Source organism: Pseudomonas sp. PvP100 (assembly GCF_017833055.1).
GTDB lineage: Bacteria > Pseudomonadota > Gammaproteobacteria > Pseudomonadales > Pseudomonadaceae > Aquipseudomonas > Aquipseudomonas syringae.
Genome location: NZ_JAFIBO010000001.1, coordinates 2228190 through 2342846, shown reverse-complemented (window position 1 = coordinate 2342846; position 114657 = coordinate 2228190). Strand labels below are relative to the sequence as shown.

Annotated in this window: 101 protein-coding genes, 1 tRNA gene and 1 pseudogene (2 of these 103 running past the window's edge); 47 read left to right on the top strand and 56 right to left on the bottom strand. The window is 59.3% G+C overall.

Annotated elements, in window-relative coordinates; translation table 11 throughout:
• The 18 genes from nuoI to JOE39_RS09705 form a co-directional block, all read right to left on the bottom strand.
• Positions 1-422, bottom strand: partial view of an NADH-quinone oxidoreductase subunit NuoI gene (gene nuoI, locus JOE39_RS09790; RefSeq protein ID WP_002554018.1) — the 5' portion only. Its footprint begins 127 nt before the window's first position; the window shows 422 of its 549 coding nt (coding positions 1-422); it begins with the start codon at positions 420-422; its stop codon lies beyond the left edge, outside the window.
• Positions 423-433: 11 nt separating this feature from the next.
• Positions 434-1441, bottom strand: coding sequence for an NADH-quinone oxidoreductase subunit NuoH (gene nuoH, locus JOE39_RS09785; RefSeq protein WP_003317976.1), 1008 nt, complete (start codon positions 1439-1441; stop codon positions 434-436).
• The gene (gene nuoG, locus JOE39_RS09780) at positions 1438-4155 is read right to left on the bottom strand and encodes an NADH-quinone oxidoreductase subunit NuoG (protein ID WP_096116527.1); all 2718 of its coding nucleotides are present in this window, start codon (positions 4153-4155) and stop codon (positions 1438-1440) included. Before nuoG ends, nuoH begins: the two co-directional genes overlap by 4 nt.
• A 136-nt stretch (positions 4156-4291) precedes the next feature.
• Positions 4292-5650, bottom strand: a complete 1359-nt coding sequence (gene nuoF / locus JOE39_RS09775; protein ID WP_096116526.1) for an NADH-quinone oxidoreductase subunit NuoF — start codon at positions 5648-5650, stop codon at positions 4292-4294.
• Positions 5647-6144 (bottom strand): NADH-quinone oxidoreductase subunit NuoE, encoded by a 498-nt coding sequence (nuoE, locus tag JOE39_RS09770; protein WP_002554014.1) that lies wholly within the window; start codon positions 6142-6144, stop codon positions 5647-5649. The genes nuoF and nuoE overlap by 4 nt, the downstream gene beginning before the upstream one ends.
• Before the next feature lie 2 nt (positions 6145-6146).
• Positions 6147-7928 carry an NADH-quinone oxidoreductase subunit C/D gene (gene nuoC / locus JOE39_RS09765; protein WP_002554013.1) on the bottom strand — a complete coding sequence of 594 codons (1782 nt, stop codon included), beginning with the start codon at positions 7926-7928 and terminating at the stop codon, positions 6147-6149.
• A 74-nt stretch (positions 7929-8002) separates the two neighbouring features.
• On the bottom strand, positions 8003-8677 hold the full coding sequence (locus JOE39_RS09760) for an NADH-quinone oxidoreductase subunit B (protein WP_002554012.1): 675 nt from the start codon (positions 8675-8677) through the stop codon (positions 8003-8005).
• A gap of 10 nt (positions 8678-8687) precedes the next feature.
• The gene (locus JOE39_RS09755; protein WP_002554011.1) at positions 8688-9101 is read right to left on the bottom strand and encodes an NADH-quinone oxidoreductase subunit A; all 414 of its coding nucleotides are present in this window, start codon (positions 9099-9101) and stop codon (positions 8688-8690) included.
• A 463-nt stretch (positions 9102-9564) separates the two neighbouring features.
• Complete coding sequence (aceA, locus tag JOE39_RS09750) at positions 9565-10890, bottom strand: isocitrate lyase (protein ID WP_046266445.1); 1326 nt, start codon at positions 10888-10890, stop codon at positions 9565-9567.
• Positions 10891-11419: 529 nt separating this feature from the next.
• Complete coding sequence (locus tag JOE39_RS09745; protein ID WP_046266444.1) at positions 11420-12163, bottom strand: secretin N-terminal domain-containing protein; 744 nt, start codon at positions 12161-12163, stop codon at positions 11420-11422.
• A gap of 186 nt (positions 12164-12349) precedes the next feature.
• A complete protein-coding gene (locus tag JOE39_RS09740; RefSeq protein WP_003317965.1) occupies positions 12350-12772 on the bottom strand; it encodes a GNAT family N-acetyltransferase in 423 nt (140 codons plus the stop codon).
• Entirely contained in the window at positions 12765-13931 is a 1167-nt protein-coding gene (locus JOE39_RS09735) for a cupin domain-containing protein (RefSeq protein WP_003395693.1), read from the bottom strand. Before JOE39_RS09735 ends, JOE39_RS09740 begins: the two co-directional genes overlap by 8 nt.
• Positions 13932-13991: 60 nt before the next feature.
• Positions 13992-15362, bottom strand: coding sequence for an adenylosuccinate lyase (gene purB, locus JOE39_RS09730; RefSeq protein WP_003395694.1), 1371 nt, complete (start codon positions 15360-15362; stop codon positions 13992-13994).
• 131 nt (positions 15363-15493) lie between these two features.
• Complete coding sequence (gene hflD / locus JOE39_RS09725) at positions 15494-16114, bottom strand: high frequency lysogenization protein HflD (RefSeq protein ID WP_003395695.1); 621 nt, start codon at positions 16112-16114, stop codon at positions 15494-15496.
• Positions 16114-17244 (bottom strand): tRNA 2-thiouridine(34) synthase MnmA, encoded by a 1131-nt coding sequence (gene mnmA, locus JOE39_RS09720; RefSeq protein ID WP_024649772.1) that lies wholly within the window; start codon positions 17242-17244, stop codon positions 16114-16116. Before mnmA ends, hflD begins: the two co-directional genes overlap by 1 nt.
• A 60-nt stretch (positions 17245-17304) precedes the next feature.
• Positions 17305-17751, bottom strand: coding sequence for an NUDIX hydrolase (locus tag JOE39_RS09715; protein ID WP_003317959.1), 447 nt, complete (start codon positions 17749-17751; stop codon positions 17305-17307).
• 42 nt (positions 17752-17793) lie between these two features.
• The gene (locus tag JOE39_RS09710) at positions 17794-18699 is read right to left on the bottom strand and encodes a LysR family transcriptional regulator (protein ID WP_198700435.1); all 906 of its coding nucleotides are present in this window, start codon (positions 18697-18699) and stop codon (positions 17794-17796) included.
• 120 nt (positions 18700-18819) lie between these two features.
• Positions 18820-19011: a hypothetical protein gene (locus tag JOE39_RS09705; RefSeq protein ID WP_210077422.1), complete on the bottom strand. Its 192-nt coding sequence runs from the start codon at positions 19009-19011 to the stop codon at positions 18820-18822.
• Here JOE39_RS09705 and JOE39_RS09700 point away from each other — a divergent pair.
• Positions 19004-19885 (top strand): alpha/beta hydrolase, encoded by an 882-nt coding sequence (locus JOE39_RS09700; protein ID WP_210077423.1) that lies wholly within the window; start codon positions 19004-19006, stop codon positions 19883-19885. The two genes, JOE39_RS09705 and JOE39_RS09700, sit on opposite strands and share 8 nt — an antisense overlap.
• Before the next feature lie 153 nt (positions 19886-20038).
• On the opposite strand, the gene JOE39_RS09695 is transcribed toward JOE39_RS09700, so the two are convergent.
• Together JOE39_RS09695 and cspD are read right to left on the bottom strand one after the other, a co-directional pair.
• On the bottom strand, positions 20039-22261 hold the full coding sequence (locus JOE39_RS09695; RefSeq protein ID WP_210077425.1) for an NADP-dependent isocitrate dehydrogenase: 2223 nt from the start codon (positions 22259-22261) through the stop codon (positions 20039-20041).
• A gap of 618 nt (positions 22262-22879) precedes the next feature.
• Complete coding sequence (gene cspD / locus JOE39_RS09690; protein WP_003317956.1) at positions 22880-23155, bottom strand: cold shock domain-containing protein CspD; 276 nt, start codon at positions 23153-23155, stop codon at positions 22880-22882.
• A gap of 224 nt (positions 23156-23379) precedes the next feature.
• Between cspD and clpS the strand changes: the two genes are divergently transcribed.
• Together clpS and clpA are read left to right on the top strand one after the other, a co-directional pair.
• Entirely contained in the window at positions 23380-23742 is a 363-nt protein-coding gene (gene clpS / locus JOE39_RS09685) for an ATP-dependent Clp protease adapter ClpS (protein WP_003317955.1), read from the top strand.
• Between the two features lie 30 nt (positions 23743-23772).
• Positions 23773-26046: an ATP-dependent Clp protease ATP-binding subunit ClpA gene (gene clpA / locus JOE39_RS09680; protein WP_003317954.1), complete on the top strand. Its 2274-nt coding sequence runs from the start codon at positions 23773-23775 to the stop codon at positions 26044-26046.
• A gap of 116 nt (positions 26047-26162) precedes the next feature.
• Here the strand turns inward: clpA and infA are convergent, their stop codons facing one another.
• The 3 genes from infA to aat all read right to left on the bottom strand — a co-directional run bounded on the left by infA (position 26163) and on the right by aat (position 27928).
• A complete protein-coding gene (infA, locus tag JOE39_RS09675; protein WP_002553999.1) occupies positions 26163-26381 on the bottom strand; it encodes a translation initiation factor IF-1 in 219 nt (72 codons plus the stop codon).
• A 101-nt stretch (positions 26382-26482) separates the two neighbouring features.
• Positions 26483-27190, bottom strand: a complete 708-nt coding sequence (locus JOE39_RS09670) for an arginyltransferase (RefSeq protein ID WP_003317953.1) — start codon at positions 27188-27190, stop codon at positions 26483-26485.
• A gap of 48 nt (positions 27191-27238) precedes the next feature.
• The gene (gene aat / locus JOE39_RS09665; protein ID WP_010425525.1) at positions 27239-27928 is read right to left on the bottom strand and encodes a leucyl/phenylalanyl-tRNA--protein transferase; all 690 of its coding nucleotides are present in this window, start codon (positions 27926-27928) and stop codon (positions 27239-27241) included.
• A 468-nt stretch (positions 27929-28396) separates the two neighbouring features.
• Here aat and ftsK point away from each other — a divergent pair, with 468 nt between their 5' ends.
• From ftsK to cysG, 6 genes are all read left to right on the top strand, one after another.
• Positions 28397-30802 carry a DNA translocase FtsK gene (gene ftsK, locus JOE39_RS09660; RefSeq protein WP_210077427.1) on the top strand — a complete coding sequence of 802 codons (2406 nt, stop codon included), beginning with the start codon at positions 28397-28399 and terminating at the stop codon, positions 30800-30802.
• Between the two features lie 76 nt (positions 30803-30878).
• The gene (lolA, locus tag JOE39_RS09655) at positions 30879-31502 is read left to right on the top strand and encodes an outer membrane lipoprotein chaperone LolA (RefSeq protein WP_003371767.1); all 624 of its coding nucleotides are present in this window, start codon (positions 30879-30881) and stop codon (positions 31500-31502) included.
• Between the two features lie 18 nt (positions 31503-31520).
• On the top strand, positions 31521-32843 hold the full coding sequence (locus JOE39_RS09650) for a replication-associated recombination protein A (RefSeq protein ID WP_003411647.1): 1323 nt from the start codon (positions 31521-31523) through the stop codon (positions 32841-32843).
• The gene (gene crcB, locus JOE39_RS09645; RefSeq protein ID WP_003317947.1) at positions 32843-33217 is read left to right on the top strand and encodes a fluoride efflux transporter CrcB; all 375 of its coding nucleotides are present in this window, start codon (positions 32843-32845) and stop codon (positions 33215-33217) included. Before JOE39_RS09650 ends, crcB begins: the two co-directional genes overlap by 1 nt.
• A 16-nt stretch (positions 33218-33233) precedes the next feature.
• Positions 33234-34514, top strand: a complete 1281-nt coding sequence (gene serS / locus JOE39_RS09640) for a serine--tRNA ligase (protein WP_003317946.1) — start codon at positions 33234-33236, stop codon at positions 34512-34514.
• A complete protein-coding gene (cysG, locus tag JOE39_RS09635; RefSeq protein ID WP_010425516.1) occupies positions 34515-35909 on the top strand; it encodes a siroheme synthase CysG in 1395 nt (464 codons plus the stop codon).
• A gap of 50 nt (positions 35910-35959) precedes the next feature.
• On the opposite strand, the gene JOE39_RS09630 is transcribed toward cysG, so the two are convergent.
• The 6 genes from JOE39_RS09630 to tusD form a co-directional block, all read right to left on the bottom strand.
• On the bottom strand, positions 35960-36958 hold the full coding sequence (locus JOE39_RS09630) for a glutathione S-transferase family protein (protein WP_010425515.1): 999 nt from the start codon (positions 36956-36958) through the stop codon (positions 35960-35962).
• A 96-nt stretch (positions 36959-37054) separates the two neighbouring features.
• On the bottom strand, positions 37055-38056 hold the full coding sequence (locus JOE39_RS09625) for a glycosyl transferase family protein (protein WP_046266441.1): 1002 nt from the start codon (positions 38054-38056) through the stop codon (positions 37055-37057).
• On the bottom strand, positions 38053-38388 hold the full coding sequence (locus JOE39_RS09620) for a TusE/DsrC/DsvC family sulfur relay protein (protein ID WP_003317943.1): 336 nt from the start codon (positions 38386-38388) through the stop codon (positions 38053-38055). The genes JOE39_RS09625 and JOE39_RS09620 overlap by 4 nt, the downstream gene beginning before the upstream one ends.
• The gene (tusB, locus tag JOE39_RS09615) at positions 38385-38684 is read right to left on the bottom strand and encodes a sulfurtransferase complex subunit TusB (RefSeq protein ID WP_003395712.1); all 300 of its coding nucleotides are present in this window, start codon (positions 38682-38684) and stop codon (positions 38385-38387) included. The genes JOE39_RS09620 and tusB overlap by 4 nt, the downstream gene beginning before the upstream one ends.
• Entirely contained in the window at positions 38684-39046 is a 363-nt protein-coding gene (gene tusC / locus JOE39_RS09610) for a sulfurtransferase complex subunit TusC (RefSeq protein WP_096116522.1), read from the bottom strand. Before tusC ends, tusB begins: the two co-directional genes overlap by 1 nt.
• A 1-nt stretch (position 39047) precedes the next feature.
• On the bottom strand, positions 39048-39440 hold the full coding sequence (gene tusD / locus JOE39_RS09605; protein ID WP_003317940.1) for a sulfurtransferase complex subunit TusD: 393 nt from the start codon (positions 39438-39440) through the stop codon (positions 39048-39050).
• Between the two features lie 234 nt (positions 39441-39674).
• Between tusD and JOE39_RS09600 the strand changes: the two genes are divergently transcribed.
• Positions 39675-40976 (top strand): MFS transporter, encoded by a 1302-nt coding sequence (locus JOE39_RS09600; RefSeq protein ID WP_004417288.1) that lies wholly within the window; start codon positions 39675-39677, stop codon positions 40974-40976.
• A 15-nt stretch (positions 40977-40991) separates the two neighbouring features.
• Positions 40992-41771 carry a substrate-binding domain-containing protein gene (locus JOE39_RS09595; RefSeq protein ID WP_004417290.1) on the top strand — a complete coding sequence of 260 codons (780 nt, stop codon included), beginning with the start codon at positions 40992-40994 and terminating at the stop codon, positions 41769-41771.
• Here the strand turns inward: JOE39_RS09595 and JOE39_RS09590 are convergent.
• Both JOE39_RS09590 and JOE39_RS09585 read right to left on the bottom strand, forming a co-directional pair.
• Positions 41757-42665 (bottom strand): LysR family transcriptional regulator, encoded by a 909-nt coding sequence (locus JOE39_RS09590; RefSeq protein ID WP_046266440.1) that lies wholly within the window; start codon positions 42663-42665, stop codon positions 41757-41759. The genes JOE39_RS09595 and JOE39_RS09590 overlap by 15 nt on opposite strands.
• A gap of 143 nt (positions 42666-42808) precedes the next feature.
• Positions 42809-42896: transfer RNA gene (locus tag JOE39_RS09585), tRNA-Ser, on the bottom strand.
• Between the two features lie 121 nt (positions 42897-43017).
• On the opposite strand from JOE39_RS09585, the gene JOE39_RS09580 reads away from it, so the two are divergent.
• The 6 genes from JOE39_RS09580 (at position 43018) to JOE39_RS09555 (ending at position 50610) form a co-directional block, all read left to right on the top strand.
• Positions 43018-43689 (top strand): Bax inhibitor-1/YccA family protein, encoded by a 672-nt coding sequence (locus JOE39_RS09580; RefSeq protein ID WP_010425505.1) that lies wholly within the window; start codon positions 43018-43020, stop codon positions 43687-43689.
• Between the two features lie 480 nt (positions 43690-44169).
• A complete protein-coding gene (locus tag JOE39_RS09575) occupies positions 44170-45600 on the top strand; it encodes a serralysin family metalloprotease (RefSeq protein WP_003411605.1) in 1431 nt (476 codons plus the stop codon).
• Between the two features lie 58 nt (positions 45601-45658).
• On the top strand, positions 45659-46042 hold the full coding sequence (locus JOE39_RS09570) for a protease inhibitor Inh/omp19 family protein (protein ID WP_209996061.1): 384 nt from the start codon (positions 45659-45661) through the stop codon (positions 46040-46042).
• An 89-nt stretch (positions 46043-46131) separates the two neighbouring features.
• Entirely contained in the window at positions 46132-47925 is a 1794-nt protein-coding gene (locus tag JOE39_RS09565; RefSeq protein ID WP_209996063.1) for a type I secretion system permease/ATPase, read from the top strand.
• Positions 47922-49259: an HlyD family type I secretion periplasmic adaptor subunit gene (locus tag JOE39_RS09560; RefSeq protein WP_004417301.1), complete on the top strand. Its 1338-nt coding sequence runs from the start codon at positions 47922-47924 to the stop codon at positions 49257-49259. The genes JOE39_RS09565 and JOE39_RS09560 overlap by 4 nt, the downstream gene beginning before the upstream one ends.
• Before the next feature lies 1 nt (position 49260).
• A complete protein-coding gene (locus JOE39_RS09555; RefSeq protein ID WP_209996072.1) occupies positions 49261-50610 on the top strand; it encodes a TolC family outer membrane protein in 1350 nt (449 codons plus the stop codon).
• On the opposite strand, the gene solA is transcribed toward JOE39_RS09555, so the two are convergent.
• The 3 genes from solA to JOE39_RS09540 all read right to left on the bottom strand — a co-directional run bounded on the left by solA (position 50611) and on the right by JOE39_RS09540 (position 54967).
• On the bottom strand, positions 50611-51786 hold the full coding sequence (solA, locus tag JOE39_RS09550) for an N-methyl-L-tryptophan oxidase (protein ID WP_209996074.1): 1176 nt from the start codon (positions 51784-51786) through the stop codon (positions 50611-50613).
• Positions 51787-52229: 443 nt separating this feature from the next.
• Positions 52230-53813, bottom strand: a complete 1584-nt coding sequence (locus JOE39_RS09545) for an aldehyde dehydrogenase (NADP(+)) (RefSeq protein ID WP_209996082.1) — start codon at positions 53811-53813, stop codon at positions 52230-52232.
• A gap of 263 nt (positions 53814-54076) precedes the next feature.
• A complete protein-coding gene (locus JOE39_RS09540; protein ID WP_210077429.1) occupies positions 54077-54967 on the bottom strand; it encodes a LysR family transcriptional regulator in 891 nt (296 codons plus the stop codon).
• Between the two features lie 104 nt (positions 54968-55071).
• Between JOE39_RS09540 and JOE39_RS09535 the strand changes: the two genes are divergently transcribed.
• Entirely contained in the window at positions 55072-55611 is a 540-nt protein-coding gene (locus tag JOE39_RS09535; RefSeq protein ID WP_003395744.1) for a GNAT family N-acetyltransferase, read from the top strand.
• A 113-nt stretch (positions 55612-55724) separates the two neighbouring features.
• Positions 55725-56369 carry a TetR/AcrR family transcriptional regulator gene (locus JOE39_RS09530; RefSeq protein ID WP_003343422.1) on the top strand — a complete coding sequence of 215 codons (645 nt, stop codon included), beginning with the start codon at positions 55725-55727 and terminating at the stop codon, positions 56367-56369.
• Between the two features lie 38 nt (positions 56370-56407).
• Here the strand turns inward: JOE39_RS09530 and JOE39_RS09525 are convergent, their stop codons facing one another.
• Positions 56408-59149: a glycoside hydrolase family 3 C-terminal domain-containing protein gene (locus JOE39_RS09525; RefSeq protein WP_129430005.1), complete on the bottom strand. Its 2742-nt coding sequence runs from the start codon at positions 59147-59149 to the stop codon at positions 56408-56410.
• Between the two features lie 495 nt (positions 59150-59644).
• Here JOE39_RS09525 and JOE39_RS09520 point away from each other — a divergent pair, with 495 nt between their 5' ends.
• From JOE39_RS09520 to JOE39_RS09460, 13 genes are all read left to right on the top strand, one after another.
• A complete protein-coding gene (locus tag JOE39_RS09520) occupies positions 59645-59872 on the top strand; it encodes a hypothetical protein (RefSeq protein ID WP_003317922.1) in 228 nt (75 codons plus the stop codon).
• Between the two features lie 83 nt (positions 59873-59955).
• Positions 59956-61680 carry a type II secretion system ATPase GspE gene (gene gspE / locus JOE39_RS09515; protein ID WP_003411582.1) on the top strand — a complete coding sequence of 575 codons (1725 nt, stop codon included), beginning with the start codon at positions 59956-59958 and terminating at the stop codon, positions 61678-61680.
• Entirely contained in the window at positions 61677-62879 is a 1203-nt protein-coding gene (gspF, locus tag JOE39_RS09510) for a type II secretion system inner membrane protein GspF (protein WP_003417566.1), read from the top strand. Before gspE ends, gspF begins: the two co-directional genes overlap by 4 nt.
• Before the next feature lie 25 nt (positions 62880-62904).
• On the top strand, positions 62905-63336 hold the full coding sequence (gspG, locus tag JOE39_RS09505; protein WP_003317918.1) for a type II secretion system major pseudopilin GspG: 432 nt from the start codon (positions 62905-62907) through the stop codon (positions 63334-63336).
• Positions 63337-63344: 8 nt separating this feature from the next.
• Positions 63345-63779, top strand: a complete 435-nt coding sequence (locus JOE39_RS09500) for a prepilin-type N-terminal cleavage/methylation domain-containing protein (RefSeq protein ID WP_003411575.1) — start codon at positions 63345-63347, stop codon at positions 63777-63779.
• Positions 63779-64150, top strand: a complete 372-nt coding sequence (locus JOE39_RS09495) for a type II secretion system protein (RefSeq protein WP_003343408.1) — start codon at positions 63779-63781, stop codon at positions 64148-64150. The genes JOE39_RS09500 and JOE39_RS09495 overlap by 1 nt, the downstream gene beginning before the upstream one ends.
• Complete coding sequence (locus JOE39_RS09490) at positions 64147-64779, top strand: prepilin-type N-terminal cleavage/methylation domain-containing protein (RefSeq protein WP_003371841.1); 633 nt, start codon at positions 64147-64149, stop codon at positions 64777-64779. Before JOE39_RS09495 ends, JOE39_RS09490 begins: the two co-directional genes overlap by 4 nt.
• A complete protein-coding gene (locus JOE39_RS09485; protein WP_096116513.1) occupies positions 64776-65510 on the top strand; it encodes a general secretion pathway protein GspK in 735 nt (244 codons plus the stop codon). Before JOE39_RS09490 ends, JOE39_RS09485 begins: the two co-directional genes overlap by 4 nt.
• Positions 65507-66601, top strand: a complete 1095-nt coding sequence (locus tag JOE39_RS09480; protein WP_210077431.1) for a type II secretion system protein GspL — start codon at positions 65507-65509, stop codon at positions 66599-66601. Before JOE39_RS09485 ends, JOE39_RS09480 begins: the two co-directional genes overlap by 4 nt.
• Positions 66576-67187, top strand: coding sequence for a type II secretion system protein GspM (gspM, locus tag JOE39_RS09475; RefSeq protein WP_003343405.1), 612 nt, complete (start codon positions 66576-66578; stop codon positions 67185-67187). Before JOE39_RS09480 ends, gspM begins: the two co-directional genes overlap by 26 nt.
• Positions 67184-67714, top strand: a complete 531-nt coding sequence (locus JOE39_RS09470) for a general secretion pathway protein GspN (protein WP_024683617.1) — start codon at positions 67184-67186, stop codon at positions 67712-67714. Before gspM ends, JOE39_RS09470 begins: the two co-directional genes overlap by 4 nt.
• A complete protein-coding gene (gspD, locus tag JOE39_RS09465; RefSeq protein WP_210077433.1) occupies positions 67714-70041 on the top strand; it encodes a type II secretion system secretin GspD in 2328 nt (775 codons plus the stop codon). Before JOE39_RS09470 ends, gspD begins: the two co-directional genes overlap by 1 nt.
• 73 nt (positions 70042-70114) lie before the next feature.
• Entirely contained in the window at positions 70115-70837 is a 723-nt protein-coding gene (locus JOE39_RS09460; RefSeq protein ID WP_004417313.1) for a dienelactone hydrolase family protein, read from the top strand.
• Between the two features lie 42 nt (positions 70838-70879).
• Here the strand turns inward: JOE39_RS09460 and JOE39_RS09455 are convergent, their stop codons facing one another.
• A complete protein-coding gene (locus JOE39_RS09455) occupies positions 70880-71626 on the bottom strand; it encodes a hypothetical protein (RefSeq protein WP_004417314.1) in 747 nt (248 codons plus the stop codon).
• A 227-nt stretch (positions 71627-71853) separates the two neighbouring features.
• Positions 71854-73050 carry an MFS transporter gene (locus JOE39_RS09450; RefSeq protein WP_024648635.1) on the bottom strand — a complete coding sequence of 399 codons (1197 nt, stop codon included), beginning with the start codon at positions 73048-73050 and terminating at the stop codon, positions 71854-71856.
• A 262-nt stretch (positions 73051-73312) separates the two neighbouring features.
• On the opposite strand from JOE39_RS09450, the gene JOE39_RS09445 reads away from it, so the two are divergent.
• The 3 genes from JOE39_RS09445 to JOE39_RS09435 are packed head-to-tail and all read left to right on the top strand — an operon-like array spanning position 73313 to position 76280.
• Positions 73313-74044 (top strand): GntR family transcriptional regulator, encoded by a 732-nt coding sequence (locus JOE39_RS09445; RefSeq protein WP_003343391.1) that lies wholly within the window; start codon positions 73313-73315, stop codon positions 74042-74044.
• 49 nt (positions 74045-74093) lie between these two features.
• Complete coding sequence (locus JOE39_RS09440; RefSeq protein ID WP_210077435.1) at positions 74094-75380, top strand: MFS transporter; 1287 nt, start codon at positions 74094-74096, stop codon at positions 75378-75380.
• Between the two features lie 54 nt (positions 75381-75434).
• Positions 75435-76280, top strand: a complete 846-nt coding sequence (locus JOE39_RS09435; protein WP_004417319.1) for an amidohydrolase family protein — start codon at positions 75435-75437, stop codon at positions 76278-76280.
• 4 nt (positions 76281-76284) lie between these two features.
• On the opposite strand, the gene JOE39_RS09430 is transcribed toward JOE39_RS09435, so the two are convergent.
• The 8 genes and pseudogenes from JOE39_RS09430 to pncA all read right to left on the bottom strand — a co-directional run bounded on the left by JOE39_RS09430 (position 76285) and on the right by pncA (position 86369).
• On the bottom strand, positions 76285-79323 hold the full coding sequence (locus tag JOE39_RS09430; RefSeq protein WP_210077437.1) for an efflux RND transporter permease subunit: 3039 nt from the start codon (positions 79321-79323) through the stop codon (positions 76285-76287).
• Positions 79324-79424: 101 nt separating this feature from the next.
• Positions 79425-79859: pseudogene (locus tag JOE39_RS09425) on the bottom strand (biotin/lipoyl-binding protein); the annotation flags it as partial.
• Positions 79856-81043 carry an efflux RND transporter periplasmic adaptor subunit gene (locus tag JOE39_RS09420; protein ID WP_210077438.1) on the bottom strand — a complete coding sequence of 396 codons (1188 nt, stop codon included), beginning with the start codon at positions 81041-81043 and terminating at the stop codon, positions 79856-79858. The gene JOE39_RS09420 and the pseudogene JOE39_RS09425, both read right to left, overlap by 4 nt.
• Before the next feature lie 97 nt (positions 81044-81140).
• Complete coding sequence (locus JOE39_RS09415) at positions 81141-82004, bottom strand: alpha/beta hydrolase (RefSeq protein ID WP_210077440.1); 864 nt, start codon at positions 82002-82004, stop codon at positions 81141-81143.
• 498 nt (positions 82005-82502) lie between these two features.
• The gene (locus tag JOE39_RS09410; protein WP_024665349.1) at positions 82503-83900 is read right to left on the bottom strand and encodes a HAMP domain-containing sensor histidine kinase; all 1398 of its coding nucleotides are present in this window, start codon (positions 83898-83900) and stop codon (positions 82503-82505) included.
• On the bottom strand, positions 83878-84561 hold the full coding sequence (locus JOE39_RS09405; protein ID WP_003343378.1) for a winged helix-turn-helix domain-containing protein: 684 nt from the start codon (positions 84559-84561) through the stop codon (positions 83878-83880). Before JOE39_RS09405 ends, JOE39_RS09410 begins: the two co-directional genes overlap by 23 nt.
• Positions 84562-84647: 86 nt before the next feature.
• Positions 84648-85583, bottom strand: a complete 936-nt coding sequence (locus tag JOE39_RS09400) for a formate/nitrite transporter family protein (RefSeq protein ID WP_003396430.1) — start codon at positions 85581-85583, stop codon at positions 84648-84650.
• Positions 85584-85724: 141 nt separating this feature from the next.
• Positions 85725-86369 carry a bifunctional nicotinamidase/pyrazinamidase gene (pncA, locus tag JOE39_RS09395; RefSeq protein WP_003396433.1) on the bottom strand — a complete coding sequence of 215 codons (645 nt, stop codon included), beginning with the start codon at positions 86367-86369 and terminating at the stop codon, positions 85725-85727.
• Positions 86370-86559: 190 nt separating this feature from the next.
• Here pncA and JOE39_RS09390 point away from each other — a divergent pair, with 190 nt between their 5' ends.
• On the top strand, positions 86560-88686 hold the full coding sequence (locus tag JOE39_RS09390; protein ID WP_046266452.1) for a TonB-dependent siderophore receptor: 2127 nt from the start codon (positions 86560-86562) through the stop codon (positions 88684-88686).
• A gap of 110 nt (positions 88687-88796) precedes the next feature.
• Here the strand turns inward: JOE39_RS09390 and JOE39_RS09385 are convergent, their stop codons facing one another.
• The 5 genes from JOE39_RS09385 to JOE39_RS09365 form a co-directional block, all read right to left on the bottom strand.
• The gene (locus JOE39_RS09385; RefSeq protein ID WP_046266434.1) at positions 88797-89939 is read right to left on the bottom strand and encodes a cellulase family glycosylhydrolase; all 1143 of its coding nucleotides are present in this window, start codon (positions 89937-89939) and stop codon (positions 88797-88799) included.
• Positions 89940-90360: 421 nt separating this feature from the next.
• Complete coding sequence (locus JOE39_RS09380) at positions 90361-91317, bottom strand: D-2-hydroxyacid dehydrogenase family protein (RefSeq protein ID WP_210077442.1); 957 nt, start codon at positions 91315-91317, stop codon at positions 90361-90363.
• 42 nt (positions 91318-91359) lie between these two features.
• Entirely contained in the window at positions 91360-92013 is a 654-nt protein-coding gene (locus JOE39_RS09375) for a DUF1345 domain-containing protein (RefSeq protein ID WP_003396441.1), read from the bottom strand.
• A 152-nt stretch (positions 92014-92165) separates the two neighbouring features.
• Complete coding sequence (gene gudD / locus JOE39_RS09370; protein ID WP_024663409.1) at positions 92166-93518, bottom strand: glucarate dehydratase; 1353 nt, start codon at positions 93516-93518, stop codon at positions 92166-92168.
• A gap of 64 nt (positions 93519-93582) precedes the next feature.
• Complete coding sequence (locus JOE39_RS09365) at positions 93583-94908, bottom strand: MFS transporter (RefSeq protein ID WP_003396445.1); 1326 nt, start codon at positions 94906-94908, stop codon at positions 93583-93585.
• A gap of 459 nt (positions 94909-95367) precedes the next feature.
• Here JOE39_RS09365 and JOE39_RS09360 point away from each other — a divergent pair, with 459 nt between their 5' ends.
• Positions 95368-96081, top strand: a complete 714-nt coding sequence (locus JOE39_RS09360) for a FadR/GntR family transcriptional regulator (protein WP_003411521.1) — start codon at positions 95368-95370, stop codon at positions 96079-96081.
• A gap of 1789 nt (positions 96082-97870) precedes the next feature.
• On the opposite strand, the gene JOE39_RS09355 is transcribed toward JOE39_RS09360, so the two are convergent.
• A complete protein-coding gene (locus JOE39_RS09355) occupies positions 97871-98962 on the bottom strand; it encodes an alpha/beta fold hydrolase (RefSeq protein WP_183132964.1) in 1092 nt (363 codons plus the stop codon).
• A 230-nt stretch (positions 98963-99192) separates the two neighbouring features.
• Here JOE39_RS09355 and JOE39_RS09350 point away from each other — a divergent pair, with 230 nt between their 5' ends.
• From JOE39_RS09350 to JOE39_RS09335, 4 genes are all read left to right on the top strand, one after another.
• Positions 99193-100284 (top strand): sugar diacid recognition domain-containing protein, encoded by a 1092-nt coding sequence (locus JOE39_RS09350; RefSeq protein ID WP_024663455.1) that lies wholly within the window; start codon positions 99193-99195, stop codon positions 100282-100284.
• A 111-nt stretch (positions 100285-100395) separates the two neighbouring features.
• Positions 100396-101535 (top strand): glycerate kinase, encoded by a 1140-nt coding sequence (locus JOE39_RS09345; RefSeq protein WP_065088005.1) that lies wholly within the window; start codon positions 100396-100398, stop codon positions 101533-101535.
• 173 nt (positions 101536-101708) lie between these two features.
• Positions 101709-103334 (top strand): methyl-accepting chemotaxis protein, encoded by a 1626-nt coding sequence (locus JOE39_RS09340; RefSeq protein ID WP_122336343.1) that lies wholly within the window; start codon positions 101709-101711, stop codon positions 103332-103334.
• Between the two features lie 125 nt (positions 103335-103459).
• Positions 103460-104704 carry an AGE family epimerase/isomerase gene (locus JOE39_RS09335; RefSeq protein ID WP_003396454.1) on the top strand — a complete coding sequence of 415 codons (1245 nt, stop codon included), beginning with the start codon at positions 103460-103462 and terminating at the stop codon, positions 104702-104704.
• Between the two features lie 47 nt (positions 104705-104751).
• On the opposite strand, the gene JOE39_RS09330 is transcribed toward JOE39_RS09335, so the two are convergent.
• Positions 104752-105840 carry an AbrB family transcriptional regulator gene (locus tag JOE39_RS09330; RefSeq protein WP_004417340.1) on the bottom strand — a complete coding sequence of 363 codons (1089 nt, stop codon included), beginning with the start codon at positions 105838-105840 and terminating at the stop codon, positions 104752-104754.
• Positions 105841-105946: 106 nt separating this feature from the next.
• On the opposite strand from JOE39_RS09330, the gene JOE39_RS09325 reads away from it, so the two are divergent.
• Positions 105947-106849 (top strand): LysR family transcriptional regulator, encoded by a 903-nt coding sequence (locus JOE39_RS09325; protein WP_122336342.1) that lies wholly within the window; start codon positions 105947-105949, stop codon positions 106847-106849.
• Between the two features lie 10 nt (positions 106850-106859).
• Here JOE39_RS09325 and JOE39_RS09320 read toward each other — a convergent pair whose 3' ends face one another.
• Positions 106860-107378, bottom strand: coding sequence for a nucleoside 2-deoxyribosyltransferase (locus JOE39_RS09320; protein WP_004417342.1), 519 nt, complete (start codon positions 107376-107378; stop codon positions 106860-106862).
• 169 nt (positions 107379-107547) lie between these two features.
• On the opposite strand from JOE39_RS09320, the gene JOE39_RS09315 reads away from it, so the two are divergent.
• Positions 107548-109251 (top strand): VRR-NUC domain-containing protein, encoded by a 1704-nt coding sequence (locus tag JOE39_RS09315; protein WP_210077443.1) that lies wholly within the window; start codon positions 107548-107550, stop codon positions 109249-109251.
• On the opposite strand, the gene JOE39_RS09310 is transcribed toward JOE39_RS09315, so the two are convergent.
• Both JOE39_RS09310 and JOE39_RS09305 read right to left on the bottom strand, forming a co-directional pair.
• Positions 109227-109529 carry a hypothetical protein gene (locus tag JOE39_RS09310; protein WP_210077444.1) on the bottom strand — a complete coding sequence of 101 codons (303 nt, stop codon included), beginning with the start codon at positions 109527-109529 and terminating at the stop codon, positions 109227-109229. The two genes, JOE39_RS09315 and JOE39_RS09310, sit on opposite strands and share 25 nt — an antisense overlap.
• Positions 109530-109638: 109 nt before the next feature.
• Positions 109639-109923 (bottom strand): hypothetical protein, encoded by a 285-nt coding sequence (locus JOE39_RS09305; RefSeq protein WP_003315458.1) that lies wholly within the window; start codon positions 109921-109923, stop codon positions 109639-109641.
• A gap of 518 nt (positions 109924-110441) precedes the next feature.
• Here JOE39_RS09305 and pstS point away from each other — a divergent pair.
• From pstS to pstB, 4 genes are all read left to right on the top strand, one after another.
• Positions 110442-111467, top strand: a complete 1026-nt coding sequence (gene pstS / locus JOE39_RS09300) for a phosphate ABC transporter substrate-binding protein PstS (RefSeq protein WP_122336340.1) — start codon at positions 110442-110444, stop codon at positions 111465-111467.
• Between the two features lie 81 nt (positions 111468-111548).
• A complete protein-coding gene (gene pstC, locus JOE39_RS09295) occupies positions 111549-112544 on the top strand; it encodes a phosphate ABC transporter permease subunit PstC (protein ID WP_003315456.1) in 996 nt (331 codons plus the stop codon).
• Positions 112541-113425, top strand: a complete 885-nt coding sequence (gene pstA / locus JOE39_RS09290; protein ID WP_003396464.1) for a phosphate ABC transporter permease PstA — start codon at positions 112541-112543, stop codon at positions 113423-113425. Before pstC ends, pstA begins: the two co-directional genes overlap by 4 nt.
• A complete protein-coding gene (gene pstB / locus JOE39_RS09285; RefSeq protein WP_002553918.1) occupies positions 113425-114204 on the top strand; it encodes a phosphate ABC transporter ATP-binding protein PstB in 780 nt (259 codons plus the stop codon). The genes pstA and pstB overlap by 1 nt, the downstream gene beginning before the upstream one ends.
• Here pstB and JOE39_RS09280 read toward each other — a convergent pair whose 3' ends face one another.
• A protein-coding gene (locus JOE39_RS09280) for a LysR family transcriptional regulator (RefSeq protein ID WP_122336339.1) crosses the window boundary here: on the bottom strand, positions 114205-114657 show its final stretch. It continues 477 nt past the right edge of the window; the window shows 453 of its 930 coding nt (coding positions 478-930); the start codon falls outside the window, past its right edge — the gene reads right to left on this strand; it ends in the stop codon at positions 114205-114207. It abuts the gene before it with no gap.

Below are 114657 nucleotides of genomic sequence, written 5' to 3'. Positions count from 1 at the left end.
ATCAGCAGGTCTTCCTTCTCGTACACCAGATCCTGACGCTTGAAGTCGGCCATCTCGAAGTCCGGCGTTAGCTGGATCGCGGTCGTCGGGCAGGCTTCTTCGCACAGGCCGCAGAAGATGCAGCGCGAAAAGTTGATGCGGAAGAAGTCGGGATACCAGCGTCCGTCCTCTGTCTCGGCCTTCTGCAGCGAAATGCAGCCGACCGGGCAGGCTACCGCACACAGGTTGCACGCCACGCAGCGCTCTTCACCATCGGGGTCGCGGGTCAGAACGATGCGGCCACGGTAGCGGGGCGGAAGATAAACCTGCTCTTCGGGGTATTGCAGGGTGTCGCGCTTGCGAAAGCCGTGGCCAAAGACCATGACCAGGCTGCGCAACTGGGTACCCGTACCCTTAACGATGTCACCAATATATTTGAACATGGGTCAAATCCTCACTGAACCGAGCCTGCCGGTGTGTTCAACAACACAATCGCAGCAGTCACCAGCAAATTGATCAGGGTCAGCGGCAGACAGAACTTCCAGCTGAAATCCATGACCTGGTCATAACGCGGGCGCGGGATGGAGGCGCGCAGCAGAATGAACAGCATGATGAAAAACGCGGTTTTCAAGGCGAACCAGAAGAATGCCAGCGATGGCAGAATGTCGAACGGGCCGTGCCAGCCGCCGAAGAACAGCGTCACCAGCAGCGCCGAGATCAAAATGATCCCGATGTATTCGCCCACGAAGAACATGCCCCATTTCATGCCGGCATATTCAATGTGGTAGCCGTCAGCCAGTTCCTGCTCGGCTTCCGGTTGGTCGAACGGGTGGCGGTGAGTCACCGCCACGCCTGCGATGAAGAACGTACAGAAGCCAAAAAACTGCGGAATGATGAACCACAGGTTCTGCGCCTGATATTCAACGATGTCGCGCATGTTGAATGAGCCGACCTGAACCACGATGCCCATCAGCGCAAGGCCCATGAACACTTCGTAGGACACGGTTTGTGCCGAAGCACGCAGGCTGCCCAGCAGGGCGAACTTGTTGTTGCTCGACCAGCCGGCGAAGAGCACCGCATACACCGACAGACCCGCCATGGCAAAGAAGAACAACAGACCGATGTTCAGGTCCGCGACGCCCCAGGTCGGGGTGATCGGGATGACTGCGAAGGCGATCAGCAAGGCGCTCATGGCAACCACCGGCGCCAGGGTGAAGATCACCTTGTCAGCGAACGGTGGGGTCCAGTCTTCCTTGAAGAACATCTTCAGCATGTCAGCTGCGATCTGGAACATGCCGAACGGACCCACGCGGTTCGGACCATAACGGTCCTGCCACCAGCCCAGCAAACGACGTTCGACGAAGCTCAACAAGGCACCGCCAACCACGACGCCCAGCAACACCACGATGGCCTTGACCACTGCAATGATTGCGTCGATCACATCAGGGGTAAACCAGGTCATTGCGCTGCCTCCTGCAGACCGTCAACGGATTTGCCAAAGAGTGCTGGCGGAATGCCAGGCAGTCCTGCCGGCAATGCCACAAGGCCCGCGCCCAGTTCTTCGCTGATGCGCAACGGCAAGGTCAGCGTTTCGCCGCCGATGCTCAAGGAGAGCAGGGCACCTTCGTTGACGCCGAGACGATCGGCTTCGGACTTGGCCACTGCGACATAGGCCTGCGGGATGCGTTCCTGAACCGGCGCGGCCAGAGACGAGGTTTCGTCGCTGCCGAACAGGTGGAAGAACGGTACGACCTGCCAGGTGCCGCGCTCTGGAGAGAACGCGCGTGGCACGCTGGAGAACCACGACAGACCATCGCCCTGGCTTTCGATCAGGCGAGTGCCCGGGTCGCCGGCACGCAAGTGACCGCCGACTTCATCCTGAAACTTGTTCCAGGCCTGTGGCGAGTTCCAGCCCGGCGACCAGGCGAATGGCACCTGCTGACGAGGCTCGGCCGAGCCCGAGTAGCCTTCCATGGAGAACGAGAACGCTGTGTCGATGTCTTGCGAGGTGCGCGGCTCATGCACGCTGATGTTGGCTCGCATCGCGGTACGACCGCTATAACGCAGCGGTTCGCGAGCCAGTTTCAGGCCCTTGATGCGGAACGACGCAGACGGCGCGGCGTTGACGATACCCGCCAGTTGCGGCGTGCTGCCGGCGCAGGCTTCGGTGACGTGGTCGAGTTGCGTCCAGTCAACCGGCTTGTTCAGCAAGGTGGCACGCAGGGCATGCAACCAGCGCCAGCCTTCGTGGATCAGAATGCTGGCATCCAGATAGGTCGGATCGAAGACCTGGAAGAAGCGCTGGGCGCGGCCTTCCTGGCTGACCAGTGTGCCGTCGCCTTCAGCGAAGCTGGCAGCTGGCAGGATCAGGTGGGCGCGGTCGCTGGTCGGGGTTTTCTGATGGTCAGCGACGATCACGACTTTCGCTGCGCTCAGCGCGGCGTCGACGATCCTGGCGTCCACACGACGATACAAATCGTTTTCCAGCACCACGATAGCGTCGGCCTTGCCGGAGATCACGGCTTGCAGCGCGGCATCTACGGACTCGCCGCCGAACATCGCCAGGCCCATGCTGTTGGCTTCAGGCACGATCAGGCTGATGGAACCCTGCTTGTCGCGCAGTTTCAAGGCCTTGGCGATGTTGGCAGCAGCTTCGATCAGCGCTGTCGAACCCAGTGAACTGCCGGAAATGATCAGCGGTCGTTTGGCAGCCAGCAGTGCATCGGCAATGCGTTGCGCCAGTTCCAGCGCCTCGCTGTCCAGACCTTCGACAGCAGGTGCGCTGGCGTCCAGGGCATGGGCTACGGCAAAACCGATACGCGCCAGATCATCGGGCGCTGCATGTACGCATTCTTCTGCGACGTCGTCGAGACGGGTCTCGGCGATGCTGGCGATGAACAGCGGATTGAGCTCGTGCTGACCGATGTTCTTCACGGCTGCATCGAGCCACGGCTGGACTTTCATCGCCGCTGCCATGTCTTCAGCCTTGCCTTTGACGGCCTGGCGCAAGCCCAGGGCCATACGTGCCGCTGTCTGGGTCAGGTCTTCGCCGAGGACGAAGATGGCATCGTGATCTTCGATGTCGCGCAGGGTCGGAATAGGCAGCGGGCTGTCGTTCAGGACCTTGAGGATCAGCCTGATACGCTCCAGTTCACCGGCTTCGATACCGCTGTAGAAATGCTCGGCACCCACCAGCTCACGCAGCGCGTAGTTGCTTTCAAGGCTGGCGCGAGGAGAGCCGATACCGACGATGTTACGGCCGCGCAGCAGGTCCGCCGCTTTGTCCAGTGCCTCGTCCAGGCTCAGTTTGACCTGGCCGTCGGCGAGCAATGGCTGACGCGGGCGATCCTTGCGGTTGACATAGCCGTAGCCAAAACGTCCGCGGTCGCAGAGGAAGTACTGGTTGACCGAGCCGTTGTAACGGTTTTCGATGCGGCGCAATTCACCGTAGCGTTCACCCGGGCTGATGTTGCAGCCGCTGGAACAGCCGTGGCAGATGCTTGGAGAGAACTGCATGTCCCACTTGCGGTTGTATCGCTCGGAGTGGGTCTTGTCCGTGAACACACCGGTCGGGCAGACCTCGGTGAGGTTGCCGGAGAACTCGCTTTCCAGCGTGCCGTCTTCAACGCGACCGAAGTACACGTTGTCATGGGCGCCGTAGACGCCCAGGTCGGTGCCGCCTGCGTAGTCTTTATAAAAGCGCACACAGCGATAACAGGCGATGCAGCGGTTCATCTCGTGCGCGATGAACGGCCCCAGCTCCTGATTCTGATGGGTACGCTTGGTGAAGCGATAACGGCGCTCGTTGTGGCCGGTCATCACCGTCATGTCCTGCAGGTGGCAGTGACCGCCTTCCTCGCAGACCGGGCAGTCATGCGGGTGGTTGGTCATCAGCCATTCGACGACACTGGCCCGGAAGGCCTTGGACTCATCGTCTTCGATGGAAATCCAGGTGTTGTCGGTGGCTGGCGTCATGCAGGACATGACGATACGACCGCGGGTGTCGTTCTCGTCCGTGTACTGCTTGACCGCGCACTGGCGACAGGCGCCAACGCTGCCAAGGGCGGGGTGCCAGCAGAAATAAGGAATATCGAGGCCAAGCGACAGACATGCCTGTAACAGGTTGTCTGCACCATCGACTTCGAGCGCTTTGCCGTCTACGTGAATAGTAGCCATGGTTCAAAGGTCTTCGTTGGCCCGTTGTCAGCGGGCGTGGCTAATGGAATCTCGGTAGTACCCGTATCGTTCAGCCCGGAGGGCGTCAGCAGGTACGAGGACGGCAGCTCGAACAGCTGCCGACCGTTGTGTCTTGTTATGCGCCGACCACTGTCGGACTTTTGCCCGGAACGAGCGTGGTTGCGCTGGCTGGCGCGATACCGGCTTCGAACTCGGAACGGAAATACTTGATCGCACTGCCCAAGGGTTCAACGGCGCCCGGTGCATGGGCACAGAAGGTCTTGCCAGGGCCGAGGAAATTGACCAGACCCAGCAGGGTTTCGATATCCCCCGGCTGACCCTGACCGTTCTCGATGGCGCGAAGCATTTTCACGCTCCATGGCAAACCGTCGCGGCATGGCGTGCAGAAGCCGCAGGACTCCTGAGCGAAAAACTCTTCCATGTTGCGCAGCAGCGAGACCATGTTGACCGAGTCGTCGACCGCCATCGCCAGTCCAGTACCCATCCGGGTGCCGACCTTGGCGATACCGCCTGCATACATCTGGGCGTCCAGGTGTTCCGGCAGCAGGAAACCCGTACCGGCGCCTCCGGGTTGCCAGCACTTGAGCTTGAAGCCATCGCGCATGCCGCCGGCGTAGTCTTCGAACAGTTCGCGAGCCTGTACGCCGAAAGGCAGCTCCCACAAACCGGGGTTTTTGACCTTGCCGGAGAAACCCATCAGCTTGGTGCCGTGGTCTTCACTGCCTTCGCGAGCCAGCGACTTGTACCAGTCGTTGCCGTTATTGACGATGGCAGGCACGTTGCACAGGGTTTCGACGTTGTTCACACAGGTCGGCTTGCCCCAAACGCCCACTGCAGCAGGGAAGGGCGGCTTGGAGCGCGGGTTGGCGCGGCGGCCTTCCAGCGAGTTGATCAGTGCGGTTTCTTCGCCGCAGATGTAGCGACCGGCACCGGTGTGCACGAACAGCTCGAAGTCGAACCCGGTGCCGAGAATGTTCTTGCCCAGCAAACCGGCAGCCTTGGCTTCCGCCACTGCGCGATTGAGGTGCTTGGCCGCAGTGACGTATTCGCCGCGCAGGAAGATATAGCCGCGATAGGCTTTCAACGCGCGGGCACTGATCAGCATGCCCTCGACCAGCAGATGGGGCAGTTGCTCCATCAGCATGCGGTCTTTCCAGGTGTTGGGCTCCATCTCGTCCGCGTTGCACAGCAGGTAGCGGATGTTCATGGACTCGTCTTTGGGCATCAGGCCCCACTTCACACCGGTGGGGAAGCCTGCGCCGCCGCGTCCCTTGAGGCCGGAATCCTTGACCGACTGGACGATATCGTCAGGCGCCTGTTGCATCAGCGCCTTGCGCGCTGCGGCATAGCCGTCCTTGGTCTGGTACTCGTCGAGCCAGACCGGCTCGCCGTCGTCGCGCAGACGCCAGGTCAGCGGATGGGTTTCTGCCGTGCGCGTAATGCGGTTGGCAGGGCCGAAGGAAGTGATGGTCATAGGTAACCCTCCAGCATCTTGGCAACGCCAGCAGGCTGTACATCGCCGAAAGTGTCGTCGTCGACCATCACGGCCGGCGCCTTGTCACAGTTGCCGAGGCAGCAGACCGGCAGCAGTGTGAAACGACCGTCGGCGGTGGTCTGACCCAGGCCGATGCCCAGTGAGCTCTTGATCTCGTCGACCACGTTTTCATGGCCGCCGATGAAGCACACCATGCTGTTGCAGACGCGAATGATGTGACGCCCGACCGGCTGGCGGAAGATCTGGCTGTAGAAGGTGGCAACGCCTTCGACGTCGCTGGCAGGGATGCCCAGCAGGTCGCCGATCGCGTAAATGGCGCCGTCGGGCACCCAGCCGCGTTCCTTCTGAACAATTTTCAGGGCTTCGATGGACGCCGCGCGCGGGTCCTCGTAGTGATGCATCTCATGCTCGATGGCCGAGCGCTCGGTTTCGCTCAGGGCGAAACGGTCTGTCTGGATTAGCGGGCTATTCATGCTTAGCGGTCCACGTCGGCCATAACGAAATCGATACTACCCAGGTACGCGATCAAGTCCGCGACCATGCTGCCTTTGATCACCGAAGGGATCTGCTGCAGGTGCGGGTAACTCGGGGTGCGGATCCGGGTACGGTAGCTCATGGTGCCGCCGTCGCTCGTCAGGTAATAGCTGTTGATACCCTTGGTCGCTTCGATCATCTGGAAGGATTCGTTGGCCGGCATGACCGGGCCCCACGAAACCTGCAGGAAGTGCGTGATCAGGGTTTCGATGTGCTGCAGGGTGCGCTCTTTCGGCGGCGGCGTGGTCAGCGGGTGATCCGCCTTGTACGGGCCTTCCGGCATGTTGCGCATGCACTGGTCGATGATCTTGATGCTCTGGCGCATCTCTTCGACGCGGACCATGCAGCGGTCATAGGCATCGCCATTGGCGGCCAGCGGCACTTCGAATTCGAAGTTCTCGTAACCCGAGTAAGGGCGAGCCTTGCGCAGGTCGAAGTCGCAACCGGTGGAGCGCAAGCCTGCACCGGTGACGCCCCATTCGAGGGCTTCCTTGGTGTTGTAGGCGGCAACGCCGACGGTACGACCCTTGAGGATGCTGTTCTGCAGCGCAGCCTTGGTGTATTCATCGAGACGCTTGGGCAGCCAGTCGACGAAGTCCTTGACCAGTTTTTCCCAGCCACGCGGCAGGTCGTGAGCGACCCCGCCGATGCGGTACCAGGCAGGGTGCAGACGGAAGCCGGTAATCGCTTCGATCACCGTGTAGGCTTTCTGGCGGTCGGTGAACGTGAAGAACACCGGTGTCATGGCGCCCACGTCCTGAATGTAGGTACCCAGGAACAGCAGATGACTGGTGATTCGGAAGAACTCGGCCATCATGATGCGGATGACGTCGACCTTTTCCGGCACCTTAATGCCTGCCAGCTTCTCGACCGAGAGCACATAAGGCAGGTTGTTCATCACCCCGCCCAGGTAATCGATACGGTCGGTGTAGGGAATGAAGCTGTGCCAGGACTGGCGCTCGGCCATTTTCTCGGCACCACGGTGGTGGTAGCCGATGTCCGGAACGCAATCGACGATTTCTTCGCCGTCCAGTTGCAGAATGATACGGAACGCACCGTGAGCAGAAGGGTGGTTCGGCCCCAGGTTGAGGAACATGTAGTCCTCGTTGGCGCCAGAGCGTTTCATGCCCCAGTCTTCCGGACGGAAGCGTGCGGCTTCCTCTTCCAGCTGCTGTTTGGCGAGGGTCAGGCTGTACGGATCGAATTCCGTTGCACGGGCAGGAAAGTCCTTGCGCAGCGGGTGGCCTTCCCAGGTTGGCGGCATCATGATGCGGCTCAGGTGCGGGTGGCCTGGGAAGTCGATGCCGAACATGTCCCAGACTTCACGCTCGTACCAGTTGGCGTTGGGCCAGATGCTGGTAATCGTCGGTACGCTCAAGTCGCTTTCGGAAAGCGCTACCTTGATCATCACGTCGCTGTTTCGCTCGATCGACAGCAGGTGATAGAACACGGTGAAGTCTGCGCCGGGCAGACCACGACGGTTTGTGCGCAGTCGCTCGTCCACGCCATGCAGGTCATACAGCATGGAGTAGGGCTTGGGCACGTTGCGCAGGAACGTCAGAATTTCAAACAGTCTGGCGCGCTCGACCCACAGCACGGGCATGCCGGTGCGAGTCGGCTGGGCGGTGAAAGCCTCGGCACCAAAACGGTTATTCAGTTCAACGACGACATCTTGGTCGTCAGCCTTGTAAGGCGGGATGTACAGAGCGTTGTCTGCAGTCATAGGTCTCAATCACTTCGGTCAACGTACAGAATCAACCCCGGTTCTTGTCTTTTTTATAAGAAGAACGGGCTGGATCAGACTTCGTCGGGGCTGCGCAGGTTGGTCACCTGAATACGCTGTTCGCGGCGCTGTTCCTTTTGCGACGGCATCTCGGCGCGATACACGCCTTGATCGCCAACGACCCAGGAAAGAGGGCGACGCTCCTTGCCGATGGATTCCTGCAACAGCATTAAACCTTGCAGAAACGCCTCGGGGCGGGGCGGGCAGCCGGGCACGTAGACATCCACGGGAAGGAATTTGTCCACCCCCTGGACCACTGAGTAGATGTCGTACATGCCACCGGAGTTGGCACACGAACCCATGGAAATGACCCACTTGGGTTCGAGCATTTGCTCGTAGAGACGCTGGATGATCGGCGCCATCTTGATGAAGCAGGTACCGGCAATAACCATGAAATCCGCCTGTCGTGGCGACGCCCGGATGACTTCGGCACCAAAGCGCGCGATGTCGTGGGGTGCCGTGAAGGCGGTGGTCATTTCCACATAGCAGCACGACAGGCCGAAGTTGTAGGGCCACAGGGAGTTTTTACGTCCCCAGTTGACCGCACCGTTCAGCACGTCTTCCAGCTTGCCCATGTAGATGTTTTTGTGGACTTGATCTTCTAACGGATCGGAAACGGTTTCCCGTTTGCCGATGGGGTACTGCTCGTTAGGAGCGTCCGGGTCGATCCTGGTGAGATTATATTGCATCGCCAAAGCCTCATTGTTTCAGCTTCGCTTGCCGATTACGGCGACCTTCAGGAGCCCAGTCAAGAGCGCCAACCCGCCATAGGTAGACAAGACCTGCCAACAGAATTGCTATGAAAACGAGAGCTTCGACGAATCCGGTCCAGCCGCTTTCGCGGACGGACACAGACCAGGCAAAGAGAAAGAGGGCTTCAATGTCAAAGATCACGAAAAGCATCGCGACCAGATAGAATTTTGCGGAGAGACGCAGGCGCGCACTGCCGGTAGGCAGCATGCCGGATTCGAAAGGTTCGTTCTTGCTGCGGCCCCAGGCCTTGCTTCCGAGGAGGCTGGACAGACCGAGCATGAAGGCGCAAAGGCCGACAACACCCAAAAGGAAAATGGCGAAGCCCCAGTTATGGGCAATCAGACCTGTCGATTCGGGCATGCTGTCAGTCCTTGTTAGAGAGCAAAGGTCTCTGTGCTTGATAAAGAGTCGAGGCAGTGACGAAATGTCGCAGTGCGGTCAACGGATTGATTTTATGTGCAAACACTTGGCAAGTAAATTTTCTACATCAAATTTATTTACGGAATTAATTGCCCACGGCCTTTCACGGAGGCTGCAGGGCCTGCCAGACGGGCGTCAGCGGGGATTTCATTAATTATGTTTCTTGTGCACGAAATGTAAGGAAAGGCAATTTGAATGATAATTAATATCATTTGAAGGGGCCTTGATAGTTCAGCGTGCGGTAGTCGTCGCATAGTGGGTAACGGTACTGCTTATAAAGTGCGCCTTTTGTAGCATTTGCTCGGCAACTGCATATTGTCCGAAATCAATACCGGCACCTTCTGACACAAAACACAGACCGCCCTTACGGGCGGCCTGTCTTTTCAACGCGTTGCGCGGTGTATCAGTGGAATTGCTCTTCTTCGGTGGAGCCGGTCAGTGCGGTTACCGACGATACGCCGCCCTGGATCACGGTCGTCATGTCATCGAAATAGCCGGTACCCACTTCCTGCTGGTGGGCGACGAAGGTGTAGCCCTTGGCAGCGTCGGCGAACTCCTGTTCCTGCAGCTTCACGTAGGCGGTCATGTCATTGCGGGCGTAGTCGTGTGCCAGATTGAACATGCTGTGCCACATGTTGTGAATGCCTGCCAGGGTGATGAACTGGTGCTTGTAACCCATGGCCGACAGCTCGCGCTGAAATTTGGCAATGGTTGCGTCGTCGAGGTTTTTCTTCCAGTTGAAGGACGGCGAGCAGTTGTAGGACAGCAACTGGTCCGGGTATTCCTTTTTGATCGCTTCGGCGAATCGGCGTGCCTCGTCCAGATCCGGTCTGGCTGTTTCGCACCAGATCAGATCGGCGTAGGGCGCGTACGCCAGGCCACGCGAGATCGCCTGATCGAGACCGGCGCGAACCTTGTAAAACCCCTCGTGGGTTCGCTCGCCGGTCACGAATGGTTTGTCGTACGGATCGCAATCGGATGTCAGCAAGTCGGCAGCGTTGGCGTCAGTCCGGGCCAGAATGATGGTCGGTACACCGGCTACGTCGGCGGCCAGGCGTGCAGCGACCAGTTTCTGTATGGCTTCCTGAGTCGGGACCAATACCTTGCCGCCCATGTGGCCACATTTCTTCACTGAAGCCAGTTGATCTTCGAAGTGCACCCCGGCGGCACCGGCTTCGATCATGTTTTTCATCAGCTCATAGGCATTGAGTACGCCGCCGAATCCGGCTTCTGCGTCTGCCACGATCGGGGCGAAGTAGTCGATGTAGCCTTCGTCGCCCGGCGCCTTGCCGGCTTTCCACTGGATCTGGTCGGCACGGCGGAACGAGTTGTTGATGCGCTTGACCACGGTCGGCACCGAGTCGACCGGGTACAGCGACTGATCCGGGTACATGGACTCGGCAGAGTTGTTGTCGGCAGCGACCTGCCAGCCGGATAGGTAGATGGCCTGAATACCGGCCTTGACCTGCTGCACGGCCTGGCCGCCAGTGAGGGCACCCATGCAATTGACGAAATCCTTGTCCGGTCGAAAGGACGGTTTGGCACCCTGGGTCACCAGATTCCACAGCTTGTCTGCACCCAGTCGTGCAAAGGTGTGTTCGGGTAGAACCGAGCCGCGCAGGCGGACCACATCTGCAGCGGAGTAAGTACGGGTCACGTTTTTCCAGCGCGGATTTTCAGCCCAGTCTTTCTCGAGAGCCGCTATTTGTTGTTCGCGTGTCAGTGCCATGGTGATAAACCTCTAGAAGTAGGTCTCGTTGGAAAGTCCTGCTCCGCCAAAACGCCTCGTTTATCGAAGGCACGGTAGATGGCTGCTCGCTGATCCGGGGCTTTGCTTGAAGCCGCACGTTACGTGGGTCGCGACGGGTGAACGATGTACTCGAGGGGAGAGCGGGCGTCCGGACACGAGGCTGTCAGGTGGACAGTCGGGCCTGCAGTGGCGTTGTGCATCACCGTCGGCCTTGCCGGGTTACCGTTTACGCTTCCGTCCCTTGGGACAACTTCGTTCCAGTCGCAACCTCGTCAAACTGCCTTGTGGGCGGTGCGGACACGAATCGGCTCTGCGGGGTGTGTGAGAGCGGCGACTCGAAGACTCTTTGCAAAGCCTCTGATTAGCGGGAGCGAGGCAATCATGCCTCGCACTTCCGGGGGGCGTCAAACGTTTTGTAGTGCTTTTTTTAAATCACTACATATTTGTGGGAAGTCGACCGGCCAGTCATCAAAAGGCCCGTAAGTATTGGGTTTTCACCCCATACAGGCTATTCGAGGGTTTCGACCTTTACGCGCAAAATCATATCGTCGCGACCCTGGGTGGAATAGCGTTGCGCCAGACCACTCTGATCGGCGACGGATTCGTTGCTATTGCTCGCCAGCGTGATCCATTCTCCCAGCCTGCCACTCACTTGGCTGTCGGTACTCTGCACCTTGACGGCGTCAGGGCGCTCCTGGCTCATGCGGTCATGATTGGTGCTGATGCTCAGGTGAACCGTGTCGCCGGTCACGCTGGCCGTGACGTAAAACCCCTGAGTTACATTGCGGTACTCGGTGTCGCTTCGCGAGTATCCGTACGCGTCCGTGGATGAGGAGGTCAGTGGCACGCTCTGGCCAACCTGAATGAGTGCAGGGGTCCCTTCGCTGGTTTGTACTTGTTGCACGCCGCCTTCACGGCTGGCGGTACCGTACTCGATCACTGGCGAGCCGCTGCTGTTGCGCGTCGCGCTGTCGCTGGTGTCAACGCTGATCAGCAAGCGTTTCGGTGCGGTATCGAGTTGCGAGATCAAGGCGCGAAGTTCTTCGATCTTGCGTGACTCTGCATTCACGATCAGTTGATTGCCGTAGGCGCTGACGGTGCCTTCGTCCCCCAGAAAGGATTTGGCGACCGGCAATAGATCGGCACTGGTGCGGTAGTTGAGCGGGACGACTTCGGTCGCTGCGAAGACGTGAGCGCTGAGGACGATCAGCATCGAGGTGAGCGCTGCATTGAGCAAGTTGCGTACTGACATGTTCATTCTCCGCGGTAAGCGCGTAAAGCATGATTGTGCCACTGTGTCGGCTGCAGGCAATCAAGCTGAATGGTCAGGCATGAAAAAGCCCTGCCGCTTTTCGGTTCGACCTTGAGAGGGTCTAGCGAAAAAGGGCAGGGCGATCATTATGTAGTGCCGCGGTGAGCGCCTACATAATCGCGTTGATCACGCTTCGCGGAGCATATCGACGTGTGGCAGGCCGGCTTCGAGAAACTCGTCGCTGATAACCGAAAAGCCGAAGCGCTGATAAAACTCGACGGCCTGCACCTGAGCGCTCAGCTTGAGCGGCTTGAGGCCACGCTGTTCAGCTTCATGGATCACGGCACCCAACAGAGCCTCGCCGACCTTCAGGCCACGCCAGTCTCTCAGGACTGACAAGCGGCCGATCTCGCCATCTGGCAGCAGTCGGGCAGTGCCCACCGCATATTCACCTTCGTACGCAAGAAAGTGCACGGCACCTGCGTCTTCGGCATCCCACTCCAGTTCCGGCGGCACCGATTGTTCGGCAATGAATACCGAATCGCGTATGCGCCGGATATCGGCGTTGTTCTTCTGCCATTGGGCGACAGCTACAGTGACTTTATTCATCGGCAAATCCCAGGCTTCCTTGTTTTACGAGTTCGCAAAGCAAATTGCGCCCCTCGTCATCGGCCAACCATTGGCCAAGGTTTTCGCTGTGCAACGCATCGGCGGCACAGATCAGTTTGAGCAGGTCACGCAGGCTGCCCGGCAGCAGACGGCTCTGGCCACTGGCAAACAGTAGTAGATCGTCATCAACTTCAGACCAGGCCAGCCGTGCGCTCGGGTTACGAATCAGCACCGCGCCCTGCTCGAGGCTGTCGAGCAGGTCCTGTTCTTCCAGCTCAGGGCCGGTCACCAGTTCCGGGTAGCGCGGCTCGGTCATGAACTGGCCGAACCAGGTCAGCAGCAGGCGTTCGTCACTCATGTGCTCGGCCAGCAGCGTTTTCAGGCGATCGAGCGCGTCATGCTGGATCTGATGAGGGTCGCTGACCGGCTGGGCGTCAGCATCGGTATAGCGCTCTTCATCCGGGATGAACTGGCTGAGGAAGTCGGTGAAGTGAGTCAGGACTTCGGCAGCGCTTGGCGCCCGGAAACCGACCGAGTAGGTCAGGCAGTCGTCGACGGCGACGCCGCAGTGCGCCAGGCGTGGCGGCAGATAAAGCATGTCGCCCGGTTCCAGCGTCCACTCTTCGGTCTTCTCGAATTCGGCAAGGATGCGCAGGTCGGCATGCTGCAGCAGCGGGCTTTCCGCATCGCACATCTGGCCGATCTGCCAGTGCCGTTTGCCATGTCCCTGAAGCAGGAACACATCATAGTTGTCGAAATGCGGACCGACGCTGCCGCCAGGGGCTGCGTAGCTGATCATCACGTCGTCAATCCGCCAGCTGGGCAGAAAACGGAAGTTTTCCAGCAGCTCGCTGACCTCCGGGACGAATTGGTCCACGGCCTGGACCAGCAGCGTCCAGTCGCGCTCGGGCAGCTTGCTGAACTCGTCTTCAGCGAACGGGCCACGACGCAGCTCCCATGGACGCTCGCCGTTTTCGATGACCAGGCGCGACTCCACTTCTTCTTCCAGGGCGAGGCCGGCAAGCTCGTCCGCGTCGATCGGGCTTTGAAAGTCCGGCAGAGCCTGGCGGATCAGCAGCGGTTTTTTCTGCCAGTAGTCACGCAGGAAAACGCGAGCACTGATGCCGCCCAGAAGTTGCAGAGGAATATCAGGATTCATGTGTAAGCCCTTGAAATAAAAACGCCCGGCACAGCCGGGCGTGTGCAATTTTTTTGCGTGTCAGATGCGCTTGGCCTGAGCGGCTGCGTTACCGATGTAATTGGCCGGCGTGAGCTTCTTGAGCTCGGCCTTGGCTTCGGCAGGCATGTCCAGGCCGTCGATGAAAGTCTGCAACGCTTCAGGACCGATGCCCTTGCCGCGTGTCAGTTCTTTCAGTTTTTCGTATGGGTTTTCGATGTTGTAACGACGCATGACAGTCTGAATCGGCTCTGCCAGAACTTCCCAGCATGCGTCCAGATCGGCGGCAATGCGCTGTTCGTTCAGTTCCAGCTTGCTGATGCCCTTGAGGCTGGCTTCGTAGGCAATGACGCTGTGGGCAAAGCCGACGCCCAGATTGCGCAGCACGGTGGAGTCGGTCAGGTCACGCTGCCAGCGAGACACAGGCAACTTGCTCGCCAGGTGCTGGAACAGTGCGTTGGCGATGCCCAGATTGCCTTCGGAGTTTTCGAAGTCAATCGGGTTGACCTTGTGCGGCATGGTCGAGGAGCCGATTTCGCCAGCGATGGTGCGCTGCTTGAAATAGCCCAGCGAGATGTAGCCCCAGATGTCGCGGTCGAAGTCGATCAGGATGGTGTTGAAGCGCGCAATAGCATCGAACAGCTCGGCAATGTAGTCGTGCGGTTCGATCTGCGTGGTGTAGGGGTTGAAGCCCAGGCCCAGCTCGTCTTCGATGAAGGCGCGCGCGTTGGCTTCCCAGTCGATGTCTGCGTAGGCAGAGAGGTGGGCATTGTAGTTGCCGACTGCGCCGTTGATCTTGCCGAGCAACGGGACTGCCGCGATCTGGCTGATCTGACGCTCGAGGCGGTAGACGACGTTGGCCAGTTCCTTGCCCAATGTGGTCGGGGAGGCGGGCTGGCCATGGGTGCGGGACAGCATCGGCACGTCTGCGAAGCGAATCGCCAGCTCGCGGATAGCGTCGGCGATCTGACGCATCAGCGGCAGCACGACAGTGTCGCGGCCCTCGCGCAGCATCAATGCGTGAGACAGGTTGTTGATGTCTTCGCTGGTGCAGGCGAAGTGGATGAACTCGCTGACCTTTTCCAGCTCTGGCAATTTGGCAGCCTGCTCCTTGAGCAGATACTCCACAGCCTTCACGTCATGATTGGTGGTGCGCTCGATTTCCTTGACTCGCTCGGCATGCTCCACGGAGAAGTCTTCGGCCAGGGTATCCAGGATGGCGTTGGCTTGCGCGGAGAAGGCCGGGACCTCGGTGATCTGCGGGTGAGCCGCAAGACGCTGGAGCCAGCGAACTTCAACCATCACGCGGAAACGGATCAGGCCGTATTCGCTGAAAATAGGGCGCAAGGCCTGGGTTTTGCCGGCGTAGCGGCCATCAACAGGGGAAACCGCAGTGAGCGAAGAAAGCTGCATGGGATGCTCTCGGACAGTCGGGCGACGAAAAGGGCGCATATCATACATGAAAAGTCAGTCGGACCGGAGTCCGCCGACCAGCGTAGACAGCGTCGTGCCAGGGGTGGTGAAGGTCATTGGCGCGCGGCGGGTCAGCCGTGCAGCAATGGATAAAGTTCTTTCAACAACTTGCGGCGGCTGAACACCAGTTGCCAGCGATGACCGCCAACTTGCCGCCACAGGCGGGCAGAGCGAATACCGGCCAGCAGAATGCCGCGAATCTTCGAGGCATTATTCGGCTGCTGCAGATTACGCATGTCGCCTTGCACCTGAATGCGCTGGCGCAAGGTGCTCAGGGTGTCCTGATACAGCGCGCCGGTCGCGGCAATCACGTTCTCGTGGGCGATGCCAAAATGCTCGACCTGTGACTGAATCACCGGAATGCGTTTGCCGATCACTTCAAGCAGGTCATCGCGCTTGGCCAGCTGACGCTCGAGGCCGAGCATCGACAGGGCGTAGCGCAACGGCTCGCGTTGCAAGGTTGCCGGGTCGCGCTCCAGGGCGCTGGCCATGGCGCGATAGCCTTCGTGCAGGTTGAGATCGTCGCCGCCGTAGACGTCCAGCGTATCCTTGGGATCGACCACCAGCAGGCTGCCGAGCATGCAGCCCAGGGCCGCTTCGCTGATCTGACCGGTCTTGGCGATCCGGTCGACGAGCACGGCGGCCTGGAATACACCGCCCAGAGCGATCAGTTGTTCCTGAGTCGGGCTCATCAACGCTTGTCCTTGCTGGTCCAGGGTTCGGCAATTTCGATCACGCCGCCGCCCAGACAGATTTCGCCGTCGTAGAACACCACAGACTGGCCGGGAGTGACGGCGCGTTGCGGGTCATCGAATGTGGCGCGATAACCGTCTGCGGTTTTTTCCAGTGTGCATGGCTGGTCGCCCTGACGATAACGGACCTTCGCGGTGAGCCTGCGCGGGCTGCTCAGATCGATCGGGTTGACCCAATAGATTTCCGAAGAAACCAGCGCACGGGAAAACAGCCAGGGGTGATCGTTACCCTGACCGACAATCAGTTCGTTGTTGTCCAGGTCCTTGACCAGCACGTACCACGGATCATCGCTGGCATCCTTGAGACCGCCGATGCCCAGACCCTGACGCTGGCCGATGGTGTGGTACATCAGGCCGCTGTGACGACCGATGACTTCACCTTCGGTGGTCTTGATTTCGCCGGGCTGGGCGGGCAGGTACTGGCGCAGAAAATCAGTGAAGCGGCGTTCGCCAATGAAGCAGATTCCGGTGGAATCCTTCTTCTTGGCAGTGGCCAGGCCGTGCTTTTCGGCAATGGCGCGCACTTCCGGTTTTTCTAGCTCGCCAACCGGGAACAGGGTGCGGGCAATCTGCTCGCCGCCAACGGCGTGCAGGAAGTAGCTCTGATCTTTGTTCGGGTCCAGGCCCTTGAGCAGCTCGGTACGTCCATCGATATCACGGCGGCGTACGTAATGGCCTGTAGCAATAAGGTCGGCGCCGAGCATCAGTGCGTAGTCGAGAAACGCCTTGAACTTGATTTCGCGGTTACACAGGATGTCCGGGTTCGGCGTGCGCCCGGCCTTGTACTCTTCAAGGAAGTGCTCGAAGACGTTGTCCCAGTACTCGGCCGCGAAGTTGGCCGTGTGCAGCTTGATGCCGATCTTGTCGCACACGGCCTGGGCATCTGCCAGGTCTTCGCGGGCGGTGCAGTATTCCGTTCCGTCGTCTTCTTCCCAGTTCTTCATGAACAAGCCTTCCACCTGATAACCCTGCTCCATGAGCAGTACGGCGGAAACGGAAGAGTCCACGCCGCCGGACATGCCGACTATGACGCGCTTCATTTCTGAGTTCGAGGGGGCTGGATCACGCATGGGGATTCAACGGCTGACCTGTAAAAGGACGCGATTCTATCAGGCTGAGGGCGTCGAGTCTCACGCCTTGTCGCGCAGCAGGTCGAGACTGAAATGTTCACCATCGAGGTAGTCGTCCAGGCAGCGCAATACCAGCTCGCTGCGCCAGCGCTCCTGCTGGGCTACCAGTTCATCGCGAGTCAGCCAGACTGCGCCGACGATGCCTTCATCGAGTTGATATTCCGGATGGTGGCGCAGGGCCTTGGCGGCAAAGCAGATTCGCTGGTAGGTCACGCCATTGCTCGGTGCGGTGTACAGGTAGATGCCCACCACGCTAGTCAATTCGACGTCCCAGCCGGTTTCTTCCAGGGTTTCACGCACTGCAGCGCGTTGCAGGCTCTCGTTCGGGTCGAGGTGCCCGGCGGGTTGGTTGAGTACGGCGCGTCCGCCTTTGATTTCTTCGACGAACAGAAAGCGGCCTTGATCTTCGACGATGGTGGCGACGGTAACGTGGGCTTGCCAGGTCATGATAATGGTCTCTTTGCTGGGGATTGAGTCAGCCGTAACAGCTTATTGTTGCTCGAACTGCAGGTCATGCCTCAGGGCGCTGACGCAGAAGTCCACAAAGGCTCGCACTTTGGATGAGCGACGACGGCCCTCCAGGTAAACAACGTGAACCGGTTCCGGGATTATTTCGAACGTCTCCAGAACACACTTGAGCCTGCCTTCCTGCAGGTGCTCGCGTATCTGATAGTACGGCACCTGGGTCAGTCCCCAGCCCTGTAACGCTGCGCTGATCGCCGCCTGATAAGACGTCAGACTGAGTCTTGAGGCGACGTCTACTGAATAATGCTTGTCATCGATCCGGAAAAGCCAGTGAGGCGAGCGTTCGGCGGTGGTGGTTGAAACTGTGGAATGCTGTCGCAAATCGTCGGGATGCTGCGGGGCTCCATGCTTTTCGAGGTAGGCAGGGGAGGCGCAAACCATGCGCCGCACGCTACCTGTCGGGATTGCGGTAAGAGACGAATCGGGCAGGGTGCCGATCCTGACCGCCACGTCGACGCCCTCATCGAGCATGGACACTACCCTGTCGACCAGAATGGCACGGATGTCCACGGCCGGAAACCGCTCGAGAAAGCTCGTCATTACGGGCACGACATGCAGCGCGCCGAACATCTGAGGTGCGGTGACCGTCAGCAGGCCGCCTGGCAACGCATGCAAGCCGCCTGCCGCGCTTTCAGCCTCATCAAGGTCGGCAAGCAATCGACGGCAATCAGCGGCGAAGCGCTGGCCCGCCTCGGTGAGCCGCATATTGCGAGTGGTGCGCACCACCAGAAGGATGCCCAGGCGGCTCTCCAGGCTCGCGACAGCCCGGGTTACCGTAGCGGTCGACAGGCCAAAGTGGCGGGCCACCCCGGCAAAACTGGTTTGCTCGGCAAGTGCGGCAAAAAGCGTCATTTCCTGAATACGGTCCATAGGCTGCCTGCTTGCCACGAGAGATGCGAAATCCTACCAGCATTTCACAATCTGAAATGGTGAATTGATTTTTGCGGTGATTCTGCAGTCTATGCGCAATGATTAGGATGGGCGACTCATTCATTCAGCCTGGTCAGACTCTTCTATGAAAAATTTCGGTTCAGCCGACGCTGAAAATGCCGCATCCGGTGTCAGTCGGCGCAAGGTTTTACAAGCGTCAGCGTTAGGCGCTGCTTCTGCTCTCGGGGCGTCGTTGGTGAGCGCCGCTTCTGCAAGCAATAAACCTCTATCCAGGGAAAATGCAATGAACATTGATGATGCCTTCCGCGTGGCGTTTCACACTCAGCAGGTAGGAGACGTCAATGTGTTCTATCGCGAAGTCGGAGCCAAGGACGCCCCGGTGCTTCTGTTGCTTCATGGTTTTCCGAGTTCCAGCCACATGTTTCGCGACCTGATGCCCTTGCTGGCGAGTCAGTACCGCCTGATCGCTCCCGACCTGCCTGGATTCGGTAATACCAAGGCTCCACCGCGCGGGCAGTTCGATTACACATTCGAAGACCTTTACAAGGTGATCGAGCGCTTCACCGAGGCACTGGGCCTGAAGAAATACGCGTTATACCTATTCGACTATGGCGCACCGACAGGTTTGCGGCTCGCAGCGGCGAACCCGGAGAAGGTTACTGCAATCATCAGTCAGAACGGCAACGCCTACCTGGAAGGATTCAGCGATCAATGGGGTCCGTGGCAAGCCTATTGGCGCGAGCCTTCGGCAGCCAATCGCGAAGCCTGTCGCGCCTCGTTGTCACCGCAAGTCATCCGGGACTGGCAATACGGTACGGGAGCCGATCCTGAAAAGCTTTCTCCCGATGGCTACAACCTCGACATTATGTATATGGCGCGGCCGGGCGCAGAGGAGATCCAGCTTGACCTGATTCTTGACTACCGCAGTAACGTAGCGGCTTACCCCTCGTTTCAGGAATACCTGCGCAAATATCAGCCTCCCTTGCTGGCGGTCTGGGGCAAGCACGATCCTGCGTTCATACCGCCTGGCGCGCATGCTTATCGCAAGGACGTCCCGGCTGCTGAAGTGCATCTGCTGGATGCAGGGCACTTTGCATTGGAAACACACGCGCCTGAGGTCGCCGAATACATTCGCGACTTTCTTTCGCGCACACTGAAAAGCTGAAGGGATAAATGGTGTGCTTGAGCGAGCATCTCCCTGGCGCCCGCGCTTACTCAGGTAGCTGAAATTTTTCATGGATAAAAAAAATCCCCGACAACAGGCCGGGGATTTTTTCGTGAGGCGGTGCATTTTTTATGCACCGCCTCGGATTGCCTCTTACAGCGCGGCGATGGCCGCGTTGAGCGTGGCGCTCGGGCGCATGGCCTTGCTGGTGACTTCCGGGTTAGGGAAGTAGTAGCCGCCAATATCCACCGGCTTGCCCTGAACGGCGTTCAGCTCGGCAACGATTTTTTCTTCGTTGTCGGTCAGGGTCTTGGCCAGAGGTGCGAACTGCGCCTTGAGGTCTGCATCGTCGTTCTGAGCAGCCAGTGCCTGAGCCCAGAACAGGGTCAGGTAGAAGTGGCTGCCGCGGTTGTCGATACCGCCTACCTTGCGCGAAGGCGACTTGTTGCGGTCCAGGAACTCGCCAGTGGCCTGGTCGAGGGTCTTGGACAGAACCAACGCTTTCGGATTGTTGTAGGCATGGCCCAGATGCTCGAGGGACGCTGCCAGCGCGAGGAATTCGCCCAGCGAATCCCAGCGCAGGAAGTTTTCCTCGACGAACTGCTGCACGTGCTTCGGAGCCGAACCACCCGCGCCGGTTTCGAACAGACCGCCGCCGTTCATCAGCGGAACGATCGACAGCATCTTCGCGCTGGTGCCCAGTTCCATGATCGGGAACAGGTCAGTCAGGTAGTCGCGCAGAACGTTGCCGGTCACCGAAATGGTGTCCTTGCCTGCGCGCGTGCGTTCCAGGGTCAGCTTCATCGCGTCGACAGGTGACAGGATCTGGATATCCAGGCCCGACGTGTCATGGTCGCCCAGGTACTTGCGCACTTTCTCGATCATCACGCTGTCGTGGGCGCGGGACGAGTCCAGCCAGAAGATAGCCGGGGTGTTGCTGGCGCGGGCACGGTTGACGGCCAGTTTCACCCAATCCTGGATCGGTGCGTCCTTGGCCTGGCACATGCGCCAGATATCGCCGGCTTCGACGTTCTGTTCCATCAGCAGGTTGCCCTGGCTGTCGGTTACGCGAACCACGCCGTTGATCTGAATGTGGAACGTCTTGTCGTGGGAGCCATACTCTTCGGCCTTCTGAGCCATCAAACCGACGTTCGGTACGCTGCCCATGGTGGTCGGGTGGAATGCGCCATTTTTCTTGCAGTCTTCGATGACTGCCTGATAGATGGTGGCGTAGCAGCGATCCGGAATGACCGCCTTGGCATCGTGCAACTGACCGTCTGTGCCCCACATCTTGCCGGAGTCACGAATCATTGCCGGCATCGAGGCGTCGACGATGACGTCGCTCGGCACGTGCAGGTTGGTGATGCCCTTGTCGGAATTGACCATCGCCAGCTGTGGACGAACGGCGTAGACCGCTTCGATGTCAGCCTTGATTTCTGCCTGCTTGTCAGCGGGCAGGGCAGTGATGCGTTCGTACAGGTCGCCGATGCCGTTGTTCAGGCTGAAGCCGATCTGCTTGAGCGTATCGGCGTGCTTGGTCAGCGCGTCCTTGTAGAACTCGTCGACGATCTGGCCGAACATGATCGGATCGGAGATCTTCATCATGGTGGCTTTCAAGTGCACCGAAAACAGAACGCCCTGCTTGCGAGCGTCTTCGATTTCGGCAGCAATGAAACTGCGCAGGGCCTTGGCGCTCATGACCGAGCAGTCGACGACTTCGCCCGCCTTGACGGAGGTTTTTTCCTTCAGGACGGTGGTGGTGCCGTCCTGGGCGACGAGTTCGATCTTGACGGTGTTATCGGCTGCGATCTCGGCAGCTTTTTCGCTGCCGTAGAAGTCGCCGTTGCTCATGTGTGCAACGTGAGCCTTGGAGTCAGCTGACCAGGCGCCCATCTTGTGCGGGTGCTTGCGCGCGTAGTTCTTGACCGACAGCGGGGCGCGGCGATCGGAGTTGCCTTCGCGCAGAACAGGGTTCACGGCGCTGCCCTTGGTCTTGTCGTAGCGTGCGCGGGTTTCTTTTTCCGCGTCAGTGGCAGGGTTTTCAGGGTAGTCAGGAATGTTGTAGCCCTGATTCTGAAGCTCCTTGATGGTCGCCTTCAATTGCGGGACCGAGGCGCTGATGTTAGGCAGCTTGATGATGTTGGCCTCTGGCGTAGTGGCCAGTTTGCCCAGCTCGGCGAGATGATCCGGCACTTTTTTGTCGGCAAGCAATTCCGGGAAGCTGGAAAGAACACGGCCCGCCAGAGAAATGTCGCGTGTTTCCACGTCGATATCGGAGGTTGCCGTGAACGCTTCGATAATAGGCAGCAGGGAGTAGGTGGCGAGGGCCGGAGCTTCGTCGGTGAAGGTGTAGATGATCTTCGAGCGGTTGGACATTCGTATTAACTCTCTTTTGCTGAGCATGCACAAAATCTCGATACGCGCATTCTAAGCGCGCTTGCCCACGGTTCGGCCATGAGCCAGGTCGAGGTTTATTCGCGGTGATGTTGGGTGCATCAGTCGAGCGTCAAGCTGTCGGGTCAGGTAGCAGCCCGACGCATAAGGAAGGCCGAGGGTCAGAATTCGGACGGGTCGGCCTTGATGACTCTGCGGTCACGGCGCGAGTATATCAAACCATTGGCACCAAGCATTAATGCTATGCGAGCTATCGAAAAATGAATATCCGCCGTTGGTCGAACGCGCAGTCCTCCAGGCAGCTGTCTGGAATGGTTGGCATGTGGGGCCTGGCACGCCTTGATGGGGGGGGCAGATGGTGAGGGCGGATTTTCGTTGTTCAGGACGGCTTGGGGTAGACGAACGGAACGTTCTGGATTGGAGTCTGGGTATCCGCGGTGCAATAACCGCTAATTCGACACCCTGTGGAGCGTGACGGATATAAACAGACCAATGTCCCTGTCTTTCTACGTGTCCGGCAAAGCTCATTGCATGTTTCTATTGATTCGGCTGGCTCTGATGGCTGCCGCTATAGATCTAATCACTTTTTCAACATGAGTATCAGGCGTCCGCGTGAGCGTGGTCCTGCTGGTGCAGCGGATGTGTTTCTTTTGCCGGATCCAGCTTTTTATCTTCCAAGCCTTTGATTTTTACCGCATGAAGCCCTTTTGGACCTTGGGCGACTTCAAATCTGACTTTCTGGCCAGCCTTTAGAGTTTTGTAACCGTCCATTTCGATGGCCGAGAAATGAGCGAACAGATCCTCGTCATTGCCTTCAGCGTTTATGAACCCAAACCCTTTTGCATTGTTGAACCACTTGACTTTTCCTTCAATCATTACCATCTCCCTCTGCAAAGGACTCCGTCAGGAGTATCATCCACTTCAATCCGCTGCTCACCCAAAAAATTTTGGTTGACTGCGCGGACCCTTTTTACCCAATGTGGGCTCTATTGTTTGTAACACCGTTTAGCTGATAGTCAAGGTCATGTGGCAGCCCATTTAAAAACCGCCCAGACTGCGACTAAATTGCTCAATCCGCCCTCAAACGAACATTTCTTTCCATGCATGCATTCAGCAAGATTCGACTAACATTCAATCAGGATGATCCGCAGTCGCACGAGGACGACTCGGCGGGCATTGCGGTGCAGGACGCCAAGCCGGCCCTGCAGGCGCCACCGATGTACAAGGTGGTTTTATTCAACGATGACTACACCCCGATGGATTTCGTCGTAGAAGTACTCGAGGTGTTTTTTAACCTGAATCGTGAGCTGGCCACCAAAGTCATGCTGGCCGTCCATACAGAGGGACGGGCAGTCTGCGGATTGTTTACCCGTGACATCGCCGAGACCAAGGCAATGCAGGTCAATCAATACGCCAGGGAGAGCCAGCATCCGCTACTCTGTGAGATCGAGAAGGACGGTTAAACGCCGACCACTTGGGTATGAGGTGAAGCTATGTTAAACCGTGAGCTCGAAGTCACCCTCAATCTTGCCTTCAAGGAGGCACGTTCGAAGCGTCATGAGTTCATGACGGTCGAGCATCTCCTGCTGGCTCTATTGGATAATGAGGCTGCAGCCACTGTCCTGCGTGCCTGCGGCGCAAACCTCGATAAACTCAAGCATGATCTGCAGGAGTTCATCGACTCCACCACTCCGCTGATCCCCGTTCATGACGAGGACCGCGAGACACAACCGACGCTCGGGTTCCAGCGCGTGCTGCAACGGGCAGTCTTCCACGTGCAGAGCTCAGGCAAGCGCGAAGTGACCGGCGCCAATGTGCTGGTCGCGATTTTCAGTGAGCAGGAAAGCCAGGCCGTATTTCTGCTCAAACAGCAGAGCGTGGCCCGGATCGATGTCGTCAACTACATCGCCCACGGTATCTCCAAGGTGCCAGGGCACGGCGAACACTCTTCTGAAGGTGAACAGGATATGCAGGACGACGAGGGCGGTGAAGCATCTTCCTCAGGCAATCCTCTGGATGCCTATGCCAGCAATCTGAACGAGTTGGCCCGTCAGGGGCGCATCGATCCACTGGTCGGCCGCGAAAGCGAAGTCGAGCGGGTGGCACAGATTCTGGCTCGTCGTCGCAAGAACAACCCTTTGCTGGTCGGTGAAGCGGGTGTCGGTAAAACGGCCATCGCTGAAGGTCTGGCCAAGCGCATCGTCGACAATCAGGTGCCTGACCTGCTTGCCAATAGCGTCGTCTACTCGCTCGACCTGGGTGCGTTGCTGGCCGGGACGAAATACCGCGGCGATTTCGAGAAGCGCTTCAAGGCGTTGCTCAACGAACTGCGCAAGCGTCCTCAGGCGATCCTGTTCATTGACGAAATCCACACGATCATCGGTGCTGGCGCAGCTTCCGGCGGGGTAATGGATGCTTCCAATCTGCTCAAGCCGTTGCTGTCTTCCGGCGAGATCCGTTGCATCGGTTCGACCACCTTCCAGGAGTTTCGCGGGATTTTCGAGAAGGATCGTGCCTTGGCGCGTCGTTTCCAGAAAGTCGATGTGTCCGAGCCTTCGGTCGAGGACACCATTGGTATCCTGCGTGGCCTGAAAAGCCGTTTCGAGCAGCATCACAGCATCGAATACAGCGACGAAGCCCTGCGCGCTGCCGCAGAGCTTGCATCGCGCTACATCAACGACCGTCATATGCCTGACAAGGCCATTGACGTGATTGATGAAGCGGGTGCCTACCAGCGTCTGCAGCCGGTCGAAAAGCGCGCTAAACGTATCGATGTGCCCGAGGTTGAAGACATCGTTGCCAAGATCGCGCGTATTCCGCCAAAACACGTCAATAGCTCCGACAAGGAACTGCTGCGTAACCTGGAGCGCGATCTCAAGCTCACGGTGTTCGGGCAGGATGCGGCCATTGACTCGTTGTCGACGGCGATCAAGCTGTCTCGTGCCGGTCTGAAGTCGCCTGACAAACCGGTCGGTTCGTTCCTGTTCGCCGGTCCTACGGGCGTCGGCAAGACCGAGGCGGCTCGTCAGTTGGCCAAGGCTTTGGGCGTCGAGTTGATCCGTTTCGACATGTCCGAGTACATGGAACGGCATACCGTTTCCCGTCTGATCGGTGCGCCTCCGGGCTACGTCGGTTTCGACCAGGGCGGTCTGCTGACCGAGGCCATTACCCGCCAGCCGCATTGCGTGCTGTTGCTCGATGAAATCGAAAAGGCTCACCCGGAAGTCTTCAATCTGCTTCTGCAGGTGATGGATCACGGTACGCTGACCGACAACAACGGGCGCAAGGCGGATTTCCGCAATGTGATCGTGATCATGACCACCAACGCCGGGGCCGAGTCTGCTGCGCGCGCTTCGATCGGTTTCACTCATCAGGACCACTCGTCTGACGCGATGGAAGTGATCAAGAAGAGCTTCACGCCGGAGTTCCGCAACCGTCTGGATACCATCATTCAGTTTGGTCGCCTCAGCCACGAAGTCATCAAGAGCGTGGTCGACAAGTTCCTCACCGAGCTTCAGGCCCAACTGGAAGACAAGCGCGTACTGCTCGAAGTGTCCGAGGCGGCGAGAAGCTGGCTGGCGCAGGGTGGTTACGATGCGGCAATGGGGGCCAGACCGATGGCTCGCCTGATTCAGGACAAGATCAAACGGCCTCTCGCCGAAGAGATCCTGTTCGGCGAACTGTCAGAACATGGCGGCGTGGTGCACATCGATATCAAGGATGGCGAGATCACCTTCGATTTCGAAACCACGGCAGAAATGGCCTGATAGCCTACGCCTCGCCCCGCATCATGATGATGCGGGGCAGGTTGAGGGCATCGATTGTAGAAAAACAGGCATACAAAAACGCCCGGCTTATGCCGGGCGTTTTCGTTAATGCCTGTTTAGCGAGCGCGGTAGGTGATGCGCCCTTTGCTCAGGTCGTAGGGCGTCAGCTCTACACGCACTTTGTCACCGGTCAGAATACGGATGTAATTCTTGCGCATCTTGCCGGAGATATGCGCGGTTACGACGTGCCCGTTTTCCAACTCCACGCGAAACATGGTGTTGGGCAGGGTGTCGACGACAGTGCCTTCCATTTCGAAGCTGTCTTCTTTCGACATGCAGTAAAGCCCTCGGTATACAAATGAGTGGCCCGGTGCAAGTGGCGCCAGGCAAAAGCGGCGTGCATTGTGCCCGAAAAAACCAGTTTAAGCCAAGGGGTTCAATACAGAGTGACCCATCTTTGATTGGTGAGCAGCTCGATGGGGCGATATTGGGTCTTGTAATTCATCTTTTTGCAGTTCTTGATCCAGTAGCCGAGGTACACCGCCTGCAGTTGCAGCCTGGCAGCTTCGGCGATCTGCCACAAAATCGCGTAACGGCCCAGACTGCGGCGTTCTTCATCGGGTTCGTAGAACGTATAGACCGCTGAAAGCCCGTTGGGCAGCAGGTCGGTGACGGCGACTGCCAACAGGCGTTGATCGACACGAAATTCGTAAAAGCGCGAAAAGGGCAGGTCGCGGACCAGAAAGGTCGAAAATTGCTCGCGACTTGGCGGGAACATGTCGCCGTCAGCGTGCCGTTGTTCAATATAACGCCGATAAAGATCGAAATATTCCTGAGTGAACACTGGTTTGGCGCTTTGCACCTGAATGTCGGCATTGCGTTTCAGAATGCGTTTTTGCTGGCGGTCGGGGACGAAGAGGCTCACCGGAATGCGTGCGGGTACACAGGCGCTGCAGTTCTGGCAGTGCGGGCGATAGAGGTGATCACCGCTGCGGCGAAAACCCATGTCCGACAGGTCGGCATAGACCTGTACATCCATCGGCTGGCTGGGGTCCAGAAACAGGGTCGTCGCCTGCTCTTCGGGCAGGTAACTGCACGTGTGCGGTTGAGTGGCATAAAACTTCAGCCTCGCCAGCTCTGTCATGGTCGTCGCCTAATGGTGAATCCTTACCCATGAGTGTATGCCAGCCTGTCAAACTCGCCTAGCTGACCAGTCGGCGTCGGTCGGCTGGTCCAGATGGCGGGACAGGTAATCGGCGAAAGTCTGCCGAGGAATGGCGCGCGCGCCGAAGCTGTGCAAATGTTGAGTGGGCATCTGGCAATCGATCAACACAAATCCCCAGTCAGTCAAATGCTCTACCAGCGTGGCAAAGCCGACTTTCGAGGCGTTGTCTGCCCGGCTGAACATCGACTCGCCGAAAAACAGCTGGCCCATTGCCAGGCCGTACAGTCCGCCGACCAGTTCATCCTGATCCCAGACCTCGACGCTGTGCGCGTGGCCACGGCGGTGCAACTCAACGTAGGCCGCCTGCATCGAGCCGGTTATCCAGGTTTCGTTGGCGTAGCTGCGAGGCGCAGCGCAGGCCTTGATCACGCTGGCAAAATCCTGATCGAAGGTCACCCGATAGCGCGACTGGCGCAGAACCTTGCCGAGGCTTCGCGAGACATGGAGTTCTTCAGGAAACAGCACGGTGCGCGGATCGGGAGACCACCAGAGAATCGGCTGACCGTCCTGAAACCAGGGAAAGCAGCCATGTCGATAAGCGCTGATCAGGCGATCGGCCGACAAGTCTCCGCCTGCGGCAAGTAGACCGTTGGGTTCACGGAGGGCTTTTTCCAGTGGGGGAAAATCGAGGCTGTTGCGGGTCAACCAGGTCAGCATGGCATCACAACTTTGCGGAAGGGGAGGGCGCACCTGTCTGTGTGTGCAACTCTGTGCGACAGGCGTGGTCACAAGCGGTTGTCATTATGGCGCGTACCTTGTGCATGCGGTAGGGCGTGAGCCTCGCAACGGTGGCGTGGCCGCTCAAGTTGCAGACCGTTGACAGAAACACGCCATAAGCCTTTGTCACAAAACGCAATGCATGCTCAAATTGAACATCGTCAGTGAAGGTGAAAGCGTGTTCCGTCTTGCAGAACCGCCTGAAGTGGATCTGGTGTGTTTTCGTACAGACTCAAGTGGCTGTAAAACCGTACAATGCCTGTTTTGGGCGTTATCATTCAAGCGTCTGTCGACAGGCTTTCCCGCTGTCTGCGCTCCCTGTCCATGCGGGAGCAGTCAGTGCCGTCCGACAGCCGTTTCTGGTCAATCAACGAGATGTTCGCGCTATTGCGCAGGAAATAAAGCGTTTTGAAGAAATCCACCCCAGTACCCAGCGCTGTCCCGCTTTGGCGACAGCAATTGCACTACCGGCTCAAGGAAGGGGCCCTGATCGCCTTTGGCGCACTGTGCCTGTATCTGATGATGGCCTTGCTGACCTACGATCAGAGCGATCCCGGCTGGAGCCACACCAGCAGCAATGCGGCACAGGTGCAGAATGCCGCAGGGCGTGCAGGTGCGTTCTGTGCCGATATTCTGTTCATGATTCTGGGCTATTTCGCCTACATCTTCCCGCTGTTGCTGGCGATCAAGGCCTGGCAGGTCTTTCGCCATCGCCATGAGCCATGGCAATGGAGCGGCTGGCTGTTTTCCTGGCGCCTGATCGGTCTGGTGTTCCTGATCCTGGCGGGCGCTGCGCTGGCGCATATCCATTTCCATTTCTCGGCCGGCTTCCCAGGCTCGGCAGGCGGTGTGCTGGGCGAAGTGCTCGGCGATCTGGCCAAGAAAGCGCTGAATATTCAGGGCAGCACCTTGCTGTTCATCGCCCTGTTTCTGTTTGGCCTGACGGTGTTTACCGACCTGTCCTGGTTCAAGGTGATGGATGTCACCGGCAAGATCACCCTCGACCTGTTCGAACTGTTTCAGGGCGCTGCGAACCGCTGGTGGACTGCCCGCGCCGAGCGCAAGCAGATGGTTGCGCAGTTGCGTGAGGTGGACATGCGCGTCAACGATGTGGTGGCGCCTGTGGCTCCTGATCGTCGCGAGCAGGCCAAGGCCAGAGAGCGCCTGGTTGAGCGTGAAGCGTCGTTGAGCAAACACATGACCGAGCGCGAAAAGCACGTGCCAGCGGTCATCGCGCCAGCGCCTTCGAAGCCTGTAGAGCCCAGCAAGCGCGTCATGAAGGAAAAGCAGGCGCCGCTGTTCGTGGACAGTGCAGTGGAAGGTACGCTTCCGCCGATTTCCATCCTCGACCCGGCAGAGAAGAAGCAGCTCAACTATTCCCCAGAGTCTCTGGCGGCCGTCGGTCATTTGCTGGAAATCAAGCTCAAGGAATTCGGTGTGGAGGTCTCGGTAGACTCCATCCACCCCGGTCCGGTCATTACCCGCTACGAGATCCAGCCAGCCGCCGGCGTCAAGGTCAGCCGCATTTCCAACCTCGCCAAGGACCTTGCGCGCTCGCTCGCCGTGACCAGCGTTCGTGTAGTCGAGGTGATTCCGGGCAAGACCACCGTCGGTATCGAGATCCCCAACGAAGATCGCCAGATTGTGCGCTTCTCCGAGGTGTTGTCGACTCCCGAATACGATAACGCCAAGTCGCCTGTCACCTTGGCCCTGGGCCACGACATCGGCGGCAAGCCGGTGATTACCGATCTGGCCAAGATGCCCCACCTGCTGGTAGCCGGTACGACCGGTTCCGGTAAATCGGTGGGTGTGAACGCCATGATCCTGTCGATCCTGTTCAAGTCCGGCCCGGAAGACGCCAAGCTGATCATGATCGACCCGAAGATGCTCGAACTGTCCATCTACGAAGGTATTCCGCACCTGTTGTGTCCGGTGGTCACCGACATGAAGGACGCCGCCAACGCCCTGCGCTGGAGCGTTGCCGAGATGGAGCGTCGCTACAAGCTGATGGCGAAGATGGGTGTACGTAACCTGTCCGGCTTCAACCAGAAGGTCAAGGATGCCCAGGACGCGGGCGAGCCGCTTGCCGATCCGCTGTACAAGCGCGAAAGCATTCATGACGAAGCGCCGCTGCTGAGCAAGCTGCCGACCATCGTGGTGGTGGTGGACGAGTTCGCCGACATGATGATGATCGTAGGCAAGAAGGTCGAAGAGCTGATTGCACGTATCGCCCAGAAAGCGCGTGCTGCGGGCATCCACCTGATTCTCGCGACCCAGCGTCCGTCGGTGGATGTGATCACCGGTCTGATCAAGGCCAACATTCCGACGCGTATGGCATTCCAGGTATCGAGCAAGATCGATTCGCGGACCATCATCGACCAGGGTGGCGCCGAACAACTGTTGGGTCACGGCGACATGCTGTACATGCCGCCAGGCACCAGCCTGCCGATTCGTGTGCATGGCGCGTTCGTTTCCGACGAAGAAGTGCATCGTGTGGTAGAAGCCTGGAAGCTGCGAGGTTCCCCGGACTACAACGACGATATTCTCGCCGGTGTCGAAGAGCCCGGCAGCGGCTTTGATGGCGGTGGCGGCGAAGGCAGTGAAGACAGCGAAAGCGACGCGCTTTACGATGAGGCCGTCAAGTTCGTGCTGGAAAGCCGTCGCGCTTCGATTTCTGCCGTACAGCGCAAGTTGAAGATCGGCTATAACCGCGCAGCGCGCATGATCGAAGCGATGGAAATGGCAGGGGTCGTGACCTCCATGAATACCAACGGTTCGCGCGAAGTCCTGGCCCCCGGGCCGGTGCGCGACTGATTTTTATCACCCCGTATTGCGGCGACGGCGTGCACGCCACGCTGTCGCATCATCATCGACTTCAAAGAGGAATCCCATGCGCCTTATCCGCATGCTGTTGGCCACTGCACTGACCTTCTCCATGATCCCCGCCCATGCCGACAGCAAGGACGTGGCGCGCCTGACCCAGTTGCTGGAGAAATCCCAGACCCTGACCGCCCGCTTCTCGCAACTGACGCTGGACGGTGGCGGTACCCAGTTGCAGGAAACCACCGGCGAAATGGCCCTGCAGCGCCCCGGCTTGTTCAACTGGCATACCGATGCGCCACAGGAGCAGTTGATGGTCTCGGACGGCAAGAAAGTCTCGCTGTGGGACCCTGATCTGGAGCAGGTCACGATCAAGAAGCTCGATCAGCGCCTGACTCAGACTCCAGCCTTGCTGCTGTCCGGTGATGTATCGAAGATCAGCGAAAGCTTCGACATCACCGCGAAAGAGGCGGGTGGCGTGATCGATTTCGTGCTCAAGCCCAAGACCAAGGACACGCTGTTCGACAGCCTGCGTCTGTCGTTCCGCAACGGCATCATCAACGACATGCAGTTGATCGACAGCGTAGGTCAGCGCACCAATATCCTGTTCACCGGGGTCAAGGCCAACGAGTCGATCGCAGCCAGCAAGTTTCAGTTCCAGATTCCCAAGGGTGCTGATGTCATTCAAGAGTAAAAGGGCCGATTTCTGACCATGGACTTGTTCAGCCGCGAACCGATAGCTCAGCCTCTGGCTGCACGTTTGCGTGCTACCAACCTGGATGAGTATGTCGGCCAGGAACACGTGCTTGCCCACGGCAAGCCTCTGCGTGAGGCGCTGGAGCAAGGCGCACTGCACTCGATGATTTTCTGGGGCCCGCCCGGGGTGGGCAAGACCACCCTGGCGAAGCTGCTGGCCAAAGTGTCGGACGCGCACTTCGAGACGGTTTCGGCGGTGCTCGCCGGGGTCAAGGAAATCCGTCAGGCCGTCGAAGTCGCCCGGCAGCAGGCCGGACAGTACGGCAAGCGCACCATCCTGTTCGTCGACGAAGTGCACCGCTTCAACAAGTCACAGCAGGATGCCTTCCTGCCTTATGTCGAGGACGGCACGCTGATCTTTATCGGCGCGACCACCGAAAACCCCTCGTTCGAACTCAACAACGCCTTGTTGTCCCGGGCGCGCGTCTACGTGCTCAAAAGCCTGGACGAGGCGGCGTTACGCAAGCTGGTCAACCGTGCCCTGACCGAAGAACGCGGGCTGGGCAAGCGGCAACTGGCCTTGAGCGATGAGGGTTTTGCGATGCTGATGTCCGCCGCCGATGGCGACGGTCGGCGCATGCTCAACTTGCTGGAGAACGCCTCGGATCTGGCCGAAGACGGCAGCGAAATCGATGTCGGGCTGCTGCAGAGCCTGTTGGGTGACAGTCGACGCCGCTTCGACAAGGGCGGCGAGGCGTTTTACGACCAGATATCGGCACTGCACAAGTCGATTCGCGGTTCCAATCCCGACGCGGCCCTGTACTGGTTTGCGCGGATGATCGACGGCGGTTGTGATCCGCTATATCTGGCGCGCCGCGTGGTGCGCATGGCCAGTGAAGATATCGGCAATGCCGATCCTCGTGCGCTGCCGTTGTGTATGTCCGCTTGGGATGTGCAGGAGCGCCTTGGCAGTCCCGAGGGAGAGCTGGCGGTCGCGCAGGCTATTGTCTATCTCGCCTGTGCGCCAAAAAGCAACGCGGTCTACATGGCGTTCAAGGCGGCTATGCGCGAAGCAGGTGAGCACGGTTCGCTGGAGGTTCCGCTGCACTTGCGCAATGCGCCTACCAAGCTGATGAAGCAGCTAGGTTATGGCGAAGAATATCGCTATGCCCATGATGAGCCCGATGCTTATGCAGCTGGCGAAGACTACTTTCCGGACGAGCTGGAGCCACGGCAGTATTACCAGCCTGTGCCTCGCGGTCTGGAGCTCAAGATCGGTGAAAAGCTCAGGCATCTGAACGCATTGGACGATGCCAGCCCTCGCAAGCGGAGAAAGTGATGATTCAGACTATTCTTGCGGTGTCGATTGCCGGGATCGCTGGTACATTATTGCGCTTTGCGACAGGCACCTGGGTCAGCGCCAACTGGCCTCGTTATTTTTATGCGGCGACGCTGGCGGTCAACATCGTCGGGTGCCTGATCATCGGTGTACTGTACGGACTGTTCCTGCTGCGTCCGGAAGTGCCCATCGAAATTCGTGCCGGCTTGCTTGTCGGCTTTGTAGGCGGTCTGACGACCTTTTCATCCTTTTCACTGGATACGCTGCGCCTGCTGGAAAGCGGGCAGGTACCGCTGGCCCTAGGCTATGCCGGTATCAGTGTATTCGGCGGGCTGCTCGCAACCTGGGCTGGCCTGTCCCTGACCAGACTTTGATAGACGAGAGAACGATATGCTCGATTCCAAACTGTTACGTACTCAACTTCAGGACGTAGCGGATCGCCTGGCTTCCCGTGGTTTCACGCTGGATGTGGCGCGCATTGAATCGCTGGAAGCCCAGCGCAAGGTAGTGCAGACCCGCACCGAACAGCTGCAGGCCGAGCGCAATGCACGTTCCAAATCCATTGGTCAGGCCAAGCAGCGCGGCGAAGATATTGCGCCGTTGATGGCTGATGTCGAGCGCATGGGCAACGAGCTGAGCGAAGGCAAGGTCGAGCTGGACGGCATTCAGGCCGAACTGGATGCGCTGGTGCTGAGTATTCCGAACCTGCCTCACGAGTCCGTGCCGGTCGGTGCCGACGAAGAAGGCAACGTCGAAGTGCGTCGCTGGGGTACGCCGACGTCATTCGATTTCGAGGTCAAGGATCACGTTGCGCTGGGCGAGAAGTTCGGCTGGCTGGATTTCGAGACTGCCGCCAAGCTGTCCGGCGCGCGCTTTGCGCTGCTGCGTGGTCCGATCGCGCGTCTGCACCGTGCCCTGGCACAGTTCATGATCAATCTGCACATCAACGAGCACGGCTACGAAGAGACTTACACGCCGTATCTGGTGCAGGCTCCAGCGTTGCAGGGCACAGGTCAGTTACCCAAGTTCGAGGAAGACCTGTTCAAGATCTCCCGCGAAGGCGAGGCCGATCTGTACCTGATCCCGACTGCCGAAGTGTCGCTGACCAATATCGTGTCGGGAGAAATTCTCGATGCCAAACAGCTGCCTCTCAAGTTTGTCGCCCATACCCCTTGCTTCCGCAGTGAAGCGGGCGCGTCCGGGCGTGACACTCGCGGCATGATTCGCCAGCACCAGTTCGACAAGGTCGAGATGGTCCAGATCGTTGCGCCTGATGACTCCATGGCCGCGCTCGAGTCGCTGACCGGCAACGCCGAACGCGTCCTGCAATTGCTTGAGCTGCCTTATCGCACGCTCGCGCTGTGCACCGGCGATATGGGTTTCAGTGCGGTGAAGACTTACGACCTGGAAGTCTGGATTCCGAGCCAGGACAAATATCGCGAAATCTCTTCCTGCTCCAACTGCGGTGATTTCCAGGCGCGGCGCATGCAGGCGCGCTGGCGTAACCCTGAAACCGGCAAGCCGGAGCTGGTCCACACCCTCAACGGGTCGGGCCTGGCGGTAGGCCGCACACTGGTGGCAGTGTTGGAGAACTATCAGCAGGCGGACGGTTCGATTCGTGTGCCTGAGGTGCTCAAGCCGTACATGGGCGGCCTTGAGGTCATCGGTTAAATGGAATTTCTGCCGCTGTTCCATAACCTGCGTGGCAGCCGTGTGCTGGTGGTTGGTGGCGGTGAAATTGCCCTGCGCAAATCACGCCTGATTGCCGACGCCGGTGCAGTGCTGCGCGTGGTTGCGCCGGAAATCGAGGCACAACTGAGCGAGCTGGTTGTCCAGAGCGGCGGTGAAATGATCCTGCGCGGCTACAGCGAATGCGACCTTGATGGTTGCGTGCTGATCATTGCTGCGACGGATGATGAGCCGCTCAACGCTCAGGTGTCACGCGATGCCCGCTTGCGTTGCGTTCCGGTCAACGTGGTTGACGCCCCGGCGCTGTGTACGGTGATCTTTCCGGCCATCGTCGACCGCTCGCCCTTGGTGATTGCCGTGTCCAGTGGCGGCGATGCGCCGGTGCTGGCGCGTTTGATTCGCGCCAAGCTGGAAACCTGGATTCCCTCCAGCTACGGGCAGCTCGCCGGACTGGCTGCGCGCTTTCGCAATCAGGTCAAAGGCCTGTTTCCGAATGTGCAGCAGCGCCGAGCGTTCTGGGAAGATGTTTTTCAGGGCGCCATTGCCGATCGCCAGCTGGCCGGGCAGGGTGCTGAAGCCGAACGTATGCTGATCGCCAAGATTGCTGGCGAGCCGCCTTCTGAGACCGGTGAGGTCTATCTGGTCGGTGCGGGTCCAGGTGATCCGGATTTGCTGACTTTCCGGGCCTTGCGCCTGATGCAGCAAGCGGATGTGGTGCTGTATGACCGCCTGGTCGCGCCAACGATTCTTGACCTGTGCCGTCGTGATGCCGAGCGTGTCTACGTTGGCAAGCGCCGTGCGGAGCATGCCGTTCCGCAGGAACAGATCAACCAGCAACTGGTTGCACTGGCAAAGCAGGGCAAGCGAGTGGTGCGTCTGAAGGGCGGTGATCCGTTCATCTTCGGCCGTGGCGGCGAGGAAATCGAAGAACTGGCGGCGCATGGCATACCGTTCCAGGTAGTGCCCGGCATCACCGCTGCCAGCGGTTGCGCAGCATATGCGGGTATACCGTTGACGCACCGTGATCATGCGCAATCGGTGCGCTTCATCACCGGGCACTTGAAAAACGGTACGACAGATCTGCCCTGGTCAGATCTGGTAGCGCCTGCGCAAACACTGGTGTTTTACATGGGGCTGATCGGTTTGCCGGTTATCTGTGAGCAGTTGATCCGGCACGGTCGCTCTGCCGACACGCCTGCTGCACTGGTCGAGCAGGGCACCACCGTCAATCAGCGTGTGTTCACGGGTACTTTGGCAAACCTGCCGCAGCTGGTCGCCGAGCATAACGTTCATGCGCCGACGCTGGTGATCATCGGTGAGGTGGTCAAGTTGCGTGAAAAGCTGGCGTGGTTCGAGGGCGCTCAGGCGACTCTCTGATGTCAATGGTGGGTAGCCCGTCCGGGCTATCCACCACTTCTTCCCATACGTCAGTTGTTCCAGACACCTTCACCGGACAGTCGCTCACGGTCGTGATCTGCCTGCAGATCGAGTGCGGGCCCCTTCGGTATGATGCCGGTCGGGTTGATGGTGCGATGGCTCCCGTAATAATGCCCTTTGATGTGTTCGAAACTTACCGTCTCTGCGATACCCGGCCACTGATAAAGCTCACGTAGCCAGTTGCGGAGATTGGGGTAGTCCGCGATGCGCCGCAGGTTGCATTTGAAGTGGCTGTAATACACCGCATCGAAGCGCACGATGGTGGTGAACAGGCGTATGTCGGCTTCGGTGAGGTGTTTGCCTGTCAGGTAACGCCTTTCGCCGAGCAGATTTTCCAGCACATCCAGTTCAGCGAACACATCGTCGAACGCCTCCTCATACGCACCTTGCGAAGTTGCGAAACCAGCCCGGTACACGCCGTTGTTGACCTTCGGGTAGATCTGCTCGTTAAGCTCGCCAATGCTCGCGCGTAACGCTTGCGGGTAGAAATCCAGCGTATTGCCGGTCAGATCGTCGAATGCGGAATTGAACATGCGGATGATTTCCGCAGATTCGTTGCTGACGATGCATTGCTGCTGCTTGTCCCACAGCACCGGAACGGTGACGCGGCCGGTGTATCGAGGGTCGTCGGCGGTATAGCGCTGGTGAAGGAACTGCAGGTCGTCCAGGGCATCGCCGCTGGAGCCTTTCTGCTGATCGAAGGTCCAGCCGTCTTCCAGCATCAGCCAGCTGACTACCGATACATCGATCAGGCCTTCCAGGCCCTTGAGCTTGCGCAAAATAAGCGTGCGGTGTGCCCACGGGCAAGCCAGAGACACGTACAGGTGATAGCGGCCCGCCTGCGCAGCAAACCCGCCTGCACCGGACGGTCCAGGCTGTCCATCGGGCGTGACCCAATTGCGTCGCTGCGCATTTTCGCGCTGAAATGCGCCATCTTTGCTGCTTTCGTACCACTGGTCTTGCCAGTGTCCTTCGACCAGAAGGCCCATGTCTGACTCCCATTTCCAGGTGATAGAGCTTGGAGGTCAGCGCGGGTGCATCGGTTCGACTGGATTACGGCCTTTCATTGTCGAAAGGCCGAAGCGTCACAGATTGATGTCGCGGCGATCCCAGAATACCTGCGCCTGGGCGAAGGCCTCGTCACGATCGACGCCCAGGCCGCGCAGGGCGAGCGCCATGGTCGATATCAATGCAAGTTGCGGGTAACTGTCTTCGATTTCTCCTCGCCACAAGGCCAGCAGTTGCTGCGGGTCGAGTGTCGCCGGTTTTACATGGCGACGCGGTGAGAGCGCTGGCCATTCTTCATCCCACGGCTGGCCGCCGGTGGTGCCGTACAGGTGGCTGATGGTGTCGGGGTTGATCTCGATTTCGCCGCCATCACCCTTGACCACGATGGCGTTGTCGCCGAGCAGGCTGCTGGCATCGCGATGCACGCTTTGATAGCCCGGGTGAAAAATGCTTTGCAGGCCACACCGCGCCTGCAGCGGATTGAGAATGCGTGCCAGCGAATGAATGGGCGAGCGTAGCCCCAGCGTGTTGCGCAGATCGATCATGCGCTGCAACTGCGGTGCCCAGTCGGCGAGCGGAATGAACGCCAGCTGTTCTTGCTCAAGCGAGGTTTTGACCGCTGACCAGTTGCGGCACAGCGGTATCTTCAGCAGGTCCAGCAGCTGCTCGGTGTACAGACGCCCTGCGGTATGCGCGCCCCCGCCGTGCAGGAGGATCCTGACGCCGTTTTGCGCCAGGCATTTGGCTGCCAGCAGATACCAGGACAGGTGACGCTTTTTTCCGGCGTAGGTCGGCCAGTCGATGTCGACCTGCATGTCGGGAGCGTGCAGACGTTCACGCACCGCTTCGGTAAACCCCGCCAGCTCCTCGGGGCTTTCTTCCTTGTGACGCAGTAGCATCAGAAAAGCGCCAAGTTGGGTGTCCTCGACTTTTTCATCGAGCAGCATGCCCATGGCTTCCCGTGCTTCCTCGCGAGTCAGGTTGCGCGCGCCACGTTTGCCTTTGCCCAGAATGCGAACGAACGTCGCAAAGGGATGTTCTTCAGGTGTTTCAGTGACAAGCGCAGCGTAATCATTCATATGCAATTGGTCGGTTTGGGCAGGCCCGCCAGCTTGGCGGCGAGTTTGGCGGGAGTGCCGTTGAACAGGCGATTGAGGTGCATGCTGTTGCCTTTTTCTGCACCCAGCTTCAGCGCGGTGTATTTGATCAGCGGCCGTGTTGCGGGCGAAAGCTGGAACTCGGCGTAAAAACCTCGCAGCAGCTCAAGGATTTCAAGGTGCTCGGCACTCAGCTCGATACCTTCCTCGGCGGACAAGGCGTGGGCGACGTCCAGCGACCAGTCGCTGAGGTCTTGCAGAAAACCATCCTTGTCCAGTTCGATGCTGCGCCCATCAATGTTCAACTGTTTCATAACCAGGTATTGACCTTGTCGAAGCGCAGCGACAGTTCCACGAACGCCGGGTAGTCGATGCTGCTGACTCCGGCAGGGAGGGGCAGATTGCGTGCGCTGAGGTCTTCGTCGAGGGCGAACAGTTGCGATGAGTCGACCGACGACTGAAGGGCTTTGAGCTGCGCACTGGATGGCATCAGCGCATAGGTGGCATCGCCACAGAGCAGTACGCCATCATCGTTGCCCAGCAAGCGCAGGCAACTGTCCAGCCGGGTGTCGGCAAACGGCGAGTGAGAGAGAACGTGCAAAGTAGCCATCAGATCGTGATTACCTCGTCATACCGGTCAAAAAGTGCTGACAATTCTGCGCGCGTAGTCAATTGGCTCAGCTCTTCGCTCAATGCGCCAGGGGAGATGCCGCGCTCGGCCAGGCTTTGTCGGCAGACGTAAAGGTCTTCGACACCGAACATCGGCAGGGCTTTCAGGTTTGCGGTCAGGTCTTTCTGTTGCAGGGCGTCGGGCGACTGCTGTGGCAACAACTGAAAAACCCCGTCGTCCAGAAACAGCAGGCCTACCGACAGATCGAATGCTCCGCCCGCCAGTACGATATCCAGCGCTTCGCGGGCACCGGGACCGGACCACGGCGACTGACGGCTGACAACCAATAGTGATCTGGGCATCTCATGGCCCTCCGAAGCAGATCAGGCGATCAGCCGATTGCACAGCATCGTGCAGCTGGCCCAGCCCGGACAATTCCCACGGCTCGCGCAGGTTTGCCGCCGGCCGCTGATAACGCTCGGCCTCTTGCGTGTCGAGCACACCGCGACGCAACGCCGCGGCAATGCACACCACGCCGTCCAGCTTGTGCTCGACGATGAAGTCACGCCACTGCAGTGCCATATCCTGCTCGTCCTGCGGCGTCACGACGTTGGCTGACGCGCTGTGTACGCCTTCCTGATAGAAGAACAACCGGACAATTTCGTGCCCGCCTGCCAGCACCGCCCTGGCGAACTGCAAGGCTCGCCGAGAGGAGGGCGCATGCGCGGCGGAAAAAAGGGAGATGGCGAATTTCATGATCGGCTCTGCCAACAAAACATGCGCAATGATAAAGAATTCAAGGGCAGGCGTGTGAGTTTGGCGCGTGTTGACCTGCAAGCGCTGGACCGGGATGCAACGGTTTGCGCCCGGATTGATGTTCAATGGGCATCAATCGATGAAAACATAGCACTTATCGTTTCAAAGTGTGTCCGGCAGACTCCTCCATCACAAGCGCTTACAACACTCTAATAAGATCGCTGGAGAACACTGATGCACGGCTCATCCCCATTACGAAAAGAATCCTCCCGGTCGAAGGCAGGCGCGGTATTTCGGGTCACCTCCGGTAATTTCCTCGAGCAGTTCGACTTCTTCCTGTTCGGCTTTTACGCCACCCAGATCGCCTCCGCCTTTTTCCCGGCCAGCAGTGAGTTCGCTTCGCTGATGATGACCTTCGCGGTCTTCGGTGCTGGCTTCCTGATGCGTCCGTTGGGTGCCGTGATTCTGGGCGCTTACATCGATGACGTGGGCCGCCGCAAAGGGCTGATCGTGACGCTTTCGATCATGGCCAGTGGCACGCTGCTGATCGTTCTGGTACCCGGTTACGCGAGCATCGGCCTGTGGGCGCCGGCCCTGGTATTGGTCGGCCGCTTGCTGCAAGGCTTTTCTGCCGGCGCGGAACTGGGTGGGGTGTCCGTGTATCTGGCAGAGATGGCGACACCCGGCCGCAAGGGCTTCTATACCAGTTGGCAGTCGGGCAGTCAGCAGGTGGCAATCGTTGTCGCCGCTGCACTGGGCTATGGCTTGAACCAATGGATGGCACCTGCTGCTGTCGCCGATTGGGGCTGGAGAATTCCGTTCGCCATCGGTTGCCTGATCATTCCGTTCATTTTCCTGCTGCGCCGCAGCCTGCAGGAAACAGAGGAGTTCGCCACTCGCTCTCATCGTCCGACCATGCGGCAGGTGTTCGCGACGCTGCTGCAAAACTGGCGCGTGGTGATTGCCGGAATGCTGATGGTGGCGATGACCACTACCACCTTTTATCTGATCACCATCTACGCACCGACATTCGGCAAAACCGTACTCAACCTGAGTACCTCCGATGCGCTTCTGGTGACCTTGCTGGTCGGTGTCTCCAACTTTATCTGGCTGCCTGTCGGCGGCATGTTGAGCGACCGTTTCGGGCGCAAGCCGCTGTTGGTTGCGATGACGCTACTGACCATCGTCAGTGCGTACCCGGCGCTGTCTTTCCTCGCTCTGGCGCCCAGCTTCGGCCATATGCTGGAAGTGCTGTTGTGGTTCTCGTTTCTCTACGGCTTGTATAACGGCGCGATGATTCCGGCGTTGACCGAAATCATGCCGGTAGAGGTGCGTGTTGCCGGTTTCTCGCTGGCCTACAGCCTGGCGACGGCGGTTTTTGGTGGTTTCACTCCGGCGATTTCGACCTGGTTGATCCACCTCACCGGCGACAAGGCTGCACCTGCTTACTGGATGACATTTGCTGCAGCCTGTGCGCTGGGTGCCACATTGGTGCTCTACCGGCACATCTCGACCCGCCCGCAACTGGCTGTTTAATCAAGGAAAATCATTATGAAATCGTTATGCAAACATCAATTGGCCGCGCTTTTTCTCGGCTGTATCGCGGTCAGTGCGGCGGCGCAGGCTGAACAGCTCAAGGTTATGACCTCCGGCGGCTTTACGGCTGCGTACAAACTGCTCGGACCGCAATACGCGGCGTCTTCCGGGGACTCGCTGGACACCATTCTCGGCCCATCGATGGGCAAGGCGCCCGAGGCCATCCCGAATCGTCTAGCCCGTGGCGAGCACGCCGATGTGGTGATCATGGTCGGCTATGCGCTGGATGATCTGATCAAGCAAGGTAAGGTAGACCCGGCATCGCGGGTCGAACTGGCTGACTCGCGGATCGGGATGGTGGTGAAGGAGGGTGCGGCCAAGCCGGCGATCGGCACCGACAGTGAGCTCAAGGCCACCTTGCTCAAGGCCAGGTCGGTGGCTTACTCCGACAGCGCCAGTGGCGTGTACATCGAAAAAGAGCTTTTCAAAAAGCTCGGTATCGAGAAGGAGCTCGCGCCGAAGGGCAAGATGATCGAGCGCATCCCGGTTGCTTCGGTGGTTGCCAAGGGTGACTACGAGGTGGGCTTTCAACAGGTTGCCGAGTTGCTGCCGATTCCCGGCGTGACGTTCGTGGCGAAGATCCCGGAAGACGTTCAGTCGGTTACCCGTTATGCCGCGGGCATCCCGGTCAATGCCGAGCATCCGAAAGAGGCGAAGGCCTTGCTGGATTACCTGGCTTCCCCGAAGGCCCAGGCTACAGTGCAGTCTACCGGTCTGGATTCAGTTCCCCGCTGAGCGTGAAGGCATTTTCCTGACCAGTTGTTCCAACTCGAGGGCTGCCGGTGTCAAGGTCCTGCCACGACGCTTGATCAGCCCTACATTGCGAATCACCTCGGGCGCAACCAATGGCACGCTCACCAGAAACGGGTGAGCGGTCATCGGCATGGCGATCGACGGCACCGCAGCCACGCCAAGCCCGGCTTCCACCAGGCCGATCATGGTCGTGACATGGCGGGTTTCGCAGATGCTTTCCTTGTGCGGGCGCGAAGGTGCCAGCGCCTGATCCAGCACCAGACGATTACCCGAGGTGATGTCCAGGCCGATGTAGTCGTGGCGGTACATCTCTTCCCAACTGACGCTGTCGCACTTTGCCAGCGGGTGATCCCGCCTGCAGGCCATCACGTAGCGTTCCTGCAGCAGCAGCTCGAAATCCACCTCCGGCGCCAGATTGCCGCTGAAACTCACCCCGAAATCGGCTTCGCCCAGGGCAACCGCGCTGTTGACCTCATTGGCGCTGGCGTCCATGACCCGGATTCTGATTTTCGGAAACAACCGGTGAAAGGCGCTGATGACCTGAGGCATGAAGTAATAGGCGGCTGAAGGCACGCAGGCAATCGTCACGCTGCCCATTCGCGTGGAGCCGACGCCTTCGATGGTCATCAACGCGCTGTCCAGATCATCCAGAATGCGTTCGACCTGAGGCAGAAATGCGCGGCCGACCGTGGTCAGACTGACCCTGCGGGTGGTCCGCTCGAACAGCTTCACATTCAGCGCAGACTCGAGCTTTTCTATTCGCCGACTGAGCGCAGGCTGGGTGATCTGCACGGTTTCAGCGGCCTTGCGGAAGCTGCCATTCTCGACCACGGCACGAAATGCCTGGAGGTCGTTGAGGTCGAAATTGATGGGCATTGCGTAACCAGGCTGATTGATTCGGTATGGACATCAATATATCAGGTTGCGTGCTGCAGCTCGCACGGCGGGGCGGTGGGAGGAATTCGTGGCGACCAGAAACGACAAAGCCCTGAATAATCAGGGCTTTGCGCTGCCAAATATGGCGGAGGCATAGAGATTCGAACTCTAGGACCTGTTACAGTCGGCAGTTTTCAAGACTGCTGCCTTAAACCACTCGGCCATACCTCCACTTCGTTGCGGGCGCCATAATACCGGAATGAAACAAGCTGTCAAACTCTGTGACTAGCCAGTTGCAGCGCCTCTGTTATGATCTTTGCAACTCAACATTTCAACAGCAAGGAGTTTCGCCATGCGCGAACAGGATTACAGCCTTAAAACCGGCATGCAGGCCGACCAGCTCGAGGTTAGTCGTGTCCTGCGCAATACTTATGGTCTTCTCGCCCTGACACTGGCTTTCAGTGGTGTCATGGCCTTTGTCGCTCAGCAGATGCGCGTCGGCTACCCGAACATTTTCGTGGTGCTGATCGGCTTCTACGGTCTGTTCTTCCTGACCAACAAGCTGCGTGATTCGGCCTGGGGCCTGGTGTCGACCTTCGCCCTGACAGGTTTCATGGGCTTTCTGCTGGGTCCGATCCTGAACCGTTACCTGGGCATGGCCGGTGGTGCTGAAGTGGTCAGCTCCGCCTTCGCGATGACGGCTCTGGTATTCGGTGGCCTGTCAGCCTACGTACTGATTACCCGCAAGGACATGAGCTTCCTGGGTGGTTTCATCACCGCAGGTTTCTTCGTACTGCTGGGTGCGGTAGTGGCCGGCATGTTCTTCCAGATCAGCGGTCTGCAACTGGCTATCAGCGCGGGCTTCGTGCTGTTCTCGTCGGTGTGCATTCTGTTCCAGACCAGCGCGATCATTCAGGGTGGTGAGCGTAACTACATCATGGCGACGGTCAGCCTGTATGTATCGATCTACAACCTGTTTATCAGCCTGCTGCAGATCTTCGGCATCATGAGCCGCGACGATTGATTTACCAGGCCTGAATATTCAGGCCGCTGCACTTCAACAAAAGCCCCGACTTGTCGGGGCTTTTTGCGTTTGTGTGGCGGGGAAAAATGTCAGCATTGGCCCATCGCACTGCTGGCGGTGTGCCGTTCCTGGCGGCTGAGTGAGCCGGAGCATTACTCAGAGCATTTGCGGCCAGTCGACCCCGTAAAATTCCTGACCTATCAGTCATATTTATCAAGCTTGCTACAGTCTGTTCAAGCGTTTATCGACTATTTCATCATCACAAAAAATAATATCAGGCGATTCTCCAACGCCTGTAGGCGCTTGCCCATTTAGGGCCACTTGACATCATCGAACAGTGCTGGACACAAGATTTCAGGATGTGTCAGTTTTGTTACGCAATACGATTTTTATGCTTCACAAGGCGTGTGACCGGACTCTCTCGCTACAGGGGAGAGTCCTGTCGTACCTAACCTGTCAAACAGCAAACAAGGAAGTGTCATGACGAAAGTCAAAGAAAATGCTGCAATTCAACTTTCCGCTGCTACCAGCACCTCTTTTGACCAGATCAATGCGTTCGCGCACCAGTATGACCGTGGCGGCAACCTCACGATCAATGGCAAGCCCTCGTATTCGGTCGATCAGGCCGCTGATTATATTCTTCGCGACGACGCCGCCTGGACGGATCGCGATGGCAACGGCACCATCAACCTCACCTACACGTTCCTGACGGCCAAGCCTGCCGGGTTCGACAATTCGCTGGGGACTTTCAGTGCGTTCAACGCGCAGCAGAAAGCACAGGCGGTATTGTCGATGCAATCCTGGGCAGACGTCGCCAAGGTCAGCTTTACCCAGGCGGCTTCCGGCGGCGACGGGCATATGACCTTCGGCAACTACAGCAACGGCAGCGCAGGCGGGGCAGCTTTTGCCTACCTGCCGAGCGGCAACAGCCGTACTGACGGCCAGTCCTGGTACCTTGTCGATAACAGCTACAAGGTCAACACCACCCCGGACAATGGCAATTACGGCCGTCAGACCCTGACCCATGAAATCGGCCATACCCTGGGCCTGTCTCACCCGGGTGACTACAACGCGGGCGAGGGCAATCCGAGCTACAAGGACGCCACCTACGCAGAAGACACCCGTGGCTATAGCGTCATGAGTTACTGGAGTGAGTCCAACACTGACCAGAACTTCGTCAAGGGCGGCGCTCCGTCGTACTCTTCGGCACCGTTGCTGGATGACATCACTGCCGTTCAGCAGCTCTATGGCGCGAACATGAGCACCCGTGCCGGTGATACGGTCTATGGGTTCAACTCCACTGCCGGGCGCGATTTCTACAGCGCCACGTCCGCCTCCTCCAAGGTGGTGTTCTCGGTGTGGGATGGCGGGGGCAAGGATACCCTCGACTTCTCCGGCTTCACCCAAAACCAGAAGATCAACCTCAATGCCGCCTCGTTCTCGGATGTCGGTGGCATGGTGGGCAACGTTTCGATCGCCAAGGGTGTGGTGGTTGAAAACGCGGTGGGCGGTTCGGGCAATGACCTGTTGATCGGCAATGCTGCCGCCAACGACCTCAAGGGTGGTGCCGGCAACGACATCATCTATGGGGGTGGCGGCGCCGACAGCCTGACCGGTGGTGCGGGTGCCGACATCTTCGTGTTTGGCGCCAGCTCCGACTCCAACCGTGCAGGCCAGGATACGATTCGTGATTTCGTCAGCGGTCAGGACAAGATCGACGTGTCGGCCATTTCCACGCTGAGCGCGCTGCAGTTCGTCAACGCGTTCAGCGGCCATGCTGGCGAGGCGATCCTCAACTATAACCAGAGCAGCAATCTGGGCAGTCTGGCGATCGACTTCACCGGGCAGGGCATCGGCGATTTCCTGGTCGGTACCGTAGGTCAGGCAGTCGCTGCTGACATCATCGTTTAACCGGTAAAAATCATGGGCGAGTCGATCGGCCCGCCCATGATCTGGAACGTTCGTCCTTATGAAGCTCAACCGTTTTTTTCAATTCGCTCCAGCCGCTCTTGCGCTGCTGGTGAGCCTTTCTGGAGCATGCATGGCCATGAGTCTGAAACTGCCAAGCCCCGCTGAACTCAGTGGCAAGTGGTACCTGTTTATTCATTCACAGGCTGATCGAGCCTGCGAACTGCAGTTGAACACCGAGGCGCCCCAGCTGGGCGGCGATACCGCCTGCGCCACCAAATGGCTGAACGAAGCACCAGTCGGTTGGTTCCCGACGCCTGACGGTCTCGCCTTGACCGACAAAGAGGGCAATCGACTGATTCATTTCAACCATATGGGAGAGCAGCGCTATGAGGCGCGCCTGCCGAGCGGTCAGGTGCTGAGGCTGGAGCGCGCAGCCGAATAAAGGGTGCCGGCCGTGCACCGAAAAAATGTCCGAAATGAATGTCCCCAAGGATGTCACCCGGCCGCACTCGCGGCTTTCAAGGAAGAACCATGAGTATGTCCTCCCAAGGCAACCCTGCGCCGTTGTACAAAGCGCTGGCTGACTACAAGAGCGCGTTGATTGGTGTCGGTTGCTTTACCGCCCTGATCAACGTGCTGATGCTCGCCCCATCGATTTACATGCTGCAAGTCTATGACCGCGTACTGACCTCACAGAACCAGACCACTCTGGCCATGCTGACGCTGATGGTGGTCGGGTTTTTTGCGTTTATCGGCTTGCTGGAGATGATCCGCAGCTTTGTGGTGATCCGCATCGGCAGCGAGCTGGAGAAGCGTTTCAATCTGCGCGTCTATCAGGCCGCGTTCGAGAGCAACCTGCACGCCGGACAGCGTCAGGCTGGACAGGCGCTGGGTGACCTGACCTTCATCCGCCAGTTTCTCACCGGGCCGGCGCTGTTCGCGTTCTTCGACGCCCCGTGGTTTCCCATCTACCTGGCGGTAATCTTCCTTTTCGACCCCTGGCTAGGCGTGCTGGCCAGTGTGGGGACGGTGTTGCTGGTCGGACTGGCTTGCCTCAACGAATGGCTGACCCGCAAACCGCTGGCCGAAGCCAGCGGCTACTCGCAGCAGTCTGCGCAATTGGCGACCCGGCATCTGCAACAGGCCGAGGCGATCCAGGCGATGGGCATGCTTGAGGTCTTGCGGCGTCGCTGGTTCCATGTGCATGGGCGCTTTCTGGCCCTGCAAAACCGTGCCAGTGACACGGGAGCGGTGATCAGTTCAATCAGCAAGGCTTTACGCCTGTGCCTGCAGTCGCTGGTGCTGGGGTTGGGCGCACTGCTGGTGATAAATGGAGACATGACCGCCGGCATGATGATCGCCGGCTCGATCCTCATGGGTCGGGTTCTGAGCCCCATCGACCAGTTGATCGCCGTCTGGAAACAATGGAGTTCTGCACGCCTGGCCTACGGGCGCCTTGACCAGTTACTCAAGACCTACGCCGAGCCTGCGCCGCGCATGCCGCTGCCGGCACCGCGCGGTCAGATCAGTGCCGAACAGGTCAGCGCGGCGCCTCCAGGCAAAACGTCGCCGACGATTCAGCAAGTGAGCTTCCAGTTGCAAGCCGGTGAAGTGCTCGGCGTGCTGGGCGCATCCGGCTCCGGAAAATCGACCCTGGCACGCGTGCTGGTTGGTGTCTGGCCAGCGCTGGGCGGAACGGTACGTCTGGACGGGGCCGATATGCATCGCTGGGACCGAGAGGCGCTGGGTCCCTATATTGGCTATCTGCCGCAGGACATCGAGCTGTTCGGCGGCAGCGTGGCAGAAAACATCGCGCGCTTTCGCGAGGGCGACGCGAGCGCGGTGGTTGCTGCCGCGCAACTGGCGGGCGTGCACGAATTGATTCTGCGCCTGCCGCAAGGCTACGACACGCGGCTGGGCGATGATGGCGCTGGCTTGTCCGGCGGTCAGAAACAGCGCGTCGCGCTGGCCCGTGCGCTGTATGGCGATCCGCGACTGGTGGTGCTCGATGAGCCCAATTCCAATCTGGATGCCGCGGGTGAAGCGGCGCTGACTCAGGCGATTGCTGAACTCAAGACCCGCGGCTGTACCGTTGTGCTCGTCACCCATCGTACGCAGTCGTTGAACCAGACCGATCGCCTGCTGGTGCTGAGCGAAGGTCGCATGCAGGCATTCGGTGCCACGGCTCAGGTGTTGCAGGCCTTGTCCGGGCAGCCATCGTCAGCGCAAGCAGCGCAAGCGCACCCTCAATCGCAATCTCGCCCGGCAGCCGGGCTTTCCATGAGCCGTCAATACGGCGCGCAGAACAGGCAGTCCGACGTATGAACAGCCCTATCGACACTCATTACGCCGTGCCGGGCAAGGAGCGTGGCGTGCAGTTCTTCGTTCGCGCCGGCTGGATTCTCATGCTGGCGGGGGCGGGCAGTTTTTTTCTGTGGGCCAGTCTTGCCCCTCTGGATCAGGGCATTGCCGTGCAGGGGACGGTGGTGGTCTCTGGCAAACGCAAGGCCGTGCAATCGCTGGATGGCGGCGTGGTCAGCAAAATTCTGGTCAGTGAAGGTCAACTGGTCAAAGAGGGCGAACCGCTGTTTCGCCTTGATCAGACTCAGGTCGAAGCCGACGTGCAATCGCTGCGAGCCCAGTACCGAATGGCCTGGGCCAGCCTGGCGCGCTGGCAGAGCGAGCGCGACAACCTTGACGAGGTGCGTTTTCCCGCAGAACTCATTGCCGCCGGGCAGGGGCAAGACCCCGACCCACGGCTGGCGCTGGTGCTTGAAGGGCAGCGGCAGTTGTTCAGCAGCCGACGCCAGGCCCTGGCGCGCGAGCAGTCCGGTCTGCAGGCGAGCATCGAGGGTGCCGGATTGCAGCTCGCCGGCATGCGCCGTGCACGCTCGGATCTGATGGCTCAGGCTGATTCGCTACGCAAGCAACTGAGTAACCTGGAGCCGCTGGCGCAGAACGGGTTCATTCCCGGCAATCGCCTGCTGGAGTTCCAGCGTCAGCTTTCTCAGGTGCAGCAGAGCCTGGCGCAAAACGCAGGCGAAACCGGACGTATAGAGCAAGGTATCGTCGAGTCGCGCCTGCGCCTTCAGCAGCAGCGCGAGGAGTACCAGAAAGAGGTGCGCAGCCAATGGGCCGATGCCCAGGTCAAGGCGCTTACCCTTGAGCAGCAACTGGCCTCGGCCGGTTTCAGTCTGCAACACAGCGCCATCCTGGCGCCGGCGGATGGCATCGCCGTCAATCTGGGCGTGCACACCGAAGGTGCGGTGGTGCGTGCCGGCGAAACCCTGCTGGAAATCGTCCCACAAGGCACACGGCTTGAAGTTGAAGGGCGGCTGCCAGTGCAACTGATCGACAAGGTCGCTAGCCATTTGCCGGTCGACATTCTGTTTACCGCGTTCAATCAAAGCCGTACGCCGCGGGTTTCCGGCGAGGTGAGCCTGATTTCTGCCGACCAGATGCAGGATGAAAAAACCGGCCAGCCGTATTACGTCCTGCGCACCTCGGTGGGCGACGCGGCGCTGGAAAAACTCAACGGGCTGGTGATCAAACCCGGCATGCCCGCTGAAATGTTCGTGCGCACGGGTGAGCGCTCGCTGCTCAATTATCTGTTCAAACCTTTGCTGGACCGTGCCGGCTCCGCGTTGACGGAGGAATAGGATGTTTCGTCATCCCCTTAAAGCTGCTTTGCTGACGGCCATCCTGATGGGTACTGCACCCTTGAGTCAGGCCATGGGCCCGTTTCAGGTCTATGAACTGGCGCTTCGCAATGACCCGGTTTATCTGGGCGCGCTGAAGGAGCGTGACGCGGGTCTGGAAAACCGGGTGATTGGTCGTGCCGGCTTGTTGCCCCGCGTGTCATACAGCTACAACAAGGGGCGCAACGATTCCAAGGCGACCCTCAAAGGCAGCACTCAAGACACCACTGATCATCGCCACTACAACAGCTTTGGTTCGAGCCTGACGGTTCAGCAGCCATTGATCGATTACGAGGCGTACGCCAATTACCGCAAGGGACTGGCCCAGGCGTTGTTTGCCGACGAGACCTTTCGCAGCAAGAGCCAGGAGTTACTGGTGCGGGTGTTGACCCTGTACACCCAGGCACTCTTCGCCCAGGACCAGATCAATATCGCGCGTGCCAAGCAGCAGGCGTTCGAACGCCAGTTCGCGCAGAATCGGCAGATGTTCGAGCAGGGAGAGGGCACACGCACCGACATTCTCGAAGCGGAGTCGCGCAACGAACTGGCGATTGCCGAGCAGATCGAAGCCAGCGATGAGCAGGACGCGGCCTTGCGCGAGCTGGCCGCGTTGCTGGGCGAGCCGAGTATCGATGTTGCGCAGCTGGAGCCCTTGAGGGACAGCTTTCAGGCGTTGGTCCTCGCACCGTCCAGCTTTACCGAGTGGCATGCGCTGGCGATGGCCAACAGCCCGATCCTGGCTTCGCAGCGTCAGTCCCTGGAAGTGGCGCGATACGAGGTGGAGCGCAATCGCGCGGGGCATCTGCCGACGGTGAATGCCTACGCAAGTATCCGTCAGAACGAATCGGACAGCGGCAACACCTACAATCAGCGTTACGACACCAACACGATAGGCATCGAGCTCAGTCTTCCGCTGTACGCCGGAGGGGGCACCAGCGCCTCGGTGCGCCAGGCCAACAGCAAGCGCGAGCAGGCTGAATACGAGCTGGAGGGCAAGACCCGCGAAACCCTGATCGAGCTGCGTCGCCAGTTCAACGCCTGTGCGTCAGGGGTGAGCAAGTTGCGCGCCTATCAGAAGGCGCTGATCTCGGCGCAGGCACTTGTCGAATCGACCCGCCAGAGCATTCTGGGTGGCGAGCGCATCAGCCTGGATGCCCTCAACGCCGAGCAGCAGCTTTACAGTACTCGTCGCGATCTGGCGAAAGCCCGTTACGACTATTTGATGGCCTGGATCAAGCTGCATTACTACGCCGGCACCTTGCGTGACACCGATCTGGCGCGCATCGACGAGGCTTTCGTGGTGGCGCGCTGATCAGCACTGTCTGGCGAAACGCTGCAGTGAAAAGGCCGAGAGATCCACATCGCTCTCGCCTTCGATACAGCGTTGCGCCAGCGCCAGTCCGAGCCCGGCCGAATGTTTGAAACCGTGGCCGGAACAGGCCGAGACCACCGTCACATTTTTCAGGTGCGGGTGTTCATCGATGATGAAGTGGCAGTCCGGCGTGACCGTGTAAGCGCACACCGAAGACTTGACCACCTTTGGCGTCAGTCCCGCAATCCTGCCCTGCACCTGAGTGCGGAACATTTCCTGTTCTTCCCGCGCGGTAATGGTGCGGTCCAACTGGTCAGCCGCTGACGTCTCAAGGTATTGCTCGGTGGCGACCTTCATGCTGTTTTCACCGGGCAGCGGCGGGAAGCCGTAATTGACATCGGCGTCGCCCGGCCCGTGAATCAGGATGAAGCTTGGCGACGGCGCAGCAAAGGCAGCCTCATGCTGCAACTCGAACCAGAACAGCTTCTGCCGGCACACCCGCAGCAGGTCGCTGAACGGTGCGCCGAGCAAATCGGCCGACCACATGCCCGCGCTGACCACGACCTTGTCGGCGATGATCGAGCCCTTGTCGGTGGTGATTCGTACCTGATCGCCATGCGCCTGCAGTTGCGTGACCGTCTCGTGGGTCAGCAAACGCGCGCCGTGTTGCCTTGCCAGCTTGAGCTGTACGGCGATGCAGCGCTCGGGCCGAACGAATCCGCCCTCTGGTTCGAAATAGCCGATGGCGCTATCCAGCACAGGAGCGAACTGAGGGAAGCGCTCGCGAATCGCTGCGGCCGCCAATACCTCGTGTTTCACCCCATAAGTGCGGGCCAGCGCGATGGTCTGATGGGTAAAGTCGTTGACGTCCTCTGGATCGTAAGCGGGGCTTGAAGTCATCACCAGCACTCCGCACTGCTCGAACAGCGACTCGCCGCTCAATGCTTCAAGTTCGCGCCAGATGCGCTGCGAGCTGCGTACCAGTGACAGGTATTGCGGACCTTCACCGGCCGACAGCCGCGTGATGCGGGTATCGCCGTGACTGGAGCCTTGTGTGTGCGGAGGGGCGTAGCGGTCGATGCCAATCACATCGACTCCGGCCTTTGCCAACTGATAGGCCGTGGCAGCACCCATGGCACCCAGGCCGAGTACGGCCACGTTACAACGCTGTTGCATGGTTGAGGCCTCGATAAATCGTCTATTTCACGCGGGACTGCCTGTCGAATCAACCGCCAAACGTGCATAAGGTTATGTCGGGCGGCCTCGTGGGCCATTACCGATGCCATCACCCCGGAATTCAAGGCCCCCGTCAAAAATTTACGCTTGCACTGCTCAGGGTTTTTAAGGTCCGAATTCGATGAAAAGTTGTCCACGGAAATCGTGGGTATGTCTGTGGGTAACTTTTTGAAACCCTTGTTACACGTGGCTTACAGCTGTGTGGTTATTTTATGAACAGCCCATGTTTTGCACTTCTATGTTGCTGTCATCCGGGTACAAAACCGGTCCGCTATAAGCGACTCCGGGCACAAAAAAGAAATTTTTTCCAAAAAAAAGCGCGACCCTCATCAGGTCGCGCTGCTGTGTTGCGGATGCTGTGTTGCGGATTTAGCCGATGGCGATTACGCGACAGGCTGATCACTCCATTCGCCATTGACCAGACGACGCAGGCCCAACGGGTTGGCGTTCTGCAACGCAGGTGGCAACTGGCTGTCCGCCAGGTTCTGATAGCACACGGGGCGCAGGAAGCGGTCGATGGCGAGGGTGCCCACCGAGGTACCGCGTGCGTCCGAGGTTGCCGGGTATGGGCCACCGTGAACCATGGCCTCGCAGACCTCGACACCGGTCGGGTAGCCGTTGAACAGAATGCGCCCGACTTTCTCTTCGAGAATCGGTTGCAGCCAGTTGTACTGGCTCAAGTCCGCAGGCTCGCCGATCACCGTCGCAGTCAGCTGACCACGCAAGGCTTGCAGCGCGTCTTTCAACTGCGCATCGTCAGCGACTTCGATCAGCAGCGTGGTCGGGCCGAAGACTTCCTCTTGCAGCAATTGATCACCGTTCAGTAACAGGCTGATGTCAGCCTTGAACAACTGCGCCTGAGCCTGCTTGCCTTCCTGTGGCTTGCCGGCCAGATGAGTCACGCCAGGATGCGAAAGCAGATGTTCCACGCCCTTGCTATAACTGCGCAGGCCACCCGCGTTGAGCATGGTCTGCGGAGCCTGACTGCCCATCTGTTCGGTCAGTTGCTCGATGAATGTCGAGAACGCCGGGGAGCGCAGGCCGATGACCACGCCGGGGTTGGTACAGAACTGACCGGCACCCATGACCACCGAGCCGGCAAGCTCCTTGGCCACGGTTTCACCACGTGCCTGCAAGGCGCCTGGCAGCAGCACGACCGGATTAATACTGGACATCTCGGCAAACACCGGAATGGGTTGTGGACGCTCGGCAGCCATTTTGCACAGCGCGTTGCCACCGTTCAGCGAGCCGGTGAAACCAACCGCCTGGATGGCCGGGTGCTTGACCAGGCCTTCACCGACGCCGTTGCCGAAGATCATGTTGAACACGCCTTTGGGCATCTGCGTACGCTCGGCAGCGCGAATGATTGCGCTGGCCACCAGATCGGCAGTCGCCATGTGACCGCTGTGCGCCTTGAATACTACCGGGCAACCGGCGGCCAGTGCTGCTGCGGTATCACCGCCCGCAGTGGAAAACGCCAGCGGGAAGTTGCTTGCCCCGAACACAGCAACCGGGCCCACGCCGATGCGGTACTGGCGCAGGTCGACGCGTGGCAACGGCTTGCGATCCGGCAACGCCAGGTCGATACGTGCACCGACGAAATCACCGCGGCGCAGGACCTTGGAAAACAGACGCATCTGGCCGCTGGTGCGCCCGCGCTCACCCTGAATACGCGCCTGGGGCAGAGCGGTTTCCTGGCAGACGATAGCGACGAAGTCATCGCCAAGCCCGTCGAGTTCATCAGCAATGGCGTCGAGGAAATCCGCGCGACGGGCCGGGCTCAGCTGACGAAATTCCGGGAATGCAGCCTTGGCAGCCAGTGCCGCGGCGTCGATTTCGCCGTCGGTGGCCTGATGAAAGCTGTAAGGCAGCTCTTCACCCGTGGTGGCGTCCAGACTTTTTTGCAGGCTCTGGCCCAAAGCGCTGCGGCCGCCAGCGATGAAGTTCTGGCCGAGAATGTTAGGCATCGGTATCTCCTGTTGTTTTGAGGTTGGAGGTCGGCAGGGAAGGTATCCGGACCGGCGCTCCTTATGGGTTGCCGAGTTGCTTTACAGATTGTCAGTGATGGAGCGTCTAAAAGCAGGCCAGCCATCATTTTTTCAGTTACCAGTGGGCAGTCATCGTACAACCTGATTCGCCGCCTGTGCAACTGTCGACCTTATTTGCCAAGCCGAGTGCCTTTGCTCTTTATAGTGCATGGGCGCAATCAAGCCTCTATCGTGGCGCGCCTTCATGACCTTTTGAGGTCTTGCAGCGCATCCAGCACCTGACGCAGGGCTTTGCTGACCGGTTTGTCCTGGCGTAAGGCAATTCCCAGGGTGCGAGTCAGCGCTGTTGCCAAGGGCTGCACTTGCAGGCCGCGGCGATGGTGCAGCGCAGCAACGGCCATCCGCGGCACGATGCTGTAGCCCAGGCCTGCAGCGACCATTTCCTTGATCGCTTCAATGCTGCCCAGTTCCATGATCGGTTTTATGCGGATGCCGGCATGCAGGAACCATTCATCGATCAACTGACGCGTGCTGCTGCCGGCTTCGAATACGACCAACGGCTGTGCGCTGAGGCGCTCCGGGGTCATGTGTGCCGGCATCGGTCGCTGGCTGCTGGCGAAAATCGCGACGAACTCATCTTCAAGCAGCGGCGTGATGTGCAGACTGCGACCAGAGGCGGGCAGGGTGATCAGCGCCAGATCCACGAGGTTTTCTTCGACCGCCTTGAGGATGCCTTCGGTGTTGCCGGTGCTGACGCGCACATCCAGTTCGGGGAAACGCCGACGCAGCGCCTGCAGCATGGGCGGCAGCAGATGAATACACGCTGTTGCGCCGGTGCCGATGGCGATTTTTCCGGCAATGCCGCTGGCATGGCTGGACAGCTCCTGCAAGGCGTCTTCGACCACCGCATCGATGCGCGCGATATGCTCCAGCAGTACATTGCCTGCGGAGGTAGGTTTGAGGCGTTTGCCGACCCGTTCGATCAGTTGCAGCTTCAGTTGATCTTCCAGCTGTCGCACCTGCAGGCTGACCGCGGGTTGGGTCAGGTGCAAACGCTCCGCCGCCGCAGAAAAACTGCCATGGGCAATGACCAGCGAAAATGTGTGCAGGTGATTGAGGTTCAGCCGACGCATGACAAAGTATTTCTTATGCTGTGGATGACAAATCATAGCTTTTTTAATGTCGTGGTGAGCGGCATCATTGCGGCCATTCACAGACATTCGTACAGAGCCTGGACATGACTTCAACCTTTGACCTGCGTGACGCCCGCGACGATGACATGCCCGCTGTACAGGCGATCTACGCTGACCACGTGCTGCACGGGATTTCCAGCTTCGAGCTGGAGCCGCCTGACCTGGCCGAATTGCTGCAGCGTCGTCGTATGGTCCTTGCGAAAGGCTTGCCGTATCTGGTCGCTGAGCGCGGCGGAGAAATTGTCGGCTATGGCTACGTTACGCCGTATCGGCCACGTCCAGGCTACCGCTTTACCGTCGAGGATTCTGTGTACGTGCGCGATGGACTCGGCGGTCAGGGGATCGGCCAGGCGCTGTTGAGTGCCCTGGTGCAGCACTGTGAAGCGGGCGGCTGGCGGCAGATGATTGCGGTAATCGGCAATAGCCAGAATATCGCGTCGTTGCGCCTGCATGAGCGTCTTGGCTTTCGCCGGGTCGGGGTGTTCGAATCGGTCGGTTTCAAGCATGGTCGCTGGGTAGACACGGTGCTGATGCAGCGCATGCTGGGCGAAGGTTGGGGCAGTGTTCCGGTGGAGCGCACCTGACCCTGCCATGGTTCTGCTGTACAAGATGAAATTGTCGAACAATCCGGCTCAATAGCGTTGCCAGCGCTTGCCTGAATCGTTAGGGTACGCGGCTGTTCAAGAAGGAGCCTGATATGACTCGGCATGACCCCACGGAAACGGGCACGGCAGTCACCCGACAGCGACGCGCGCCAAAGGGCGAAAAGCGCCGCGAAGAACTGCTCGATGCGGCACTGCAAGTGTTTTCCCTTGAAGGCTATACCGGCGCTTCAGTGGCCAAGGTAGCAGCCATCGTCGGTATTTCCGTTGCCGGATTGCTGCACCATTTTCCGAGCAAGATCTCGCTGCTGATGGGCGTGCTGGAGCGACGCGACGAGGTCAACGGCCGAATTGCTGCCGAAGTCCGCACCGATAACACCTTGACCGGTCTGCTCGGCGGCTTGCGCGCGATCAACCGCTCCAACGCCACGGCACCCGGCGTGGTACGAGCGTTTTCGATCCTCAATGCGGAAAGTCTGCTGGAAAACCAGCCTGCCTATGAATGGTTCCAGACGCGCTACGAGCGTATTCACGCGCACTTGCTGGGACAGTTTTCGGCCTTGGTGGAGCGCGGGGAGGTACGTGCGGATGTGGATCTGGACAAGATTATCCGGCAGCTTCTGGCGATGATGGATGGCTTGCAGATTCAGTGGTTACGCTTTCCCGATCAGGTGGATCTGGTCGAGTGTTTCGATACCTACATTGCGCAGGTCGATGCAGCGGTAAGGGCTCGTCCTTGAGCCTTTATTTGTCCGTTTACCTTTCAGTCGGCTAACGCTTACTCAACGGTCTGCTTGAATACACCGCCGGTCTTGACCGGTGGTTTCTCGACCAGAACCGAGTTCAGAGCGGAGCGTGGCAGCGGGTTGCTGGTGGTGGTCGACAGTTCCTGACGGAACGAGTTGACCAGCTTGGCGTTCAGGCGGATGTCCTGCGATGACGAACCGAGCGAGATGTTGAAGGTGTCGGCATCGACCACCCACTGCTTGCTCTTCTCATCGAAGTAGGCCAGCGAGCGGTCATTCAGCTCGATGGTCACACGCTTGCTTTCACCCGGCTTGAGGAACACCTTCTTGTAGCCTTTGAGTTCCTTGATCGGACGCTCGACTTTCGGGTTCTGCTGGCCCACGTACAGCTGGGCGACTTCCGAACCACCGACCTTGCCGGTGTTGCTCAGGTCGAAGGACACCTTGATCGGCGTGTTGCCGACCGCGACGCCTGGCGTCACCTTAATGTTGCTGTAGCCGAACGTGGTGTACGACATACCGTAACCGAACGGGTAGAGCGGCTTGATGCCTTTCTTCTCGTATCCGCGATAACCCAGCAGCAGGTCATCCTTGTAATCCATGTCGGTCAGAGTGTTCTGATTGTCGAATTTCGGGAAAGAAGCGTAAGCCGGGTTGTCTTCGATGTTGCGTTCGATACTGATCGGCAGTTTGCCCGACGGGTTGACCTTGCCGAACAGGATCTCGGCCAGGGCCTGACCACCGTTCTGACCTGGGTAGAACGCGTGCAGCGCTGCTGGAACCTGTTCGATCCAGTCGCTCATCTTCAGACCCGTACCGCCATACATGGTCACCACGGTATTGGCGTTGACCTTGGCGATGTTCTGGATCAGCTCGTTCTGGAACTCAGGCAGATCGAAGCTGTGGTCGAAACCTTCACCTTCGTATTCGTTGCTGTTACCTACGGCAACCACGACGGCGTCATAGCCGGACAGGTCCTGAGGAGCGTTCAGCGAGGCGGAGCTCAACTGCACACCTACCAGGCCGCCCATGGTCGACAGGTAGCCGGCACGGCGCGAGTACTCGAGCTTCACGTCGTAAGACTGGCCCGCTTCCAGGTTGATCTTGGCGAACTCTGGAATGGTAGGCGGAATGCTGTTGCCCGGAAGCGGCTTGCCGTCACCGTTGTCGATGATTTTCTTGCCGTTGACCCACAGACGCACGGCGCCGTCGGCACGCACCTTGAACACTTGCTCGCCGCTCTGGGTCGGGGTGACCTTGCCGGTGTAGCGAATCGAAGTGGACGATGTATCGCCATTCAACTGGCCAGCGGTCGAGCCTTTGGTGGTGTACGGATCGGACGTCGAAGTGTTGCTTTCGAACGGCAGGTTCTTGTCGTTGGCCCAGTCCAGGTCAACGTGCTTCTCGGTGCGGGTGACAGCGGCATCGCCAGACCAGTTGGTGTTGCTGAAGTACTCGGCCTTCATGCCCTGGACTTCATTGCCAGTTGCGTCGGTGGTGGTCCAGGCACTGGTGCTTGGGTCCAGCGACAGGCCTTCGATGAAGTCGACCTTGGCGTTAGGCGCGATTTGTTGCAGGCCGCTCAATTCGCTGACGTAATGGCTGGCCATGACGTTGGCGCTGCCGAAACCGGTCGGTGGCGAGTACTTGGCCAGGGTGCCGACAACGGCGATTTTCTTGACTTTCTGCTTGTCCAGCGGCAGCAGGTTGTCCTGGTTTTTCAGCAGTACGATACCTTCACGCGCAGCGTTCAGAGCAACCTTGTTGCTGGTCGAGCTGTTCATGTTGTGCGTGGTCAGCGGCGTCTTGCTGTCGAACTTGTACAGGTAGATCTGCTTGAGAATACGACGGACCTTGTCGTCGATGGTCGCAGCGCTCAGGTCGCCGGCGTCCAGATGCGGCTTCAGCACGGAGCTGTTCATCTGGTACCCCATCATGTCCAGATCGGTACCGGCGCGGGCAGCGTTGAAACCGTGCACGACAGCGTTGTAGTCGCTCTGTACGAAGCCTTTGAAGCCCCATTCCTTCTTCAGGATCTGGGCGATCAGGTGCTCGCTTTCGCAGGCGAACTCACCGTTCACTTTCTGGAAAGCGCACATCATCATCGCCACGTTGCCGTTTTTCGACGACGATTCGAACGCAGGCAGCGACATTTCGCGCAGCACGCGCTCTGGCATTGTCTGGTTCAGATTGAAGCGGTTGCTTTCCTGATCGTTAGCCGCGTAGTGCTTGGCGTTGGCCCATACACCACGAGACTGGATGCCGTTGATGACACCTGGTGCCAGGCTGGCGCCGAGGAACGGGTCTTCACCGGAGAGGTATTCGAACGCACGGCCGCCGAACGGCATGCGGTACAGGTTGACGCCGGGGCCAGTGATGAACTGGTAGCCGCCGACGGCAGTGTCATAGCCCAGCGCACGGCCGAGGTCGATGGCACGACGCGGGTTGAAGGTGGCGGCCAGGTTAGGGCCGGACGGGTAGACAACACCCTGATCGTTGCCTTCGCTGGTGTAGCGCACGCCCACACCGCCGTCAGCGCCATGGATCTGCGGGACGCCGTAGTTGGTCAGTGGCTTGACGTCCCAGCCGCCGGTGCCGCCAATGTAGGCCAGCTTTTCTTCCATGGTCATCTTGGCCAGGGTTTTCTGTGCGGCTTTTTCGGCGCGATCTTCACGCCCTTGTTGTACGGTCGGGTCAGCGGCGTGCACCTGGGATACTGCCAATGCCAGCAAGGCCAGCGCCGAGTGCGCGCCTATCATCTTTCGCTTGTTCATATTGCTCTCCAACTGCGTTTCAAATAACTGTCTGCCTGCGCACGTGCGCAGGATAAATGCGTTCTTATTTACTGCTTTCGGCCAACTTTTCTGTGGGCAACAGTTTCCCGTCGTCGCGTTTATTCCCTGTTTCAAGGGCGCGAGGTAGGACTCCTTAGTTACCGTATTAGTTTTGTTTGGCGTTTCTTTTTTTACTTGCCGAGCGCTATCAAATTGACATCACGTGATGGCGTTTTGAATCTACAAAACGATACAATTAAGTATAAAACAAGGCATAAATGTCAAATAAAAGCGTATTTTTCTTTGATTTGGTAATTTTTCTTTACATCTGAGGAACTCTTGTTAAACCTACTGGTCGATGGGTTTAAGATTTTTCAGGATGAAGAAAGACAGCTCGCAAGTTGCGACATGTGCTGTGCGCTAGTTCTTGGCCGTTTTCTACAACTGCTCCGTTTTTTTGCGGGGCTCTTTTTGTTTTTTTGAGGAGTTAATACGATGAAGTTTTCCATGATGAGTGCCGGTGTGGTGTTGGGTCTTGCCCTGAGTGGTGCAGCCTTTGCCGACGACGCGACGGATACAGATGCAACTTCCGGCGCCAGCGACGAGACCGTGATGACCCAGACTCAGGACGCCAAGGCGGCTCAGAAAGCGCAAAACCAGAAGACCGAAACGACAAAAGGCGGTCGCCCGCAGAACGCAACCCCTCAAAAGCAGTCAAACTGATCGTTTGAAGCCTTTGAGCGCAGCACTCTCCGGTCGGAGAGTGCTGTAATATGTCCCTCCGAAGTAGCAAAATGCCCTCATTCATGCCGTCAGCTCCCGTCGAAGTTTCCCGTCTGCTCATTCCGGATGCCCAGCAGGTTTGTGCCTGGCTGATCGAAAATGCCGGTCTGAAAACGGCCGATCTGGAGCGCGCCCAGCGTCTGCAGCAGGAGTCGGAAGGCACTGAGTTGCTCGGGCTGCTGACGCGTCTGGGCCTGGTTTCCGAATTCGAACTGGCCCGCGCATGGGCGGCATTGCTGCAGGCACCGTTGTTGCTCGCCGATGCTGTACCACCGCTGCTGGACCCTTTGCCGCCGCTGACCGAACGCTTCATGCGCCACTATCAAGTCGTACCGGTAGGCTGGAGCGATCAGGGCCTGCAAGTGCTCAGCGCCAACCCTGGCACGCTGTACCCGTTTCAGGCCATCGCCTACGCCTGCGAGGTGCCGGTGCGACTGTCCATTGGCCCGCGCAACGAGGTTGAAACCCTTATCGAGCGCTACTACGGGCAGGGCCGCTCGGCGATGGGCACCCTGATCGAGAACCTGGATGAGGAGGGTGGCTCGCTGGAAGACATCGAGCACCTCAAGGACCTGGCCTCCGAAGCGCCGGTCATTCGTCTGGTCAACCTGATCCTGCAGCGTGCAGTAGAGCAGCGTGCATCGGACATCCACATCGAACCGTTCGAGAGCCAGTTGAAGGTGCGTTATCGCATCGACGGCGTGCTGCACGAAGCGGAAGCGCCGCCATCCAGTTCTTCGGCAGCGGTGATTTCCCGGGTGAAGATCATGGCGCGGCTGGACATCGCCGAGCGTCGTCTGCCGCAGGATGGCCGGATCATGCTGCGCATCCAGGGCAAGGAGCTGGACCTGCGGGTATCGACAGTGCCCACCAGCTTTGGCGAATCGGTGGTCATGCGTCTGCTGGACCGACAGACCATCAACTTCGATTTCCCGAGCCTGGGTTTCGATGGCGAACGGCTGGACGAATTTCTCGACGTGCTGGAGCGTCCGCACGGCATTCTGCTGGTCACCGGGCCGACCGGTTCCGGCAAGACCACCACGCTGTATACCGCGCTGTCACGGCTCAATACGGCCGAGCGCAAGATCATCACCGTTGAAGACCCGGTCGAGTATCAGCTCGAAGGCATCAACCAGATTCAGGTCAAGCCATCCATCGGCCTGGATTTCGCCGGAGCGCTGCGCTCCATCGTGCGTCAGGACCCGGATGTCATCATGATCGGTGAGATGCGCGACCTGGAAACCTGCCGTATTGCCATCCAGTCCTCATTGACCGGTCACCTGGTGCTCTCGACCCTGCACACCAACAGCGCGGCGGCGAGTATTACCCGCTTGCTGGACATGGGCGTCGAAAGCTACCTGATCGCGTCGACGGTCAACGGAATTCTGGCTCAGCGCCTGGTCCGTCGCCTCGATCCGGCAACCCGTGAAGCCTTCGATGCGCCACCGGAGCTGATCGCCGAACACGGGCTGGAGCGTTTCACTGACGAGCGGCCGATCCGCCTGTATCGTCCACGTGCCGATGCGCCCGGCGGCGGCTATCGCGGCCGTAGTGCAATCACCGAACTGCTGGTGATGAACGAAGAGCTGCGCAGTCTTTTGATGCGCCACGCCGACGCCTCGACGCTGGAAGAGGCTGCCCGACGTGGCGGCTTGCGCACACTGCATGAAGAAGGCCTGCGTCAAGCCGTTGCAGGGGTGACTTCGCTGGAAGAGGTGCTGCGCGTCACCCGTGGTGAAGGCACATGAGCCTGTTCAAGTACCGCGCGCTGGATGCTCAGGGTGCGCCGCAGAATGGCACGCTGGAGGCCCGCGATCAGGACGCCGCCATTGCCGCGTTGCAGAAGCGTGGCCTGATGGTTTTGCAGGTCGATGCTGCCGGTCTGGGCGGTTTGCGTCGTGCGCTGGGCAGCGGTTTGCTCAATGGCGCGGCGCTGGTCAGCTTCACCCAGCAGCTCGCAACGTTGCTCGGCGCAGGCCAACCGTTGGAACGATCGCTTGGGATTCTGCTCAAACAGCCTGGACAACCGCAGACCAAAGCGTTGATCGAGCGCATCCGCGAACAGGTCAAGGCTGGCAAGCCGTTGTCCGTGGCACTTGAAGAAGAGGGCAGCCAGTTTTCGCCCCTCTATATAAGCATGGTCCGCGCCGGTGAAGCCGGTGGCGCACTGGAAAGTACGCTGCGCCAGCTGAGCGATTACCTGGAGCGCAGCCAGTTGCTGCGTGGCGAGGTGATCAACGCGCTGATCTATCCGGCCTTCCTGGTGGTAGGCGTGTTGGGTTCCCTGGCGCTGTTGCTGGCCTACGTCGTGCCGCAATTCGTACCGATCTTCAAGGATCTCGGCGTGCCGATTCCGTTGATCACCGAGGTTATTCTCAACCTCGGAGAGTTTTTGAGCGACTACGGGCTGGCGGTGCTGGCGGGCCTGATCGCGTTGATCTGGGGCATGGCCATTCGCATGCGCGACCCGCAGCGTCGCGAGCGCCGCGATCGCCGTTTGCTGGGCATTCGGGTGATCGGTCCTTTATTGCAGCGCATTGAGGCAGCACGTCTGACTCGAACCCTCGGGACGCTTTTGACCAATGGAGTGGCGTTGTTGCAGGCGCTGGTGATCGCTCGCCAGGTCTGTACCAATCGTGCCCTGCAGGCGCAGGTCGAGCAGGCGGCCGAGTCGGTCAAGGGTGGCGGTACGCTGGCCAGCGCATTTGGCGCGCAACCGCTGTTGCCGGATCTGGCGCTGCAAATGATCGAGGTCGGCGAACAGGCTGGCGAACTGGACACCATGCTGATGAAGGTCGCCGATGTGTTCGACGTCGAGGCCAAGCGCGGTATCGACCGCATGCTGGCCGCACTCGTACCGGCGCTGACGGTAGTGATGGCAGGCATGGTCGCGGTGATCATGCTGGCCATCATGCTGCCGCTGATGAGCCTGACCAGCAATATCTGAATTCATGAAACAGGAAACCATTCCGATGACTTTTAGCCGTACACGTTTCAAACCCGCACGTCGACAGGGCGGCTTCACATTGCTGGAAATGCTCGCCGTTATCGTATTGCTGGGCATCGTTGCGACCATCGTCGTGCGTCAGGTGGGCGGCAACGTCGACAAGGGCAAGTACGGGGCAGGCAAGGCTCAACTGGCCAGCCTGGGCATGAAGATTGAAAGCTACGCGCTGGACGTCGGTTCGCCACCCAAGACCTTGCAGCAATTGACCGAGAAGCCGGGTAATGCATCGAACTGGAACGGCCCTTACGCCAAGCCTTCGGACCTCAAGGATCCGTTCGGCCATGCATTCGGCTACCGCTTCCCTGGTCAGCACGGCAGCTTCGACCTGATCTTCTACGGCCAGGACGGTCAGCCGGGCGGCGAAGGGTACAGCGCCGACCTGGGCAACTGGGAGTAACGTTCGGCATGAGAACGCCTGTCGCAAGCCGGGGTTTTACCCTCATGGAAATGCTGGTGGTGCTGGTGTTGATGAGCATCGCCGTCGGTCTGGTGGGTTTCGGTCTGCAACAGGGTTTGAGCACCGCCAGTGAACGGCGCGCGGTCGGCGACATGGTCGAAGCGTTGCGGGCCACCAGAGTGCGCGCGATTGTCACCGGTCAGCCGGCGCGCACCGAATTCAATCTGCGCAAGGCGACCTTCAAGGCGCCCGGCAAGCGCGAGATGCACTGGCCGGAAAGTCTGCGCGTGACCATGCAGACCGCGTCCGATCTTGGTTCCGCTGTGGAGTTCTACCCGGACGGCGGCTCCAGCGGTGGCAATGTGGTGGTCGCTGACGGCGACCGGCGCTGGCGTATTGATATTGGCTGGCTGACCGGCAGCGTCCAGGTCCGGACGCTTTAATGAAAACATCGCAGTCGGGGTTCACCCTGCTGGAAATGCTTGCTGCACTGACCGTCATGGCGGTGTGCAGCGGTGTTCTGCTGGTGGCGTTCGGGCAAAGTGCGCGCTCCTTGCAGCAGGTGTCGCGCAGTGACCGGCTGAGCCATGCGGCACGCACGATAATGGATCAGGAAAGCGCCGGTCCGCTGGAAAACGGTACGCGAAAGGGAGAGCTCGCAGGCATCGACTGGACACTGGATATCCGTCAGCTGCCGGGTGCCAATGGTCAGGCGAGGATGTTTCGCCTCGACCTGATGCTCAGTGAACATCAGCGCAAGGCGCAGTTCAGCACGTTTAAATTACGCGGCGCTGTCAGCGGTGCGGGGTCATGATGCGTACCCAGCGTGGCTTCACGCTGCTGGAAGTGCTGCTGGTGATCAGCCTGCTCGGCGTGTTGCTGGTACTGGTTGCCGGGGCGTTGCTGGGCGCCAATCGTGCCGTGCTCAAGGCTGAGCGCTACACCGTTAACCTGGACGAGATCCGCGCCGCGCAAGCGTTTCTGCGCAGCTCGATCGCTCAGGCGCTGCCGCTGGACACGTCTGGTGAGGATGACGTCAACAGCGGTTTTTTTGAAGGCTCGGCGCAGCAGTTGCGGTTTGTCGCAACGCTGCCGGGCGAGCTAGGCGGCGGTATCCAGGTTCACAGCCTGGAGCTCAAGGGGCCGCAAGACCATCGGTCTTTGCAAGTGTCGTTCGCTCAGGTTCTGTCCAGTGCGAATGGCATCGCCCTCAAACCCTGGGGTGAGCCTCAGGTATTGCTGCAAAACGTCGAGTCGTTGACGTTCAGTTATCGCGGGCTGACGCCCAAGGGCAAGCCGACCGGCTGGATGGCCGAATGGCCCTGGCCGAATCGCTTGCCGGGCGCGGTGCGCATCGACATGCAGACCCATGGCGCGGTGAAATGGGTCTCTGAAGTGGTGGCCTTGCGGCTGGACCTGTCCGGTGGGGCGGGCGGCGAATGAACGTGACGGGCCGATCGCAGCGCGGTGTTGCGCTGCTGGTGGTGCTCTGGGTGCTGGCACTGCTGAGCCTGTTGCTCGGCGGGCTGGCCGGGTGGGTGCAACTGGAAAGTCGGCAGTCGCTCTGGTTACGGCAAAATACCCAGGCGCTGATGGCCGCCGAAGCTGGCATGAATATGGCTGTACAGGGCTTGCTCGATCCTGAACAGCGCAAACGCTGGATTGCTGACGGGCGTGTGGTCTCGTTACGGATGGATGACACGCAACTGTTGGTGAGCATCAGAAGCGAGCGCGGCAAGCTGGACCTCAACAGCGCGCCGGTTGCTGATATATCGCGTCTGCTGCAGGCCTGCGGCGCGGCTAAAAATCAGGCCAGCGGTATCGCCCAGGTATTGGAGTCGCAGCGCAATGGCGGTCAGTCACCGCTGCGGGTGGTAGAAGAAGTTCGCCAGCTGCCGGGCATGAACCAGGCGCTGTATACCCGGCTGTTGCCGGAAATAACATTATGGAGCGGTCTGGATCGGCCCGACCCGGCGTTCGCTTCGGCGTTGCTGCGTCGGGCCTTGAACCTGCCGAACCAGAGCGCGGTCGGGGCCGACCCCGGTGAGGTACTGGCCATCGACACGCGCGCAGAACGACCGGGCGGTGTGACCGCCCTGTTACAGACCACTGTTTTATTGAGCCCATCGGAGGGAGGCGCACAGCCCTACAGGGTGTTGCGTTGGCAAGAATGAATTCATCAGTTTCTGCACGTCTGGCGCCTGTTTACGCGTTACGCGAACAGGTCGCCCGGCAGTGGCGTGGCAGTCCGGCGCAACATGCCTGGCAGTGGTGGGTGACGGAGCTTCGCGCCTGCCTGCCGCCGCGTGTGCGTCGATGGCTGGGCCGCGAGACCGTGGAGCAGGCGCTTGTCTGGCCATTGGTCGAGCCGCTGCCCGATGCATCGCCTCAGGTACGGCGGGTTCTGCTGCTGCCGCCCTCGGCTGTGCTGTTGCAGACCTTGCAGCTTCCTGCGGCTGCGGCACGCAATCTGTCGACTGTGGTCGGCTACGAGCTTGACCGTTTCACGCCATTTGACGCTGGGCAGTTGTACTTCGTCGCCCGTCAGGACAGTCGCAGCGCCAGCTTTGTGCAGGTCACGCTGGTGGCAATCCTGCGCGAGCGGCTGGACGCGATACTCAGTGAGTGCGCCGAGCGTGGGTTGCGTCCCGATGCTGTCGATGTGGGCACTGATGTGGGCGCTGACAACCTGACTACAGGGCAGCGCATGGGTGTCGATCTGCTGCCGATGCCACTGCGTCCGCAGCAATCGCGCTCCGGCCATCGCTTGCAGCGCGGGCTGATCTGGCTGTGTGCCGGCCTGCTGCTGAGCGCCATGTTGCTGTGGCTGAACGATCGGCAGAACCTGCTCGAGGACATGCAGGCCAGCGTCAAGGCGCAGAAGGCTCAGGTTGGCGAGGTCCAACAACTGCGCCAGCAATTGACCAACACCTTGGGCGCCGCCAATTACCTGCTGCGCCGCAAGGCTGCGCAGCCGCCGCTCTCGGCGCTGCTCAGCGAACTGACCGCCTGCCTGCCTTCGGACACCTGGATCGAGCACCTGGAAATCAGCGACAGTGCCGAGGTGGCCTTTTCCGGGCAGAGCGCCAAGGCCAGTGCGCTGATCGGCCGCGTCAAGGACTGCCGAAGTCTGGATAATGCGCAGTTTCAGGGGGTGATCCAGCCCGACACCAAAACCGGCAAGGATCAATATTCCCTGCGCGCGCATTTGCACCAGAACCAGCAGCAGGAGAACGCCGATGCGCCGTCCACTGACAAGCCGTGAGCGGCGGGGCGCTGCCCTGATGATTCTGGCCCTGGTGTTGTGCCTGGCTTACTGGTTGTTGATCGACAGCTGGTTCGCCGGACCCTTGCGCGACATCAACGAACAGACCGACCAGTTGCGCGAACAGCAGCAGCGCTACGCGGGCCTTCTGCAGCAGGGTGATTCGTTGCGCGAGCAACTGGAGCAGGCCCGCCGTGATCCGGCCAGCAGCACCAGCCTGCTGCCGGGCGAAGATCCCAGTGCCGTGGCCGCGGATCTGATGCAGCGCATTGCCGACCTGATCAGCAGCCAGGCCAGCACTGGCGGCGGCTGCGAGTTGACTCAGCGCATGCCGATCACCCCTGAGCAGGACAGTGCCGAGCCGTATCGGCAGGTCAAGGTCAGCCTGACCCTGAACTGCGCCATCGAACCACTGACCGCCATCCTGCATGCGCTGGAGTATCAGCGCCCGTTTCTGTTTATTGATGAGATGAGTATGCGTCGCGACGCCAACGCTCCGGCCAGCGGTGCTGCTGGCAAACTGGTGGTGCACCTGCTGGTGCGCGGCTACCTGCAACCGGCCAGTGCCGGGGAGGGCGAGCAATGATCGGTTCACTGCGTCCGCTGGAGTGGGCACTGCTGGCTTTTGCCGCAGTGTTGGCAGCTTTGATCGCACTGGTCTTCAGCGGCGCCGCGCACTCACCGGACTGGCTGCCCGAGCAGGCACCGCGCGACCCGGTCGATCAGCGGGCGCAGGTCCACAGCGCGCCTTCGGCGACACTCGACAGCCTGGCCAATACCTGGAAAACCCCGCTGTTCAGTCCTGATCGCAGCCCTGACGTGGCCGTTCGCAAAGCCGATGCGCAGGCCACCAATCTGGCTGGCCTGACCCTGACCGGGGTAATCATGGACGGCTCGTTGCGCGTGGCATTGCTCAAGCAGGCCAGCGGTCCGGCATTGAAGGTCCGTCAGGGCGATCGCTTGCCCAACGGCTGGACGCTGGACCGTCTGGAGCCCACCCAGGCCACGTTCAAACTCGATGACCGCACGCAAGTCCTGCGCCTGCCCGCGCTGCGTCTGCCGCCGCCGTCGAATACACCGCCGATTACCTTAACCAACGATTCCACCCTGTGATGGGTACCTTTTCTGGAGTTCCTGCCATCGCTACCTTGCGCACACCCTTGCTTTGCCTGGCCACCGCCGTCGCCCTTGGCGGCTGCGCGTCACAGTCAGACACACTCGATCCCGACAATGGCATGCTGCAGGAAGCGCTCCAGGGAACCGGTTCACAACGCCCGCCGGTAGACCCGCGCAGCGAAAGACCGCCCGTCGAGCCACCTTTCCAGCAGACGACCAGCTCGCCGCAGCGGCAGATCATCAAAGGCAACCAGCGTTTCATCCGTCAGCCTGCCGCTGCTCCCGCAGCGCGTCAGGCCGAGACGGGTGACATCGTCTTCAACTTCACCAATCAGCCGATTCAGGCGGTGATCAACAGCATCATGGGCGATCTGCTGCACGAGAATTACAGCATTGCCCAGGGTGTGAAGGGCGATGTGAGCTTCTCGACGTCCAAGCCGGTCAACAAGCAGCAGGCGCTATCGATTCTCGAGACGCTGCTGTCCTGGACCGACAACGCCATGATCAAGCAGGGCAACCGCTACGTGATCCTGCCATCGAACCAGGCGGTGGCGGGCAAGCTGGTCCCGGAAATGCGCGTGGCGCAACCTTCGGCCGGCATGTCGGCGCGGCTGTTTCCGCTGCGCTACATCTCGGCGACCGAGATGCAGAAGCTGCTCAAGCCGTTCGCCCGGGAAAACGCCTTCCTGCTGGTAGACCCGGCGCGCAATGTGCTCAGCCTGGCGGGTACGCCCGAAGAGCTGGCCAACTATCAGGACACCATCGACACCTTCGATGTGGACTGGCTCAAAGGCATGTCTGTCGGCGTCTTCGGCCTGCAACGCGCCTCGGTTGGCGAACTGATGCCAGAACTGCAGAAAATGTTCGGCCCGGAAAGCGGCATGCCGCTGGCGGGCATGGTGCGTTTCCTGCCAATCGAGCGGACCAATTCGGTGGTGGCGATTTCCTCGCAGCCTGAATACCTGCATGAAGTCGGCGAGTGGATTCACACGATCGATGAGGGCGGTGGCAACGAGCCGCAGATGTACGTGTATGACGTACGCAACATGAAGGCCACTGATCTGGCCAAATACCTGCGGCAGATTTACGGCACCGGCGCCATCAAGGAAGACGCTGCGGCCAAAGTTGCACCAGGCTTGCGCACCACCACCTTGTCGTCGCTCAACTCCAGTGGCGGCAACGGTGTCGGCGGCATGAGCAGCTCCAACGGGCTGGGCGGTACCGGCAGCGGCCTGAGCAATGGTGGCGGGTTTGGCAACAGTCAGGGCATGAACAACAGCCAGAACAATGGCGACAGCGAATCCGAAGGCGACGATCAGAGTGGCGGTGATTCGGATTCGGCCAGCCAGGAAGGCAGCGAGTCCGGTGGCAACAACAAGTCTCTGGACGCCAGCACACGCATCACGGCGCAGAAGAGCAGCAACCAGTTGCTGGTGCGCACCCGTCCGGCGCAGTGGAAGGAGATCGAGTCGGCCATCAAACGCCTCGATAATCCGCCGCTGCAAGTGCAGATCGAGACGCGCATTCTGGAAGTCCAGCTCACCGGTGAGCTGGACATGGGCGTGCAGTGGTACCTCGGGCGTCTGGCGGGCAACTCGGGTACCACCGGCAACGTGACCAATACTGCGGGCAGCCAGGGTGCGATTGGTACTGGCGGTGCTGCGCTGGCCTCTACTGACGCGTTCTTCTACTCCTTTGTCAGCAACAACCTGCAAGTCGCCTTGCGGGCGCTGGAAACCAATGGCCGCACGCAGGTCCTGTCGGCGCCTTCGCTGGTGGTCATGAACAACCAGCAGGCGCAGATTCAGGTCGGCGACAACATCCCGATCAGCCAGACCTCGATCAACACCAACACCAATGCCGGCACCACATTGAGCAGCGTCGAATATGTGCAGACCGGTGTGATTCTCGATGTCGTGCCACGCATCAATCCGGGCGGCCTGGTGTACATGGACATTCAGCAGCAGGTCAGCAGTGCCGACACCAATGCCAACAACAGCGATGCCAACGGCAATCCGCGTATTTCCACCCGTTCGGTGGCCACGCAAGTGGCCGCGCAGAGTGGTCAGACCGTGCTGCTGGGCGGTTTGATCAAACAGGATAACGCCGAGTCGGTCAGCGCCGTACCTTATCTGGGACGCATCCCGGGCTTGAGATGGCTGTTCGGCAATACCAGCAAATCCAAGGGCCGTACCGAACTGATCGTACTGATCACGCCGCGGGTCATTACCAGCAGCAGCCAGGCCCGTCAGGTGACGGATGATTACCGTCAGCAGATGCAGTTGATCAAGCCGGAAGTTTCGCGGACCAGCATGCAGAACTGAGGCTGTGTTAGTTTCTGCCACCACGTCCACTCACGACGCTGCCCGCTGGCAGCGTCAAACAGAGGTCATGAACATGCTGAAATTCTTCGCTGCCTTGCTGTTTGCCTTTGTCGGAATGGCACAGGCGCAGGACACCTTGCATACGGACCTGCCACTCGATTACCTGGCGCAGACCAATGTCGACAAGCCTGACCAGCCACTGGTGATTTTCATCCACGGCTACGGCAGCAATGCCGCCGACCTGTTCGGGCTCAAGGAAGAGCTTCCGGCCGACTACAACTACGTGTCGGTACAGGCGCCGATGGAGTTGCGCGCTGACAGCTACAAATGGTTCACCCAGAAGCCCGGCGTCGCGGATTACGACGGTGTGACTGAAGACCTGAAAAGCAGCGGTACCCAGTTAGCCGCGTTCATCGGCAAAGCCACTGAGAAGTTTCATACCCAGCCAGGCAAGGTCTTCCTGATCGGTTTCAGCCAGGGCGCCATGATGAGTTATGAAGTCGCCCTGCGACAGCCCAAACTGGTCGGCGGTTTTGCAGCATTGAGCGGGCGGCTGCTGCCGGTCGTGAAGTCCGAGGTCAAAGCCTCCGACGACCTCAAGGCTCTGAGCGTATTCATCGGCCACGGCACGCAGGATCGCCAGGTGGCCTATGCCAGCGCACCGCAAGCCGAAGCGACGTTGAAATCGCTCGGCCTGACGCCGCAGTTGCATGCCTATGAAGGCATGGGGCACAGCATCAATGAGGCTGAAGTGATGGATCTGGCGGCTTGGTTGAAGCAGTCAAACCGCCAGTGAATACGTGCGTCGTCCTAGGGGCGACGCTCATTCTTCGTTCAACTAGTTGACCTTGACCTCGTTGAACTTGAGCACGTTGTCCTTGTTCTCGCGATCGCGGAAGGTCAGCTTCAAGGCAGGTGACTGCTTCACACGGCCCTTGGTCGCTTCAAAGATCAGTGTCACGCGGGTAGGCACGTTTCGGATCAACTGGAAGCTGTCCCAGCGATCGAACTTTGCATCGCCGACACGCAGTTGCGAAAGCCCCAGCGCGCCGCCGGTTTCTTCGAACAGGCTGATCGGGTTGAGAAACCTGAAGTCGCGATCGGCGCTTTTATTGATCAGCTCAAGCGTGCAGGTAGGCGACTGACCATTCTGATCACAGTCGAGCAGCTCAATACTCAGATTGTCTACCGTCTCGGAACGCTTGCCGAACATGTTGGCGTTGTCATTCTCGGTAAACAGTTTCTGACTGCGGGCGAACTCCACCGAAGGCTTTGCGTATTCGCCGCCCAGCTTGAAGAACACCGCGCAGAGAAACAGTGACAGCGCCATCCACACGCCAAGCTTCAGTAACGAGGGGAGCTTTCTGGCGAGGATGGCGATACCCAGCCCGCTGAACAGCATGACTGTGCTGACAATGATGATCAGTGTCTTCCAGTTGATGAAGTCGACACTGAGGCCAAGAATGGTCGGGTCCGGAAACAGGTAGGTGAAGATGCTCCAGATGACCCCGATCATCCAGACTATGCCTGCCGATATTTTGACCAGAATCGCGGAAATCTTGCTTGTTCGTGGTGCTGCGTCCATTGCTGTTTTTGCCTTGTTCGGGTTGCGGGAATGCATACCGATACGCTTGAGCAGCGGTATCGACGGGTGGGGGCCTTGGGATGAGGCGTGTGTACAATCCGTGTTCAATCGCGCAGATCCAGAGGTGCCGGATACGCGAGCCTTTAGGTGCGAGAGAGAGCCAGAAGGGCGATGGGGTATGACATCGCCGCGGCATTATCCTGCAATTCAGTTACAAAGTGCAGGGTTTACGCATTCTGCCTGGATCGGTCCCTGAGCAGCGCGAGCAATGCAATCAGTGGCAGTGCCGTGCCAGCGATCAGCACCCAGGTCCAGCCACCGTGATCAAACAGCGGGCTGGCGACTGCCGAGCCAATGGCGCCACCGATGAAAATACTGGTCATGTACAGCGCGTTGAGCCGGCTGCGGCTGGCGGCATCCAGCGCGTAGACCGTGCGCTGGCCCAGGACCATGCTGGTCTGCACACAGAAATCCAGCACCACGCCGGTTATGGCCAGGCCAATCACGCTGTAGGCTGGATGAACCAGGCCTGGAAGAAAGCTGAGTGCGCCGAACAACAGTGCGCCCAGTGATGCGATGCGGGTGTAGCCAGCGTCTGCCAGGCGGCCGCTGATCGGTGCCGCAATGGCACCGATCGCGCCGATCAGGGCAAAGAGCGCGATCTGGGTTTGCGACAGCCCGTGATTGCGCGACAGCTCCAGCGGGACGGCGGTCCAGAACAGACTGAAGGTCGCAAACATGCAAGCCTGATAAAAGGCACGCTGGCGCAGCACCGGCTGGGTACGCAAGAGCGTCCAGAGCGAGAACAGCAACTGGCCGTAGGACGCACGATGATCCGGGAGGCGTTTTGGCATGGTGGTCGCCAGTACCACGCTGATGCCGATCATCACCACGGCCGCCGAGCCGAACACCGCCCGCCAGCCGAAATGGTCGGCCACCAGACTGGCAATCGGCCGCGCCAGCAGAATCCCCAGCAGCAGTCCGCCCATGATCCCGCCAACGACCCGCCCACGCGACTCCTCCGGAGCCAGATGCGCCGCCAACGGAATGAGCATCTGCACCGATACTGAACTGAAGCCCACCAGCAGCGAGACCAGCAAAAACACATTCGGCTGCTCGGCGAAGGCGGCACCCAGCAGGCTGAGAATCGCGACGACAGTCGTCACCAGCATCAGCCTGCGGTTCTCGAGCAAATCGCCCAGTGGCACCAAAAAGAACAGCCCCAGCGCATAACCGATCTGCGTCAATGAAACGATCAGACTGGCCGCCGTGCTCGACAGACCGATGTCCGGGGCAATCAGCTCGATGATCGGCTGGGCGTAGTAGATGTTGGCGACAATTGCGCCGCAGCAGAAGGCAAACAGCATGACCATGGCCGGGGTCATGGTCATAGCGTTATGCGCGGATTGGGACGAGTGGGGCATGAAAGTCTCGCTTGAGCATGGACTGTCAGACGCTGGAAGCGTGTCTGTCAGACGGTTTTTGATCGATGCAGCGCAGGCTAACGGTTTTATCGGCCATTAAGTAGGTGCGGCGAGTTGATACAGGATATTTCCGGGAATGATGATCAGCGAAGCGCAGCGATGTGTCGGTATAGTCACGCACGCTCGCGAACTATTGACCTTCGCTTGCCACGGATGAATACTCTTTTCAGAAATTCATATAGATGACTGGATGAATAAAACAATGAACAAGCTTTCCAGCGACGAACGTCTACCGCTTTATCAACGCCTGCGCGACAGCCTGGCTGAGCAGATTGCCAATAATCGCTGGCGTCCGGGTGAGGCGATTCCTACCGAAGCGGCGTTGTCTGCAGAGTATGGCCTGTCCACTGGTACGGTGCGCAAGGCCATTGATCTGCTGGTCAGCGACAACATTCTGGAGCGCCAGCAGGGGCGTGGCACGTTCATTCGTCGCGCGCAGTTTCAGTCCTCGCTGTTTCGTTTTTTCCGTTTTCAAACCGAAGCGGGTGAACGCCGGGTGCCGGAAAGCCGGATCTTATCCGTCGAGCCTGTGGATGCGCCTTCGTCGGTCGCTCAAGCGCTGGGGATGGGCGCAGGTGCGCCGGTGATTCGTATGGTCCGCTTGCGGTTGCTGGATGGCCAGCCGGTGCTGGCCGAAGAGATCTGGCTGCCACGTGCGCGGTTTCAGGCATTGCTGGAGCTTGACCTCGATACGCAGGGGCCATTGCTTTATCCGATCTACGAAGATGTCTGCGGTCAGGTGGTCGCCTGTGCGCAAGAAAGCCTGACGGCCGAGACGGTTAACGACGTATACGGCCGGTTGCTGCAGATTCCGGTCGGCAGTGCGGTGGTGGTCATCGAGCGTGTGGCGCGTAATTACGCCGGTGAACCTCTGGAGTGGCGCCGCTCGCGAGGGCACGCCAGCCATTTCCGCTACAGCGTGGACATTCGCTGACAGCGCTGCAGCCTGCCCGAGCCGTGCAACGCCCATTAGGATAAGCGCCATGTTCAATTGGTATCGCGACGTCACTCCCAAAGAACGCAAGACCTTCTGGGCCTGTTTTGGCGGCTGGTCGCTGGACGCTCTGGAAGTGCAGATGTTCGGTCTGGCCATTCCGGCTCTGATTGCTGCGTTTGCCCTGACCAAGGGCGATGCCGGGCTGATCAGCGCGGTGACGCTGGTAACGTCGGCGTTGGGTGGCTGGGTGGGCGGGACGCTGTCCGACCGCTATGGCCGGGTGCGCACGCTGCAGTGGATGATTCTGTGGTTTTCCTTCTTTACCTTTTTGTCTGCGTTCGTGACCGGTTTCAACCAGTTGCTGATCGTCAAGGCGCTGCAGGGCTTTGGCATCGGTGGTGAGTGGGCAGCAGGCGCGGTGCTGATGGCCGAGACGATTCAGTCCCGCTACCGCGGCAAGGTCATGGCCACCGTGCAAGGTGCGTGGGCCGTCGGCTGGGGCCTTGCAGTGGTGCTGTTCACCCTGATTTATTCGTTTGTACCGGAGGATATTGCCTGGCAGGTCATGTTCTTTGTCGGCCTGCTGCCCGCCCTGATGATCATCTGGGTGCGACGCAATGTCGAAGAACCGGAGAGCTTCCTGCGCATGCACAAAAGCGCCGCGCCGAAGGTCAACCTCTTCAAGTCGATGGCCGGGATTTTTCGCCCCGAGCTGCTGCGCGTTACCTTGCTCGGTGGCTTGCTGGGGCTCGGTGCGCACGGCGGTTATCACGCGGTCATGACGTGGTTGCCGACCTTTCTCAAAACCGAGCGCAACCTGTCCGTGCTCAGTTCAGGCGGCTATCTGGCGGTCATTATCGTTGCGTTCTGGTGCGGTTGTGTGTGCAGCGGTCTGTTGATCGACCGCATAGGTCGACGCAAGAACATTATGCTGTTCGCCTTGTGCTGCGTGGTCACCGTTCAGTGTTACCTGTTGCTGCCGTTGAGCAACACACAGATGCTGTTTCTCGGCTTTCCGCTGGGCTTCTTCGCCGCAGGCATTCCGGCCAGCCTCGGCTCGTTTTTCAACGAGCTGTACCCGGCAGCGGTGCGGGGTGCCGGGGTGGGCTTCTGCTACAACTTCGGGCGCGTGCTGTCGGCGGTGTTCCCGTTTCTGGTGGGGCATATGAGCCAGTCAATGTCGCTTGGCAGCGCCATAGGAATCGACGCCGGCATTGCCTACGGCGTGGCAATGATTGCCGCTTTCTGCCTGCCGGAAACCCGTGGACGCAACCTCGAGGCTACGCTGCCCGTTGCCGAACCACTGGACAAGGGCGCCGCGCAGCGGGCTTGAAAACCTTTCATTCGCGGTGTTGCGGCGCCGCGCTGACTCTTTATAGACGAACCCATGACTGATTCTTGTACCACGCCAATACTGGGCATCGATGCCCACGCACATGTCTTCAGCAAGGATTTGAGCCTGGCGTCAGGACGGCGTTACAGCCCGGACTACGACGCAACGGTGCACGCCTATCTGGCCAACCTCAGCGAACATGGTCTGAGCCACGGTGTTTTGATCCAGCCCAGTTTTCTGGGCACCGATAACCGGTTTCTGCTCGATGCCCTGGCGCAGGCTCCGGACCGCTTGCGCGGTGTGGCGGTGGTCGACACGGACATCAGTCGCGGTGCGTTGCAGCATATGGCCCGGCTGGGCATCGTCGGCATCCGCCTGAACCTGATCGGCAGGCCGCTGCCAGACTTTGCCGCGCCGGAATGGAAGACGCTGTTCAAACACATCTGGACGCTAGGCTGGCATGTCGAACTGCACCGCGAGGTCGCTGACCTTCCGGGGCTGATTCGGCAGTTGTTGCCGTTCGGTTGCAAGCTGGTGATTGACCATTTCGGGCGGCCCGATGCGCGCCTTGGTGTTGATGATCCGGCGTTCCAGGCCTTGCTGGAGTTGGGCCTTAGCGGACAGATGTGGATGAAGATTTCGGCGATCTATCGTCTGGGCGGCAGTGTCGAGCAGAACGCGACGTTTGCTCGCGCCGCATGGCCGTTGCTGCTGCAAAGCTTTGGCCCGCGCCGACTGGTATGGGGCAGCGACTGGCCGCACACTCAGCATGAGCACGTGGTCAGCTACACCGGTGTGGTCGAGCAGTTTCGCGCGCTTGAATGCCCGGACCCGCTCAAGCGCATTATGTTGGTCGAGGCCCCACAGGCGCTGTTCGATTTCCTGCCGGTGGAAATCTGACCTGCTAAACAGCGGGTGGCCTGATCCGATAGCTGACCATATACAGCGCCGGCAGGAAAAACAGGGTCAGCAGGGTGGCGATGGCGATGCCGCCGATCATAGCGATGGCCATCGGCCCCCAGAACACCTCGCGGGCAATCGGGATCATGCCCGGGCTCGCGGCCGCAGCAGTGAGCATAATCGGTCGGCAGCGATGTTCGGTGGCCTTGACCACCGATGTCCAGGCGCTTTCCCCGGCGGCAATGAATTCATAGATCTGCGTGACCAGAATCACCGAGTTGCGGATGATGATGCCGATCAGCGCCAGCACGCCCAGAATCGCCACGAACCCCAGCGGATAGCCGGAAATCAACAAGGCCGCGACCACGCCGATCAGGCCCAGCGGCACTACGCTGACCACCAGCAGCAGTTTTTTCACGCTGTGCAACTGGATCATCAAAAAGCTGACCACCAACAGCAGCATCAACGGCACGACCTTCAGGATCGGCCCCTGTGAGCGAGCGCTGGCCTCGACTGCGCCGCCAGTGGCGACCGAGTAACGTAACGGCAGGTCGGCGCTGAACGCATCGACGTCGGGCTTCAATTGCCTGACCAGCGCTGCCGGCTGCAAAGTGCCGAGCACGTTGGCTTTCAGGGTGATGGTCGGCAGTCTGTCACGCCGCCACACCAGCGGCTGTTCCTGCTCGTAACTGAGCGTGGCGAACGCCAGCAGCGGCACACTCGCACCGCCGGGTGTGGGAATCTGCAGGTTGGCAAGGGTCTGCACCGAGCTGCGTTCGTCGCTGTCCGCACGTCCGACCAGGTCGATCAGATAGGTGCTGTCACGCACCTGAGTGATGGTGGTGCCGCTGACGAGGCTGTTGAGGATTTGCGCCACGTCCTCGGAGGACAGACCGAACTGGCGCACCTTGTCCTGCGCGATGTCGATCTTCAGCACCTTGCCCGGTTCGTTCCAGTCATAGATGACCTGGCCGATATTGGGGTTGGCATCGAGAATCGCCGCCAGCGCCATGGCCTGGCTGCGCACCTGTTCGATGTCCGGCCCGCTGACCCGGTATTGCACCGGCCAGCCCACTGGCGGCCCCATGTTCAGCGGCTGAACGTAGCCACCCACGCCGACGTAATCGTCGCGAAAGCGCTGACGCAAGCGTTCGATCAGCCGGTCACGCGCTTCGCCACCCTGGCTGACGATCACCAGTTGTCCGTAGAACGGGTTGCTCAATTGCTGATCCAGCGGCAGGTAAAAACGCACCGCGCCCTTGCCCACGTAAGAGCTCCAGCGCAGCACATCGGCATCCCCTTTGAGCGCTGCTTCAAAGCGGTCCATGGTTTGGCGGGTACCTTCGATGGAGCCGTTTTGCGGCATGTAGATATCCACCAGAATTTCCGGCCGGTCGGAGTCCGGGAAGAACTGGTTCTGCAGCAGCCTGCCTGCAAACAGCGACGCGATGAACATCAGCAGAGTGATGCCTATGACCCACCCCCGGTGCTCGAGTGCCTTGACCAGCAGTCGGCTGAAACCACGCATCCAGCGCCCCGGCGCTGCGTGTTGCGCGGACGCCTTGAGGATGTGCACGCCAATCAGTGGCGCGAACAGTACCGCCACCAGCCAGGACAGCAGCAACGCTACGGCAATGACGGCGAACATGGTGAACACGTATTCGCCTGCGGAGCTGGAGTTCAGGCCGATGGGCACGAAACCGGCGACCGTGACCAATGTGCCGGTCAGCATCGGGAACGCTGTCGAGGTGTAAGCGAAGGTAGCGGCCTGCGGTAACGAGTCGCCGCTTTCAAGGCGAGTGACCATCATCTCGACGGTGATCATCGCGTCATCCACCAACAGCCCCAGGGCGATGATCAGCGCGCCCAGCGAGATACGTTGCATGGTGATGCCGCTGTACTCCATGAACACGAAGACCAGCGCCAGCACCAGCGGAATCGAACAGGCCACCACCAGACCGGCACGGATGCCGAGGCTGATGAAGCTGACGACCAGCACAATCAGGATCGCTTCAAAGAGTGCATGGGTGAAGCCGCCGATGGCTTTTTCGACCACATCGGCCTGGCTTGAGACCAGGTGCACGTCGATGCCCAGCGGTAATTCGGTAGTCAGATCATCGATGCGCTGCTGCAACTGGGTGCCGAATGCCTGGATGTTGCCACCTTGCTTCATGGCCACCGCAAGGCCAATGGCCGGCTGGCCATTGAAGCGGAACAGTGAGGAGGGCGGATCGGCATAACGGCGCTCGATGGTTGCCAGGTCACTGAGGCGAAAGAACCGGTCGCCGAAGCGCAGATTGACAGCCTCAAGGTCTTGTTCACTGCTGAACTGCCCGCTGGCCCGCACCGCAATGCGTTCGGGACCGGCCTCCATCACGCCAGCAGGCGTAACCGAGTTTTGCGCTTGCAGGCTTTTCAGCACTTGGCGCTGATCGATGCCCAGCGCCGCGAGCTTGCGGATCGAGAAATTCAGATAAATGACTTCGCGCTGGGCGCCGAGCAACTCGATCTTGCCCAGGTTGGGCACGCTGCGGATGTCGGCGCGCACTTGCTCGACATAGTCGCGCAGTTGGCGGAAAGACAGGCCATCGGCGGTGAACGCATAGATGCTGCCGAACACATCGCCAAACTCGTCATTGAACGCAGGGCCCTGAATACCGCTGGGGAGTTCGCTGCGCACATCGCTGATCTTCTTGCGTACCTGATACCACGCTGCCGGGATATCAACGCTTCGGGTTTCACTTTTGAGGAAGACAAAAAGCGTCGATTCGCCAGCCAGCGTGTAGCTTTTCACGTAATCCAGCGCGTCGATTTCTTCGAGTTTCTTTTCCAGCCGATCAGTTACCTGCTGCAGGGTGTCGGGCAGCGTCGCACCCGGCCAGCGCGCCTGAATGACCATGGTTTTGATGGCGAATGAAGGGTCTTCCTCACGCCCCAGATTCAGGAATGACCAGCTGCCCATCAGCAGTGAAACGAACATCATGTACCAGACCAGCGTGCGATGCCTGAGCCCCCAGGCCGATAGATTGAAGCGCTCCTTCACAAACCGACCTCTCGCTGCACACGGACCTTCTGACCGGACTGCATGCCGTTGACGCCGGCAGTCACTACTTTTTCGCCCTTGTGCAGCGCGCCACTGACCCTCTGATCCATTCGTGCTCGCGAGCCGATAGCGCGTTGATAGAGCTGCTGGTAGCGCGTCAACTCGTCGCGCGCCTGTTGCCAGGCGGACTGGGCTTTGCCGAGTTCCGCCTGGCGGGCACGCAAACGGTGTTGCTGGTCGCCGGGTTCCAGGGTGGCGAGCAGATCGCCCTTGCGCACTTGATCGCCGATCTCCGCGTGCCGGGTTGCCAGTCGGCCAGCGACGCGAAACCCCAATTCCGCTTCATACTGCGGCTCGATGACGCCGGCGAAGCGGCCATAAGAGGCGCTGTGCTGATCGACTATTTCGGTGAACAGCACCGGGCGTTCGACAACCTCGCGAAGCGGTTTGTCGCGGCATCCCGGCAGTGCCACGATCAGAATGCAGATCAGCCAGCAGCGGGATCTCGTTCGTGGTTCTACGCACGAGGTGCTCATCGCGCAGCTCCCGACGACGCCAGCGAGACGCTTTGTTCGGCTGGTGCTTGCTCTGCGACCTCTACCCGTTGTCCCGGGTAGAGAAACTGCAGCCCTCGGGAAACCACCCGATCACCTTCGGACAAGCCCTCTGAAACGATGACCTGGCCCTGTTCGTAACGCAGCACTTTCACAGACGTCAGCCTGACCCTGGCCTGAGCGTCCACCCGCCAGACTGCCGGTTGTCCTTGTGTACGGCTCAATGCGGACCAGGGCAGGGCGAACGCCGATTGCGACTGCGTCTGCAAGCGAGCGCTGACCACGGAGCCCAGTGCGAGCGACGCAGCGGCGCCCTGCAGTGCAACGCGCACCCGCAACGTGCCGTTCGCGGCGGAGACGATAGGGGTGATTTCCCTGATGATGCCGCTCAGCTGAATCTCCGGCTGGCCCAAGGGGCTGACAGTCACTGCAGCACCGGTCTGATCGGCGCGCAGCAGCGATTCGTACGCGGAAAACACCGCTTCGCGCTCGCCATCATGAGCGACGCTGAAAATCGCAGTGGCGGCCTGAACCACCTGACCTTCTTCGGCATAGCGCGCCGTCACGACGCCATTGGCTGCCGCGAACAGTTCGGTGTAACCGACCTGATCACGCGCGTTGGCCTGCTGCGCCTGCAGCGCGGCCAGATCCCCCCGCGCACTGTCGAGCCCAGAGCGGGCCCTCTGGTATTCGCTGAGGTTGGTATAACCCTTGGGCAGCAGCACTTGCTGACGCTGGTAGTTTTGTTCGGCGAGGTGCAGCCGCGACTGTCGTACGGCGACTTCGGCACTGGCTGACGCCAGCTCGGTCTTTTGCTCGCGCGCGTCGAGTCTGGCCAGAACTTGCCCGACCCGCACTCGATCCCCGACATCCACATAGCGCTTGATCAGCTTGCCGGAGACACGAAACGATTGCTCGGTCACCTTGCGTGCCTGGATGTCGCCCGTCAGCGTCACACTGCTGGCGACGTTCAGTAAGGCAACCGGTTGCGCGGTGACTCGCACCAGCGCCTTTTCTGCGGGTTTTCCTGCAGAACAGGCGCTGAGCGAGAGTAGCGAGATGAACCCCAGCACCACGCCGGGCTGAGTGTACAGAGAGTGCAACGGCCGGAGATTTCCGGAAACACGGCAGCACGAACGCAGCAGCGTTGCAAAGGGATAAGTCATCAACGAATAGCACTGCCCGATCAAAGAAAGCCAACACCCATGAATCACAGCGTCACGCCGGAAAAGCGCAAGGGCTTCCCGGGCGCAGGCGAGTGCTTCAGGCCATCGCGGTGACGCTGGGCCAAACCTCCTGGGTAGCTTCAGTGCCCAGAAATGTCAGTACGTTTCTTTGCGAGTGGTGCCACGCCGCCTTGCTTTCCAAGTCCAGAAAGTGCCCGGTGTCCGGAACTACGTTGAAACTGCTTTTGGCAATGTAGTTGGAAAACATGCGGGCATCTGCAACGGTGGTGTATTCATCTTTTTCACCGTTGATGAACAGCACCGGAATGTTGATCGAGGAAAAACGCTCGACGTAATTACTGGCGCTTAGTTGGCGAATCTGGCTGATGTGAAAGTCGATCTGGCGATATTCGTGCTCGGCAAGACTGATCAGGTGCTTGTAGTTATAGAGTTTGAACAGGCGCGGCAGGTACTTGCCCACGGTGTCGTTGAGCAGTGAGCCGATCTTGCGTTTTTCTCGCGCGGCGAGGTAGACCTGGGCGTTGTCGATATAGTCGAGCATGGCCTCGTTGAGCACCGGCGAGAACGAGCTGATGATGGCTTTTTCTACGGATGGAGGGCATGCAGAGAGGGCCAGCAGGGCCGATACACCGCCCCAGGAGACCGACAGCAGGTGGTTTACCTGATAGAGATCAATCAGTTGGAGGAGAATGTTTACTTCATCTTCCTTGCTGACCATCATGTCGTCCGGGTTATGCGCTCGGGATTGTCCCGAAAACGGCAGATCGAACAGCACCAGGTTGTAGTGCGGTTGCAAGTACTTGACCGTCTGCCCGAAAGAGCCAGTGGTCGACAGTGCACCGTTGACCAGCAGAATGGTCTTGGCGTCGCTGCCTTTCCAGTAAGTCTCGGCGTAAACCTTGTACTTACCGATCGTTAGAATCTTCGATTGTGCGCCCATAACAGCCTCCCAGCTAAAATGTTATCCAGCAATTAGTGCAGCGTTCTCTGCTTCGGCAGCCATGCCAAAGCCTCGCCTGGTAAGTGGCGAAATCCGGTGAGTTATTATTCTGGGTGCAGCGGAAACGTTACCGCAGGAACTGTGTCTGCCCGGACATAGATAACGCAGTGCCAGCATTGCGACAAGTCACTGACGTCATAAAAATGTCTAGTCGCTCACGTTTCACCTTGGCGTTTGGCCATCATGTTTTGCGAAAGAGAAGGATTTAATCGGGGAAAAACGCCGTATCCAGCCGTAAAAGCGTATTTATTGAGAGGAACTTGCGCAGGCTGAAACGGTCAAGCAGAGTATGATTTTGTAACACCTAGTTACAGCTTTATGTTTGGCAGAACGCGCCAGATTAATATCTAAGTCGCTGAAACCCTTGGGCCAGACGCGTTAATCTCGTCAAAAAGCAGGCGCGATCGTGCAATCGTGGGCTTGAAAAGTGCCTGAATATCAGGCCAGCGTATTCACTGTGCGGCATTCCAGCAGCAAACTTGCGCCGCCGTATTCGCTGGTGCCTATCTGCAGCGTAAAACCGTGCAGATTGACGATTGCGGCCACTACCGAGAGACCGAGGCCGAAGCCGCTTTGCTCGGTTCCGGCCTCACTGCGATAAAAGCGCTGGAAGACAGCGGCGCGCTCGGCGACGGGGATGCCAGGGCCGGAATCCTTTACCTCGATGCACGGTGTGGTACCGCCTGGGGCAGGGTAGGCGCTGACTTTGACGACTCCACCGGCAGGGGTGAACTTGATTGCGTTGCCCAGCAGGTTGGTCAGTGCCTCGAACAGCAGGGCGCGGTCGCCCACCAGGGTGGGTAACGTTTCATGCAGGTCAAGTATCAGGGTGATCTGGTCTTCTTCAGCCAGCGGCAGGTGGAAGTCGTGCAGCTCCTGCAGCAATGGGCGCAGTTCCAGTTCAACGAATGCCGAGCGCCGCTGGCGGTCTTCCAGCTCGGAGATGCGCAGCAGTCCACGAAAGCGTGCCATCAGCGTGTCAGCTTCGCTGATGACCTGGGCAATCTGCGTGGCATGGGTCGAATCGTGGGCTGACTGCTGTTGAATACGGTAAAGCTGCGCGCGTAAGCGCGTCAGCGGTGTGCGCAGGTCATGGGCGATGTTGTCGCAGACGCCCTTGACCTCGTTCATGAGCTTTTCGATGCGGTCCAGCATGGCGTTGACGATCACCGCCAGCATGTCTAGCTCATCGCGCCTGTTGGAGACCGGCAGACGGCCGGCCATGTCGCCGGCGATGATCGATTCGGCGCTGGCCTGGATCGCACGGATACGCCGCAACGGTCGCCGGCGCAGCAAGTGCCAGCCGGCAACACCGGGAATAATGGTCAGCGAGATGCCCCACAGCAAGGCATGCAGGATCAGCGTGCTCACCGCAAACAGCGAGCCGTTCTCGCGAACGAGCACCAGCCAGCGGCCGTCCGAGGTGCGATTGACGATCGCATCGCAACTGCCTTGCGGCATGCCTGGATCGTCCGACTCGATGCAATCGTTCAGCACATGAATCTGGCCGTCTATCGGCAGGTTTTTCGGGACGCTGTTGATAGGCCCGGCAACCGGCCGGAAGTTCTCGTCGAACAGACCGTAGGCATCCACGGACCGGGTATCGAAGGTCATGCTGGTGGCCAGAGCGTCCACCAGTCCTTGCCCCTCGAAGCGCGAAAACAGTTGCTGGCGATGGGTAAGTGACTGGCGGGCGAGGGTGTCCAGATAGGACGTAACTTCCCAGTACAGGACGCCAAGCAGAATTACGCTCCAGGCTACGAACAGCGAGCTGTACAGCGCCAGTAATCGACTCGTTGATGATCGCCAGCCGTCAGACGGGTTCGGCAATGACATAGCCGGATCCTCGCACGGTCTGAATGAGCTGTGCGGTGCCGGGTTGGTCGATCTTCTTGCGCAGACGGCCGATGTGTACGTCGATCAGGTTGGTGCCCGGGTCGAAGTGGTAGCCCCAGACTTCCTGAAAAATCATCATTCGCGTGATGATCTGTCCGCTGTTGCGCATCAGAAACTCAAGCAGCTTGAATTCGGTGGGCAGCAGGATCAGCGGCTCGCCGCCGCGACACGCTTCCCGGGTAATCAGGTTCAGTTCCAGGTCGGCAACCTGCAATACCGTCTTGGCGGCACTGACCGGGTTGCTGCGCCGCAACAGCACCTCGACGCGCGCAGCCATCTCATCCGACGCGAAGGGCTTTGGCAGATAGTCGTCCCCTCCGGCACGCAGACCGCGAACGCGCTCGTCCACGTCGGAGAGGGCGCTGATCATCAGGATCGGCGTGGAAATGCCCTGGGCGCGCAAGTGGGTGACGATGGTCAGACCATCCATCTCCGGCAACATGCGGTCCAGGGTAATAAGGTCATAATCACCACTCACTGCACGCGCCAGACCGTCACGGCCATTGTCGACCCAGTCCACTTCCAGCCCGTGGCTGCTGAGTTCGGTCACGATTTCCTTTGCAGTGATGGCATCATCTTCGATTGCCAGAATTCGGGTCATGGTCCCTGCCTGAATAGATGCGTTCAAAGAGTCATTCTGCCTTTAAAATCCGCCGCGTTTCCTGAAAGAAAGTTTAATGATAGGGATCATATTTCTCGCTTTGCCGTGAAATCCGCTTCCTTGAGCTTCTGCGCCTTCTCCAGGCGAAGTTTTTCTTCCTTGTTTTTGCGATCGCGCTCCATTTTCTCTGTGGTGTCTTTTTCACTGCGGATCTGCGCATGGCTGATCAAAGCGAAAATAAAACTGCCACCGATGATGTTGCCTGCCAGCGTGGGGCCTGCGAAGGCAAACCAGAAATCCTTCCAGCCCAGTTCACCCGCGAATACAAGATAGGATACTTCGGCCGAACCCACCACGATGTGCGTGAAGTCGCCAAGCGCCATCAGGTAAGTGATAAGCACAATGATCGCTATCTTGGCGTTTTCCATCGACGCGATCATCCAGACCATGGTCGCAATCATCCAGCCCGAGACGATGCCCTTGGAAAACATCTGGGCCATGTCGTTTTCCATGACCTTGTGGCCAATTTCCAGAAACGCCTTGTCTGTGCTGGTATCGAAAATCGGCAGATTGAGCATGACATAGGCCACCGTCAGCGTACCGACCAGGTTGCCGGTCAGAACCACACCCCACAAACGCAGCAGCCGCCCGATGTTGGCCAGGTTCAGCTTGCTCATGACGGGTAGCACAGCCGTGATGGTGTTTTCCGTGAACAGTTGCTGGCGCGCCAGGATGACCGCCAGAAACCCTGCAGAATAGCCGAGGCTGCTGATCACATGACTGCCGGGGATGCCTTCGAGGCGCGAGTTCAACAACCCCATGGCCATCAGCGACAGGCCCATGGTCAGCCCTGCAGCCAGTGCCGACCACCACAGCGCGGCTACGCTGCGCTCCAGTTCGTGGTCGCCCTGCATGCGAATGGTTTCGTGCAACACCGCCGCGCGGGGCGGCTGATTCTCATCAATCTCGCGCTCTTCCTCGGCGGAAAGGCCGGGGGTTTTGCCATCTACTTCGTGATCCATACAACGTCCTCAGCGCCAGTGATGAAATGGACCGACCGGGGCAATGTCGGGCCGATGGTTCAGACAGGCGCCGCGTGCTGTCGTTCGCCAGCGGCGGGGCGTATCGAGAAATGTTTGAGCCAGTTGGCAGAATGTGTCGGTCTAGCCCAGCAGATCGGCGCTCTGCACGCGTTCGATACCCATGCCCAGCATGGTCCTCCAGGCGTGCTCCAGCGAGCCGTTCATGTCGATGGCGCGACAGGCGTCTTCGACCACAAAAGTGTTGAAACCCGCACTGCGTGCATCCTGCGCCGACCAGGCGACACAGAAGTCCAGCGCCAGACCGACCACGAACAGCGTGTCGATGCCGCGCTCTGTCAGATACCCGGCCAGCCCTGTGCGGGTCGTGCGGTCTGCCTCCAGAAATGCCGAGTAACTGTCGATGTGCGCATTGCAGCCCTTGCGCAGGACCAGTTGCGCGTGCGGCAGGTCGAGGTCGGCATGCAACTGCGCACCGTGACTGCCTTGTACGCAATGATCCGGCCACAGCGTCTGCGGACCGTAGGGCAGGGTAATGCTCTCGAACGGCAGGCGCTGCGCATGGCTGGAAGCAAAGGAAATGTGCCCGGCAGGGTGCCAGTCCTGAGTGATGATCACATGGGAAAAGCGCGCACCCAGGCGATTGATCAACGGCAGCAGCGCATCACCTTCAGCCACCGCCAGTTGCCCGCCGGGCATGAAGTCGTACTGCATGTCGATCACCAGCAAGGCGCATCGAGGATCGGCAGGCTTGTGGGAAAGGGGCATCGTGGGTTCTCTGGTAAGGAGCAATGAGCGCAGTTTGCCTGTTTATCGCCACATTGGCTAAGCGTCGTACCGTGACCGAGCAAGAGTATTTTTGGGAATTTGTATCAGGCGTTAATACGAATCTGTACTATTCGCAAAAAATCCTGCCAGGTCCCAAGAGGTCTGGTTTCTTGCCAAGGGCTGCATGTCGATGCGTCGTACTCTCGTTTCACTTTGCGTTATCCAGGCTATCTCTCAAGCGGCCTGGGCTGATCAGGTGGCTGGCGTCCAGCCTGCCATGGAGTTGCAGAATATCGATATTCAGGGCGCCGCCAATGCCGAAACGGCACAAGGGCCGGTCGATGGTTATCGGGCCACACGGTCCGCCAGCGCCACGCGTACCGATACCTCGTTGCACGAAACCCCGCAATCGGTCAGCGTCGTGACCCGCGAAGCGGTCGAGGACATCGGTTCCACACGTTTGCAGGATGCTCTCGACTACGCGGGTGGCGTCGGGCGAGCCAACAACTTCGGCGGCCAGGGGCTGACCACATTCACGGTGCGCGGCTTCACCACTGGCGAGTTCTATCGCAACGGCTTCCCGATCAATCGTGGTTATCCGAACATGCCGGACGCCAACACCATCGAGCGCCTTGAGGTGCTGCGTGGTCCGGCCACCACGCTCTACGGTCGCGGCGATCCGGGCGGCACCTTCAATGTAGTTTCCAAACAGCCGTTGGCCGAGCCTTCCGTTACCTTGGGCAGTCAGCTCAATGATCAGGGCATGAAGCGTGGAACGCTGGATGCCTCCGGGCCACTGGATGATGAAGGCCGTTTTGCCTATCGCCTGAATGTCGTGGGTGAGGGCGGCGATACGTTCCGTGACCACGTCGAAACCGAGCGCTATGGTGTGGCGCCGGTATTGAGCTGGCAGGTCAACGACGCCACGCGCATCACCTTCGAAGGTGACTTCATGCGCAATAACGCGCCGCTGGATCGTGGCTTGACGCGTTATGCCAACCAGACGGGCACCGCTTCCCGCGACACGTTCTTCGGCGAGAAGAGTGTGGGCAAGCTGCATAACGATAACAACATGGCACAGCTGCGCTTCGAGCATGACCTCAACCCGGACTGGACGCTGGGCGGTGGCGTGCAGATCCTTGATGGTTCCCTGCAAGGCGATGCCATCGAGGCCAACGGGCTGGCGACGGACGGTCGCACCCTCGGGCGCAACTTCAACTATCGCAAGCTGGAATGGACCGATCGCGATGTGCAGCTGAATCTGACCGGGCATTTTTCGGCGGGCGGTTTCGAGCACACGCTGCTGACCGGTGTCGAGTACGAAGATTATGACTACAAGTCGATCATTCAACGCTCCAGCGGTGCAGTCAGTGCCTACCCGATCGACCTCTTCAATCCGGTCTACGGCCAGGCTCGTCCGGCACTGACCCGAACGACAACCCACGACAAGGAGAACCTCAAGACCTGGGCTGCCTTCGTGCAGGATCAGATGGCCCTGACCGAGCGCCTGAAGCTGCTGGGCGGTGTGCGTCTGGAGCGTTTCGAACACGATTACGATTCTTTCCTGCCCGGCACCAGCAGCTGGACTGCCAGCGATAACGCGGTCACACCGCGCCTCGGCCTGAGCTACGACCTGACCGACGACCTTGCCGTCTACGCCACCACCGCTCGCTCGTTCAAGCCCAACAGCGGTGCCAGCCGACTGGGTGGCGGGTTCAAGCCGGAGGAGGGCAAGTCCTATGAAGTCGGAACCAAGTGGGAAGCGCTGGACGGGCAGCTGAGTGTCGACACGGCGATCTATCAGATCGAAAAGCGTAACGTGCTGACCACCGATCCGCTCGATTCAACGTTCAGTGTGGCGGCGGGCGAGGTGCGCAGTCGCGGCCTGGACCTGAACGTGGTCGGCAACCTGACTCCGCAATGGCGGGTAATGGGCAGCTACGCCTACGTGGACGCCGAGGTCACCAAGGACAACACGCTACGCTCCGGTACACGGTTGATGAACATTCCCGAGCAAACGTTCAGCCTGCTCAACGTCTACGAGTTTCAGGACGGCGCCCTGCGTGGTCTGGGCCTGGGCGGCGGCGGTCGCTATGTCGACCAGCGCGCCGGGCGGACAGCCAACACCTCTTTCTCGATGGACAGCTATACGGTGTTTGACCTGCTGGCCTATTACAAGGTCAACCCGCACGTGAAGCTCAATCTGGACCTTAAGAATGTGTTCGACACAGACTATGAGGAAGGCTCTTTCGGCAATGTCTATGCCTATCCGGGGGCTCCGCGGACGGTGCAGGTGGGGATTGCCTATACGTTGTGATGCCGTGTGCCGGTATCGCGTTCTGATGGAGAAAGCCTGACCCTTTCAAGGGCAGGTTCAGCAGCGTGTGTCATGGGCACCGGCCCTTGCGCACACGCGGCCGTGCATCATCAGTACTGATCGGCCGTTGAAAAACCGGCACGATGGCGAAGTTTGCCCCCTTGGAACTGTTCCTTGCCGGGCAAAATATCCGCTCCGGCTGCTTTGAGAGCGCTCATATTATCCCGCAAGGCGTTTGTGGCGGCGTCCTTTTGCTGGAAGGTATTGTTTGCTGTCAGGTTGGCATTACCCACTTCGCCAATCTGGAATTTATAGCCAGCCTCTTTCAATGCCTTGATCTGGCTGGCGAGTCGCGAAGAGGCTTCGCTTTCTCTGGCATACACATGAAAGCTTCCAATCAGGGCTGGGTTGTCGTCGCCATTGGCAGCCTTTAATTGAACGGCAAACTTGACCAGGCCGCTTTGCGGACCTGCGGTCAGGCCACCCCCCCAATTGCTGTCCTCGACAACAATACTTCCTCTATAACCGGCATCGCGCGCGGATTTAATTAATGTGGTCTGCATGTCAGCCCATTCCTGACTTGCGCTTTTACCGCCCTGATGGAAGGTATCCAGTACAAAGCCTGTACGACTGCCAAACCTTTTGACAATGGTACTGATGTCGGCCGCGGCCTCCTTCAATTTGTCCCCCGTCAGCACGTTTCCGCTACCCTGGTTCGCATCGTCGCGGAACGTGAACTGAACTTTTACACCCTGTTTGCCCCCTTCACTGAGCAATGCTCTGAGCTTATCCAACTGCCTGCTGTCCTTGATCTGATCGTGCGTCATCTGAAAGCGCAAGGTTCCGCCTCCAATCGCTTTCAGGTCCTGAATCATCTTCGTGGCAGCGGCAGGTGTGGCGATATCATCAGGATTGACGTTGGCCCCCCCGCGCAAGACGGGCTCGGGGGTTTTGACGGGGTCTGAAGCGGAAACCTTGTCTTTGTCTTTGATTTTTGTATCTGGCTCGGCAGAGGTCGTGTTGTCTTTGACAGGGGCCGCGTCATTAAGCATGGCCTTGGTATAGACCGGCGACGTTTCCGCTGCTTCAGCGGAGCGCCTGTCGGAGGGGGTGTAGGTATCAAGTTTCGTCTGCGTATCCGAAGTTGCAGCCGTCGTGCCAGCGCTCGCCGGCTGTGGGGTCCTGTCTGCCATGACAGGTTTTTCGTTAGCTGCCATGAGGCTGTCATGTGGCCCGACTGAGCGGATATTCATCGGATGTCTCTGTGGTCTATGCGAAAAGTGACTGCGCCTGGTGAAGCAGCAGAATGAAGCTCGAGGCAGGCGATAACTTCTAAAATGAAAGTGTCCATATAAACACGTCGGAAACTTGATTGAACGATTGTGCGACTGTTTCCATGTTTCTGTTGTTTATTGATGCTCGGGCTCAGGGTGCAACTGTATCCCGCACATTGTCTACTGGACGAGCAGGTTCGTATAGAACTCATTTTCCGTGCAGCAAAAGTCTGGCCGGTTAATTCGGTTATGGCTTTTTTCTGTCCGAAGCGCTGGTCGTTTACTGGCCTGGAAGCGAGGGCCGACATCGCGGCCCGTGATCAGGCTTTAAATCGGCTGATACGCAACGCCCAGGAGCAGCGTGGCATCCATAGGTTACAACCTGATGTTGCAGGGCTCGTCAGCCAAACACCCGAATGGGCGACCCCGCATGCCACGCCTGGATGTCTTCGATCATCTGCCCGTAGAAAGTCCGGTAGTTGTTCTCGGTGACGTACCCGATGTGCGGGGTCGCCAGCACGTTGTCCAGGGTACGGAACGGGTGGTCGGCCGGCAGCGGTTCGATGTCGAAGACGTCCAGCGCTGCGCCGGCGATTCTGCGCTGCTGCAGTGTTTCGATCAGCGCGGCCTGATCGATGATCGGGCCGCGTGACGAGTTGATCAGATAAGCGCCGGGCTTCATCCAGCTCAGTGCTTCTGCGTCCACCAGGTCGCGGCTGCGATCGCTGAGCACCAGGTGTACCGACAGCACATCGGCCTGTTCGAACAGTTGCTGTTTGCTGACATAGGTGACGCCGGACTCGGCAGCAGCCTCTGGCGTCAGGTTCTGGCTCCAGGCAATGACCTTCATGCCGAATGCCTGCCCGTAGCGGGCGATCCACTTACCGATACTGCCCAGGCCGAGAATGCCCAGGGTTTTGCCATGCAGGTCGCTGCCCAGTCCTGCCTGCCAGTTGCCGGCACGCAACGAGTTGGCCTCGGCCACCAGGTTGCGGGTGATGCCCATGATCAGCGCCCAGGTCAGCTCCGGTGCCGCATGCTTATAGCTTTCTGTTCCACACACGACAATGCCCTGACGCTTGGCCGCAGCGGTATCAATCGCCGCATTGCGCATGCCGCCGGTGACCAGCAGTTTCAGCGCCGGCAGCTGGCTGAGCACTGTCGCATCGAACAGGGTTCGCTCGCGCATCACGCAAATGATGTCGAAGTCTCGCAGGCGCCGCGCCATGGTCGATGTATCGGCAGGGTAGTCATGCAGAAAACTGACCTTGCCCACTGAATCAAGCACGGACCAGTCCACTACAGTGCTGGCGACGTTTTGCCAGTCATCAAGTACCGCTATTTTCAATGGGGTCATTGTCTTAAGGCCTCTTGACGGGATTGTTTTTCAAGGCAAACGCTAATTGAACAGGCTGGCGGCGATGTTGATCGAAAAACCCAGAATGGCGGTGTTGAACACAAAGCAGATCAACGACTGGCCGAGCACGACCTTGCGCATTTCACGCGTCGCTACGCCCACATCGGAGGTTTGCACTGCGACGCTGAGGGTGAACGAAAAGTACAGAAAGTCCCAGTAATCGGGGTTCTTTTCACCGCCCACAAATGCCAGTGCGGGCTCTTTGCCTTTCCAGGTGTAGAACATGCGTGCGTAATGCAGGCTGAAGATCACGCCGATCATCAGCCACGATCCTATGACCGTCAGGCCGGTGAAGGCGTGGTGAAGCATCTTGGCGTCGTTGGAAAGGCCTTTACTGTTGGCGATTTCAAAAATGATCGCGGCCAGGCTGGCCAGCGCCGCAACGCAGACCGTCACCAGAATGACCCCCGCGTTTTCGTCTTCTCTCATCGCGACCCGCCGCACATCGTCAGCGTCGCTGCGCAGCGTGCGGATGAAAATCATGATCAGATAAAGCCAAACCCCTGTGTCCCAGCCAGTCAGCAGGCTCTGGGTCAGTGTCGAGTGAGGGATGAGCCAGGACCAGGCGATGCCTGCGGTCAGGCCGACCAGAGCGGCAAGGGTGAGGCGAGGGCGGGTGCGGGCGAGATGGCGCATGCGGTCTAATCGTTACTGGACATTACCAGACAGTAGCATGCCGCTTCGGCAAGCCAAATTCGATTAAAAAAAACGGCGCGCAAGGGGGTTGCGCGCCGTGTGCCAGCCAGAGGTTGAACAGGCGGCGAGTCAACGGCGAATGTCAGACCGATTCAACGCACCAGACAAGGCTGCTTGTTGTTGAATTTCCAGTCCGGGATCAGAAACTGCATGGCCACGGCGTCGTTACGCGCGCCCAGGCCCATGCCTTTATAGAGTTCGTGAGCCTTGGCCAACTGGTCCATGTCCAGCTCGACACCGAGCCCCGGTTTCTTCGGAACCTCGACCTTGCCACCGATGATTTGCAGCGGCGCCTTGGTCAGACGCTGACCGTCCTGCCAGATCCAGTGTGTATCGATCGCGGTGATAGTGCCCGGCGCTGCAGCGGCCACGTGGGTGAACATCGCCAGGGAAATATCAAAATGGTTGTTAGAGTGCGAGCCCCAGGTCAGGCCCCACTCGTTGCACATCTGCGCCACCCGTACCGAGCCCTGCATGGTCCAGAAGTGCGGGTCGGCCAGTGGAATGTCCACTGACTGCAACTGTATGGCGTGACCCATTTCCCGCCAGTCGGTGGCGATCATGTTGGTGGCTGTCTTGAGTCCGGTAGCGCGGCGGAATTCGGCCATCACTTCGCGACCGGAATAACCGTTTTCTGCGCCGCACGGATCTTCGGCGTAGGCCAGCACATGATGCTGATCGCGGCACAGGCGGATCGCTTCCTTGAGCGACCAGGCTCCATTGGGGTCCAGCGTAATGCGCGCGTCGGGGAAGCGTTCGGCGAGCGCCGTCACTGCTTCGATTTCCTGGTCGCCGCTCAACACGCCGCCCTTGAGCTTGAAGTCCTGAAAGCCGTAACGCTGATGCGCGGCTTCGGCCAGGCGCACCACAGCCTCTGGAGTCAGTGCTTCTTCATGGCGGATACGGAACCAGTCGTTGTCGGCCTCCGGTTCGCTGCGGTAGGCCAGATCGGTCTTGCGCTGGTCGCCAACATAAAACAGGTAACCGAGCATTTCGACCTGATCGCGCTGCTGACCTTCGCCCAGCAGCGCCGCAACCGGTACTTCCAGATGCTGGCCGAGCAGGTCGAGGAGCGCCGCTTCCAGCGCGGTGACCGCATGAATGGCAATGCGCAAGTCGAACGTCTGCAAGCCACGGCCACCGGAGTCCCGATCGGCAAACGCCTTGCGTGCCTCGTTGAGAATCTTCTGGTAAGTGCCAATGCTGCTGCCGACGACCAGCGATCGCGCGTCTTCCAGCGTCTGGCGAATCAGCTCGCCGCCAGGCACTTCGCCCACACCGACATGCCCTGCGTTGTCCTTGAGAATGATCACGTTGCGGGTGAAGTAGGGGCCATGTGCGCCGCTCAGGTTGAGCAGCATGTCGTCATGGCCTGCTACGGGCACAACCTGCATCTCGGTAATGACGGGGGCCTTGCTGGTGATATTGGATTGCTGAATGTTCATGACGGGTCCTTTAAACGTAAGGCCTTGAAAATATGACCGATGAAAAAGCGGCTGCGCACGTGCATCAGTGGGTTGCCGGCGTCTGAATGGCGGCGACCGGCGTCGCGCCAGGCTTGGGGTTATTGCGCGCGGCGAAAACAATGATCGCGGCGATGATCGAAGTGGCGGTCAGGCCATACAGTCCGCCCTGGATCGAGCCGGTGTGTTCTTCCAGCAGGCCGAAGGTGGTCGGTGCCACGAAGCCGCCGAGGTTGCCCACCGAATTGATCAGCGCGATGACCGCAGCGGCGATCCGTGCGTCCAGATAGGCCTGTGGGATCGGCCAGAACAACGAAGAAGCCGATTTGAAACCCAGCGCTGCAAAGCAGATGGCAACGAAGGCGAAGATCGGGCTGCCGGTGGTCGACATGAACATCCCGGCAGCGGCAATCAGTAGCGCAATTGCTACCCAGGCCTGCTGACGTTTCCACTTGGCGGACAGCGTGGCGAACACGTACATGCCGATGATCGACAGCAGCCACGGAATCGAGTTGAACATGCCGACTTCGAAGTCAGTCAGACTGCCCATTTTGCGGATAATGCTCGGCAGCCAGAACGTCGCTGCGTAAATCGTCAGCTGGATGAAGAAGTAGATCAGGCAGAACAGAATGATCTGACCGTCCTTGAGCAGCTTGCCGATGGAGGCCTTGACCGGCGTCGCCGCTTCACGGGCAGCCTGTTCGGCATCGATGGCGTTGACCAGCGCATCCTGTTCTTCGCGGGTCAGCCACTTGGCATCGTGCGGTTTGGAGTCCAGCCAGAACCAGACGAAGAAGCACAGACCGACCGAGAACATGCCTTCGATGAAGTACATCCACTGCCAGCCTTTCAGGCCGAAACCGGTGATTTGCAGCAGCAGGCCGGACAACGGGCCCGAGATCAGCGAGGCGATGGCCGAGCCGCTGAGAAAGATGGCAATCGCCTTGCCACGCTCGACGCCAGGCAGCCAGCGGGTGAAGTAGTAGATCACACCTGGAAAGAAACCGGCCTCGGCCACGCCGAGCAGAAAGCGCAGGATGTAGAAGTGGGTTTCGGTCTGGATGAAGGCCATGCAGGCGGCGACGATACCCCAAGTGAGCATGATTCGCGTCAGCCAGATACGCGCGCCGACTTTCTGCAGCAGGATGTTGGAAGGGACTTCGAAGAGGGCGTAGCCGATGAAGAACAGTCCGGCACCCAGGCCATAGGCTGCAGCGCCGATACCCAGGTCATGCTCCATGTGCGAACGCACGAAGCCGATGTTGACCCGGTCGATGTAGTTGACGATGAACATGATGACGAAAAGCGGCAGGACGTGACGTTTGACCTTGGATACGGCTGAATTCAGAACCGAACCTGTGCCGTCGGCCATCCTGGAATTGGATGTGCTCACAGTTGAATCTCCCACTCGTTGTTTTTATGCGGGTATGTGCGAAGTGTGTCCTTCGCATTGTCGGTCATCATACAAGTAAAAAGCCGTTGTGCAATCCCTTGGCAGTGATGATCTGCGAGATTATTAAACCGGAGGCACTCGCCGTTGTGCAGGTGTGCCCGGCATATATGACCGTGTTGAATTGAAGTTTAGACCAATAAATACAGGGGTTTTGCTTGTGTGCATTAGCTGGGCTTGGTGGGTGCCGTTGAGCGCAACGGCTGACGGAAGGCAAGATGCGCGGAAACAGGCGCTTTGACAGGCGGGGAATGCTTGTAATACAAGTAAGACAACTGCGCAGGGCTGTTAAACCCGGCTTCTGGCCTCTCCCAGCCCAGTATTCTCGCTGCCACCGCCGTGATACGGCAGCTTAAACAGACAAGTCAGGATTCATTCATTATGCAAGAGCCTGCCAGCACAGCGCCCAAACGCCGTCAGCACAGCCTGGCTACTGATCTGGTCACCGAACTGAGCCAGCGAATTCTGCTCGGCAAGATCGCACCCGGACAGAAGCTGCCGTCCGAGAACCAGATCGTTCGCGAGCATGGCGTCAGCCGCACCGTGGTGCGTGAAGCGATTTCCAAGTTGCAGGCGTCCGGGCTGGTGGTGACCCATCACGGCATCGGCACATTCGTGCTCGAGCGCAGTGACCAGACGGGGCTGCGGCTCAAGGTCGAGACCGTTTCCAGAGTGCGCGATATCATCGAACTGCGTATCGGCCTAGAAACCCAGGCCGTGGCGCTGGCGGCTGTGCGCCGTACCGATGAGCAACTGGCGGCTATGCGTCAGGCGCTGGATGATTATCAGGACCTCCTGGCCAACGACGACAGCTGTGTCGAGGCTGACAAACGCTTTCACATGTTGATCGCCGAAGCCACCGGCAACCCGTATTTTCTGGAGATCATGCAACACCTGGGCAGTGCGGTCATTCCGCGCAGCCGCATTGCATCGAGCGAGCGGGCAGGCAACAACCTCGCGCATCAGGGCTATCTGGCCAACCTCGAACACGAAGCACTGCTCAGCGCCATTCGCCGCAAAGACCCGGATGCCGCGCGCGCGGCGATGTGGACGCACCTGAGCAACAGCCGAGAGCGGCTGGTCCCGCTGGAGTAGGCGCGAACGTGTTTGCTCCCACAATAGCCCCTCATGCTCAAGCGTACGGCAAAAATGTAGGAGCTAACGTGTTCGCGAAAGTACCCTTACAGCCGCAGAAGATTTGGCGTTCAACACAACGCCTTCGCGAACAAGTTCGCTCCTACAAAAGCACCCCATGCTCAAGCGTATGGCTGAAATGCAGGAGCGAACGTGTTCGCGAAAGGGCCCTTACAGCCGCAGAAAATTTGGCGTTCAAAACACCGCCTTCGCGAACAAGTTCGCTCCTACAAAAAGCACTCTATGCTTGAGCGTACGGCAAAATGCGGGAGCGAACGTGTTCGCGAAAGGGGCCGTACAGCCGCAAAAGATTTAGCGTTCAACACAACGCCTTCGCGAACAAGTTCGCTCCCACAGAAGCCCTCCATGCTTGAGCGTGCGGCAAAAATGTAGGAGCGAACTTGTTCGCGAAAGTACCCTTACAGCCGCAGAAGATTTGGCGTTCAACACAACGCCTTCGCGAACAAGTTCGCTCCCACAGAAGCCCTCCATGCTTGAGCGTGCGGCAAAAATGTAGGAGCGAACTTGTTCGCGAAAGTACCCTTACAGCCGCAGAAGATTTGGCGTTCAACACAACGCCTTCGCGAACAAGTTCGCTCCTACAAAAGCACTCTATGCTTGAGCGTACGGCAAAATGTAGGAGCGAACTTGTTCGCGAAAGGGCCCGTACAGCCGCAGAAGATTCGGCGCTCAAAACAACGCCTTCGCGAACAAGTTCGCTCCTACAAAAGCACCCCATGCTCAAGCGTATGGCAGAAATGTAGCGAACTTGTTCGCGAAAGGGCCCGTACCGTCGCAGAAGATTTAGCTTTCAAAACAACGCCTTCGCGAACAAGTTCGCTCCTACAAAAGCACCCCATGCTCAAGCGTATGGCAGAAATGTAGCGAACTTGTTCGCGAAAGGGCCCGTACCGTCGCAGAAGATTTAGCGCTCAAAACAACGCCTTCGCGAACAAGTTCGCTCCCACAGAAGCCCTCCATGCTTGAGCGTGCGGCAAAAATGTAGGAGCGAACTTGTTCGCGAAAGTACCCTTACAGCCGCAGAAGATTTGGCGTTCAACACAACGCCTTCGCGAACAAGTTCGCTCCCACAGAAGCCCTCCATGCTTGAGCGTGCGGCAAAAATGTAGGAGCGAACTTGTTCGCGAAAGTACCCTTACAGCCGCAGAAGATTTGGCGTTCAACACAACGCCTTCGCGAACAAGTTCGCTCCTACAAAAGCACTCTATGCTTGAGCGTACGGCAAAATGTAGGAGCGAACTTGTTCGCGAAAGGGCCCGTACAGCCGCAGAAGATTCGGCGCTCAAAACAACGCCTTCGCGAACAAGTTCGCTCCTACAAAAGCACCCCATGCTCAAGCGTATGGCAGAAATGTAGCGAACTTGTTCGCGAAAGGGCCCGTACCGTCGCAGAAGATTTAGCTTTCAAAACAACGCCTTCGCGAACAAGTTCGCTCCTACAAAAGCACCCCATGCTCAAGCGTATGGCAGAAATGTAGCGAACTTGTTCGCGAAAGGGCCCGTACCGTCGCAGAAGATTTAGCGCTCAAAACAACGCCTTCGCGAACAAGTTCGCTCCTACAAAAGCCCCCATGCTTGAGCGTACGGCAAAATGTAGGAGCGAACTTGTTCGCGAAAGGGCCCGTACAGCCGCAGAAGATTTGGCGTTCAACACAACGCCTTCGCGAACAAGTTCGCTCCTAAATAGGCGTGGCCCCCGGTATCAACAATACAAGGGCGGCGGTTGCGTACTACGGCGTTGCGTTCAGCACGCCGAGCATCACGTGGGTCTGCCACTCGAAATACGGGTTAAAGGTCAGCCGCGCATGGATCTTGCCCGGCTCGGTATAGCCCCAGTCCGAATACCACACCGGCTCGCCCGCCATGCACTTGGCGGTGTCTGCCGTGCTCTGGCCGTTCCAGCAGATACGTTGGCTGCCCGATAGGCCGTAAAGCGGATTGTCCGCTGAAAAAAGCAGGCCCATGTGTGAGAAGCGGCTGATGCGGTATTCCGGCAGATAGTCCTTGCGCACCTCGACGCGCGGCGTATTGGCAGCCCGGGCGGGCAGGTCGCCGTACCAGATCAGCCGACTGGCGGGATTACTGAAGCGCTGGCTGAAATTATCCAGCACGTAATCAGTGTCGAGTACCGAGTCGTGCTCGGCGATGGCGATGAACACCGGCTTGTCATAGCGACGCTGATGCAAACGGTCCTGGGCCAGCGCGCTGCTGCGATAGAACTGGGCAAAACCATTGGTGGGCATGTTCATGTAGCGAACCGGCGTCTGCATTGGGCGCAGGCCTTCGTTCGGCGCGGCAAGCCAGGGTCGTGCCCAGCCGATCCACGGGGTCAGCCAGGCATAGCCGCTGTTGGAGCGAAATGCTGGCGAGAACAAGAGCAGGCCGGCGATTTCGTCATGACCATAGGCGTAATCGAAGACCAGATTGGCGCCGGTCGAAAAACCGCCCAGATAAACCTTCGGCACTTCGCGACCGAGCAACTGCGCCTGTTCGCGCACCACTTGCTGCCACTGTTCGAGGCGCACGTCGAGCATGTCTTCGGGCTTGGTGCCATGCCCCGGCAACAGCACGGTTCGGACCAGATAGCCCTGAGCGGCGAGCGTCTGTGCCACGTCATGAAACGACCACGCCGAATCTCCCAGACCGTGCACCAGCAGCACGCCGCCCTTGGGTGTCCCGCTCGGGGTCCACTGGCGCGGCGCGTTCCAGCCCAGTTCGGCCTGGTGGTCGGCGGTCTGGAAGTTACGCTGGTTGCGGATCAGCTCGAGGGTCTGCTGACGGTAGTCTTCAAAGCGTTGCTTTGGCTCTTCGCTTTCTGCCATTGACGTGCAGGCTTGCAGGGTCAGCAGCGACAGCAGGCTGGCGAGTCGGAATTTGATCAAAAGGGGGCCTGTGCACACATATTCGAGGGTTCAAAAGGTCGACGCGGGCACTCTGCCATGTACGTCGCGCCCGTGCCTACTTTCAGGCACACTCGGGCGTTCTATAACTTCAACAAAATGTATCCATATGCCCAACCATTGCAAGCCTCGCCACGCGTCCGGAGTCGTTCATGTTCGCCCTTGATCGAGCGCTGGCTCAGGACATCGTCGACCGGGCCATGGCCATCCTGCCGTACAACGTCAATGTCATGGACTACCTGGGCATCATCATCGGCAGCGGTGATGCCGAGCGATTGTGTACCCGTCATGAAGGCGCGCAGCGAGTGCTGGCCAACCGGCAGGTGGTGGAAATCGATTCCCTGGCGGCGTCGCAACTCGGGGGTGTCAAGCCCGGCGTCAACCTGCCGCTGATGCTCGACCATCAACTGGTGGGCGTGCTCGGCATCACTGGCGAGCCGGACGAAGTGCGGGTGTATGGCGAATTGGTGAAGATGACTGCCGAGATGCTCATGGAACAGCGTCGTCAGCAGGCTGATCTTCAATGGCGGGCGCAGCGCAGCGAAGACCTGCTCGCTCGCCTGCTGTTGCCGGAGTGTCCCGACAGCCTGGTGGATGAAGCGCGCCAGCTGGGTTTGCAGCCGCACATGGCGCGTCAGGTGGTGCTGCTGCAGTTTGCCGAGGAGGGGCTGGCTGCCAGCCAGGCTGCCAAATGGCTTGGCACGCGCTACGCCGACAGCTGGTGCGTGCTGCGTGAGCCCACCTTGCTGTACTGGTGCCGCGCGACGGGCAAGGAGCGTGACGATGCGCTGCTGCTCAAGCAGTTCGATGAACACCACTGGCCAGTGCAGCGTATGGCCACCGTGGCGCAATCGGCAGACCTGCCCACCCTGCGCCAAGCCTGCGCCGCAGCGCGGGATCTGCTCGACTACGCCAGCCAGGCAAGGCCGGCGCAGCGTCTGCTGCGTCTTGAAGCGTATCGGTTGCCGGTGCTGTTCTGGCGCTACCGGCACGACTGGCTGGCGGAACACGTCGCCGAGCCGTTGGAGCGTCTGCACACGCATACTCAACTGCTCGACACCTTGTGCAAATGGTTCGAGTACAGCGGCGAAAGTCAGGCCTGCGCCGAAGCGCTGGGTATCCATCGCAACAGCCTGCGCTACCGGCTGGAGAAGATTGGCGAGTTGACGGGCTGCGATCCCTACAAGACCGACGACCTGCTGCGGCTGTACCTGGGGGCGCAGATGATCACTCGCCAGACCTGAAGCCGGGTTTTGTTCAAACGCCCGAGAATGGCGACGGATCATTGTGCGATCGACAGGCGGAAAGCACGGTTTTGAATGAGAGCATTCGAGTACCGGATCTGGAGAACAACAATGAAAATAGTCATCGCCCCCGACTCGTTCAAAGACAGCCTCAGCGCCCAGGCAGTTGCCGACGCGATTGCCAGTGGTGTGGCAGAAGTCTGGCCGCATGCCGAGCTGATCAAATGCCCGATGGCAGACGGCGGGGAGGGCACCATCGAGGCGCTGCTGGCTGCCTGCAATGGCGAGCTGATGAGCGCCAGCGTCAGCGGCCCGCTGGGCGCCCCGGTCACTGCCCATTGGGGCTGGCTGGCGGAGAGCGGGACCGCAATCATCGAAATGGCCATGGCCAGTGGCTTGCAACTGCTGACCCTCGCACAACGCGACGCCTGTGTGACCAGCACGGAAGGCACCGGCCAATTGATCTCGGCGGCACTGGATGCAGGAGCGCGTCGGGTGATTCTGGCCATCGGCGGCAGCGCAACCAACGATGGCGGCAGCGGCATGCTTACAGCCTTGGGGGCGCGCTTTCTGGATGCCGACGATCAGCCGCTGGCGTCCGGTGGGCTCGCGCTTGCCGAGCTGGCGCGTATCGATCTGAGCGGTTTTGATCCACGCTTGTCTGACGTGTGCGTCGAAATCGCCGCCGACGTCGATAATCCACTCTGCGGACCGAATGGCGCTTCCTCTATCTTCGGCCCGCAAAAAGGCGCATCGCCCGAGCAGGTCATGGCGCTGGACGCCGCGCTCGGCTGTTTTGCCGACCAAACGGCTCAGGTCCTCGGCGAGGACTTGCGCAACAGTCCTGGCAGCGGTGCGGCCGGGGGCATGGGCTTTGCCGCCAAGGCCTACCTGAAGGCCTCGTTTCGTGCCGGCGTGGAAGTGGTGGCCGACCTGACCGGGCTGGAGCAGGCGTTGATCGGTGCCGATCTGGTCATTACCGGCGAAGGTCGTTTCGACGCGCAAACCCTGCGTGGCAAGACCCCGCTTGGCGTTGCGCGAGTCGCCCAGCGTCGGCAAGTGCCGGTGATTGTGCTGGCGGGAACCCTGGGGGAGGGCTACGAGCAGCTGTACGCGCATGGCATCGGCGCAGCCTTTGCTCTGGTCAGCGGACCAATGAGTCTCGAGCAGGCCTGCCGCGATACCCGCCGCCTGTTGCACGAGCGCGCGCGCGATGTGGCGCGGCTCTGGCAGATGGCTTCGGGCGGCTGATGACAGCACTGTGATCAGCGAACACCGGCCCAGCTATTGGCCGTTACTTTAAGCAACCCTGCAAATGATCGCAGGCCGTCCTAAAGAATTGCCTGACCAGGGCGATACGCTGTCGGTTGTCTGACAACTTCGCGTCGGATACTGCCCTCCAAAAAATATAAAGAGCCCTGGTCATGAATTTACGCAAACTCACTATCGCTCGTCGTGCCGGTCTGGGTTTTACCCTCATTTCCCTGTTGGTGGCTTTGCTGGGGTGGTTTGCGCTGGCGCAGATGTCGACCATTCGCCAGAGTGAAGTGGCGGTGGAGACCAACTGGCTGCCCAGCATGCGAGTGGTCAACGATATCCGCGAAATCATGCTGCGCATTCGGACCATTTCCTTGCGCATGGCGCTGGACACCGATCCTGCGAGCATTCCGACCTACCGTGGCCAGCTGGACGTACGCCTGGGCGATCTGGACAAGAAGCTGGCTGTCCTCAAGACCTTTGTCGACACTCCGGAAGAGAAGTCGCTGACCGACCAGTTCATGGTGACCATGGGCCAATACCGCAGTGCGCTGGACCGCTCCTTTGTACTCGCTGGCCAGAGCGACAGCGTCGGGCTGAACAAGCTGCTGCTGGTCGACATGAAGCAGATCGTCGACGGCTCCGGCAAGCAACTCGGTGACCTGGCGGACTTTTATGTCACCAAGGTCGATGCGGAAGGCAAGTCGGCCGAGGCCCAGTACGACAAGTCGCGCGATATCGTCATTATCTTCGTAGTGATTGCTGCGCTGTGCACCATCGGCCTGGCGCTCTGGCTGACCCGCAGCATCGTCGGCCCGCTGCAGCGTGCGGTAACCGCTGCCGAGCAGGTTGCCAACGGCGACCTGACCCATAGCATCGAAGTCGATGGTGAAGACGAAGTCACCCGACTGTTGCGTGCCCTGGCGATGATGCAGGTCAATCTGCGTGAAGCCATGCGCCACATCGGTAGCTCAGCCACTCAATTGGCATCGGCCGCCACTGAACTCAACTCGGTCACCGAAGACAGCTACCGCGGCTTGAACCAGCAGAATGCTGAGATCGATCAGGCCGCCACGGCGATCAACGAAATGACCTCGGCAGTAGAAGAAGTTGCGCGTAACGCCGTGTCCACGTCGGACGCCTCCAACCAGTCCAGTACTTCGGCGTTGGCGGGCCAGACGCGGGTGATCGAGACGGTGCAGTCGATTCAGACGCTGACCGACAACGTGCAGGCCACTTCGACGCTGGTGCAAAACCTTGCCAATCAGTCGCAGGACATCGGTAAAGTGCTGGACGTGATCCGCTCGATTGCCGAGCAGACCAACCTGTTGGCACTCAACGCCGCCATCGAAGCGGCACGTGCAGGCGAGTCGGGCCGTGGTTTCGCGGTGGTGGCGGACGAAGTCCGGGCGTTGGCGCATCGCACCCAGCAGTCGACCCTGGAAATCGATTCGATGGTCAGTGCCATGCGCAGCGGTTCGGCGCAGGCACTCGATTCGATGAACACCAGCCGCGATCGGGCCGACTCGACGTTGGCGCTGGCCAAGGGCGCGGGCGAGTCCTTGAGCGAAATCACCTCGTCGATCAATCAGATTTCCGAGCGCAATCTGGTGATTGCCAGCGCGGCGGAAGAGCAGGCGCAAGTCTCGCGTGAGGTCGATCGCAATATCGTCAACATTCGCGATCTGTCCATGCAGTCGACTCAGGGTGCCAACCAGATCAGTGCGTCGAGCCACGAATTGTCGCGTCTGGCGGCCGATCTGAGCCAAGTGGTCTCACGCTTCAAGGTGTAAAACCCTACATTGATACAGGTTGTGTCCGCTTGCCGACGATCGACCGGACGCGCATTATGCCCTCGGTCGAAATGACCTCCGGTACAGTCTGGGCACAACCTTATCGAAGGGGGCGGCATCGCTTCATGAATAACAATAATCAAACCTTCAGCAGTTGGCTGCGCTCGCCAGCCCATCACCAGTGGCTGGCACTGGAAGGCAATCGTTTGTTGACCTTCGCCAAGGCTTCGAGGCTGGACAACGGCTTTGGCAGTCTTGATGACTACGGTCGGCTGATGGTCGGTGCCACCGCAGGAACCATGAACACGGCGCGCATGACCCACTGTTTTGCCATGGCGCATGCGCAGGGCATCCCTGGCTGTGCTGCGCTGGTCGATCACGGTATCGCCGCACTGCGCGGACCGTTGCACGATGCCGAACACGGCGGCTGGTTCAGTGCCGCGCTCGAAGACGGCGGCAAGACCGAAAAACAGGCTTATCTGCATGCGTTCGTCGCACTGGCGGCCAGTTCTGCCGTGGTGGCGGGACGACCTGGCGCGCAGGCACTGCTGTCCGACGCCATTCAGGTCATCCAGACGCATTTCTGGAGCGAGCAGGAAGGTGCCATGCGTGAGTCGTTCGCGCGGGACTGGAGCCATGAAGAGTCGTATCGCGGCGCCAACAGCAACATGCACAGCACCGAAGCCTTCCTTGCACTGGCTGATGTAACGGGTGACGCGCAGTGGCTAGACCGGGCGCTGAGCATTGTCGAGCGGGTTATCCACGAGCATGCTGGTGCCAACAACTTTCAGGTCATCGAGCATTTCACCCAGGACTGGCAGCCGCTGCCCGATTACAACCGGGAAAACCCGGCTGACGGTTTCCGGCCCTTCGGCACTACGCCGGGGCATGCCTTCGAGTGGGCGCGGCTGGTGTTGCATCTGGAGGCTGCGCGCCGTCAGGCCGGACGCGCCAACCCCGAATGGTTGCTGGACGACGCCCGCCAACTGTTTGCCAATGCCTGCCAGTACGGTTGGGATGTCGATGGAGCACCGGGTATTGTCTACACCCTCGACTGGCAGAACCAGCCGGTGGTCCGTCATCGCCTGCACTGGACTCACTGCGAGGCGGCCGCTGCTGCTGCCGCATTGCTGCAACGTACCGGCGAGCAGCAGTATGAAGACTGGTATCGCTGTTTCTGGGAGTTCAACGAGACCCTGTTCATCGATCATGAACATGGCAGCTGGCGCCATGAGCTGAACGAGCGCAACGAGCCCAGCGCAGACATATGGCCCGGCAAGCCGGACCTTTATCACGCCTATCAGGCCACGTTATTGCCGGTGTTGCCGCTGGCGCCAAGCCTGGCCAGCGCTCTGGCGGGACTGGAATAAACCACTGGGTCAAGCCTGGGCTGTCGGCTCAAGCCTGAAATCTGAAGTCAAAGCGCAGGGATGCGTTTGTCGGTCAGGCGGATGATCTGCCGGGCCAGGAAGCTACCGGTCAGGATCACGCCGAACAGGCGCAAGGTCTGCATCGCCAGTACGAAACCGACGTCGGCATGTGTATCGATGGCAATAATGGCCATGGTGTCCAGGCCGCCCGGGCTGGTCGCCAGGTACACAGAGAGATAATCCTTGCCCAGCATCACGGCAATCAGCCAGGCCGACACGGCGCAGAGTACGATCAACAGCAATGAGGCCAGAATCATCATCGGCAGCCGTCTCCAGACGTACTGCACCGTCGGCCGGTCGAAACGCAGGCCGACGTAGCAGCCTATGGCACCGTAAGCGATGGGCAGCAACCAGGCCGGAACGGTGATCTGCATCACGCCACTCAGTTGCAGCGCGCCGCCCAGCATCAGTGGCACCAGCAGGGCACCTGCCGGGAGGCGCGAGCCGAGAGTCACGCCTGCGGCAATCACTGCCAGGCTCAGCGCAAGGTCGACAAGGTTCAGGCTGGGCAGTACCGCTGCACTGGTGTGCAGGGCCGCAGCGGAATCCGGGGCGCCGATAAAATGGCTGACCAGCGCGCCGATAGTGACCACGCAGACGACGCGCACATATTGCATGGTGGCGACGATGCGCGAATCGGCACCGTAGTCCTCGGACATCGCGACCATTGCCGAAGCCGCGCCCGGTGACGTGCCCCAGGCTGCGGTGTTGCTCGGGATACCGGCAAAGCGCACCAGCACCAGCCCAACCGCCGCGCTCAGCACGACCGTGAGGATGGTCGCCAGAAGCATGACATGCCATGAATGAAGGGCGGTGAGCAGCACGCTGACTGACATGGCATGCGCGATTAGCACGCCAACCGTGCCCTGACCGAGTTGAAAGGCCCGCTTGGGCATGCGAATGCTGGCACCTGATACGCCAAAGCCGATGGCGACCAGCATGGGCCCGAGAAACATCGCAGCAGGCATATCGAACAGTTTGAGCAGTTGACCGGCAATGCCGGCCATCAGGATTAGACCCGCCCATTGAGCCAGCGGGGAAAGGGAGGAAAGCGAAAAGCGTGAAGCGTTTGACAAGGACGTTCTCCTTGATTGGGGTAAATCACATACACACAGTATCGACTTCGCAACCCATCAAGTCTATTTTCTAATAATCATGAATTGATAACTTTGGTTGATAGATATGGACTTGCGCGATCTCACCTATTTCGAAACCATTGCCGAGCTGGGGCACCTCGGACGCGCTGCGGAGAAGCTCAATCGCAGTCAGCCAGCGCTGACCAAAAGCATTCAGCGCCTCGAGGAATCATTCGGCACGCGACTGTTTCAACGTGACGGCCGACGCATCAAGCTGACCCCCGTAGGCGAGCTGTTGCAGGCGCGTGGCAAGGAGTTGCAGCAAAGCATCGCCCAGACCCAGCGCGAAATCCGGGATTTCGCCAGTGGCATGGTGGGTAACATTCGTGTCGGCTGCGCCGCGACCATGGCGGAATATTTGATGCCGAAACTGACTTCGGCCTTGTTGCAACGTACCCCGGACGTCACCTTGAAGCTGGTGATAGGCCAGGATGACCTGCTGCGTGAATCGTTGCGCTCGGGGCAGCTGGACATGATCATCTGCGCGCTGGCGCCCGACAGTGAAGACGTCACCAGCTTTGCCATACTCAGGGACGAAGCCGTGGTGGTGGCCAGCAAGAATCATCCGATCTTCAAACCGTCGTTGAAAATGAGTGACCTGTGCGCGTATCGCTGGGTACTGCCGCCGGTGAGTGTTTCATCGCGCAAATGGCTCGACGCGACTTTCGCCGCTCACGGCCTGCCACTGCCCACGGTGCAGATCGAAGCGAACTCAATCTCGCTGTTGCCGGGGCTTATTTCCCGCAGCAACCTGTTGAGCTTCATTGCCCGCGAGTCGCTGGAATTCGGCAAGACCATGCAGCACCTGCGCGAGGTGCCGCTGGAGCAAACCACCCTCAAACGCACCATCGGCGTGACACTGCGCAAGGGCGGTTACCTGTCACCTGCGGCAGAAGGCATGTTGCAGATGCTGCGCGACAACGGCGGGGACTTTCTCGGTTGGGGGTGACAGCCTGCGCTCAGCCGTTCGCCGGCAGGGCCTGAAAGCCGCTCAGGTACTTTGCCAGCGCCTCTGCACCCAGCTCCACGGTCGAACTGGTACCCGCCCAGCTGCAGGCGAGCATCAGGTTGCGCGGCAAGTCGAAGTCTTCAACCATAAAACCGTTGGCGTCGAGACCGTTTTCATCGTGGGGAACCAGGTCGCGCAACGACGCCACCGGTTCAAAGTACGCCCACACCGGCTTGTTCAGTGCGACCGCCATACCGACTTCGAATGCCGTGCCCGAATCCGGCTCCAGGCCGCGGAAAACGTTAAGGTTGACCAGCATGGCAGAGCAGCGGTGGATCATCGCGACATTCATCGAGTAAATCTGCTGCGCGGTCTCATGTGCTGTCCGTCCGTGTGTGACCTCATTGTCGAACGGGTACAAACCCTCAAGCCCGTGTGCCGCGCACAATGCCTTGAGATAGCGTCCATGTTCCACGGCGTCGGTCCTGAACACGTCGAAGCCTGCGAGATAAACCAGTGGCGCGTGCATATTCGTCTCTCGGCTGCAGATATTATCCCGCCGATTCTAAGGCTGACCGCGTGCCGGCGATACATGCCATTGATCGGCCGAAACACAATCAGCAGGCGTTTACGCTGGAATCTGTACGGATAACCAGTATCCTTGGTCGGTCTGCTCATTTGTCATGTGAACGCTGGCCTTGAATACTTCGCCCCTCGACAATCCGTTTTATTACCTGGAAAACTTCCGTCAGGTCCTTGACTGGATTGCCCGGCGCTATGATGACCTGCTCGATACGAGCGAGCGCCGCTTCATCAGCGAGTTTGCCGAGCTGCCGGTGCCCTCCCAGGGTTTGCTGGTGCGCATGGTAATGCGCAAAGGCGTGTTGTTTCGGGCCAGCAAACTCGGTTATGTCGAGATTGGCGACCCTCATGACGCGGTATTGCCGCTGCTGGCGCGGGAGTGGGTCGACAGCGCTCCGCCGCTGGGCCTGAGCGAGCTGTTCCAGCTGCTGCGTCGGGATGAGTTGAGCCAGTGCTTCAAAGACCATGCGGTCAAGGGCCCTGAGCGCAAGCAGGAATGGTTCGAGCGCTTGCAGCCGATGTACCCGTCGCCGCAGTCCCTCGAACAATGGCACCCGACCTTGCCCGACGCCGTATTCGGCCTGAAGATCATGCCGCTGTGCGATCGCCTGCGCTTGCTGTACTTCGGCAATCTGTACCAGGAATGGTCAGAATTCGTGCTGGCTGACCTGGGTATCTACCGCTACGAGAAAGTCGAGTTTTCGCTGGAGTCGCGCGGCATTAACCAGCGTGCCGACATCGATGTGTGCCTGCAATTGCATGCCTGCCGGGAAGCGCTGGAAACCTGCCTGGAACTGCATGCGCTGGCCGAGCGTGTCATTGCCATCGAGTGCGGCAACCCGTGGTTGTTCATGCGGCGCGGCAAACTGCTGTTTCGTATCGGGCAACAGGCCGAACGCATGCAGGACTGGCCTCTGGCGATGGCGGTGTATCGTCAGTCGGGTTACCCCGGCGCGCGCTCAAGGCAAATCCGCGTACTGGAGCGCAACGCCGAGTACGCAGCGGCGCTGGCGCTGGCGGAACAGGCCCGTCTTGCACCGGAAAGTGATGCGGAGGTCCAGCACCTGTCACGCGTATTGCCACGCCTGCAACGCAAGCTCGGCCTGACGGCAGCGCGCAAGCGCACGGTGCGCGCCATTGCGCGGCTGGACGTACAGGTCACGCCAGTGTCAGGGATGAGTGTCGAGCGTCTGATACGCCTGCACCTTGAAGAAGAGCAGGGTGGGGAGGTGCATTATGTCGAAAATGCGCTGATCAATTCACTGTTCGGGCTGCTGTGCTGGCGAGCCATTTTCGCCCCGTTGCCGGGTGCATTCTTTCATCCGTTTCACAGTGCGCCGAGTGATCTCTACAGCCCTGACTTCTATCAGCGCAGGGCGACGCTGTTCGATGCCTGTCTGCTGCAACTTGAATCGGGTGAATACCTGGCGACCATTCGTGAGCATTTTGAAAGCAAATACGGCCTGCAATCACCGTTTGTTTTCTGGGGTGCACTGACGCCTGAGCTTCTTGAACAGGCGCTTTACTGTTTGCCGGCAGAACACTTGCTTCGCTGGTTTCGTCGGCTGTTGCAGGACATAAAAGCCAACCGTACAGGGATGCCCGATCTGATCCAGTTTTTTCCGGAACAGCGTCGTTATCGAATGATCGAGGTCAAGGGGCCGGGTGACCGCCTCCAGGACAACCAACTGCGCTGGCTGGACTTCTGTGCCGAGCATGGCATGCCGGTGGAGGTGTGTTACGTGCAGTGGGCGACTGACGACAGTGTCTGTGTCAGTAGCGACCTGTCAGACCTTCAAGGGGCCTTGTGCCCATCCTGACTGTCCTGATGATCCGCATCATGGGGCTGTTTCGAATCATGAGGCTTGTCATCCGCACTGCCGTTCTTTCCAGGCAAGGGGTCCATGCCTTTGGTGCCGGGGCTTGTGCCTGGCGCGCCGGGGCTGGTTCCATCGACGTTGTTTTCCGCTCCGGTGCCCGGTACTTTTGGGCTGTCGCTGACCGGGTTGGTCGGGCCGGTCGAACCTGCAAATGCACTGGTGCCCGACAGGGCCAAAAATGCCGCGAGGCTTATCGCCCCCAATCTACTCCTGATCATTATGCAAACTCCGTGAGTACTTTGATTGAAACAGTACTTGATTGAAACGGTGACGCGAGAAGGGTAGACCCGCGGGCAGGGCATGGTCCTGCCCGCGTAAGACGCCTGATTATTGAGTCTTGGTCTTTTCAGTGACGGTGCTCTTGTCGTGAGTGCCGTGTGTAGCCTTGTCGTGCTTCATCGAACGCTCGGCTGCCGCTTCTTTGCTTTCAGTCTGCACGCCTGGAGTCTCGGACGAGGTGCGGTCCATCGGCTGGGTATTGGTGCCCGGCAGTTTGGTCGCATTCTTGTTGATCGGGGTTTCAGGGGTGGTGGTCGACTCGGCGAAGGCCGCACCTGAAGCTACAGCCATCAGGCCAGCAAGAGTCAGGGCAGTCAGTTTGGTCTTGATCATGGTGCTTACTCCGTTGTTTTAAAGGACTCATATTGGTCATTGGCCAGTGGCCATAGGTGCCGTCGAACCCGACGAACGGTAGATATGTTCGATACATGACGGCTTACGTCGTTGCTATCAGCCGTGAGAGCGATCGCGCGCTCTTTTCGGTCCTCATACACCCCCTTAGCGCCGTCGAAAGCGGATTTTTAAGTTGATTTAGCTATAACGTGACCGCTTGGTCATTTACAACGATTCTTAAAATCACACTTTCTTACATTTTTATAACGCAGCTGGCATTCCGCTATCTGATGAGTGGTGGCAGAACGCTATTTGGCTTGGCACCACGCAAATAGCCCGTAAACATTGGCTTTCAAAGGGTTTGTCACCACCAGCGACGTAAGAAATTACTTACAAAAAGGTTCCGCGCCCGACACGATTCGTTGGATTGTCATTAAACAGCAACATTTGAGGTTTTAAATCCGCCTCGGGCCTCCTTAAGTGGACCACCACACAATCTCCTGGACTGAGGTATTACCGTGATTCTGCTGACTAAAAAACGCTTGTCGCTTCTGATCGCATCGCTGTGCCTTAGCGGTGTGGCTCACGCGACTGATGTAACAGGCGCTGGTTCGAGTTTCGTCTACCCGGTTATTTCGGCGTGGTCCCAGGACTACAGCAAGAGCAAGGATAACCGTATCAACTATCAGTCCATCGGTTCGGGTGGTGGTATTGCCCAGATCAAGGCTGCGACCGTTGACTTCGGCGCATCCGACGCCCCGATGTCCGCAGAAGATCTGCAGGCTGGCGGTCTGGGTCAGTTCCCGAGCGTGATCGGCGGTATCGTGCCGATCATCAACGTCGAAGGCGTCGAAAGTGGCGCACTGAAGCTGGACGGCCCAACCATCGCCAAGATATTCATGGGCGACATCAAGAAGTGGAACGACCCTGCAATCGTTGCCCTGAACCCTGATTTGAAAGATCACCTGAAAGATGTGGCGATCACCGTCGTTCACCGTTCGGACGGTTCGGGCACCACGTACAACTTCACCAACTACCTGAGCAAAGTCAGCCCGGAGTGGAACGAGAAGCTGAAGTTCGGCTCGACCGTACAGTGGCCAGCAGGCGTGGGCGGCAAGGGTAACGAAGGTGTTTCGGCCTACGTGAAGCAGATCAAGGGTTCGATCGGCTACGTCGAGTACTCCTACGCGACCACCAACAAGCTGTCCTACACTCAGCTGAAAAACGCTGCCGGCAAATTCATCAAGCCTGATGCCAAGGCATTTGCTGCTGCCGCTGATACTGCCGACTGGGCAAGCGCCAAAGACTTCAACCTGATCATGACCAACGCGCCAGGTGAGGCTGCATGGCCGATCACCGCGACCACCTGGATCATCATGTACAAGAAAGCCAAGAACGAAGAGAAAAGCACGGCTGCTTTCGACTTCTTCAAGTGGTCCCTGGAAAACGGCCAGAAGCAGGCCGAGAAACTGGAATATGTAGCATTGCCGAAATCGCTGGTTGATCGCGTGGAAAGCTACTGGAAAACGGAATTCACCAAGTAAGTGATTCAACCCGTACCACCCCTGTCATCAGCCGCGATATCGGCTCGGTGACAGGGGCTTTTCCTTGCGAGTGGCCTCAACATGACTGAAAACACCCAATACCTGTCCGCTAACGTCTCCGCTGGTGAGTCCGAGGGCGAGAAGCGCGCCAAACGGGATCATCGTCATGACCTGTGGTTCAAGCGTTCATTGCAGGCTGCAGCGATGCTGGTGCTTGCTTTGCTGGGTTGTATTGCCTTGTCGACCCTGTGGGGCGGCAGTCTGGCATTCCAGACTTTCGGGTTTAGCTTTCTGACCAGCACCGAGTGGGACGTGAACGCCGGCAAGTTCGGCGCCCTGGTTCCAATCTACGGCACCCTGGTTACCTCTTTTCTGGCTTTGCTGATCGCCGTACCGGTGAGTTTCGGCATTGCAATCTTTCTTACCGAAGTAGCGCCGCCTTGGTTGCGCATGCCGATCGCCTCGGCCATCGAGCTGTTGGCCGGTATCCCTTCGATCATCTACGGCATGTGGGGGCTGTTTGTCTTCGGCCCGTTCATGGCTGAACACCTGTCGCCGTGGATCACCGAAAACCTTGGCGCACTGCCGCTGATCGGTCCGATGTTCCAAGGGCCGCCGCTGGGTATCGGCATGCTGACCGCCGGCATCGTGCTTGCGATCATGATCACGCCGTTCATTACCTCGGTGATGCAGGAAGTCTTCCGCACCGTGCCCGTGGCCCTTAAAGAATCGGCCTATGCACTGGGCGGTACAACCTGGGAAGTGGTCTGGGACATCGTGCTGCCTTACACCCGTTCGGCCGTTGTCGGCGGTGTGTTCCTCGGTCTGGGACGCGCGCTCGGCGAAACCATGGCGGTAACCTTCGTACTGGGCAACGCGCATCAGTTCTCGGCTTCGCTGATGATGCCGAGCAGTTCGATCGCTTCGGTGATCGCCAACGAGTTCAACGAGGCCTATACCGACTTGCACCGTTCCGCACTGATCGCCCTCGGCTTCCTGTTGTTCGTCGTCACCTTCATCGTGCTGGCCCTTGCACGCCTGATGCTGTCGCGCCTTTCGCGTAAGGAGGGGTTATGAGTAAGGATGTGACCGGCAGCGAGCACCTGTATCGGGTTCGCAGTTTCAAGAACAAGATTGCAATGGTACTCAGCTGTGGTGCCACTGCCTTTGGCCTGCTGTGGCTGGTGTGGATTCTGCTGACCACCATCATCAAGGGCATCGACGCGCTCAACCTGCAACTGTTTACCGGCATGACTCCGCCGCCTGGTACCGAGGGTGGCCTGGCCAACGCGTTCTACGGCAGCGTGCTGATGTCCGGCATCGGCCTGCTGATCGGTACGCCGATCGGCCTGATGGCCGGCATCTGGCTGGCCGAATTTGCCCGCTACACCAAACTGGGCAACACGGTTCGCTTCATCAACGACATCCTGCTGTCGGCACCTTCCATCGTGCTCGGTCTGTTCGTCTACACCGTCGTGGTACTGCCACTCAACGCGGTGACAGGCCATCAGGTGGGCTTTTCGGCGATTGCCGGTGCGCTGGCGCTGGCATTGCTGGTGATACCGGTGGTGGTGCGTACCACTGACGAAATGATGCAACTGCAACCCTCGACCATGCGTGAAGCTGCGCTGGCGCTGGGTGTACCGCAATGGAAGCTGACCCTGCAAATCGTCCTTCGCGCGGCCAAGGCGGGTGTGGTAACCGGCGTATTGCTCGCATTGGCACGCATCACCGGCGAAACCGCGCCGCTGCTGTTCACCGCTTTCGGCAACCAGTTCTGGAGCAGCGATCTGCTCAAACCCATCGCCAGCGTTCCGGTGGTGGTTTTCCAGTACGCCATGAGCCCGTTCGATGACTGGCACTCCCTGGCATGGGCCGGTGCGCTGGTCATGACGTTGTTCGTACTGATACTGAGTCTGCTGTCTCGCTTAATTCTTCTGCGCAATAGGGCGTCCTGATGAACAACCTTTCCCTGGCCAACGAAAAAACCAAGATCCAAGTACGCGGTCTGGAGTTTTTCTACAACAACCAGAAGTCGTTGAAGTCCATCGACATGACCATCCCCGAGAAGCGCATCACTGCGATCATCGGCCCGTCGGGTTGCGGTAAATCGACCCTGCTGCGCGTCTTCAACCGCATCTACGCGATGTACCCGAAGCAGGAAGCGCGCGGTGAAGTGCTGCTCAATGGCGAGAACATCCTGGCGCCAGGCTATTCGATGAACCGCCTGCGCAGTCATGTGGGCATGGTGTTTCAGAAGCCTGTGCCGTTCCCGATGTCGATCTACGACAACATTTCCTATGCCATCAAGCACCACGAAAAACTGTCGCGTCGGGAAATGGAAGATCGCGTCGAGCAGGCCCTGCGTGGCGCGGCCTTGTGGGACGAGGTCAAGGACAAGCTCAAGCAGAGCGCGACCGGCCTGTCCGGTGGTCAGCAGCAGCGTCTGTGCATCGCCCGCACCATCGCGTTGCGTCCTCAGGTATTGCTGCTCGACGAGCCGACCTCGGCACTTGACCCGATTTCCACAGGACGTATCGAACAGCTGATCACCGAGCTTAAAGAGCAGTTCACCGTGATCATAGTGACTCACAACATGCAGCAAGCGGCGCGTTGCTCCGACTACACGGCCTTCATGTTCATGGGGGAACTGATCGAGCACGGCGACACCGACACCATCTTCACCAAGCCCTCCAAGACCCAGACCGAAGATTACATCACCGGTCGTTTCGGCTGATCATCCGGTCAGGGCGGGCGCTTCCTGGCGCTCGCCCATGAACTCCTCGATCCTGCTGCGCAGCCAACGCTCGGCAGGGTCGCTGTCCATCACACTCAGCCACGTCATTGACAGGTCCAGCCCCGGCGTGGGGAAGGGCAGTGGCTCGTCATACAGCAAACCCAAGGCGCTCATGGCCTTTGCCGCGTAGTCGGATAGCCCCGAAATCATGTCGGTGCCGGCCATCAAGGCGGGCAGGGTGGCGAACTGCGGCACCGACAACACCACCTGCCGCTTGCGCCCCAGCGCGGTCAGCCACTCATCGGAGAAACTATTGACGCTCGCGACGTGCGACACCACTACGTGCGGGCGCGAGCAGTATTCGTCCAGGCTCATGGGGCTGGCAGGCTTGTCGGCGCGCACCAGCCTCGGCTGCACGTTACGCAGGGTCTTGCGCTTGGCGTTGGCCGGTAG

What these genes read in the sequence shown, in the direction of transcription:
- JOE39_RS09530 (WP_003343422.1), top strand. Translation starts at nt 55,725, where the DNA reads ATGACTCGGCATGACCCCACGGAAACGGGCACGGCAGTCACCCGACAG.
- JOE39_RS09490 (WP_003371841.1), top strand. Translation starts at nt 64,147, where the DNA reads ATGATGCGTACCCAGCGTGGCTTCACGCTGCTGGAAGTGCTGCTGGTG.
- solA (WP_209996074.1), bottom strand. Translation starts at nt 51,786, where the DNA reads ATGCAACAGCGTTGTAACGTGGCCGTACTCGGCCTGGGTGCCATGGGT.
- JOE39_RS09560 (WP_004417301.1), top strand. Translation starts at nt 47,922, where the DNA reads ATGAACAGCCCTATCGACACTCATTACGCCGTGCCGGGCAAGGAGCGT.
- JOE39_RS09540 (WP_210077429.1), bottom strand. Translation starts at nt 54,967, where the DNA reads ATGCGTCGGCTGAACCTCAATCACCTGCACACATTTTCGCTGGTCATT.
- aceA (WP_046266445.1), bottom strand. Translation starts at nt 10,890, where the DNA reads ATGGCACTGACACGCGAACAACAAATAGCGGCTCTCGAGAAAGACTGG.
- JOE39_RS09320 (WP_004417342.1), bottom strand. Translation starts at nt 107,378, where the DNA reads ATGCACGCGCCACTGGTTTATCTCGCAGGCTTCGACGTGTTCAGGACC.
- JOE39_RS09535 (WP_003395744.1), top strand. Translation starts at nt 55,072, where the DNA reads ATGACTTCAACCTTTGACCTGCGTGACGCCCGCGACGATGACATGCCC.
- JOE39_RS09620 (WP_003317943.1), bottom strand. Translation starts at nt 38,388, where the DNA reads ATGAAACAGTTGAACATTGATGGGCGCAGCATCGAACTGGACAAGGAT.
- JOE39_RS09340 (WP_122336343.1), top strand. Translation starts at nt 101,709, where the DNA reads ATGAATTTACGCAAACTCACTATCGCTCGTCGTGCCGGTCTGGGTTTT.
- cysG (WP_010425516.1), top strand. Translation starts at nt 34,515, where the DNA reads ATGGAATTTCTGCCGCTGTTCCATAACCTGCGTGGCAGCCGTGTGCTG.
- JOE39_RS09700 (WP_210077423.1), top strand. Translation starts at nt 19,004, where the DNA reads ATGAACATTGATGATGCCTTCCGCGTGGCGTTTCACACTCAGCAGGTA.
- tusB (WP_003395712.1), bottom strand. Translation starts at nt 38,684, where the DNA reads ATGGCTACTTTGCACGTTCTCTCTCACTCGCCGTTTGCCGACACCCGG.
- JOE39_RS09460 (WP_004417313.1), top strand. Translation starts at nt 70,115, where the DNA reads ATGCTGAAATTCTTCGCTGCCTTGCTGTTTGCCTTTGTCGGAATGGCA.
- JOE39_RS09760 (WP_002554012.1), bottom strand. Translation starts at nt 8,677, where the DNA reads ATGCAATATAATCTCACCAGGATCGACCCGGACGCTCCTAACGAGCAG.
- JOE39_RS09755 (WP_002554011.1), bottom strand. Translation starts at nt 9,101, where the DNA reads ATGCCCGAATCGACAGGTCTGATTGCCCATAACTGGGGCTTCGCCATT.
- JOE39_RS09350 (WP_024663455.1), top strand. Translation starts at nt 99,193, where the DNA reads ATGTTCGCCCTTGATCGAGCGCTGGCTCAGGACATCGTCGACCGGGCC.
- JOE39_RS09355 (WP_183132964.1), bottom strand. Translation starts at nt 98,962, where the DNA reads ATGGCAGAAAGCGAAGAGCCAAAGCAACGCTTTGAAGACTACCGTCAG.
- JOE39_RS09650 (WP_003411647.1), top strand. Translation starts at nt 31,521, where the DNA reads ATGGACTTGTTCAGCCGCGAACCGATAGCTCAGCCTCTGGCTGCACGT.
- nuoH (WP_003317976.1), bottom strand. Translation starts at nt 1,441, where the DNA reads ATGACCTGGTTTACCCCTGATGTGATCGACGCAATCATTGCAGTGGTC.
- JOE39_RS09405 (WP_003343378.1), bottom strand. Translation starts at nt 84,561, where the DNA reads ATGACCCGAATTCTGGCAATCGAAGATGATGCCATCACTGCAAAGGAA.
- JOE39_RS09580 (WP_010425505.1), top strand. Translation starts at nt 43,018, where the DNA reads ATGCGCGAACAGGATTACAGCCTTAAAACCGGCATGCAGGCCGACCAG.
- gspD (WP_210077433.1), top strand. Translation starts at nt 67,714, where the DNA reads ATGGGTACCTTTTCTGGAGTTCCTGCCATCGCTACCTTGCGCACACCC.
- JOE39_RS09735 (WP_003395693.1), bottom strand. Translation starts at nt 13,931, where the DNA reads ATGAATCCTGATATTCCTCTGCAACTTCTGGGCGGCATCAGTGCTCGC.
- gudD (WP_024663409.1), bottom strand. Translation starts at nt 93,518, where the DNA reads ATGAACATTCAGCAATCCAATATCACCAGCAAGGCCCCCGTCATTACC.
- JOE39_RS09740 (WP_003317965.1), bottom strand. Translation starts at nt 12,772, where the DNA reads ATGAATAAAGTCACTGTAGCTGTCGCCCAATGGCAGAAGAACAACGCC.
- lolA (WP_003371767.1), top strand. Translation starts at nt 30,879, where the DNA reads ATGCGCCTTATCCGCATGCTGTTGGCCACTGCACTGACCTTCTCCATG.
- JOE39_RS09415 (WP_210077440.1), bottom strand. Translation starts at nt 82,004, where the DNA reads ATGGGCGCACAATCGAAGATTCTAACGATCGGTAAGTACAAGGTTTAC.
- JOE39_RS09545 (WP_209996082.1), bottom strand. Translation starts at nt 53,813, where the DNA reads ATGCCTAACATTCTCGGCCAGAACTTCATCGCTGGCGGCCGCAGCGCT.
- pstC (WP_003315456.1), top strand. Translation starts at nt 111,549, where the DNA reads ATGACTGAAAACACCCAATACCTGTCCGCTAACGTCTCCGCTGGTGAG.
- JOE39_RS09575 (WP_003411605.1), top strand. Translation starts at nt 44,170, where the DNA reads ATGACGAAAGTCAAAGAAAATGCTGCAATTCAACTTTCCGCTGCTACC.
- gspM (WP_003343405.1), top strand. Translation starts at nt 66,576, where the DNA reads ATGCGCCGTCCACTGACAAGCCGTGAGCGGCGGGGCGCTGCCCTGATG.
- nuoF (WP_096116526.1), bottom strand. Translation starts at nt 5,650, where the DNA reads ATGACCATCACTTCCTTCGGCCCTGCCAACCGCATTACGCGCACGGCA.
- JOE39_RS09390 (WP_046266452.1), top strand. Translation starts at nt 86,560, where the DNA reads ATGCGTCGTACTCTCGTTTCACTTTGCGTTATCCAGGCTATCTCTCAA.
- tusC (WP_096116522.1), bottom strand. Translation starts at nt 39,046, where the DNA reads ATGCCCAGATCACTATTGGTTGTCAGCCGTCAGTCGCCGTGGTCCGGT.
- JOE39_RS09495 (WP_003343408.1), top strand. Translation starts at nt 63,779, where the DNA reads ATGAAAACATCGCAGTCGGGGTTCACCCTGCTGGAAATGCTTGCTGCA.
- JOE39_RS09695 (WP_210077425.1), bottom strand. Translation starts at nt 22,261, where the DNA reads ATGTCCAACCGCTCGAAGATCATCTACACCTTCACCGACGAAGCTCCG.
- JOE39_RS09335 (WP_003396454.1), top strand. Translation starts at nt 103,460, where the DNA reads ATGAATAACAATAATCAAACCTTCAGCAGTTGGCTGCGCTCGCCAGCC.
- crcB (WP_003317947.1), top strand. Translation starts at nt 32,843, where the DNA reads ATGATTCAGACTATTCTTGCGGTGTCGATTGCCGGGATCGCTGGTACA.
- JOE39_RS09715 (WP_003317959.1), bottom strand. Translation starts at nt 17,751, where the DNA reads ATGACCTGGCAAGCCCACGTTACCGTCGCCACCATCGTCGAAGATCAA.
- JOE39_RS09705 (WP_210077422.1), bottom strand. Translation starts at nt 19,011, where the DNA reads ATGTTCATTGCATTTTCCCTGGATAGAGGTTTATTGCTTGCAGAAGCG.
- pncA (WP_003396433.1), bottom strand. Translation starts at nt 86,369, where the DNA reads ATGCCCCTTTCCCACAAGCCTGCCGATCCTCGATGCGCCTTGCTGGTG.
- pstB (WP_002553918.1), top strand. Translation starts at nt 113,425, where the DNA reads ATGAACAACCTTTCCCTGGCCAACGAAAAAACCAAGATCCAAGTACGC.
- JOE39_RS09440 (WP_210077435.1), top strand. Translation starts at nt 74,094, where the DNA reads ATGTTCAATTGGTATCGCGACGTCACTCCCAAAGAACGCAAGACCTTC.
- JOE39_RS09385 (WP_046266434.1), bottom strand. Translation starts at nt 89,939, where the DNA reads ATGAATATCCGCTCAGTCGGGCCACATGACAGCCTCATGGCAGCTAAC.
- JOE39_RS09520 (WP_003317922.1), top strand. Translation starts at nt 59,645, where the DNA reads ATGAAGTTTTCCATGATGAGTGCCGGTGTGGTGTTGGGTCTTGCCCTG.
- JOE39_RS09555 (WP_209996072.1), top strand. Translation starts at nt 49,261, where the DNA reads ATGTTTCGTCATCCCCTTAAAGCTGCTTTGCTGACGGCCATCCTGATG.
- JOE39_RS09745 (WP_046266444.1), bottom strand. Translation starts at nt 12,163, where the DNA reads ATGTCAGTACGCAACTTGCTCAATGCAGCGCTCACCTCGATGCTGATC.
- JOE39_RS09375 (WP_003396441.1), bottom strand. Translation starts at nt 92,013, where the DNA reads ATGCGCCATCTCGCCCGCACCCGCCCTCGCCTCACCCTTGCCGCTCTG.
- clpA (WP_003317954.1), top strand. Translation starts at nt 23,773, where the DNA reads ATGTTAAACCGTGAGCTCGAAGTCACCCTCAATCTTGCCTTCAAGGAG.
- gspE (WP_003411582.1), top strand. Translation starts at nt 59,956, where the DNA reads ATGCCGTCAGCTCCCGTCGAAGTTTCCCGTCTGCTCATTCCGGATGCC.
- JOE39_RS09670 (WP_003317953.1), bottom strand. Translation starts at nt 27,190, where the DNA reads ATGACAGAGCTGGCGAGGCTGAAGTTTTATGCCACTCAACCGCACACG.
- nuoE (WP_002554014.1), bottom strand. Translation starts at nt 6,144, where the DNA reads ATGAATAGCCCGCTAATCCAGACAGACCGTTTCGCCCTGAGCGAAACC.
- cspD (WP_003317956.1), bottom strand. Translation starts at nt 23,155, where the DNA reads ATGATTGAAGGAAAAGTCAAGTGGTTCAACAATGCAAAAGGGTTTGGG.
- JOE39_RS09380 (WP_210077442.1), bottom strand. Translation starts at nt 91,317, where the DNA reads ATGACCCCATTGAAAATAGCGGTACTTGATGACTGGCAAAACGTCGCC.
- JOE39_RS09595 (WP_004417290.1), top strand. Translation starts at nt 40,992, where the DNA reads ATGAAATCGTTATGCAAACATCAATTGGCCGCGCTTTTTCTCGGCTGT.
- nuoG (WP_096116527.1), bottom strand. Translation starts at nt 4,155, where the DNA reads ATGGCTACTATTCACGTAGACGGCAAAGCGCTCGAAGTCGATGGTGCA.
- JOE39_RS09630 (WP_010425515.1), bottom strand. Translation starts at nt 36,958, where the DNA reads ATGGGCCTTCTGGTCGAAGGACACTGGCAAGACCAGTGGTACGAAAGC.
- JOE39_RS09305 (WP_003315458.1), bottom strand. Translation starts at nt 109,923, where the DNA reads ATGATCAAGACCAAACTGACTGCCCTGACTCTTGCTGGCCTGATGGCT.
- JOE39_RS09365 (WP_003396445.1), bottom strand. Translation starts at nt 94,908, where the DNA reads ATGGCCGACGGCACAGGTTCGGTTCTGAATTCAGCCGTATCCAAGGTC.
- JOE39_RS09625 (WP_046266441.1), bottom strand. Translation starts at nt 38,056, where the DNA reads ATGAATGATTACGCTGCGCTTGTCACTGAAACACCTGAAGAACATCCC.
- infA (WP_002553999.1), bottom strand. Translation starts at nt 26,381, where the DNA reads ATGTCGAAAGAAGACAGCTTCGAAATGGAAGGCACTGTCGTCGACACC.
- JOE39_RS09500 (WP_003411575.1), top strand. Translation starts at nt 63,345, where the DNA reads ATGAGAACGCCTGTCGCAAGCCGGGGTTTTACCCTCATGGAAATGCTG.
- JOE39_RS09455 (WP_004417314.1), bottom strand. Translation starts at nt 71,626, where the DNA reads ATGGACGCAGCACCACGAACAAGCAAGATTTCCGCGATTCTGGTCAAA.
- JOE39_RS09325 (WP_122336342.1), top strand. Translation starts at nt 105,947, where the DNA reads ATGGACTTGCGCGATCTCACCTATTTCGAAACCATTGCCGAGCTGGGG.
- JOE39_RS09400 (WP_003396430.1), bottom strand. Translation starts at nt 85,583, where the DNA reads ATGGATCACGAAGTAGATGGCAAAACCCCCGGCCTTTCCGCCGAGGAA.
- hflD (WP_003395695.1), bottom strand. Translation starts at nt 16,114, where the DNA reads ATGAGCCCGACTCAGGAACAACTGATCGCTCTGGGCGGTGTATTCCAG.
- tusD (WP_003317940.1), bottom strand. Translation starts at nt 39,440, where the DNA reads ATGAAATTCGCCATCTCCCTTTTTTCCGCCGCGCATGCGCCCTCCTCT.
- JOE39_RS09445 (WP_003343391.1), top strand. Translation starts at nt 73,313, where the DNA reads ATGAACAAGCTTTCCAGCGACGAACGTCTACCGCTTTATCAACGCCTG.
- nuoC (WP_002554013.1), bottom strand. Translation starts at nt 7,928, where the DNA reads ATGACTGCAGACAACGCTCTGTACATCCCGCCTTACAAGGCTGACGAC.
- JOE39_RS09410 (WP_024665349.1), bottom strand. Translation starts at nt 83,900, where the DNA reads ATGTCATTGCCGAACCCGTCTGACGGCTGGCGATCATCAACGAGTCGA.
- gspF (WP_003417566.1), top strand. Translation starts at nt 61,677, where the DNA reads ATGAGCCTGTTCAAGTACCGCGCGCTGGATGCTCAGGGTGCGCCGCAG.
- pstA (WP_003396464.1), top strand. Translation starts at nt 112,541, where the DNA reads ATGAGTAAGGATGTGACCGGCAGCGAGCACCTGTATCGGGTTCGCAGT.
- JOE39_RS09470 (WP_024683617.1), top strand. Translation starts at nt 67,184, where the DNA reads ATGATCGGTTCACTGCGTCCGCTGGAGTGGGCACTGCTGGCTTTTGCC.
- JOE39_RS09420 (WP_210077438.1), bottom strand. Translation starts at nt 81,043, where the DNA reads ATGACTTATCCCTTTGCAACGCTGCTGCGTTCGTGCTGCCGTGTTTCC.
- purB (WP_003395694.1), bottom strand. Translation starts at nt 15,362, where the DNA reads ATGCAGCTTTCTTCGCTCACTGCGGTTTCCCCTGTTGATGGCCGCTAC.
- mnmA (WP_024649772.1), bottom strand. Translation starts at nt 17,244, where the DNA reads ATGCGTGATCCAGCCCCCTCGAACTCAGAAATGAAGCGCGTCATAGTC.
- JOE39_RS09450 (WP_024648635.1), bottom strand. Translation starts at nt 73,050, where the DNA reads ATGCCCCACTCGTCCCAATCCGCGCATAACGCTATGACCATGACCCCG.
- gspG (WP_003317918.1), top strand. Translation starts at nt 62,905, where the DNA reads ATGACTTTTAGCCGTACACGTTTCAAACCCGCACGTCGACAGGGCGGC.
- JOE39_RS09485 (WP_096116513.1), top strand. Translation starts at nt 64,776, where the DNA reads ATGAACGTGACGGGCCGATCGCAGCGCGGTGTTGCGCTGCTGGTGGTG.
- JOE39_RS09435 (WP_004417319.1), top strand. Translation starts at nt 75,435, where the DNA reads ATGACTGATTCTTGTACCACGCCAATACTGGGCATCGATGCCCACGCA.
- JOE39_RS09570 (WP_209996061.1), top strand. Translation starts at nt 45,659, where the DNA reads ATGAAGCTCAACCGTTTTTTTCAATTCGCTCCAGCCGCTCTTGCGCTG.
- aat (WP_010425525.1), bottom strand. Translation starts at nt 27,928, where the DNA reads ATGCTGACCTGGTTGACCCGCAACAGCCTCGATTTTCCCCCACTGGAA.
- JOE39_RS09525 (WP_129430005.1), bottom strand. Translation starts at nt 59,149, where the DNA reads ATGAACAAGCGAAAGATGATAGGCGCGCACTCGGCGCTGGCCTTGCTG.
- JOE39_RS09310 (WP_210077444.1), bottom strand. Translation starts at nt 109,529, where the DNA reads ATGATCAGGAGTAGATTGGGGGCGATAAGCCTCGCGGCATTTTTGGCC.
- JOE39_RS09600 (WP_004417288.1), top strand. Translation starts at nt 39,675, where the DNA reads ATGCACGGCTCATCCCCATTACGAAAAGAATCCTCCCGGTCGAAGGCA.
- JOE39_RS09590 (WP_046266440.1), bottom strand. Translation starts at nt 42,665, where the DNA reads ATGCCCATCAATTTCGACCTCAACGACCTCCAGGCATTTCGTGCCGTG.
- serS (WP_003317946.1), top strand. Translation starts at nt 33,234, where the DNA reads ATGCTCGATTCCAAACTGTTACGTACTCAACTTCAGGACGTAGCGGAT.
- JOE39_RS09565 (WP_209996063.1), top strand. Translation starts at nt 46,132, where the DNA reads ATGAGTATGTCCTCCCAAGGCAACCCTGCGCCGTTGTACAAAGCGCTG.
- JOE39_RS09710 (WP_198700435.1), bottom strand. Translation starts at nt 18,699, where the DNA reads ATGGACCGTATTCAGGAAATGACGCTTTTTGCCGCACTTGCCGAGCAA.
- JOE39_RS09345 (WP_065088005.1), top strand. Translation starts at nt 100,396, where the DNA reads ATGAAAATAGTCATCGCCCCCGACTCGTTCAAAGACAGCCTCAGCGCC.
- JOE39_RS09480 (WP_210077431.1), top strand. Translation starts at nt 65,507, where the DNA reads ATGAATTCATCAGTTTCTGCACGTCTGGCGCCTGTTTACGCGTTACGC.
- clpS (WP_003317955.1), top strand. Translation starts at nt 23,380, where the DNA reads ATGCATGCATTCAGCAAGATTCGACTAACATTCAATCAGGATGATCCG.
- JOE39_RS09360 (WP_003411521.1), top strand. Translation starts at nt 95,368, where the DNA reads ATGCAAGAGCCTGCCAGCACAGCGCCCAAACGCCGTCAGCACAGCCTG.